Annotated in this window: 108 protein-coding genes, 1 tRNA gene and 2 pseudogenes (2 of these 111 running past the window's edge); 56 read left to right on the top strand and 55 right to left on the bottom strand. The window is 64.3% G+C overall.

Features of this window, described 5'->3' with window-relative positions:
- Positions 1-336: the beginning of a muconate cycloisomerase family protein gene (locus O6P39_RS11665; RefSeq protein WP_275611479.1), read on the bottom strand. Its footprint begins 786 nt before the window's first position; 336 of the gene's 1,122 nt are visible here — the first part of the coding sequence; the start codon lies at positions 334-336; its stop codon lies beyond the left edge, outside the window.
- Positions 337-484: 148 nt separating this feature from the next.
- Between O6P39_RS11665 and O6P39_RS11660 the strand changes: the two genes are divergently transcribed.
- A complete protein-coding gene (locus O6P39_RS11660; RefSeq protein ID WP_275611478.1) occupies positions 485-1,357 on the top strand; it encodes a LysR family transcriptional regulator in 873 nt (290 codons plus the stop codon).
- An 18-nt stretch (positions 1,358-1,375) separates the two neighbouring features.
- Here the strand turns inward: O6P39_RS11660 and O6P39_RS11655 are convergent, their stop codons facing one another.
- From O6P39_RS11655 to O6P39_RS11590, 14 genes are all read right to left on the bottom strand, one after another.
- Positions 1,376-2,152: a 1,6-dihydroxycyclohexa-2,4-diene-1-carboxylate dehydrogenase gene (locus O6P39_RS11655; RefSeq protein ID WP_275611937.1), complete on the bottom strand. Its 777-nt coding sequence runs from the start codon at positions 2,150-2,152 to the stop codon at positions 1,376-1,378.
- A 9-nt stretch (positions 2,153-2,161) separates the two neighbouring features.
- On the bottom strand, positions 2,162-3,490 hold the full coding sequence (locus O6P39_RS11650; protein WP_275611477.1) for an MFS transporter: 1,329 nt from the start codon (positions 3,488-3,490) through the stop codon (positions 2,162-2,164).
- Between the two features lie 151 nt (positions 3,491-3,641).
- Positions 3,642-4,655 (bottom strand): benzoate 1,2-dioxygenase electron transfer component BenC, encoded by a 1,014-nt coding sequence (benC, locus tag O6P39_RS11645; RefSeq protein WP_275611476.1) that lies wholly within the window; start codon positions 4,653-4,655, stop codon positions 3,642-3,644.
- Positions 4,656-4,733: 78 nt separating this feature from the next.
- Complete coding sequence (gene benB, locus O6P39_RS11640) at positions 4,734-5,219, bottom strand: benzoate 1,2-dioxygenase small subunit (protein WP_275611475.1); 486 nt, start codon at positions 5,217-5,219, stop codon at positions 4,734-4,736.
- A complete protein-coding gene (gene benA / locus O6P39_RS11635; RefSeq protein WP_275611474.1) occupies positions 5,219-6,586 on the bottom strand; it encodes a benzoate 1,2-dioxygenase large subunit in 1,368 nt (455 codons plus the stop codon). The genes benB and benA overlap by 1 nt, the downstream gene beginning before the upstream one ends.
- 141 nt (positions 6,587-6,727) lie before the next feature.
- On the bottom strand, positions 6,728-7,171 hold the full coding sequence (locus tag O6P39_RS11630) for a cupin domain-containing protein (RefSeq protein ID WP_275611473.1): 444 nt from the start codon (positions 7,169-7,171) through the stop codon (positions 6,728-6,730).
- A gap of 667 nt (positions 7,172-7,838) precedes the next feature.
- Positions 7,839-8,792, bottom strand: a complete 954-nt coding sequence (locus O6P39_RS11625) for an AraC family transcriptional regulator (protein ID WP_275611472.1) — start codon at positions 8,790-8,792, stop codon at positions 7,839-7,841.
- A 125-nt stretch (positions 8,793-8,917) separates the two neighbouring features.
- On the bottom strand, positions 8,918-10,267 hold the full coding sequence (locus tag O6P39_RS11620; protein WP_275611471.1) for an MFS transporter: 1,350 nt from the start codon (positions 10,265-10,267) through the stop codon (positions 8,918-8,920).
- A 275-nt stretch (positions 10,268-10,542) separates the two neighbouring features.
- Positions 10,543-11,661 carry a sigma-54 dependent transcriptional regulator gene (locus tag O6P39_RS11615; protein WP_275611470.1) on the bottom strand — a complete coding sequence of 373 codons (1,119 nt, stop codon included), beginning with the start codon at positions 11,659-11,661 and terminating at the stop codon, positions 10,543-10,545.
- Positions 11,658-12,842 carry an acyl-CoA dehydrogenase family protein gene (locus tag O6P39_RS11610; protein ID WP_275611469.1) on the bottom strand — a complete coding sequence of 395 codons (1,185 nt, stop codon included), beginning with the start codon at positions 12,840-12,842 and terminating at the stop codon, positions 11,658-11,660. The genes O6P39_RS11615 and O6P39_RS11610 overlap by 4 nt, the downstream gene beginning before the upstream one ends.
- A gap of 64 nt (positions 12,843-12,906) precedes the next feature.
- Positions 12,907-14,052: an FMNH2-dependent alkanesulfonate monooxygenase gene (gene ssuD, locus O6P39_RS11605; RefSeq protein WP_275611468.1), complete on the bottom strand. Its 1,146-nt coding sequence runs from the start codon at positions 14,050-14,052 to the stop codon at positions 12,907-12,909.
- A gap of 10 nt (positions 14,053-14,062) precedes the next feature.
- Positions 14,063-14,620 (bottom strand): FMN reductase, encoded by a 558-nt coding sequence (gene msuE, locus O6P39_RS11600; RefSeq protein ID WP_275611467.1) that lies wholly within the window; start codon positions 14,618-14,620, stop codon positions 14,063-14,065.
- Positions 14,621-14,788: 168 nt separating this feature from the next.
- Entirely contained in the window at positions 14,789-15,916 is a 1,128-nt protein-coding gene (locus O6P39_RS11595) for a saccharopine dehydrogenase NADP-binding domain-containing protein (protein ID WP_275611466.1), read from the bottom strand.
- Between the two features lie 121 nt (positions 15,917-16,037).
- Positions 16,038-17,165, bottom strand: a complete 1,128-nt coding sequence (locus O6P39_RS11590; RefSeq protein WP_275611465.1) for an ATP-NAD kinase family protein — start codon at positions 17,163-17,165, stop codon at positions 16,038-16,040.
- A 226-nt stretch (positions 17,166-17,391) separates the two neighbouring features.
- On the opposite strand from O6P39_RS11590, the gene O6P39_RS11585 reads away from it, so the two are divergent.
- On the top strand, positions 17,392-17,559 hold the full coding sequence (locus tag O6P39_RS11585; RefSeq protein ID WP_275611464.1) for a PA1571 family protein: 168 nt from the start codon (positions 17,392-17,394) through the stop codon (positions 17,557-17,559).
- Between the two features lie 19 nt (positions 17,560-17,578).
- On the opposite strand, the gene pdxB is transcribed toward O6P39_RS11585, so the two are convergent.
- On the bottom strand, positions 17,579-18,727 hold the full coding sequence (gene pdxB / locus O6P39_RS11580) for a 4-phosphoerythronate dehydrogenase PdxB (protein WP_275611463.1): 1,149 nt from the start codon (positions 18,725-18,727) through the stop codon (positions 17,579-17,581).
- 146 nt (positions 18,728-18,873) lie between these two features.
- Here pdxB and O6P39_RS11575 point away from each other — a divergent pair, with 146 nt between their 5' ends.
- Positions 18,874-20,289, top strand: a complete 1,416-nt coding sequence (locus O6P39_RS11575; RefSeq protein WP_275611462.1) for an MATE family efflux transporter — start codon at positions 18,874-18,876, stop codon at positions 20,287-20,289.
- A 3-nt stretch (positions 20,290-20,292) separates the two neighbouring features.
- Here the strand turns inward: O6P39_RS11575 and rhtA are convergent, their stop codons facing one another.
- A complete protein-coding gene (gene rhtA / locus O6P39_RS11570; protein ID WP_275611461.1) occupies positions 20,293-21,177 on the bottom strand; it encodes a threonine/homoserine exporter RhtA in 885 nt (294 codons plus the stop codon).
- Positions 21,178-21,229: 52 nt separating this feature from the next.
- On the opposite strand from rhtA, the gene O6P39_RS11565 reads away from it, so the two are divergent.
- A complete protein-coding gene (locus tag O6P39_RS11565) occupies positions 21,230-21,832 on the top strand; it encodes an XRE family transcriptional regulator (RefSeq protein WP_275611460.1) in 603 nt (200 codons plus the stop codon).
- A 254-nt stretch (positions 21,833-22,086) separates the two neighbouring features.
- On the opposite strand, the gene O6P39_RS11560 is transcribed toward O6P39_RS11565, so the two are convergent.
- Positions 22,087-22,752, bottom strand: a complete 666-nt coding sequence (locus tag O6P39_RS11560) for a Bax inhibitor-1/YccA family protein (protein ID WP_275611459.1) — start codon at positions 22,750-22,752, stop codon at positions 22,087-22,089.
- 135 nt (positions 22,753-22,887) lie between these two features.
- Here O6P39_RS11560 and O6P39_RS11555 point away from each other — a divergent pair.
- Together O6P39_RS11555 and O6P39_RS11550 are read left to right on the top strand one after the other, a co-directional pair.
- Positions 22,888-22,975: transfer RNA gene (locus O6P39_RS11555), tRNA-Ser, on the top strand.
- Between the two features lie 206 nt (positions 22,976-23,181).
- Entirely contained in the window at positions 23,182-23,604 is a 423-nt protein-coding gene (locus tag O6P39_RS11550) for a hypothetical protein (protein WP_275612061.1), read from the top strand.
- A gap of 98 nt (positions 23,605-23,702) precedes the next feature.
- On the opposite strand, the pseudogene O6P39_RS27350 reads toward O6P39_RS11550, so the two are convergent.
- Both O6P39_RS27350 and O6P39_RS11540 read right to left on the bottom strand, forming a co-directional pair.
- A pseudogene (locus O6P39_RS27350) lies at positions 23,703-23,818 on the bottom strand (hypothetical protein); the annotation flags it as partial.
- A 111-nt stretch (positions 23,819-23,929) separates the two neighbouring features.
- On the bottom strand, positions 23,930-24,307 hold the full coding sequence (locus O6P39_RS11540; protein WP_345774672.1) for a structural protein P5: 378 nt from the start codon (positions 24,305-24,307) through the stop codon (positions 23,930-23,932).
- 168 nt (positions 24,308-24,475) lie between these two features.
- On the opposite strand from O6P39_RS11540, the gene O6P39_RS11535 reads away from it, so the two are divergent.
- Entirely contained in the window at positions 24,476-25,453 is a 978-nt protein-coding gene (locus tag O6P39_RS11535) for a class I SAM-dependent methyltransferase (protein WP_275611458.1), read from the top strand.
- A 44-nt stretch (positions 25,454-25,497) separates the two neighbouring features.
- Here O6P39_RS11535 and O6P39_RS11530 read toward each other — a convergent pair whose 3' ends face one another.
- A complete protein-coding gene (locus O6P39_RS11530) occupies positions 25,498-26,493 on the bottom strand; it encodes an acyltransferase family protein (protein WP_275611457.1) in 996 nt (331 codons plus the stop codon).
- Positions 26,494-26,553: 60 nt separating this feature from the next.
- The gene (locus O6P39_RS11525) at positions 26,554-26,802 is read right to left on the bottom strand and encodes a hypothetical protein (RefSeq protein ID WP_275611456.1); all 249 of its coding nucleotides are present in this window, start codon (positions 26,800-26,802) and stop codon (positions 26,554-26,556) included.
- Positions 26,803-27,273: 471 nt separating this feature from the next.
- Between O6P39_RS11525 and O6P39_RS11520 the strand changes: the two genes are divergently transcribed.
- The 11 genes and pseudogenes from O6P39_RS11520 to O6P39_RS11475 all read left to right on the top strand — a co-directional run bounded on the left by O6P39_RS11520 (position 27,274) and on the right by O6P39_RS11475 (position 33,493).
- The gene (locus O6P39_RS11520; RefSeq protein ID WP_275611455.1) at positions 27,274-27,567 is read left to right on the top strand and encodes a putative holin; all 294 of its coding nucleotides are present in this window, start codon (positions 27,274-27,276) and stop codon (positions 27,565-27,567) included.
- Positions 27,568-28,026: 459 nt separating this feature from the next.
- Entirely contained in the window at positions 28,027-28,485 is a 459-nt protein-coding gene (locus O6P39_RS11515) for a hypothetical protein (protein WP_275611454.1), read from the top strand.
- A 93-nt stretch (positions 28,486-28,578) separates the two neighbouring features.
- A pseudogene (locus O6P39_RS27345) lies at positions 28,579-28,665 on the top strand (terminase small subunit); the annotation flags it as partial.
- A gap of 62 nt (positions 28,666-28,727) precedes the next feature.
- A complete protein-coding gene (locus O6P39_RS27340; protein WP_345774671.1) occupies positions 28,728-29,165 on the top strand; it encodes a hypothetical protein in 438 nt (145 codons plus the stop codon).
- A gap of 10 nt (positions 29,166-29,175) precedes the next feature.
- Entirely contained in the window at positions 29,176-29,709 is a 534-nt protein-coding gene (locus O6P39_RS11505; protein WP_345774670.1) for a tyrosine-type recombinase/integrase, read from the top strand.
- Positions 29,710-30,021: 312 nt separating this feature from the next.
- Entirely contained in the window at positions 30,022-30,414 is a 393-nt protein-coding gene (tusD, locus tag O6P39_RS11500; protein WP_275611453.1) for a sulfurtransferase complex subunit TusD, read from the top strand.
- Positions 30,414-30,773 (top strand): sulfurtransferase complex subunit TusC, encoded by a 360-nt coding sequence (gene tusC / locus O6P39_RS11495; RefSeq protein ID WP_275611452.1) that lies wholly within the window; start codon positions 30,414-30,416, stop codon positions 30,771-30,773. Before tusD ends, tusC begins: the two co-directional genes overlap by 1 nt.
- Complete coding sequence (gene tusB / locus O6P39_RS11490; protein ID WP_207883429.1) at positions 30,770-31,075, top strand: sulfurtransferase complex subunit TusB; 306 nt, start codon at positions 30,770-30,772, stop codon at positions 31,073-31,075. Before tusC ends, tusB begins: the two co-directional genes overlap by 4 nt.
- Positions 31,072-31,407, top strand: a complete 336-nt coding sequence (locus O6P39_RS11485; RefSeq protein ID WP_275611451.1) for a TusE/DsrC/DsvC family sulfur relay protein — start codon at positions 31,072-31,074, stop codon at positions 31,405-31,407. The genes tusB and O6P39_RS11485 overlap by 4 nt, the downstream gene beginning before the upstream one ends.
- Complete coding sequence (locus O6P39_RS11480; protein ID WP_275611450.1) at positions 31,404-32,402, top strand: glycosyl transferase family protein; 999 nt, start codon at positions 31,404-31,406, stop codon at positions 32,400-32,402. Before O6P39_RS11485 ends, O6P39_RS11480 begins: the two co-directional genes overlap by 4 nt.
- Before the next feature lie 89 nt (positions 32,403-32,491).
- Positions 32,492-33,493: a glutathione S-transferase family protein gene (locus O6P39_RS11475; protein WP_275611449.1), complete on the top strand. Its 1,002-nt coding sequence runs from the start codon at positions 32,492-32,494 to the stop codon at positions 33,491-33,493.
- A gap of 171 nt (positions 33,494-33,664) precedes the next feature.
- Here the strand turns inward: O6P39_RS11475 and O6P39_RS11470 are convergent, their stop codons facing one another.
- From O6P39_RS11470 to ftsK, 6 genes are read right to left on the bottom strand one after another with little or no spacing between them, the layout of a single operon-like run.
- Entirely contained in the window at positions 33,665-34,012 is a 348-nt protein-coding gene (locus O6P39_RS11470) for a lysozyme inhibitor LprI family protein (protein WP_275611448.1), read from the bottom strand.
- Entirely contained in the window at positions 34,009-35,394 is a 1,386-nt protein-coding gene (cysG, locus tag O6P39_RS11465) for a siroheme synthase CysG (RefSeq protein WP_275611447.1), read from the bottom strand. Before cysG ends, O6P39_RS11470 begins: the two co-directional genes overlap by 4 nt.
- A gap of 1 nt (position 35,395) precedes the next feature.
- On the bottom strand, positions 35,396-36,676 hold the full coding sequence (gene serS, locus O6P39_RS11460; RefSeq protein WP_275611446.1) for a serine--tRNA ligase: 1,281 nt from the start codon (positions 36,674-36,676) through the stop codon (positions 35,396-35,398).
- Positions 36,677-36,722: 46 nt separating this feature from the next.
- Entirely contained in the window at positions 36,723-38,048 is a 1,326-nt protein-coding gene (locus tag O6P39_RS11455; RefSeq protein WP_275611445.1) for a replication-associated recombination protein A, read from the bottom strand.
- A gap of 35 nt (positions 38,049-38,083) precedes the next feature.
- Positions 38,084-38,707 (bottom strand): outer membrane lipoprotein chaperone LolA, encoded by a 624-nt coding sequence (gene lolA / locus O6P39_RS11450; protein WP_275611444.1) that lies wholly within the window; start codon positions 38,705-38,707, stop codon positions 38,084-38,086.
- Between the two features lie 17 nt (positions 38,708-38,724).
- On the bottom strand, positions 38,725-41,139 hold the full coding sequence (gene ftsK, locus O6P39_RS11445; RefSeq protein ID WP_275611443.1) for a DNA translocase FtsK: 2,415 nt from the start codon (positions 41,137-41,139) through the stop codon (positions 38,725-38,727).
- 221 nt (positions 41,140-41,360) lie between these two features.
- Here ftsK and trxB point away from each other — a divergent pair, with 221 nt between their 5' ends.
- The 4 genes from trxB to infA all read left to right on the top strand — a co-directional run bounded on the left by trxB (position 41,361) and on the right by infA (position 44,117).
- Positions 41,361-42,311, top strand: coding sequence for a thioredoxin-disulfide reductase (trxB, locus tag O6P39_RS11440; protein ID WP_275611442.1), 951 nt, complete (start codon positions 41,361-41,363; stop codon positions 42,309-42,311).
- 38 nt (positions 42,312-42,349) lie between these two features.
- Complete coding sequence (aat, locus tag O6P39_RS11435; RefSeq protein WP_275611441.1) at positions 42,350-43,054, top strand: leucyl/phenylalanyl-tRNA--protein transferase; 705 nt, start codon at positions 42,350-42,352, stop codon at positions 43,052-43,054.
- Positions 43,055-43,085: 31 nt separating this feature from the next.
- Positions 43,086-43,793: an arginyltransferase gene (locus O6P39_RS11430; RefSeq protein ID WP_275611440.1), complete on the top strand. Its 708-nt coding sequence runs from the start codon at positions 43,086-43,088 to the stop codon at positions 43,791-43,793.
- A 105-nt stretch (positions 43,794-43,898) separates the two neighbouring features.
- Positions 43,899-44,117, top strand: a complete 219-nt coding sequence (gene infA / locus O6P39_RS11425) for a translation initiation factor IF-1 (RefSeq protein ID WP_002553999.1) — start codon at positions 43,899-43,901, stop codon at positions 44,115-44,117.
- A gap of 97 nt (positions 44,118-44,214) precedes the next feature.
- On the opposite strand, the gene clpA is transcribed toward infA, so the two are convergent.
- Positions 44,215-46,488, bottom strand: a complete 2,274-nt coding sequence (clpA, locus tag O6P39_RS11420) for an ATP-dependent Clp protease ATP-binding subunit ClpA (protein ID WP_275611439.1) — start codon at positions 46,486-46,488, stop codon at positions 44,215-44,217.
- Between the two features lie 28 nt (positions 46,489-46,516).
- On the bottom strand, positions 46,517-46,879 hold the full coding sequence (clpS, locus tag O6P39_RS11415; RefSeq protein WP_275611438.1) for an ATP-dependent Clp protease adapter ClpS: 363 nt from the start codon (positions 46,877-46,879) through the stop codon (positions 46,517-46,519).
- A 228-nt stretch (positions 46,880-47,107) separates the two neighbouring features.
- Here clpS and cspD point away from each other — a divergent pair, with 228 nt between their 5' ends.
- Entirely contained in the window at positions 47,108-47,383 is a 276-nt protein-coding gene (cspD, locus tag O6P39_RS11410; protein WP_275611437.1) for a cold shock domain-containing protein CspD, read from the top strand.
- Between the two features lie 69 nt (positions 47,384-47,452).
- On the opposite strand, the gene icd is transcribed toward cspD, so the two are convergent.
- Positions 47,453-48,706, bottom strand: a complete 1,254-nt coding sequence (gene icd, locus O6P39_RS11405) for an NADP-dependent isocitrate dehydrogenase (RefSeq protein ID WP_275611436.1) — start codon at positions 48,704-48,706, stop codon at positions 47,453-47,455.
- Between the two features lie 357 nt (positions 48,707-49,063).
- Between icd and O6P39_RS11400 the strand changes: the two genes are divergently transcribed.
- The 25 genes from O6P39_RS11400 to O6P39_RS11280 all read left to right on the top strand — a co-directional run bounded on the left by O6P39_RS11400 (position 49,064) and on the right by O6P39_RS11280 (position 77,903).
- A complete protein-coding gene (locus O6P39_RS11400; RefSeq protein WP_275611435.1) occupies positions 49,064-51,286 on the top strand; it encodes an NADP-dependent isocitrate dehydrogenase in 2,223 nt (740 codons plus the stop codon).
- 103 nt (positions 51,287-51,389) lie between these two features.
- A complete protein-coding gene (locus O6P39_RS11395; RefSeq protein ID WP_275611434.1) occupies positions 51,390-51,833 on the top strand; it encodes an NUDIX hydrolase in 444 nt (147 codons plus the stop codon).
- Positions 51,834-51,905: 72 nt separating this feature from the next.
- The gene (gene mnmA, locus O6P39_RS11390) at positions 51,906-53,045 is read left to right on the top strand and encodes a tRNA 2-thiouridine(34) synthase MnmA (protein WP_275611433.1); all 1,140 of its coding nucleotides are present in this window, start codon (positions 51,906-51,908) and stop codon (positions 53,043-53,045) included.
- Positions 53,042-53,662 carry a high frequency lysogenization protein HflD gene (gene hflD, locus O6P39_RS11385; RefSeq protein ID WP_275611432.1) on the top strand — a complete coding sequence of 207 codons (621 nt, stop codon included), beginning with the start codon at positions 53,042-53,044 and terminating at the stop codon, positions 53,660-53,662. The genes mnmA and hflD overlap by 4 nt, the downstream gene beginning before the upstream one ends.
- A 95-nt stretch (positions 53,663-53,757) precedes the next feature.
- The gene (purB, locus tag O6P39_RS11380) at positions 53,758-55,128 is read left to right on the top strand and encodes an adenylosuccinate lyase (RefSeq protein WP_275611431.1); all 1,371 of its coding nucleotides are present in this window, start codon (positions 53,758-53,760) and stop codon (positions 55,126-55,128) included.
- Positions 55,129-55,188: 60 nt separating this feature from the next.
- On the top strand, positions 55,189-56,364 hold the full coding sequence (locus O6P39_RS11375) for a cupin domain-containing protein (protein ID WP_275611430.1): 1,176 nt from the start codon (positions 55,189-55,191) through the stop codon (positions 56,362-56,364).
- Complete coding sequence (locus tag O6P39_RS11370) at positions 56,357-56,785, top strand: GNAT family N-acetyltransferase (RefSeq protein WP_152224077.1); 429 nt, start codon at positions 56,357-56,359, stop codon at positions 56,783-56,785. Before O6P39_RS11375 ends, O6P39_RS11370 begins: the two co-directional genes overlap by 8 nt.
- Positions 56,786-56,794: 9 nt before the next feature.
- Positions 56,795-57,421 carry a histone acetyltransferase HPA2 gene (locus O6P39_RS11365; protein WP_275611429.1) on the top strand — a complete coding sequence of 209 codons (627 nt, stop codon included), beginning with the start codon at positions 56,795-56,797 and terminating at the stop codon, positions 57,419-57,421.
- Complete coding sequence (locus O6P39_RS11360; RefSeq protein WP_275611428.1) at positions 57,418-58,233, top strand: secretin N-terminal domain-containing protein; 816 nt, start codon at positions 57,418-57,420, stop codon at positions 58,231-58,233. Before O6P39_RS11365 ends, O6P39_RS11360 begins: the two co-directional genes overlap by 4 nt.
- Before the next feature lie 509 nt (positions 58,234-58,742).
- Positions 58,743-60,338: an isocitrate lyase gene (locus O6P39_RS11355; RefSeq protein WP_275611427.1), complete on the top strand. Its 1,596-nt coding sequence runs from the start codon at positions 58,743-58,745 to the stop codon at positions 60,336-60,338.
- 172 nt (positions 60,339-60,510) lie between these two features.
- Positions 60,511-61,002, top strand: a complete 492-nt coding sequence (locus O6P39_RS11350) for a DUF4442 domain-containing protein (RefSeq protein ID WP_275611426.1) — start codon at positions 60,511-60,513, stop codon at positions 61,000-61,002.
- 441 nt (positions 61,003-61,443) lie between these two features.
- Complete coding sequence (gene ndhC / locus O6P39_RS11345) at positions 61,444-61,857, top strand: NADH-quinone oxidoreductase subunit A (RefSeq protein ID WP_015477476.1); 414 nt, start codon at positions 61,444-61,446, stop codon at positions 61,855-61,857.
- 10 nt (positions 61,858-61,867) lie between these two features.
- Entirely contained in the window at positions 61,868-62,545 is a 678-nt protein-coding gene (locus O6P39_RS11340; RefSeq protein ID WP_015477477.1) for an NADH-quinone oxidoreductase subunit B, read from the top strand.
- Positions 62,546-62,605: 60 nt separating this feature from the next.
- Positions 62,606-64,387 (top strand): NADH-quinone oxidoreductase subunit C/D, encoded by a 1,782-nt coding sequence (gene nuoC / locus O6P39_RS11335; protein ID WP_275611425.1) that lies wholly within the window; start codon positions 62,606-62,608, stop codon positions 64,385-64,387.
- Complete coding sequence (nuoE, locus tag O6P39_RS11330; RefSeq protein ID WP_259759663.1) at positions 64,384-64,884, top strand: NADH-quinone oxidoreductase subunit NuoE; 501 nt, start codon at positions 64,384-64,386, stop codon at positions 64,882-64,884. Before nuoC ends, nuoE begins: the two co-directional genes overlap by 4 nt.
- On the top strand, positions 64,881-66,230 hold the full coding sequence (gene nuoF, locus O6P39_RS11325) for an NADH-quinone oxidoreductase subunit NuoF (RefSeq protein WP_275611424.1): 1,350 nt from the start codon (positions 64,881-64,883) through the stop codon (positions 66,228-66,230). The genes nuoE and nuoF overlap by 4 nt, the downstream gene beginning before the upstream one ends.
- Positions 66,231-66,360: 130 nt before the next feature.
- Positions 66,361-69,075, top strand: coding sequence for an NADH-quinone oxidoreductase subunit NuoG (gene nuoG / locus O6P39_RS11320; protein WP_275611423.1), 2,715 nt, complete (start codon positions 66,361-66,363; stop codon positions 69,073-69,075).
- The gene (nuoH, locus tag O6P39_RS11315; RefSeq protein ID WP_275611422.1) at positions 69,072-70,061 is read left to right on the top strand and encodes an NADH-quinone oxidoreductase subunit NuoH; all 990 of its coding nucleotides are present in this window, start codon (positions 69,072-69,074) and stop codon (positions 70,059-70,061) included. The genes nuoG and nuoH overlap by 4 nt, the downstream gene beginning before the upstream one ends.
- Before the next feature lie 11 nt (positions 70,062-70,072).
- Entirely contained in the window at positions 70,073-70,621 is a 549-nt protein-coding gene (gene nuoI / locus O6P39_RS11310; protein WP_015477483.1) for an NADH-quinone oxidoreductase subunit NuoI, read from the top strand.
- Between the two features lie 11 nt (positions 70,622-70,632).
- Positions 70,633-71,133, top strand: a complete 501-nt coding sequence (nuoJ, locus tag O6P39_RS11305; RefSeq protein WP_275611421.1) for an NADH-quinone oxidoreductase subunit J — start codon at positions 70,633-70,635, stop codon at positions 71,131-71,133.
- A 4-nt stretch (positions 71,134-71,137) separates the two neighbouring features.
- Positions 71,138-71,446 carry an NADH-quinone oxidoreductase subunit NuoK gene (gene nuoK, locus O6P39_RS11300; RefSeq protein ID WP_024765121.1) on the top strand — a complete coding sequence of 103 codons (309 nt, stop codon included), beginning with the start codon at positions 71,138-71,140 and terminating at the stop codon, positions 71,444-71,446.
- Positions 71,443-73,290: an NADH-quinone oxidoreductase subunit L gene (gene nuoL / locus O6P39_RS11295; RefSeq protein ID WP_275611420.1), complete on the top strand. Its 1,848-nt coding sequence runs from the start codon at positions 71,443-71,445 to the stop codon at positions 73,288-73,290. The genes nuoK and nuoL overlap by 4 nt, the downstream gene beginning before the upstream one ends.
- Positions 73,291-73,317: 27 nt before the next feature.
- The gene (nuoM, locus tag O6P39_RS11290) at positions 73,318-74,847 is read left to right on the top strand and encodes an NADH-quinone oxidoreductase subunit M (protein ID WP_275611419.1); all 1,530 of its coding nucleotides are present in this window, start codon (positions 73,318-73,320) and stop codon (positions 74,845-74,847) included.
- 7 nt (positions 74,848-74,854) lie between these two features.
- A complete protein-coding gene (gene nuoN, locus O6P39_RS11285; protein ID WP_275611418.1) occupies positions 74,855-76,315 on the top strand; it encodes an NADH-quinone oxidoreductase subunit NuoN in 1,461 nt (486 codons plus the stop codon).
- Between the two features lie 184 nt (positions 76,316-76,499).
- Complete coding sequence (locus O6P39_RS11280; RefSeq protein ID WP_275611417.1) at positions 76,500-77,903, top strand: RtcB family protein; 1,404 nt, start codon at positions 76,500-76,502, stop codon at positions 77,901-77,903.
- Positions 77,904-77,940: 37 nt separating this feature from the next.
- On the opposite strand, the gene O6P39_RS11275 is transcribed toward O6P39_RS11280, so the two are convergent.
- The gene (locus O6P39_RS11275) at positions 77,941-79,002 is read right to left on the bottom strand and encodes an AI-2E family transporter (RefSeq protein WP_275611416.1); all 1,062 of its coding nucleotides are present in this window, start codon (positions 79,000-79,002) and stop codon (positions 77,941-77,943) included.
- An 84-nt stretch (positions 79,003-79,086) separates the two neighbouring features.
- The gene (locus O6P39_RS11270; protein WP_275611415.1) at positions 79,087-80,406 is read right to left on the bottom strand and encodes a Na+/H+ antiporter family protein; all 1,320 of its coding nucleotides are present in this window, start codon (positions 80,404-80,406) and stop codon (positions 79,087-79,089) included.
- 301 nt (positions 80,407-80,707) lie between these two features.
- Here O6P39_RS11270 and O6P39_RS11265 point away from each other — a divergent pair, with 301 nt between their 5' ends.
- The gene (locus O6P39_RS11265) at positions 80,708-82,852 is read left to right on the top strand and encodes a methyl-accepting chemotaxis protein (protein ID WP_275611414.1); all 2,145 of its coding nucleotides are present in this window, start codon (positions 80,708-80,710) and stop codon (positions 82,850-82,852) included.
- A 406-nt stretch (positions 82,853-83,258) separates the two neighbouring features.
- Here O6P39_RS11265 and O6P39_RS11260 read toward each other — a convergent pair whose 3' ends face one another.
- From O6P39_RS11260 to O6P39_RS11245, 4 genes are read right to left on the bottom strand one after another with little or no spacing between them, the layout of a single operon-like run.
- The gene (locus O6P39_RS11260; RefSeq protein WP_275611413.1) at positions 83,259-84,578 is read right to left on the bottom strand and encodes a sensor histidine kinase; all 1,320 of its coding nucleotides are present in this window, start codon (positions 84,576-84,578) and stop codon (positions 83,259-83,261) included.
- Entirely contained in the window at positions 84,575-85,255 is a 681-nt protein-coding gene (locus O6P39_RS11255; protein ID WP_275611412.1) for a response regulator transcription factor, read from the bottom strand. Before O6P39_RS11255 ends, O6P39_RS11260 begins: the two co-directional genes overlap by 4 nt.
- Complete coding sequence (locus O6P39_RS11250; protein ID WP_275611411.1) at positions 85,255-85,569, bottom strand: PepSY domain-containing protein; 315 nt, start codon at positions 85,567-85,569, stop codon at positions 85,255-85,257. Before O6P39_RS11250 ends, O6P39_RS11255 begins: the two co-directional genes overlap by 1 nt.
- Positions 85,569-85,877 (bottom strand): PepSY domain-containing protein, encoded by a 309-nt coding sequence (locus O6P39_RS11245; RefSeq protein WP_275611410.1) that lies wholly within the window; start codon positions 85,875-85,877, stop codon positions 85,569-85,571. Before O6P39_RS11245 ends, O6P39_RS11250 begins: the two co-directional genes overlap by 1 nt.
- Positions 85,878-86,027: 150 nt before the next feature.
- On the opposite strand from O6P39_RS11245, the gene O6P39_RS11240 reads away from it, so the two are divergent.
- Both O6P39_RS11240 and O6P39_RS11235 read left to right on the top strand, forming a co-directional pair.
- Complete coding sequence (locus O6P39_RS11240) at positions 86,028-87,110, top strand: patatin-like phospholipase family protein (protein ID WP_275611409.1); 1,083 nt, start codon at positions 86,028-86,030, stop codon at positions 87,108-87,110.
- A gap of 70 nt (positions 87,111-87,180) precedes the next feature.
- Entirely contained in the window at positions 87,181-87,510 is a 330-nt protein-coding gene (locus O6P39_RS11235; protein WP_275611935.1) for a DUF5329 domain-containing protein, read from the top strand.
- A gap of 18 nt (positions 87,511-87,528) precedes the next feature.
- Here O6P39_RS11235 and O6P39_RS11230 read toward each other — a convergent pair whose 3' ends face one another.
- The 3 genes from O6P39_RS11230 to hmpA are packed head-to-tail and all read right to left on the bottom strand — an operon-like array spanning position 87,529 to position 90,196.
- On the bottom strand, positions 87,529-88,719 hold the full coding sequence (locus O6P39_RS11230; RefSeq protein WP_275611408.1) for an NnrS family protein: 1,191 nt from the start codon (positions 88,717-88,719) through the stop codon (positions 87,529-87,531).
- Positions 88,706-88,963: a transmembrane sensor/regulator PpyR gene (locus O6P39_RS11225; protein WP_275611407.1), complete on the bottom strand. Its 258-nt coding sequence runs from the start codon at positions 88,961-88,963 to the stop codon at positions 88,706-88,708. Before O6P39_RS11225 ends, O6P39_RS11230 begins: the two co-directional genes overlap by 14 nt.
- Before the next feature lie 51 nt (positions 88,964-89,014).
- Entirely contained in the window at positions 89,015-90,196 is a 1,182-nt protein-coding gene (gene hmpA / locus O6P39_RS11220; protein WP_275611406.1) for an NO-inducible flavohemoprotein, read from the bottom strand.
- Positions 90,197-90,366: 170 nt separating this feature from the next.
- Here hmpA and norR point away from each other — a divergent pair, with 170 nt between their 5' ends.
- Both norR and queD read left to right on the top strand, forming a co-directional pair.
- Positions 90,367-91,923, top strand: a complete 1,557-nt coding sequence (gene norR / locus O6P39_RS11215; protein WP_275611405.1) for a nitric oxide reductase transcriptional regulator NorR — start codon at positions 90,367-90,369, stop codon at positions 91,921-91,923.
- A gap of 107 nt (positions 91,924-92,030) precedes the next feature.
- Positions 92,031-92,387 (top strand): 6-carboxytetrahydropterin synthase QueD, encoded by a 357-nt coding sequence (gene queD / locus O6P39_RS11210; RefSeq protein WP_275611404.1) that lies wholly within the window; start codon positions 92,031-92,033, stop codon positions 92,385-92,387.
- A gap of 110 nt (positions 92,388-92,497) precedes the next feature.
- Here the strand turns inward: queD and O6P39_RS11205 are convergent, their stop codons facing one another.
- The 3 genes from O6P39_RS11205 to O6P39_RS11195 form a co-directional block, all read right to left on the bottom strand.
- Entirely contained in the window at positions 92,498-93,868 is a 1,371-nt protein-coding gene (locus O6P39_RS11205; RefSeq protein ID WP_275611403.1) for a DUF1329 domain-containing protein, read from the bottom strand.
- Between the two features lie 13 nt (positions 93,869-93,881).
- Complete coding sequence (locus tag O6P39_RS11200) at positions 93,882-95,831, bottom strand: DUF1302 domain-containing protein (RefSeq protein WP_275611934.1); 1,950 nt, start codon at positions 95,829-95,831, stop codon at positions 93,882-93,884.
- A gap of 320 nt (positions 95,832-96,151) precedes the next feature.
- The gene (locus O6P39_RS11195) at positions 96,152-96,625 is read right to left on the bottom strand and encodes a DUF3859 domain-containing protein (protein WP_275611402.1); all 474 of its coding nucleotides are present in this window, start codon (positions 96,623-96,625) and stop codon (positions 96,152-96,154) included.
- A 138-nt stretch (positions 96,626-96,763) separates the two neighbouring features.
- On the opposite strand from O6P39_RS11195, the gene O6P39_RS11190 reads away from it, so the two are divergent.
- Positions 96,764-97,630: a pirin family protein gene (locus O6P39_RS11190; RefSeq protein WP_275611401.1), complete on the top strand. Its 867-nt coding sequence runs from the start codon at positions 96,764-96,766 to the stop codon at positions 97,628-97,630.
- Between the two features lie 144 nt (positions 97,631-97,774).
- On the top strand, positions 97,775-99,034 hold the full coding sequence (locus tag O6P39_RS11185) for a sugar MFS transporter (protein ID WP_275611400.1): 1,260 nt from the start codon (positions 97,775-97,777) through the stop codon (positions 99,032-99,034).
- A gap of 170 nt (positions 99,035-99,204) precedes the next feature.
- Here the strand turns inward: O6P39_RS11185 and O6P39_RS11180 are convergent, their stop codons facing one another.
- The 5 genes from O6P39_RS11180 to O6P39_RS11160 form a co-directional block, all read right to left on the bottom strand.
- Positions 99,205-99,936, bottom strand: a complete 732-nt coding sequence (locus O6P39_RS11180) for a dienelactone hydrolase family protein (protein WP_275611399.1) — start codon at positions 99,934-99,936, stop codon at positions 99,205-99,207.
- A gap of 91 nt (positions 99,937-100,027) precedes the next feature.
- On the bottom strand, positions 100,028-101,926 hold the full coding sequence (gene htpG / locus O6P39_RS11175; protein WP_275611398.1) for a molecular chaperone HtpG: 1,899 nt from the start codon (positions 101,924-101,926) through the stop codon (positions 100,028-100,030).
- Positions 101,927-102,022: 96 nt separating this feature from the next.
- Positions 102,023-103,270, bottom strand: a complete 1,248-nt coding sequence (locus tag O6P39_RS11170; RefSeq protein ID WP_275611397.1) for an MFS transporter — start codon at positions 103,268-103,270, stop codon at positions 102,023-102,025.
- The gene (locus tag O6P39_RS11165) at positions 103,271-103,717 is read right to left on the bottom strand and encodes a PaaI family thioesterase (RefSeq protein ID WP_275611396.1); all 447 of its coding nucleotides are present in this window, start codon (positions 103,715-103,717) and stop codon (positions 103,271-103,273) included.
- On the bottom strand, positions 103,714-104,190 hold the full coding sequence (locus O6P39_RS11160; RefSeq protein ID WP_275611395.1) for a PaaI family thioesterase: 477 nt from the start codon (positions 104,188-104,190) through the stop codon (positions 103,714-103,716). Before O6P39_RS11160 ends, O6P39_RS11165 begins: the two co-directional genes overlap by 4 nt.
- Before the next feature lie 160 nt (positions 104,191-104,350).
- Here O6P39_RS11160 and O6P39_RS11155 point away from each other — a divergent pair, with 160 nt between their 5' ends.
- Positions 104,351-104,572 carry a hypothetical protein gene (locus O6P39_RS11155; RefSeq protein ID WP_275611394.1) on the top strand — a complete coding sequence of 74 codons (222 nt, stop codon included), beginning with the start codon at positions 104,351-104,353 and terminating at the stop codon, positions 104,570-104,572.
- A gap of 207 nt (positions 104,573-104,779) precedes the next feature.
- Here O6P39_RS11155 and O6P39_RS11150 read toward each other — a convergent pair whose 3' ends face one another.
- The 7 genes from O6P39_RS11150 to O6P39_RS11120 form a co-directional block, all read right to left on the bottom strand.
- Positions 104,780-105,535, bottom strand: a complete 756-nt coding sequence (locus tag O6P39_RS11150) for a DUF599 family protein (protein ID WP_275611393.1) — start codon at positions 105,533-105,535, stop codon at positions 104,780-104,782.
- 148 nt (positions 105,536-105,683) lie between these two features.
- On the bottom strand, positions 105,684-106,997 hold the full coding sequence (brnQ, locus tag O6P39_RS11145; protein WP_275611392.1) for a branched-chain amino acid transport system II carrier protein: 1,314 nt from the start codon (positions 106,995-106,997) through the stop codon (positions 105,684-105,686).
- A 485-nt stretch (positions 106,998-107,482) separates the two neighbouring features.
- Entirely contained in the window at positions 107,483-108,364 is an 882-nt protein-coding gene (sucD, locus tag O6P39_RS11140; protein ID WP_207883052.1) for a succinate--CoA ligase subunit alpha, read from the bottom strand.
- Positions 108,364-109,530 (bottom strand): ADP-forming succinate--CoA ligase subunit beta, encoded by a 1,167-nt coding sequence (gene sucC, locus O6P39_RS11135; RefSeq protein ID WP_017518067.1) that lies wholly within the window; start codon positions 109,528-109,530, stop codon positions 108,364-108,366. Before sucC ends, sucD begins: the two co-directional genes overlap by 1 nt.
- A 159-nt stretch (positions 109,531-109,689) precedes the next feature.
- Positions 109,690-111,126, bottom strand: coding sequence for a dihydrolipoyl dehydrogenase (gene lpdA / locus O6P39_RS11130; RefSeq protein WP_275611391.1), 1,437 nt, complete (start codon positions 111,124-111,126; stop codon positions 109,690-109,692).
- Between the two features lie 81 nt (positions 111,127-111,207).
- On the bottom strand, positions 111,208-112,434 hold the full coding sequence (odhB, locus tag O6P39_RS11125) for a 2-oxoglutarate dehydrogenase complex dihydrolipoyllysine-residue succinyltransferase (RefSeq protein WP_275611390.1): 1,227 nt from the start codon (positions 112,432-112,434) through the stop codon (positions 111,208-111,210).
- A 42-nt stretch (positions 112,435-112,476) separates the two neighbouring features.
- Positions 112,477-112,931 carry the 3' end of a 2-oxoglutarate dehydrogenase E1 component gene (locus tag O6P39_RS11120; RefSeq protein WP_275611389.1) on the bottom strand. 2,377 nt of this gene lie beyond the right edge of the window, so the window shows 455 of its 2,832 coding nt (coding positions 2,378-2,832); its start codon lies beyond the right edge, outside the window; its stop codon occupies positions 112,477-112,479.

Genomic DNA, 112,931 nt, shown 5'->3' with positions numbered 1-112,931 from the left:
CAGCGCAGTTTCCACCGCCGAGCGGGCGAAGGTGTTGCCCTTGATCGCCTTGTCCAGGCGCTGCATGCAGGCGTTGATGTTGCTGGCATCCTGGCCCTTGAGCAGCGGCGCGAAGTGCGCGTCGAGGTTGGCCTTGATGCTTTCCGGGCTCTCGTTGCCGTAGGCCAGGCCGCCGATGGTGGTGGCTTCGCCGATGCCTTCGACGCCGTCGGAGCAGCGCAGGCGGAGGATCACCAGCGTCTGCTGCTGCATGGTGTGCATGGCCAGCTTGTGCGGGCGGATGGTCGGCAGGTCGACGATGATCGACTCGATGCGTTCGATGACGGGTCTACTCATGGACGGCGTTCCGTTCTGGGATTGCTGGATGAATCGGGCAGCGCACTGGCGATACCCGGAAGGTCTTTTCACGGTTGAAGAAGGATTGCGCTGGGCCGTGCGGCCAGTCCAATATCGTTGCCATCTTGTTGCATACCCTGGAGGTATCATGGAGCTGAGACACCTGCGCTACTTCCGTGAAGTGGCCGGCACCCTCAACTTCACCCGCGCCGCCGAGCGCCTGCACATCGCCCAGCCGCCGCTGAGCCGGCAGATCCAGCAGCTGGAAGAACTGCTCGGCGTGCCTTTGCTGGAACGCGGTCGCCCGCTGCGCTTGACCGACGCCGGACACTACTTCCACGAGCAGACCGGCACCCTGCTGGCACAGCTGGAGAGCATCTGCGAGAGCACCCGGCGCATCGGCCGAGGCGAGCGCCAGTGGTTCGGCATCGGCTTCGCGCCCTCGACGCTGTACGACGGCCTGCCTGAGCTGATCCGCGAACTGCGCGGCGACGCCGGGCTGGAGCTGGGCCTGCAGGAAATGACTACGGTGCAACAGGTCGAGGCGCTGAAAAGCGGGCGCATCGACATCGGCTTCGGGCGCATCCGCATCGACGATGCGGCCATCACCCAGCAGGTCCTGCGCGAGGAACCGATGGTCGTGGTGCTGCCTGCCGGACACCGTCTGCTCGGTGCGCCGCTGAGCCTGGAGCAGTTGGTCGGCGAGGACTTCGTGCTCTACCCGGCCAACCCGCGCCCCAGCTATGCCGACCATGTACTGGCGCTGTTCGCCAACCACGGCCTGAGCGTGCGCGTTGCGCAGTGGACCAACGAACTGCAGACCGCCATCGGCCTGGTCGCCGCCGGCCTGGGCGTGGCGCTGGTGCCGGCGTCGGTGCAGCAACAGCACCGCGCCGACATCGGCTACGCCACGCTGACCGACGCCGAGGCGGTCTCGCCGATCATCCTCAGCCAGCGCCGCGGCGACGTCAGCGCGCCGCTGCAACGCTGCCTGCAACTGATCGGCGCAACACTGCCGTAAGCGCAACATCGCTGCGCCTCAGCCCAGGTCGCCGCCACCCACCGGCAGGGTCACGCCGGTGATGTAGCTGGCTTCGTCGGAGGCAAGGAAGAGGATCGCGCCGACCTGCTCGTCGATGCTGCCGTAGCGCTTCATCAGGCTGCTGCCGACGGTCTGGTCGACGATCTGCTGGTACCACTCCTTCTCCTGCTCGCTCTGCTGCGCGGTATTGCGCGGAATGCGCCGGGGCGGCGCCTCAGTGCCGCCGGGTGCGGTGGCGTTCACCCGTACGCCGCGCTCGGCGGTCTCGAAGGCCAGGCAGGCGGTCAGCGCATTCACCCCGCCCTTCGCCGCGCCGTAGGGCACGCGGTTCACCCCGCGAGTGGCGATGGAGGAGACGTTGACGATGGCGCCCGCACCCTGCTCCAGCATCGGCACCAGCGCCGCGCGGCAGCACCAGAGCGTGGGGAACAGCGAGCGGCGCACCTCGGCTTCGATTTCCTCTTCGGCATAGTGCTCGAAGGGTTTCGCCCAGATGGTGCCGCCAACGTTGTTGATGAGGATGTCGAGGCGGCCGAAGCGCGCGAGTGCCTGCCCGACCACGCCCTGGCAGTCGGCGAAGCGCTCCAGGTCGGCGGTCAGGGTCAGTACGTCGCCCTGCTGGCCGAGCGCGTCCTGCAGTTCATGGACGATCTCGGAGCGGTCCACGGCGATGACCTTGGCCCCCTCTTCCACCAGGCGCTCGGCGACGCGCCGGCCGATACCCTGGGCGGCGCCGGTGACGAGGGCGATCTTGTTGTCGAAACGGGACATGATGTTCTCCTGTCAATGCGCGGCCACGAGGCCGCCCGAAGGCTTCTCGCTGCCGCGTATGAGGGCCACGGCGACCAGCGCCAGCAGCAGGGGGACGGCCAATGCCAGATAGAAGCCGGCGACGCCGCCCCATTCGAGGAAGGTTCCGCCCAGGGCCGAACCGATGATGGCGCCCACGCGGCCCAGGCCGATGGCCCAGCCGGTGGCAGTGGCGCGCAGGCTGGTCGGGTACGCGGAAACCACCAGGTAGTTGAGGGCGATCTGCTGCCCGCCGATGCCCAGGCCCGCGGCGCCCACCAGCAGGAACACCAGCGCCCAGTTGTCACCGCTCAAGGACAGGCCGAGGCTGACCAGAACGCCGAGGGCGAACAGGCCGAGCAGCACGTTGCGGGTATTCAGGCGCGGCAGCAGGATCGACAGCGGGATGGCGCAGAGGATGAACACCGCGTTGACCGTGACGGTGCCCAGCGGCGCCTGTTGCACCGGCAGGCCGGCAGTCTTCAGCACGGTGGGCAGCCAGGAGAGGAACATGAACCAGGCCACCCAATTGAACAGGTAGGTCAGCCACACGGCGAGGGTGTTGCGTGCCAGCCCCGGCCCGAACAGGGCACGTACGCTGGTGCGGGTGGCGGCTTCCGGTACGCTGAAGCGCACGTCTTCGGCGAGCGGCCGCGAACTGATGCGCGCGAGAATACGGCGTACCTGCGCCGTCTCGCCCGAGCGGGTGGCGAGGAACTGCAGCGATTCCGGCAGCGCAAAGTACAGCCCTGCCAGCAGCGCCAACGGCAGCAGCCCGCCGGCGAGGAAGATGCCCTGCCAGCCGATCAGCGGCATGACCTGGGCGGCGAGCAGCCCGCCAAGCATGGCGCCGGCCGGTAGGCCCAGTAGGATGCCGGTGACGATGGCGCCGCGCAGGCGCGCCGGGCCGTACTCGGAAGCCAGCGCCAGCAGCACGGGCGTGGCGCCGCCCATGCCGAGGCCGGCAAGGAAGCGCAGCACGAGGATCTGCTCGGCAGTGGTGGCGAAGGCGGTGCCCAGCGTGGCGAGGGCGAACAGCGCCACCGCGCCCATGACGGTGGGACGACGGCCGAAGCGGTCGCCGAACAGACCCAGCGCCATGGCGCCCAGGGCCATGCCGACGATTCCGGCACTGAGGATCGGCGCCAGGCCGCCGGTGGACAGCTTCAGGGTCTCGATGATCGCCGGGCCGGTATAGGCAATGGCCTGGGTATCGAAGCCATCGAAGATGGCGACCAGGAAACACAGGACAAACACCCGCCACTGGAAGGAACTCAAAGCGGCGTGATCTATCACGTCGGGTATGTTGCACGTCTGGCTCATGGGGTCTCCGCTGCGAGGGCAATGCCTCGCTGATTGTTGTTATTCAGGCCCGGTCAGGGCCCAACCCGGAGGCTAGGGCGCGGTGGCGTGTAGGAAAAATACTTTGTCGGCATGCCTGCATACCCACCGGGTATGCAGGCGCGTTCCGGGCTCAAGCGGCGCTGGCCGCAAACTTCTCGTAATAGAAATTCGCCGGCGTGATGCCCTGCTCGCGGATGTACTGGCTCACCGCCTCGACCATCGGCGGCGGGCCGCAGAGGTAGATGTCCACCTCGCCATCGTTCAGGTGCGCCGGCGTGATGTGCTGGGTGACGTAGCCCTTTTGCGGGTAGCTGCTCTCCGGGCTGGCCACGCAGGCGCTCCAGGTGAAGTTGGGAATGCGCGCGGCGAAGGCTTCCAGGCGATCCATTTCCACCAGGTCGAAATCGTGAGTGACGCCGTAGATCAGATGCAGCGGATGCTCGCTGCCACGTTCGGCGATCTGTTCGAGCATCGCGGTGAAAGGCGCAAGCCCCGTACCGCCGGCCAGCAGCAACAGCGGGCGCTTGATCTCGCGCAGGTAGAAGCTGCCCAGCGGGCCGGCCAGGGTCATGGAGTCGCCGGCCTTGGCCAGGCCAGTGAGGAAGCTGCTCATCAGCCCGCCCGGCACGTTGCGGATCAGGAAGCTGACTTCGCCGTCCTTCTGCAGCGAGCTGAAGGAATAGGCGCGGGTCTGTTCGCTACCGGGCACCTGCAGATTGACGTACTGCCCGGGCAGGAAGGCCAGCTTGCTCAGGGCTTCGCCCTTGATCGACAGCGAAATGGTGCTCTCGGACAGCTGGCGCACCGCGCTGATGCTGGCCTCGAAACTGGCCTGGGCGGTCTTGCAGACCTGCGAGGAAGCCGGCACGCGCACCACGCAATCGCTCTGCGCGCGCATCTGGCAGGTGAGCACGTAGCCCTGCGCGGCTTCATCCTCGGTCAGCGCGTCCTCGATGTAGTCCTGGCCCAGGTCGTAACGGCCGGCTTCGGCGAAGCACTTGCAGGTGCCGCAGGCGCCGTCGCGGCAATCCAGCGGAATGTTGATGCCCTGGCGGTAGGCCGCATCGGCCACGGTCTCGCTGGGGCTCGCGTCGATGAAGCGGGTAACGCCGTCTTCGAAGTTAAGGGCGATCTTGTGGTTCATGGCGTGCACCTCGGCGCCGCGCAGGCAGCGTCGCGCGCGGCGAATCCACGCGCGCGACGCACGGCCCTGACGGCGGAATCAGATGTGGTAGATGTCGATGACCTGGCGGACGTAGTCGTTTTTCAGCACAACCTTCTTCGCCTTCACCAGCGGCTGCTCGCCACGCACGTCGAGGGTGTAGAAACTGGTGCCGAAGTAGCTGTCGACGGTCTTGTAGCGGAAGCTCAGGGTGTGCCAGTTGAAGCGCACCTGGCACAGGCCGTTTTCCTCGCCCAGCACCTCGATGTTGCTCAGGTTGTGCGAGGTGCGGGTGTCCGGGAGAGTCGCGCTGGAGCGCTCGGTCTTGATGCGGAACACGCGGTCTTCCAGGCCGCCCCGGCTGCCGTACCAGATCAGCGAGATTTCCCGCTGCGGGTCTTCGGTGAGCTGGTCGCGGTCGTCCCAGGAGGGCATCCAGAAAGTCGCATCGGCGGCGTACAGTTCCAGCCAGGCGTCCCAGTCCTTGTCGTCCAGGTAGCGGGCTTCGCGATAAAGAAAGGCGCGCACGGTCTCGTAACGGCTCATTACACGCCCTCCTCTTTCAGCGCGATGCGATTGGCCTGCTCGGCGGCCAGCGCGTCGATCATGGTCTGCTGCCAATACTGGTGCTGCAGCACGAACAGGCCTTCATCCTCGGTACGTACGCCGGAGAGCGCCGGCGCCAGGTCGATTTCCCGTGCCGCATCGTCGGCGCCCTGCACCCAATGTTTCGCCCCGCGCGACATGTCGTTCCAGCCGCCGGCGCTGCCCTGGTAGGCCTGCTGGCAGGAGCGGAATTCCTCCAGGTCGTCCGGCGTGGCCATGCCGCTGACGTTGAAGAAGTCCTCGTACTGGCGGATACGCTGGGCGCGCGCCTCGTCGCTCTCGCCCTTGGGCGCGATGCAGTAGATGGTGATCTCGGTGCGGTTGACGTCGATGGGCCGCGCGATGCGGATCTGCGAGCTGAACTGGTCCATCAGGTAGACGTTGGGGTACAGGCAGAGGTTGCGCGAATTGCCGATCATCCAGTCAGCGCGGGCCTGGCCGTGGTCGCGGGCCAGCTCGTCGCGGCGCTCGAACGCCGGGCGCGCCTCGGGGTTGGCCCAGCGGGTCCAGAGCAGCAGGTGGCCGTGGTCGAAGGAGTAGAAACCACCACCCTGCTTGGCCCAGCCGCCGGCGCTCATGGTCTTCACTTCCTCGCCCGCCTCGCGCTGCTGGCGCTGGTTCTGGGTGGCGGCGTAGTTCCAGTGCACGGAGCTGACGTGGTAGCCGTCGGCACCGTTCTCGGCGGTGAGCTTCCAGTTGCCTTCGTAGATGTAGCTGGAGGAACCGCGCAGCACTTCCAGGCCTTCGGGGGATTGGTCGACGATCATGTCGATGATCTTCGCCGACTCGCCCAGGTGCTCCACCAGCGGCTTGACGTCGGCCTTCAGGCTGCCGAAGAGAAAGCCGCGGTAGGACTCGAAGCGCGCCACCTTGGTCAGGTCGTGGGAGCCTTCGCAGTTGAAGCCTTCCGGGTAACCGGCCTCGGCCGGGTCCTTGACCTTGAGCAGCTTGCCGGAGTTGTTGAAGGTCCAGCCATGGAACGGGCAGGTGTAGCTTGCGCGGTTGCCGGACTTGTGCCGGCAGAGCATGGCGCCCTTGTGGCTGCAGGCATTGAGGAAGGCGTTGAGCACGCCGTCCTTGTTGCGCGCGATGAAGATCGACTGGCGGCCGATCATGGTCGTCAGGAAGTCGTTCTTCTCGGGGATCTGGCTTTCATGGGCGAGGTAGACCCAGTTGCCTTCGAAGATGTGCTTCATCTCCAGGTCGAACAGGCGCGGGTCGGTGAACATCTCCCGCCGGCAGCGGTAGACGCCCTTCTCGGGGTCTTCTTCGAGCAGCGAACGCAAGTAGTCGATACCCAGGGACATGGCCGGGGCCTCCGTTGTTATTGTTCAGGCAGGCTCAGGTTAGGGCTGGGTTGGCGGGGGCAATATCCGCTTTGTGCAGAGTGCTATCCAGTTTCTGCATGCAGGAGAGCTGGCGGCCCCGAGGAGCCGCCAGGAAGGTGCTCAGAGGTGGAAGACGACGCCGTATTCACCGGCGACCTGCACCGTCTTCGGAACATCCACCGGGCCGGGCGGCACCTCGCGATCCAGGGCGCGGAACATCTCGATGGCCTGGCTGCCGGCGCCGGTGACTTCGAGCATCTCGCCACCGCCGGAGCCGAAGTTGAAGCCGTGGAGGGTACCCGCGGGGATATGGATCAGGGTGCCGGCGTGGCAGGCGGCAGTGCGCCCGGCAACGGTGAAGACCACCTCGCCCTGCAGCACGTAGAAGGACTCGTCCCAATCGTGGGTATGCAGCGGCGGACCGGCTCCTTCGCCGCCCGCCTGATAGGTGATCCGTTGCGCCGCCGAATCGGTATCGGACACCAGGACGTTGATGCGGATACCGACGACGTTGAGGGCCGGGCTCCGTTCGCCCGGGTCGAGAATGAACGGGTTGGAACTCATGGACATGGCCTCCCCTGGGGCGGCGCAAAATGCACACGCCTCTTTTCAGTAGAGTTCATCGGCGAAGGCCAGGCGGGGAATCGGAAGAACGGCAGGGGCCGATCAGGACGAACGTGGGGCTTTCGTAGGAACGGATCTTATCCGCGATTCGCCGGCAGGGACGTTTACGCGCAAACCATGGGAGTCACCTTGAGCGCCCTATTCCGCCGCGATGGATTTCGCGGACAAGGGCTAGGCGCCCCCGTCTCTCCTACGGGGAATACCGTGCCGTGCGGTTCGCGAGCAAGCTCGCTCCTACGAAGAGCCCATATCTCCGGCTTTTGCTCTGAAGACTTCCAGTGAAACATCCGCGCACTCCGAACGGCCCCGTTCAGGAGGCCGAGTGGAATCGGAGTTTCAGGGGTTGAGCGGCATGGATGCCGCGAGAGCGTCGTTGAGCCATGGATGGCCCGTCGACGCGGGCCCCTGAAACTTCGATGGAGCGAGGGCATTTTTCGCCTAAGCGAAAAACCGGATGACAGGGGCAAGACCTTTGCCTTCTTTGGGGCGTTTGCCAAAGAAGGTCGCCCGAGGGGGCGAAACAAAATCTCTCAGAGCACACCGACGCGGCGCAGAAACACCCAGAACCAAACGCATCGCGGACGAAGTTCGCTCCTACGGCTCCGAGTCAGACGCGACGCTTGAGCGTCTCCGACGGCAGCTCACCGAACTGCTGGCGATAGCTCTCGGAGAAGCGCCCCAGGTGCAGGAAGCCATAGTCCAGCGCCAGCTCGGTGACGCTGCGCACCGGGCACGCCGGGTCGCCCAGGCAGGCGCGGATGCGCTCCAGCTTCAGGCGGCGGATGTACTGGCGCGGCGTAGTGCCGGCCTGGCGCTCGAACAGCGCATAGAGCGATCGCAGGCTCATGGACGCCTGGTGGGCCAGGGCCTCGATGTCGATGTCCTCGCGCAGGTGCCCCTCGATGTAGGCCTCTATGCGTTCGAAGGAGGCGCTGGCGCCGGCGATGGGTTCGCGGCTGACGTTGGTCTTGAGCAGCGTCAGCAGCTTGCTGGCAACGATCTGCTGGTAGTGCTCGTCGACCCGAGCCAGGCGCTCGCTGGCCTCGGACTCCTGGCAGACCATCGACAGCAGGTTGACGAAGCCTTCCAGCTCACCCAGCTGGTAGCGGTTCTCGGTGAAGCGCACGCCGGCACGCGGATGACTCCAGCGCTGCTCGGCGCAGATGGCTTCGAGCAGCGTCACCGGAATCTTCAGGATGAATTTCTCGCAGTCGTCCGAGTAGGTCAGGTCGACCGGATCGTCCGGGTTGATCAGCAGCAGCTCACCCGGCGCGAGGTAGTGCTCCTGGCGCTGGCCGCGCCACAGGCAGTGGCCGCTGAGCAGAATCTGCAGGTGGAAGATGCTTTCCAGCGCGGGTGAAGTGACGCGCACCGCGCCGCCGTAACTGATGCGACACAGGTCGAGGTTGGCGAAGCGCCGGTGGTTGAGGCTGGCCTGCGGATGCCCATGGGCCGGCAGGCGCAGGTCATGGGTGCCCACATGCTGGTTGACGTAGCCGGACACCGCGTAGGGGTCGGCGCGTTCGAATACTCGGCTACGTTCGCTCAGCAGGCTTTGCATGCAAGGGCACCAGGGTTGTTATCAGCGGCCACGGTCTGCGCCGCGGTCGCTCCAGTCTATGCGAGCGGCGCGGCGTTGGGACGGGGCGGAGATGAATGGCAACACACTCATGCCGCCCCGCCCCATCAGGTGGCGTCGGCGTGGCTGACCAGGCCTTTGATCACCACCGCGGCGGTGGCGATGGCGGCCGGGACGATCAGCGCGGTCAGCACCTGTTCGAAGTTCCAGCCCAGGCCCAGCAGGGTCGCACCGATCCAGGCGCCAAGGATGGCACCGAAGCGGCCGATGCCGAGCATCCAGGACACCCCGGTGGCGCGCCCCTGGGTCGGGTAGAAGCGCGCCGCCAGCGACGGCATGGCCGACTGCGCGCCGTTCACGCACATGCCGGCGGCCAGCACCAGCGTCGCCAGCAGCGTTACGGTGCCCAGGCTCTGCCCCACGCAATAGGCGAACACACCGGCCAGGCAGTAGAAGAGGCCGATGACCTTGTGCGGATTGAAGCGGTCCATGGCCCAGCCCACCGCCACCGAACTGAGCACTCCGCCGAGCTGGAACAGCGCGCCGATGAAGGCCGCCTGCTCCATGCTCGCCCCCGCATCACGCATCAGGGTCGGCAGCCAGCTGGTGAGCAGGTAGACGATCACCAGGCCCATGAAGTAGGTCAGCCACAGCAGCAGAGTTCCCGCGCTGTAGGTGCCGGAGAAGATCACCTTGAACACGTTGCGGCTCTGCACCGTCTTCTGCTCGGGCACGCTGAAGTCACGCGCGGCGACCACCTCGGCCGGCGCAATCGGCGCCAGCACGCGCTTGACCCTGTCCGCCCCGCGGCTGCGCACCACCAGGAAACGCGCCGACTCCGGCAGCCACACCAGCAGCACCAGCGCCAGTGCCAACGGCAGCACGCCGCCGAGCAGCAGCAGGCTGTGCCAGCCGTAGGCCGGGATCAGCTTGGCGGAGACGAAACCGCCTGAAGCCATGCCCAGGTTGAAACCGCAGAACATGCTGGTCACCAGCAGCGACTTGAGGCGCTCGGGGGTGTACTCGGAGAGCAGCGTGGTGGCGTTGGGCATCGCCGCGCCCAGGCCGATGCCGGTGAGCAGGCGCAGCACCAGGAGCTGGTCGAGGTTGGCGCTGAACGCCGACAACAGGCTGAACAGGCCGAACAGGAACACCGCCACCACCAGCACGCCCTTGCGTCCGAAGCGGTCGGCCAGCGGGCCGGACCCCAGGGCGCCAAACACCATGCCGATCAGCGCGGCGCTCATCACCGGGCCGAGGCTGGCGCGATCGATCCCCCACTCCTGGGTCAGCGCCGGGGCGATGAAGCCCATGGCGGCGGTGTCGAGGCCGTCGAGGAAGACGATGAGGAAGCACAGCAGCACGATGCGGCACTGGTACAGGGATAGCGGCTGGGCATTGATGAAGGACTGGACGTCGAGGGTGCCGGCAGCGGGCACGTGGGCGGAGCTGGTCATGCGAAGTCTTCCTGCGAAGGGTTCGTCGCAGCAGTGCCGATGTCGCCGAGACTGCCTTGAACGGACAGGAATGAGGCGCCGCCGGAGGACGCATGGACCGGCAACAAGGCAGGCGCTGAAGGCCCGGGCTGACGCTCATTGTTGTTATTGCCCCGCCCGGCCGGGCGGGGTGGAGCCAACAGTACGGAGAGTCGCCGGGCGGTTCAATTCGATTACCGCCTATGCGTTCGCTTATCGAACAACTTCAGTCAGTACCGGTTCCGGCAGCCGGCACATCAGATCGACAGGCGCACGACCCGCTCCGGATCGACTGCGCCCGTGCCGCGCCGCTTGTTCACCACCAGCTCACCGATGTCGATCAGCCGCGTGCGGGTGACGTTGCGGCTGAGCCCCAGCAGGCTGGCGGTATGCACCTGGTTGCAGTGGCAGAAGCGATAGGCCGCACGCAGCAAGGCATCCTCCACCCGCGCGTGCAGGTTGCCGCCCTGCTCCTCGAACAGCCGCTGGAAGGCCTGCTGAAGCATCTGCTCGGCGCCGAGGGACTCCAGGCGCGGCTCCTCGCCACGTTCGATGCGCAGGTTGGACAGGTGCAGGTCTTCGGCGCGCACCACGCCATCGCGGCAGATCAGCAACGTGTGGTGGATGACGTTCTCCAGCTCGCGGATGTTTCCCGGCCAGGAGTAGCTGCGCAGCTTCTGCGCGGCCTCGGCGCTGAGCTGGCTCGGACCGTAGCCCAGGCGCCGGCTGTATTCGGCGATGAAGTGGCGGGTCAGCGGCAGGATGTCGCCGGGCCGCTCGCGCAACGGCGACAGCTCCAGGCTGACCACGTTGAGCCGGTAGTAGAGGTCCTCGCGGAAGTGCCCGGCGTTGATCGCCTTTTCCAGTTGCACGTTGGTCGCCGCCAGCACCCGCACATTGATCGGGATGCTCTTGCGCGAGCCCAGGCGCACCACCTCGCGCTCCTGCAATACGCGCAGCAGCTTGACCTGGATCGGCATCGGCAGGTCGCCGATCTCATCGAGGAACAGGGTGCCGCCGTCGGCTTCCTCGAACCAGCCGGCCTTGGCCGCCAGCGCGCCGGTGAAGGCGCCCTTCTCGTGGCCGAACAGCTCGGCTTCCACCAGGGATTCGGAGAAGGCCCCGCAGTTCACCGCCACGAACGGTCCGCCACGGCGCGCGCTGAGGTTGTGGATGTGCCGCGCCACCAGCTCCTTGCCGGTGCCGGTCTCGCCGATGATCAGCACGCTGGCCTCGCTGGGCGCGACCTGCTGCAGGTGATCCAGCAGCGCCTGGGATTTCGGGTCTTCGAAGACCTGCGCCGTGGCGCGGATGGAGGTTGCCAGCGCGGGCGATTTGGGCAGGGTCAACAGCCCTTCGGGTGTGGTCGCGTTCATGAGTAGAAGGTCGGTTGCGGCAGTTGCTGGTTCAGCGCCCAGTCGCCCAACTCGCGGACCTTGTAGTCCACCGGGTCGTGCAGGGTCTGGGTGCGCAGGTTGCGCCAGTAGCGGTCGATGCGCAGCGCGGCGTGGGTGGAGCGCGCGCCGGTGACCTCGAACAGGCGGTTGCAGATATCCAGGCCATTGCGCGTGGCCGCGACCTTGGCGGTGGCGATGGCCACGGCCAGGCGACCGCGTTCCTCGGCATCCAGCGCGGCGCCCTTACTCCAGGCTTCGTCGAGCAGGTGAGCGGCGCGGCGCACCAACAGCCGGGTGCTTTCCAGGCCGACCCAGAACTCGCCGTAATGCGCGAGTACGTAGGGGTCTTCGCCCACCGTGGGAATGCTTGCGCGGAACCACGGGCGGGCTTCCTTGAGCGTGTACTGCCGCGCCTCCTCGAACGCGCCTTCGGCGATGCCGAGGAAGACGTGGGTGAAGATCAGTTGGGCGATCAGCGGACGCAGGCAGGCGAACGGCGTGCTCAGCGGCCCCGGGTCGAGCAGCAGCTCGCTCTCCTCCACCCGCACGCGCTCGAAGGTGGCGCTGCCGCTGTCGGTCTGACGCTGGCCCATATTGTCCCAGTCGTGGGCGAGGCTGATGCCGCTGCGCGCGGTGGGAATGGCGGCGATCAGCAATTTGCCACCCTCGCCGTCCAGTGCCGAGGCGATGAGCATTTCCGAATCCAGCGCGCCGGAACAGAAGCTCTTGCGCCCAGAGAACTCGCGCCAGCCGGCGAAGGTACGCGACACGGTGCGGGTGTCCAGCGGGTTCAGCGCGTTGCCCCAGAACCACTGGTTGCGTGCGGTCAGCTCGAACCACGGCTGCCACTGCTCCGGCCGGGAGAACAGGCGCACGGTGGCCAGCATCAGGTGCTGGAAGCCGAACACGTGGGCAATGGAGCTGTCGACCACGGCGAACTGGCGGACGATGTCCAGCGTGGTGCTCCAGTCGGCACCCAGGCCGCCGTACTCACTGGGAATGATCAGCGACAGCAGGCCGCTCTGGCGCAGCGCATCGCGCTCCGCCTTCGGCGTGCCGCCACGGATGTCGCGCTCGGCGGCGGTTTCGGCGAAACCGGCGGCCAGGCGCTGGGCGATCTGCCCGGGTGTTTGTGCGTCGAGCCGCGTCTTGGCGTTCACGCTCGCTTCCTCTTCCTTTCGTTGTGTGGCGCGCCGGGCACCGCCGGCGCGTCGGTTGACCGGCTCAGCCAGCCTTGCGCTCGGGCAGCACGTCATTGGCGATCATTTCGCCGAAGGGCCCGGTGAGGTTGGTCACGCCGCGCCCGGCAAGGCTGGCGTAGGGCTCGGGTAGCAGCGGGAAGACCAGTTCGGCAAAGCGATATGCCTCTTCCAGGTGCGGGTAGCCAGAGAAGATGAAGCTGTCGATGCCGAGGTCCGCGTACTCCTTGATGCGCTCGGCGACCTGCCGCGGGTCGCCCACCAGCGCGGTGCCGGCGCCGCCGCGCACCAGGCCGACGCCGGCCCAGAGGTTGGGGTAGATCTCCAGCTGGTCACGGCGCCCGCCGTGCAGCGCGGCCATGCGTCGCTGGCCTTCGGAATCGAAGCGGGCGAAGGATTTCTGCGCGTTGGCGATGGTCTCGTCGGAGATGTTGGCGATCAGCTTGTCGGCGGCCTTCCAGGCTTCCTCGGCCGTCTCGCGGACGATCACGTGCAGACGGATGCCGAACTTCACCGTGCGGCCCTGCTTTGCAGCCTTCTCGCGCACGTCGGCAATCTTCTGCGCGACCGCTTGCGGCGGCTCGCCCCAGGTCAGGTAGACATCCACCTGCTCGGCGGCCAGGTCATGGGCCTCGGCGGAAGAGCCGCCGAAGTACAGCGGCGGGTACGGTTTCTGGATCGGCGGATAGAGTGCCTTGGCGTTCTCCACCTGCAGGTGCTTGCCGGCGAAGTCCACCGACTCGCCCTGCAGCACGCGGCGCCAGATACGCAGGAATTCGTCGGTGACTTCGTAGCGCTCGGCGTGGCTGAGGTGGATGCCGTCGCCACGGTTTTCATCCGGGTCGCCGCCGGTGACCACGTTGATCAGCAGGCGGCCGCCGGACAGGCGATCCAGGGTTGCGGCCATGCGCGCGGAGACGGTCGGCGAGATGATGCCGGGACGGATCGCCACCAGGTAGCGCAGGCGTTCGGTGAGCGGCGCCAGGGCCGAGGCGACAACCCAGGAGTCTTCGCAGGAGCGGCCAGTGGGAATCAGCACGCCGTAGTAGCCGAGGGCGTCGGCAGCCTGGGCGATCTGCTTCAAATAAGGCAGCGACACGGGGCGGGCGCCCTCGCTGGTGCCGAGGAAGTGGCCGTCACCGTGGGTGGGCAGGAACCAGAAAACGTTCATCGATGACTCCTCAGGCGGATTTGCGCAGTTGCGGGCGGGCGAACAGCGGCGCGGCGCGTTCGGCGGCCAGTTGGATGCGGGCGCGCAAGGTGTCGCTGGTGATCTGGTAGTTGGCGAAGTCCGCCTCGCTGGCATACACACCGATGGGCAGCGTGATCGACTGGAAGAAGCTGAACAGCGGGCGCAACTGGTGGTCGAGGACCAGCGCATGGCGCTCGCTGCCACCGGTGGCAGCGAGCAGCACGGGGGTGTCGATCAGGGCGTTCATGTCCACCAGGTCGAACAGGTGCTTGAGCAGGCCCGGGTAGGAGCCGCGATAGACCGGTGAGGCGACGATCAGCAGGTCGGCGGTCTCGATCTCGCGCAGGGTGGCTTCCAGCTCGGCAGAGAGCTCCTGGCGGGACAATGCGGCACCCAGCGGGCGGGCGATGTCGGCCAGTTCGATGAGGTGGGTCTCTACCGGCAGGCGTTCGCCGAGGGCGTCCAGCACGGCCTGGGTGAGCACCAGGGTGCGCGAGGGGCGATAGGTGCCGCCGGAAACGGCGACCACTTTGATGGGGCTGGTCATGGGTTTTCCCTGTTGACTGTTGCGCTAGGTACAGAGGCCTTGAGCAAGGGCCGTACCAACAGGGAAATGTGCGATTTCAGGGCAGTCTGGCGGGGTTTGGCCGGTGTTTGCTGTCAGTCTGGCAACAACGCTGCTGATCCGCTGCTGCCAGGGCAACACTTCACCCCATCAGTGAACGGCGAGCTCACGCAGGCCGTGGGAAATCTTCAGGCCTTCCAGTTCAGCCAGGTATTCCCCGGTGCTGATCAGGCCGATACAGGGGGTCGCCCCGCGCTGCTGCAATCGTCCGGCTGCCAGCTTGCGCGCCAGCGCAACCGCCGCCATGCAGGGAATGTTCGGGCCATGGTCGTCCTGGGCAAGTATTTCCCAGCACAATGCCAGGGGGCGGTCCTCGCCATCGACGCCCTGCAGATGCACGAACATGCCGCTGCGCCCGTCACCCAGCGGCTCCATGGCCACCGCCATGCGGTGCAGGCTGGCGCCCAGGCCGGCGGGGTTCTTCACCAGACCGGCGCGCACCAGCCAGGAAAGACCCCAGGTGCCGAACTGGGTGAGGCGCAGCCCCAGCCCGGCGGAAAAGCGCACGTCCCGCACGCCGGGGTAGCGTTGCGGGAACAGCTCCAGGTCCGGCACATCGCAGTGCGCCAGCCAACGCCGCCCCAGGGGCGCGGGAAAGCGATGGCAGTTCAGCCCCTGCCAGCCATGCACGTTCTGCCAGCGGCCCTGACGCCACTGACGCAGCGGCTTGCCGCAGTAGCCCAGCACCGCCTCGACCGTGGCATGGCCGGGAATCTTCGCCGAAGAGCTGATGCCGTGGTGGATGCTGTCCAGGCGCTGGAAACGCGGCAGCAGTTCGTCGATCACCGCGGCAGCCAGGCCGGGAACCGAGCTGGCGCCGCTGCACACCAGCACGCCGGCGCTGCGGGCGGCGCGGTCGAGTTCATGGATGCCGCAGACGAAGTGGCGCGCGTCGGCCAGGTCGATGTAATGCGCCCGCGCCCCGATGGCGGCGCGGGCAACGCGGTAATCCTGGCCCTGGAAGGGGCCGGCAGTCGAGATGACCAGGTTGACCTTGAGTTCGTGGAGACGGCCTGCGAGCGTCGGCTGGTTCATGTCCAGGCATACCGCCTCCCCGCCCACTTCGCGCGCCAGCGCGCTGGCGCGTTTCTGGTCGCGCCCGCCGACCAGCACGCGAACCCCGTCGATCCCGCTCAGGCGGCGCACGATCAGGCTGCCAAAGTTGCCGTAGCCGCCCAGCACAAGGACGCGAAATGACGATTCAACTGACACAGACATCGATACTCCCTTGAATCCGCTGGCGCGACGCCAGCTCCCTGGCCGCAGCCGCAAAGCGTTGGAGTCTAGAACAACGGCGAGAACCTTCACCTTCTCGTCGGCGATGGGCGCGAAACCGGTCTCAGGCCTCGGGGCCCCAGCCCAGCGGATAGAGCAGCTCTTCCTTGTAGCCGGCCCACACCCGCACCGCCGCCGGGAAGCTCGCGTCCAGCGCCGCGTCGCCGCTGTCCACCAGCAGCGGCCGGCCTTCCAGGGTGCCGAGCTTGCGCTTGGTGGCGATCACCCGCAGGCGGTCGATGCCGATGGCGCTCAGCACGCGCGGGCTGATCTGCTGGTTGCCGCGACCGAGGATGTGGCCCTGGCCGCCAATGGCGGTGACCAGCAGGAAGGCTGGATGACCGTCCACCAGCTCGAACAGTTGCGATTCGGTGACGTCACGGGCGATCACCTCGCCGTTCTCGATCACGTCCACGCCCAGCAGCGTGGTTTCCAGGCGCAGGTCGGCGGCCAGCCCGTGCAGGGTCGAACCCGGCCCGAAGACGTAGCGCACGCCTTCTTCCCAGCTGTCCTCCAGCCAGGCGGCGAGGTCGGCCAGCACCAGTTCCTCGGTCTCCATGCCGGCCTGCTTGACGTGCTGCATGAAGTGCCCTTCCTCGGGCACCGTCAGTTCGGCGTACCAGCGCGCGGCGACTCGGCCATCGCGCAGGGCGGCCTCATCGAGGTCGCGCACCTCGCCCTGGGTCAGGCGCACCAGCCCACCCTCCACCAGCCGCCGCGCCAGCTCCCCAGCGGCACGCGGGCTGATGGCATAAGCCCCGGAATGGATCTTCACCCCGGCGGGAATCCCCAGCACCGGCTGGCCCTCGCGTGCAACCTCGGCGACATCGCGCGCGGTGCCGTCGCCACCGGCGAAGAGGATCAGCGCGACGCCGGCGTCCTGCAGCGCCTGCACGGCATGACGGGTATCCGCCGCCGAGCTGCGTTCGCCCTCGATCGCGCCGACCAGCCGATGGGAAAAGCCCATCTCCGCCAGCAGATCGGCGCCCATCGGCCCCGGAAAGGTGAGGAACTCCAGGCGCTCGCGCACCGGCAGCAACTGCTCCAGCGCCACCCGCGTGCGCTCCGCCGCCCGAGGCTGCGCGCCGCGAGCCAGGGCCAGTTCGGCCACCCCATCGCTGCCCTTGAGCGCGGTCGGTCCGCCGATACCGGCCAGCGGATTGATGATCAGGCCTACGCGAAAGCCATCCATACTCACCTCGAGTCATACCACCGGTGCAATGCCGGGCCGAACTTCACTATAACGACAAGCAGCGAACCGGGGTCTTGCAATTGGCACGCAACCTGCGTGACATGCGAGCGTACGGTCGTCTGCCGCTGTGGGTGACGCTTCTCCGCCGCCGTCCGTGCGGCCTTTGTCACCGACGCTTCATGTGATCTGCCTAGACTGCATTCAAACGTTGTAGAGGAGACTGGCTATGAGCTTGCAACACACCCCCGCCCCCCGCCCGGTGCCCCGGGACCCACAGCAGCCGGTCGGCGGCTCGATCATCGACGCCCAGGGCCGCGAGATCCCGATCACCGAAGACATGATCCAGCGCGCCTGCCGCGAACTGGAAAAAGGCACCGAGCCGCCTCGCCGATGAGTGCGCGGGCAGTCCCGCCCTACTCCCCGACCCGGTTGGCGCCCAGCGCCGTCAGCAGGTTTTCCAGCCGCGGCGCATCGCCCTGGATGTCCACCCACAGCCCGGTGATTTCCCGTCGCGGCGGGTAGTGCTTGCGCAGGGCATCGAATGCCTTGCGCCGCGCCTCGGCATCCCCCACCAGACTGCGCCGGAAAGCCGCGTCATCGCTGCGCGGGTCGTACACCGCACGGCACAGCATGGCCAGCGCCCAGTCCGGGTCGCACTCTTCCTTCAGGCTCAGTTCGGCCAGCCATTGCGCCGGCAGCAGGTCGTCCAGGCTCACTTCCGGCGCGCGCCCGAGCCAGGCGCAGAAGGCATCGTAGATCTGGGCCGTGCCGCGCAGCTTGCCGTCCAGGCTGTAGCCGGCGATGTGCGGCGTGGCGATGCGGCAGCGCGCGGCCAGTTCGACGTCCACCTGCGGCTCGCCTTCCCACACGTCCAGCGCCACGTCCAGGTCAGCGCCCGCTTCCAGATGCGCGCGCAGTGCGGCGTTGTCGACCACGCCGCCACGGCTGGCGTTGAGCAGCCAGGTGCCGGGACGCAGCGCCTTGAGGCGCTCGGCATCGAGCAGGTGACGCGTCGGGTGTTCGCCATCGCGGGTCATCGGCGTGTGCAGACTGATCACGTCGCACTCGCGCAGCACTTCTTCCAGGCTACGGAAGTCACCTCCCTCGGAAGCGGCGCGCGGCGGATCGCAGACGCGCACATCCCAGCCCAGCCCGCGCAGTACATCGACCAGACGGCCGCCAACCTGACCGGCGCCAATCACGCCATAACGGCGCTCGGCCAGCTTCGCCCCGTGCACCTCAGCCAGCGCCAGCAAGCTGCCCAGCACCCAGTCCACCACGCCACGGGCGTTGCAGCCCGGCGCGCTGGACCAGGTGATGCCGGCCTCGGCGAAGTAGTCGAGGTCGAGATGATCGGTGCCGATGGTGCAGGTGCCGACGAATTTGACCTGGCTGCCTTCGAGCAAGGCGCGGCTGACGTCGGTCACCGAACGCACCAGCAGCACCTCGGCATCGCCCAGGACGGCGCGGTCGATGCCGCGTCCGGGCAGGCGACGGATTTCACCGTGACCGCCGAAGAAGGCTTCGACCAGGGGAATGTTTTCATCGGCAAGGATACGCATGGACTGACTCCAGAAATCGGCACCGGCTACTTTACCAGCGCGCCTGCGCGCGGTCCCGCAACTTGCAACGATGCTTTCCTGACCAGACTGACAAGTCGTAAACTGGCCGGCTTCCTTCCGCTTCCTTCCGCCAGAAAAGGACCGCCGTGACCAGCATCGCCCAGCCCGTCTCCCGTGGACGGCGCGCCCTCATCGAGTTCAAGGAACTGCTCAGCCTCGCCACGCCGATCATGATCGCCCAGCTGGCCACCACCGCCATGGGCTTCGTCGATGCGGTGATGGCCGGCAGCGTCGGTCCGCGCGACCTCGCGGCAGTGGCGCTGGGCAACTCGATCTGGATTCCGGTGTTCCTGCTGATGACCGGCACCCTGCTCGCCACCACCGCCAAGGTCGCGCAGCGCTATGGCGCCGGCGACCAGCCGGGCACCGGCCCGCTGGTGCGCCAGGCGTTGTGGCTGGCGCTGCTGGTCGGCCCGCTGGCGGCGGCGACCTTGTGGTTCCTCTCCGAGCCGGTGCTGCGGGCGATGAAGGTCGAGGAAGCACTGATCGAGCCCAGTTGCTTCTACCTGCGCGGCATCGCCTGCGGCCTGCCGGCGGTGGCGCTGTACCACGTGCTGCGCTGCTACAGCGATGGCCTGGGGCGCACCCGGCCGAGCATGGTGCTGGGCATCTGCGGGCTGATGCTGAACATTCCGATCAACTGGATGCTGATCTACGGCCACCTCGGCTTCCCGGCCCTGGGCGGCCCCGGCTGCGGCTGGGCCACCGGATCGGTAATGTGGTTCATGCTGCTGGGCATGCTGTTCTGGGTGAACTGGGCAAAGGTCTACAAGCCGAGCCAACTGTTCGCCCACTGGGAGTTGCCCAACTTCAAGGTGATCGGCAGCCTGGTGGCGGTCGGCCTGCCCATTGGCATCGCGATCTTCGCCGAATCGAGCATCTTCTCGGTGATCGCCCTGCTGATCGGCGAGCTGGGTGAGAAAGTCGTGGCGGGTCACCAGGTGGCGCTGAACTTCAGCGCGCTGGTGTTCATGATCCCCTACTCGCTGGCCATGGCCGTGACCGTGCGCGTCGGCCAGGCCCTTGGCGCCGGCACGCCGCGCGATGCGCGCTTCGCCGCAGGCGTCGGGATGGGTGCCGCGCTCGCCTACGCGTGCATTTCCGCCAGCGGCATGCTGCTGATGCGCGAGCACATCGCCGCGCTCTATACCCAGGACCCTGAAGTGCTGGCGCTGGCCGCCTCGCTGCTGGTGTTCTCCGCGCTGTTCCAGTTCTCCGACGCCGTGCAGGTCACCGCCGCCGGCGCCCTGCGCGGTTACCAGGACACCCGCGCGACCATGATCATGACCCTGTTCGCCTACTGGGGTATCGGCCTGCCGGTGGGCTACAGCCTGGGCCTGGCCCACTGGCTGCAGGAGCCCACCGGGCCACGCGGCCTGTGGGAAGGCCTGATCGTCGGCCTGACCTGCGCGGCGGTGATGCTGTGCATCCGCCTGGCCCGCAGCGCCAAGCGGCAGATTCTCCTGGGCGAGAAGCGCCTGAGCGAACGCCTCTCCAGCTGATCCTCAGTCAGCGACCGGCAGCGCCAGCGGCTCCTTGGGACGACTGCTGAGGGTGGTGCCCACCGAGGCGAAGATGATCGCGCCGATGGCCAGCCACTGGTGCGAAGTGAGCTGTTCACCGAGGAATACCAGCCCGGAGATCGCGCCGAACGCCGGCTCGATGCTCATCAGGGTGCCGAAGGTGCGCGCCGGCAGGCGTGTCAGGGCGATCATCTCCAGGGTGTAGGGCAAGGCACTGGAGAGCACGGCCACACCCAGCAGCGCCGGCAGGAGGCTCACATCCAGCAGTGCACTGCCGGCATGGGCGAAACCGATGGGGGCCACGCAGATTGCGGCGATGGTCACCCCAAGCGCCGCGCCCTGGGCACCGAGATCATTGCCGGCACGCTGGCCAAAGATGATGTACAGCCCCCAGCAGACGCCCGCCGCCAGCGCCAGCAGTGCGCCCTTGGGGTCCACGCCCTGGCCCAGGTCCCCAATCGGCAGCAGTAACCAGAGGCCGAATACCGCCATGGCGATCCACAGGAAGTCGATCGGCTTGCGCGAGAAATACAACGCCACCGCCAGCGGCCCGGTGAATTCCAGCGCCACTGCGATCCCCAGCGGCACGGTCTGCAGCGCCATGTAGAACATCAGGTTCATGCCGCCGAGGGTCACGCCGTAGGCGATCAGCGGCACCAGCGACTTGCCGTTGAGCGAAGTACGCCACGGCCGCAGGATCGCCAGCAGGAGGATCGCGGCGAACAGCAGGCGCATGGCGGTTACGCCCTCGGCGCCCACCAGCGGGAACAGGCTCTTGGCCAGGGAGGCGCCGGACTGGATCGAGGCCATGGAGACGATCAGCAGGAGAACCGGCAGGACAGTGGAGATGAAGCGGGAGCGAGGCATGATGCGGACCTGAACAGGCGTTGCAACGTTAGGGAAATCTTGGTTGACTGTTATGCGCAACATAATGCGCAAAAAGGCCAGAATGAGCAATATACTGCCCACTCCTTCCGATCGTCCCAGTGTGCTGGTGCACGTCGCCGATAACGTGAAGACCCTGCGTCGCAATAGCGGCTTCAGCCAGGATGCGTTGGCCAAGGCCTCTGGTGTCAGCCGGCGGATGCTGGTCGGCATCGAGAGCGGCGACACCAACGTCAGCCTCGCCACCCTGGACCGCATCGCCGCCGCCCTTGGCGTGACCTTCGCCGACCTGGTCCGGCCGCCGTCGACCCGCAACCTGTCCCGCGTCGACGCGGTGGCCTGGGCCGGCGCGCAACCCGACAGCCGCGGCACCCTCCTCGCCAGCACACCGGCCACGCGCCAGGCGGAGCTCTGGCACTGGTCCCTGGCACCCGGCGACCGCTACAACGCCGAGCCGGACGCTGACGGCTGGTACGACATGGTCTATGTGATCGAGGGGCAACTGACCATCGTGCTCGCCGAGGAGACGGTGACCGTCGAGGCCGGCGGGTTCCATGTATTCAAGAGCAGCCAACCGTTTTCCTATCAGAACCATGGGGACGTGCTGGCGCGGTTCGTGCGCAACGTCGTCAATTGATTCCGATGCAGGAGCGAGCCTGCTCGCGAACTGTCCCTCGCTGCGGGCCTGCTCGCGGCATGCCCGCTCCTGCAGATGGCGAAGGAAGCTGCCCCCCCTGTGAACGCGAATCACGCCGCGGGGGATTTCGTGGACAAGGCCCGCTGCTACGAAAGTTCGCCCCACCCCGGCTCTTGAAGTCATCCCGAAAGAGCTTTCCGAACGGCCATAAAAAAGCCCGCATTAATGCGGGCCTTTTTATGGTTGCGTAACGATCAGTCGTCGCTGCCCATGATGCCGAAGATCTGCAGCAGGCTGATGAACAGGTTGTAGATCGAGACGTACAGGCTGATGGTGGCCATGATGTAGTTGCGCTCGCCACCGTGAATGATCGCGCTGGTCTGGAACAGGATCATCGCCGAGGAGAACAGCACGAAGCCGGCGCTGATGGCCAGTTGCAGGCCGCTGATCTGGAAGAACAGCGAGACCAGTACGGCGCCCAGCAGCACGAAGAAGCCCGCGGTGATGAAGCCGGACAGGAAGCTCATGTCCTTGCGGGTAGTCAGCACGTAGGCGGACAGGCCGAAGAACACCAGGGCCGTCATGAAGAAGGCCGACGAGATCACACTCGCGCCATTGGCCATGCCCAGGTACAGGTTGAGGATCGGGCCAAGGGTGTAGCCCATGAAGCCGGTGAGGGCGAAGGTGCTGAGCAGACCCCAGGCGCTGTTGCGCAGCTTCACGGTGAGGAAGAACAGGCCGTAGAAGCCCAGCAGCACCACGAAGATGCTCGGGTAAGGCAGACGCATCTGCTGCGAGGCGAAAGCCACCAGGCCGCTGAAGGCCAGCGTCAGCGCGAGCAGACCATAGGTATTGCGCAGGACGCCGCTGACCTCTTTCTGCTCCACGGCCGTGGAGTCGAGATATTGCCGTTCTTGCATGTCGAGACACTCCTGTTTAAGCGGGATACGGGTCCATGACCGTAGTGCCATTCATCATAACAGAGGCAAATGAGCCTCGAATCACCAGAGTTTGACAGTGTGTTGCGATCCGGTACTATGGCGCCCCGCTCACGCGGAAGTGTGGCCGAGTGGTTTAAGGCAGCGGTCTTGAAAACCGCCGGGTGTAACAGCCCCCAGAGTTCGAATCTCTGCGCTTCCGCCATATTCAAGGCCCTGATTTTTCAGGGCCTTTTTCATTTCTGGGCAGCGGTAATCTGGGCTTGCCAGCGCGCTGATTTCTTGATGAGTCCCAGAATTCAACCCTAGCTGAACCCCTCCTCGCCCGTCCTGGGCACCCTCCCCCCTCAGAGAATCACAGGCCGCCTCACACGCCAGCCCTCTCACTCTGGATTTATCAGCTGCTTCTGCGTGGACACTCGCCAGGCGGTCAGCCTTTCCAAGCAGCTCTGCAAGTACTCTGGCGTGCCGGGCTACTGCCTTGCTTGCGGCGGCAGTGCAAGAATCACGGCCGGCTTCAACTGCAGCAATTCGGCCGGCGTACTGGACGGGTGCGCCCCGCATGCGCTGATCAGCAGCGGCAGAAGCATCAGCGCGCACCTGGTCAATGTTCCTCTGGCCATCCTCGATCACCTTGTTGATGGACTGTTGGCGGCGTTGCTCCTCGGCGCGCGCCCTGGCGTCACAGGCAGCAGCGGCTTTCTGGCCGAGCTTCCCGTGGGCATCCCATCTGGCCTGCCACTTCGCATCCATGCGCGTCCTCTCCTCGTGCCAGCCACCGGCGGAAGCCATGAACAGCAGCAGCGGCTGCCAGTAGCCAAGCAGCACCAGTAGTCTCCGATTCGACCGCCTGGCCCGCCAGTGCATGCGTGCAGTCGTTCAGGAACTCGATGCGCCTATCACGAACGAAGGAGTGGCAACGTCGCTCCTCACGCTGCTCGCTCCAGTTGAACGTCACCAGGATCGAAGGGCTCAAGGTCGGCTTATCGACATCGCCGTTCCAGTCCCCAGCGCGGGTGCTGCGAAGCCGGATCGACGCGAACGCCATGGAGCATCTGGCATCCTGGGCAGAGGAAAAACAGCTGGTCGTTTGGCGCTCCAAGATCGGGAACAGCTGGACGAACCCGCTCATGCCCGCACCCTCCGCCCCCCTCGTCGATCACCTCGGCCTGATATGGCACCCCGCCGCTCTCATGTCGAATGATTCGCGCAGCGTCGCCGGCAGCCGCACATCAAGCTCCTGTTCGGGCTGAACACCCAGGGCCTTGGCCACGGCTCCAATGTACGCTTCGGTGTCGTTCTCGTTGTCCGGCGCCCAGCGGCTGACAGTCTCGCGCACGGCGTCGATGCCTGGGTCACCCACGCTAGGCATGCCGTCCTTGCAGCGATAAGCCAACAACAGCTTAGCCAGGGGGCGGATGCCGTTCTCCGGTGTATCGAGGCGGCCTGAGCGCCGCTTCGGCACGCCCAGCTCGAGGCCTAGTTGACCCTGCCAAGTGTTGCCGGGGTTGCAATTGCGGGCTCCGTGGGTAGCCATAGCTGATCTCCGGACACAAAAAGCCGGCTCTATGGCTGGCGCCGGGTGGGCTTCTCGGGACGTAAAAGGCTCGCAGAAGGTCTGTGATCTAGCGAGTGAAAATAGCTTTTTGAAATTTAATAGCTAACGGCTATATTCAATCTCTTGATGTCAAGGGGGACGAACAAAATGCCACTACTCAACATCAATACGGAACCAAGCCGCAGTAAAGGCCCGTTCATCCGATCATTATCTAGAGGGTCGCGTGTTCTCGACGTTGGGTGCGGAAATGGCTCACCGGCCTGGTTCAAATCGGTGCGCCCTGATATTTATTACATTGGCGTGGACGTCGGAGACTTCAATCAGCAAGGCGACCCCAATAAACATGCCAACGAATACATAGTCTGCCCTCCAGAAGAGTTCGCAAAAACGCTTGAGTCTTATACTGGCCAGATGGATGCAGTAGTGAGCTCTCACAATCTTGAACATTGTGACGAGCCAGATCGCGTCTTGGCAGCCATGGCAGCAGCTCTCGCTCCCGGAGGCCATCTATATCTGGCATTTCCATGTGAGGAAAGTGTCAACTTCCCCAAGCGCGGTGGGTGCCTAAATTTCTTCGATGACCCAACACACCAGAAGGTACCTTCGTGGCAAAAGACTCTCGACAGTTTATCTGCCAATGGCTGCGAGATTGAGTTCCATATAAAACGATATCACCCAAGCCCACTTTGGGTAATTGGCCTGCTACTCGAGCCAATAAGTTTCCTAAAAAAAAACATTATCCAAGATGCCACATGGGCGCTATATGGCTTCGAATCTGTCATATGGGCGAAGAAGCCGGACATCCCTGTTGAACTGGGTGACTGGGGACCACAATCAGGAATCGCTGGCGAAGGCATAAACGTACAGCCTAACGGCGACTCTGCGATATGGATTCAAGCCCAAAACATCTCCGGCTTCGGAGATGTGCGAGTGAAATTTGGGGATTATGCTTCAGAAATCCCAGCAACCGTTATGCCAGAAGTTGTTACAACATCCGTACCCACGCATGTGGTTAACACTCCAGGCGAGTACCCCGTAACGATCATCGAGGCATCAGGACGAAAAACCTTGATTGGAACTCTTGTCGTTCTCGATAGAGACAATCCGGCAAGCCTCAGCCACTGAGTGAATTACAAAAATAAAAAAGCTCGCGCGAGGCGGGCTTTAGTTTAGATATCTTGCTGTGACGTCGCCTTTCTGGTGGCGAGATTTATTACGAACTCAGTAGATCGCCTGATTGCAGAGTCGAACACTGGAAGTGACAGGAACCAAGTAACAATAATCGAAGCCACGAAGCATGCAGCGATTACGCCTACCTCACCAAACTGCCATGCATAATAAGAGAAATTATCTCTTCCCACCATAATAACCAGGCCATGTAACAGATACACAGCAAGGCTGCCAGAGCCAATCGCAGCGATGACTTTTGAGTTACGAGGAATAAGGATAAACGCTGCTACAGACGATACTGCCGCGACAAGATACACACCCAGCAGTGCCAAAACTCCGTAACCGAGATTTAACCCTAAATCGCGGTAGCGAGCAGCGCCATAAAGGTTCACATTACGCACGCCAATCCGGACAAGGAGCGATGTCACTCCGACTAGCAGCAGCGCCGCGATAACCTTGGCTGTAGCTCCGCGAGGGATCGCCGCCATGATCTGCTTGCCATAAAGGTGGCCAATCACAAAGAACGGGAGGTAGTTGAACATCCGCCCCAGGCTCCACCAGTACCCCATCCACCCAGAATCTCCAGCCGCCGCCGCAAGTATGATGGACACAAAGACAGGATATTTTACCACCCTGAACATCGGAATAAGGAGATTCCAAAGTATCATGGCCATCAAGAACCAAAGCAGCCAGTATGGCTCTGGAATTGTGACCAGCCACTTCCCTTTCTGCATGTAGAGGAGCGCCCCATAAATAACTTGGAACGCGATAAGCATTAGGGCAATTCGCGCAACTCTCTGTGCAATTCCGGTAGGTTTCGCTGTGATTCCGGCCAAGAAAACAAACGCCGGGATGTGAAACATGTAAACCGAAACCACTAACCATTTGAGGATCGGGCCTTTGTCCCAGGCCCCAACGCCTTCGAAGTAATGGCCAAGTACCACCAAGAAGATCAGAACTCCTTTGGCGCTATCGATAAATGTGTCCCTGCTCATGGCTCGCCTGCTTAAAATTTTCCGCATGTTAAAGCAAGCGAGCCAACCATCCCAGCCCAGTTACGTGAAGGTGGTGTCGATCAGGTTATTCCCGACGTTGGCGTTCGTATTGGTGCCCGCCTGGGTGAGGCCGCTGGCGGTTGTGACCTGATTCTGGCGCACCACGCTACGAATGGTTCCTGTCATGTACAACGTGTCGGTAGTGTTGCCTACCACGGTCAGGCGGTTGGTATCCACTCCGCCAGTGTTACCGAGCACGATGCCAGCCACAGCGCCAGTCAACCCTTCCAGGTTGCAGTTGATCAGCATGTTGTTTACGTTGATCCAATCGCTGCCGTACACATAGCCCCCTGTGCGATTGATCGAATCCAGCGTATTTCCAGAGATCACTCCCTGATGGGTGTGTTGACGCTAATGCCGTGGCGGGACTTACCGGCCAGATTGATGGACAGCACGGCGTTATTCACGATGCGGTAGTTCCGCAGGCAAGTGCTGGCGGTGCCATCAATTAGGCGCGTCCACCACCGCCAGGCCAATCCGTATCGCCCTGTTGGAAGAAGGTATTCCCTTTAATCAACCAGTCGTTTGTGACGTTCGTGTCGTTGTACTCATGGTAAACGCCCCCAATAGCCACTTTCGAAGTGGCTGTCCACGATTTTTACGCCTGACCAACTGCGGGCGTGCACGCCAACATACAGCGGCTTCACGAAGGTATTGTCTTCGATCAGGATGTTCGAATGGTGGAAGACACCCGCCTACCTGCCCCTTGGAGATCGCCCCATGTCCGAAGCCGGAGCTATCGCAGCGACTGTCGCCGTCGGATTCGGCGGATACTACCTGCTCGGCATCGACGTCAACGCTCTGATCGGCGCCTTTACCGGCGCCATGTTCTTCGTCGTCCAGGCTAAGGACCTGTCGGTCCTGACCCGCACTGGGTATTTCCTGGTCTCTTGGATTTCAGGCTACTACATTGCCGGCGAGCTCGTCGGCAAACAGCGGGCGGAGACATCCGGCCTTGTCGCCAGCGTCAGCGCCCTGTTGTGCGTCTATATGAGCATCAGCTTGCTTGAGTAGGTGTAGGGGGAAAGGCGCCTGGCTGGCTCCACTTCTTCGCGGGCCGCTTCGAAGGTCGAGATGATAGCAATGGTCGGAATGGTTGATCCGCGGGCCCTGGTCGCCCGCTGTCATCTTGCAGCGCCATCTGCGTTCGCATCGCCAGTTGCCGACGGCAGGGCGCTCGCTACCGCGCCATCGTTTCGCTACCATCCTGCCTGCTGTCCGTTGGCTCGGACTGCTATTCCCTGACGCTCTTCCTGGACGTGCTGCGCGGTCACCTCACTACAGCCTATCCCCTAGCTGCTGATCATCCTTGTGGTGCTGGCAGTTTTGGTCTTCAAGGCGCGTGGGAACGTGGCGCGGATCGTGAGGATTGACCGGAGTGAGCGGTGGGATGGGGCTGAGCGACGCGGACGCTAGTGAACACCGACGCAATGATGGCACAATGCCTTTTCCTCGCAAGAATAGGAAGCCACCATGTCATATGACCCCATCACGCCCAAGCTACGCGCCTCTCTGAACAAGGGACCGCAAGGCAGGGCCGCGGCAAGTTCGCTGGTAGAGAGAATCGAAGAAAAGGTCTACAGAGCAATTCTGGAACCGCAGAACGCCTCTCAATGGGAAACCACCATTAGCAAGTCAAGTGATGGAGTAACGACCCTCAAAGGGCCGTTCGGAATGGCCGTGGTTTCCAAGGGCTTTGTGTTGACCGAGACCGACGTCGTAGCGCGAATCACATACTCAAAGCGGCTGAAAGACCAGAAGGGCAGCACATACTGGAAATCAGTTTGGGAGCTTGAGGCCGGTACTGATGGTTTTGTAAGAAGCGGCGGTGCAAACACTCCTAACTTGGACATCCATGAAGGAAATGAGGCGGAACAGGTAATGGATATCGCCGCATCGATTCTCATTGCCCTAGGTCGTTGCACGACGTGAGCCACATCGCTAGGCAAGCCCCGCGCCCGAGGAGCTTTTTTAGGTCAACCATGGCACTGAACAAGAAGCGGTGCCTGCTCGTCGAGGAAGCACCTGATCGACCTCAACACGACGCAGGCATCCATCCGGGCGAGATACGCCAAGAAACGTGCCGCAGAGATAGGGTACGCACTGCCTAGCATACTGGAAGTGGCCGAGGCTATTGCACATGCCATGGCCGCCCCAGGCCAGCGCCAGGGCATGTGCAACTGGAAGAACTGCGAGAACATCTCGCCCGGCAGCGTATCGCCGATGCGGTCTGCGACATCGCCTACAGCAGGACCATCCACCTCAGCGTCTTCTGCATCGACCAGCGCGGCCCGCGCTACTACAAGCCGGTCGAAATTGCCCCACCGAGCCTGATTAGCGATGTGCTGCCTAAGACGGCGCCACGTACCCAGAGCGACAACCTGAAGGAGATCAAGCAGCTCCAGAAGGTGTTCGACGACGCCCCGATCGACGCACTGACCCCGGCGATGGTCGGTCAATACCGCGACGCCAGCCAGGCAAAGGTCCGGGCGAACAGGGAGAACGCCGCCCTATCCCACGCCTTCAACATCGCGCGCGAACGGGGCCTGACGAAGAAGGAAAACCCCTGCCGTGGAGCGCGCAAGAACAAGGAGTCGCCCCGCGACTACTAACGCCAAGGACGTGGCCTGGGATGCGGTCTACCGGCATGCGGTGCCGGAGTTGAAGGATGCGATGGACTTAGCCTACCTGACCGGTCAGCGGCCAGCCGACGTCATTTCGCTGCGCAAGACCGACGTCGAGGGTGACTGGCTGCTGGTGAAACAGGGCAAGACCGCTCACAAGGTGCGGGTGATCATGCGCCACGACGGTGCCGACAACAGCCTTGGGACGCTGCTGAAGCAGATTGCGGCGCGCAACGAGCACTTCGTCAGCCCCTACCTGATCCTCAGCGCGCGCGGCCGGCGGGTAACCCAGCACATGCTGCGCGACCGATGGGAGGCTGCTCGCGAGGCTGCACAGAAGTCCGCGATCGAGGCGGGAGACCCCGAACTCGGCGCAATGATCCGAGAGTTCCAGTTCAAGGACATCCGCCCGAAGGCCGCCACCGAGATCAACGACCTGAAGGAAGCCAGCCGACTCCTTGGGCACACGGAAGAGGAGATCACCAGGACCGTATACGTCCGGCGAGGGGCCATTGCCAAGCCGGCAAAATAGGCGCTCAGAGGGGCTAAAAACCGGTCCCAGAACTCAAACGCCGAACCCGTCAAGGATGCGGGTTGGACTGGGTGTTGTTATGTTTGCGTTCTGGGACTTAAACTCGCCACAAGGCTGCGTAAGTGCTGGATTCGTATGGCGGACTTGAAAACCGCCGGGTGTAACAGCCCCCAGAGTTCGAATCTCTGCGCTTCCACCATTATTCTCTACGTCAAAAGCCCCGCCCAGCGGGGCTTTTGCGTTTCCGCTGCACGGCAAAAAACGACAGAGTGCCGTATCATCCTGCGGAAATTCGTCGCGAAGGCCCGCTCCATGAAGTTCGTCATCGCCCTCTTCTCCCCGCCGCATTCGCCGGCCGCCCGGCGCGCCCTGCGCTTCGCCGAGGCTGCGCTGGCCGGCGGCCATGAAATCACCCGGCTGTTCTTCTATCAGGACGGCGTGTACAGCGCCTCGGCCAATACCGTGGCCAGCCAGGACGAGCTGGACGTCGCCGCCGCCTGGACCCGCTTCGTCGCCGACAACCAGCTGGACGGCGTGGTCTGCATCGCCGCCGCGCTGCGCCGTGGCGTGCTGAACGGCGAGGAAGCCAACCGCTATTCCCGCCCTGCCGCCAACCTGCAGGCACCCTGGGACCTTTCCGGCCTCGGCCAGCTGCATGAAGCGGCGCAACTGGCGGACCGCCTGGTCTGCTTCGGAGGAGACTGATGGCCAAATCCCTGTTGATCATCAGCCGTCAGGCGCCCTGGGCCGGCCCCGCCGCCCGCGAGGCGCTAGACATTGCCCTGGCCGGAGGCGCCTTCGACCTGCCGATCTCGATGCTCTTCCTCGACGACGGCGTCTTCCAGCTCGCGCCCGGCCAACGCCCGGCCAACCTCGAACAGAAGGACCTGCAGGCCAACCTGCAAGCCCTGCCGCTGTTCGGCGTGGAAGCGCTCTACGTCAGCCAGCGCAGCCTCGGCGAGCGCGGCCTGGACGCCGCCAACCTGACGCTGCCCGTACAGGCGCTGGACGCCACCGCCCTGCGCGACCTGCTGCAAACCCACGACCAGGTGATCACGATCTGATGGCTACTCTCCACCTGCTCTCGCACTCCCCCTTCGACGACGGCCGACTCGCCAGTTGCTTGCACCTGCTCGGCCCGGACGACGGCCTGCTGCTGACCGGCGACGCCGTCTACGCCCTGCGCGACGGCACTGCGCCCTGCCAGGCGCTGGAGCTGATGCCCGCCGCCAACGGACTCTTCGCCCTGCTGGAAGACCTGCAGGCGCGCGGCATGGACGATGTTCCCGCCCGCGTCATCGCGGTCGACTATCCCGGCTTCGTCGAGCTCTGCACCCGCTTCGACAAGGTGAACGCCTGGCTATGAGCACCCTACTGGTCAACGGACAAGCCCTGCCGCTGGACAAGGACGGCTACCTGGCGCACCTGGACGACTGGAGCGACGCCGCCGCCGAGGCCCTGGCGCACAACGAAGGCATCCACCTGACGCCCGAGCATTGGGAAATCCTCCTGCTGCTGCGCGAGTTCTATGGCGAATTCCAGCTCTCCCCGGCGAACCGGCCGCTGATCAAGTACGTCGCCCAGCGACTGGGCACGGAAAAGGGCAGCAGCCTGCACCTCAACCTCCTGTTCAAGGGCACCCCGGCCAAGCTTGCCGCCAAGCTTGCCGGCCTGCCGAAGCCGACCAACTGCCTATGACCGCCGCCCCGCTCGTCCTGCAGACACCTGAAGAACATCCGTTCGCCCAGTTCGTTCGCATCCTCGGCAAGGGCAAGCGCGGCGCGCGCGGCCTGACCCGCGAGGAAGCCCGCGAAGCACTGGGCATGATCCTCGACGACGAGGTCGAGGAGGCCCAGCTGGGCGCATTCCTGATGCTGCTGCGGCACAAGGAGGAAAGCGCCGAGGAACTGGCCGGCTTCACCGAGGCGGTGCGCGAACGCCTGCAAGTGCCGAAGATCGCCGTGGACCTGGACTGGCCCAGCTACGCCGGCAAGAAGCGTCACCTGCCCTGGTACCTGCTGGCCGCCAAATGCCTGGCCGGCAGCGGCACCCGCATCCTGCTGCACGGCGGCGGCGCCCATACCGCGGGCCGGCTCTACACCGAACAGCTGCTGGAGCAGCTCGGCCTGCCGCTGTGCCGCGACTGGGATTCGGTCAGCAACGCACTGGACGACAAAGGCATCGCCTTCGCACCGCTGGTGGACTGGATGCCGCGTCTGCAACAGATGATCGACCTGCGCAACACCCTCGGCCTGCGCTCGCCGATGCACTCTGCCGTGCGCCTGATCAACCCGCTGGGCGCGACCTGTGTGCTGCAGAGCATCTTCCACCCCGGCTACCAGGCGGTGCACCGCGAGGGCAGCCGCCTGCTCGGCGACTACGCCATCGTCATCAAGGGCGAAGGCGGCGAGATCGAAGTGAACCCGGACGCCACCTCGCACCTTTATGGCTGCCGCGCTGGCGAAGCCTGGGACGAGGAATGGCCAGCACTGTCGCCGCTGCGCCACGTCAAACCGGAAACGCTGGCCCCTGCCGAACTGGTCGCCTTCTGGCACGGCGAAAGCCAGGACTCCTATGGCGAACTGGCGGTACGGGCAACGATGGCATTGGCCCTGCGCGCGATGGGATTGCCGAGAGACGAAGCCTTCGCGGAGGCCGATAGACGCTGGGCCGCACGCGATAGATCGATCTGATCGATATCTGAAATCCTGTTTTTGCGCTAATCAATCGAGTCTTTATCGATAGACTGGTCCCATCTCTCCTGCTTTCTGGAGCACACACGATGGGACAGTTGATCGATGGCCGCTGGCATGACCAGTGGTATGACACCAGCAAGGACGGCCGCTTCCAGCGCGAGAACGCTCAGCGCCGCAACTGGATCACCGCCGACGGAAGCCCCGGCCCCAGCGGCGAAGGCGGCTTCCGCGCCGAGCCCGGCCGTTATCACCTTTACGTTTCCCTGGCCTGCCCCTGGGCCCACCGCACGCTGATCTTCCGCCAGCTCAAGGGCCTGGAATCACTGATCGACGTTTCGGTGGTCAGCTGGCTGATGCTGGAAAATGGCTGGACCTTCGACAAGGCGCTGGGCTCGACCGGCGACAAGCTCGACGGCCTGGACTTCCTCCACCAGCGCTATACCAAGGACGACCCGCACTACACCGGCCGCGTCACCGTACCGGTGCTGTGGGACAGGCACGAGCAGCGCATCGTCAGCAACGAGTCGGCGGAGATCATCCGCATGTTCAACTCGGCTTTCGACGACCTCACCGGCAACCGCCTGGACCTCTATCCGGAGCCGCTGCGGGCACAGATCGATGAATTGAACGAGCGCATCTACCCGGCGGTGAACAACGGCGTGTACCGCGCCGGCTTCGCCACCACCCAGGCGGCCTACGAAGAGGCGTTCAAGACCCTGTTCAACGAACTGGACTGGCTGGACGAGCGCCTGGGCAAACAGCGCTACCTGGCAGGCGAATACCTGACCGAGGCCGATGTGCGCCTGTTCACCACGCTGATCCGCTTCGATGCCGTCTACCACGGCCACTTCAAGTGCAACCTGCGGCACCTGGCGGACTACCCCAACCTGTCCGGCTGGCTGCGCGAGTTGTACCAGTGGCAGGGCGTCGCCGGTACGGTCGACTTCCAGCACATCAAGCACCACTACTACGCCAGCCACCGCACCATCAACCCGACTGGCGTCGTTCCGCTGGGACCACAGCAGGACTTCACCACGCCCCATGGGCGGGAGCATCTGCCGGGCAAAGGCATCGCGCAGAAAGGGTGAGGCTGGCGTAGGGCGTATAACCGTTCGCGGTTATACGCCGATTGACCATGGCTGCCGACCTGGCTCGGTGTTGAACTCGGAGCTGTAGCTTCGCCAAGCTGGACTACGAAGCTGGCGAGGAGGTAGGTGTATCGGCGTATAACGTCGAACGTTATACGCCCTACGCCGGAATCAGATCGGCTTGTCGATGCCGTCGTAGACCTTCTGCAGCGCATCGAGGCGCTCTTGATAGCGTTGCTTCAGGCAAGCCTTCCTGGCGCCACAGGCACGCCGCTGCTCCAGCCACGCCAGCTGAGAATCGCCCAGGTTGCCGCGCATGCCCATGGCGAACAGCCCCCTGAGCAGGCGGTAGGTGGTGGCCATCTGCACATCCAGCTCGGATAGCTGGCGATCGGCACAAATGGCTTTCTCGTCTGCCTGTTTCGCCTTGCTGCAGTCAAAGCTGGCTGCAGAAGCAGGCAGCACGACGCAACCCAAGGCGCAAACAACGCCCAGTGTCGCGCCGCGCACAGCCTTCATTGTTGCCCTTCGAACCAGGCGAGCTTGTCCCGCAGTTGCACGACTTCGCCCACGATTACCAGGGTCGGCGCATGCACCTCGTGCTCCGCCACCAGCGCAGGCAGATCGGCCAGTGTGCCGGTGAACACCCGCTGGTGCACGGTAGTGCCCTGCTGAACCAGCGCCGCCGGGGTATCGGCGGAACGCCCATGGCGCACCAACTGCTCGCAGATCACCGGCAAGCCGACCAGCCCCATGTAGAACACCAGGGTCTGCCCCGGCGCCACCAGATCGCCCCAGGGCAGGTCGGTGGTGCCATCCTTCAGATGCCCGGTCACGAAGCGCACCGACTGCGCATAGTCGCGATGGGTCAGCGGAATGCCGGCATAGGCCGCGCAACCGCTGGCTGCGGTGATACCGGGCACGACCTGGAACGGGATGCCATTGGCCGCCAGCTCGTCGATCTCTTCGCCGCCACGACCGAAGATGAACGGGTCACCGCCCTTCAGACGCAGCACGCGCTTGCCTTGCAGGGCCAGCTCGACCAGTTGGCGATTGATCTCGTCCTGCGGAACGGCGTGGTCCGCACGGCGCTTGCCGACATACAGTCGATCGGCATCGCGGCGGCACAGTTCGAGAATGGCCGGCGCAACGAGACGATCGTAGAGCACCACGTCGGCCTGCTGCATCAGGCGCAGGGCACGGAAGGTCAGCAGGTCGGGATCGCCCGGCCCGGCACCGACCAGATAGACCTCGCCACGGGATTCGGGCTGCGGCGAGTCCAGCTTGTCCGCCAGCAGGCGTTCGGCTTCGTTCGGCTGACCGGACAGCATGCGTTCTGCCACCGGTCCCTGGAACACCTCTTCCCAGAACTTGCGGCGCTGCTGCAGGTCCGGCAGGTGTTGCTTCACGCGCTCGCGGAAGCGGCTGGCGAGCCCGGCGAGCTGGCCGTAGGTCGCGGGAATCCAGGTTTCCAACTTGGCCCGCAGCAGCCGCGCCAGCACCGGTGCATCGCCGCCACTGGAGACAGCCACAACCAGCGGCGAACGATCGACGATGGCCGGGAAGATCACGCTGCACAGAGCAGGCGCATCGACCACGTTGACCGGCACGCCACGCTCGTTGGCATCGAGGGAGACTTGCGCGTTGAGCGCCTCATCGTCGGTCGCGGCGATGGCCAGCACGCAGTCCTGCAGATCGCCGGAAGCGTACGGGCGCAGCAGCAGATCACCCTGCCCCTGCTCGACCAGCTCACGCAGCTCGGAGTGCACCTCGGGCGCCACGACCCGCAGCACCGCGCCGGCGTCGCTCAGCAGGCGCGCCTTGCGCAGTGCGACATCACCGCCGCCGACCAGTAGCGCGCGACGTCCGCGCAGGATGTGGAACAGCGGCAGGAAGTCCATCTCAGCCGATGACCTCGATGCCGGCCATGTACGGCTTGAGCACTTCCGGTACGCGGATCGAGCCATCGGCCTGCTGGTAGTTCTCCAGCACGGCGACCAGGGTGCGGCCCACGGCCAGGCCCGAGCCGTTGAGGGTGTGGACCAGTTCCGGCTTGCCGGTTTCCGGGTTGCGGTAACGCGCCTGCATGCGGCGGGCCTGGAAGTCGCCACAGTTGGAGCAGGAGGAAATCTCGCGGTACTTGTCCTGGCTCGGCACCCAGACTTCCAGGTCATAGGTCTTGGCGGCGCCGAAGCCCATGTCGCCGGTGCACAGCGCCAGGGCGCGGTACGGCAGCTCCAGAGCCTGCAGGACTTTCTCGGCGTTGCCGACCAGGCTTTCCAGGGCTTCCCAGGATTTCGACGGCTCGACGATCTGCACCATCTCGACCTTGTCGAACTGGTGCTGGCGGATCATGCCGCGGGTATCCCGGCCGGAGGCGCCGGCTTCGCTGCGGAAGCACGGGGTGTGGGCGACGAACTTCAGCGGCAGTTCCTTCGCATCGAGGATCTGGCCGGCCACGATGTTGGTCAGCGACACTTCGGCGGTCGGGATCAGGTACAGGTCGGCTTCGTCTTCGCGCTGGATCTTGAACAGATCCTCCTCGAACTTCGGCAGCTGGCCGGTTCCCTGCAGCGCCGGAGCCTGCACCAGGTACGGGGTGTAGGCCTCTTCGTAACCATGCTCGCGGGTGTGCAGGTCGATCATGAACTGCGCCAGGGCGCGGTGCAGGCGGGCGATCGGGCCGCGCATCAGGGCGAAGCGGGCGCCGGACAGGCGGGCGGCGGTCTCGAAGTCCAGCCAGCCGTGCTTCTCGCCCAGGGCGACGTGGTCCTTGATCTCGAAATCGAAGGTGCGCGGAGTGCCCCAGCGGCGGACTTCGACGTTCTGCTCTTCGTCCTCGCCGACCGGCACGGATTCGTGGGGCAGGTTCGGGATGTTCAGCAGCAGGTTGTCCAGCTCGGCCTGGATGGCGTCCAGTTCGCGCTTGCCGGATTCCAGCTCCTCCGCCATGCGGTTGACCTCGGCCTTCAACGGCGCGACGTCTTCACCGTTCTTCATCGCCAGGCCAATCGCCTTGGAACGCGAGTTGCGCTCGGCCTGCAGGGTCTCGGTGCGGGTCTGCACGGACTTGCGCTGGCTCTCCAGCGCTTCGATGCGCGCCACGTCCAGGGTGAAGCCACGGGTGGCCAGGCGTTCCGCAACTTCCTGCGGCTGGGTACGAACCAGTTTGGAATCGAGCATGCTGTCTTCTCGTGTCTAGTGTCAGGTGGCGCTCGCGGGCGCCACTTCAGGATTTTCTGCGCTTGCGCGGACTGCTCTGGTCGAGATTTGCCAGGTGGCGCAACTTCTCGCCGATCTTCAGCTCCAGCCCGCGCGGCACGGGTTGGTAATACTGGCGCGGTTCCATGGACTCGGGGAAGTAGTCCTCCCCGGCCGCGTAGGCGTCCGGCTCATCATGGGCGTAACGATACTCGTCGCCATAGCCCAGGTTCTTCATCAATTTGGTCGGTGCGTTGCGCAAGTGCAGCGGCACTTCCAGCGAGCCGCTCTCCGCCACATCACGGCGCGCCGTGTTGTAGGCGTTGTAGACGGCATTGCTCTTCGGTGCACAGGCCAGGTAGACGATAGCCTGCGCAATGGCCAATTCACCTTCCGGACTGCCCAGGCGCTCCTGCACATCCCAGGCGTTGAGGCACAGGGTCAGCGCGCGGGGGTCGGCGTTGCCGATGTCCTCGCTGGCCATGCGCACCACACGGCGGGCGATGTAGAGCGGGTCACAGCCGCCATCGAGCATGCGCGAGTACCAGTACAGCGCACCGTCCGGGCTGGAGCCGCGCACCGATTTGTGCAGCGCGCTGATCTGGTCATAGAACGCCTCGCCGCCCTTGTCGAATCGACGGCGCGAGTCGCCCAGCAGGTTCTGCAACAACTCGGCGCTGATCTCGCCATTGTCCTCGGCGAGGTCCGAGGCGTTCTCCAGCAGGTTGAGCAGGCGCCGGCCATCGCCGTCGGCGGCGGCCATGAGGATGGCGAAGCTATCGTCGGGCAGGCTCAGGTTGCGCTTGCCCAGCCCCTTCTCTTCGGTGAGTGCGCGTTGCACCAGGCGACGCAGGGCCGCTTCGTCCAGGCTTTTCAGCACGTAGACGCGGGCGCGGGAGAGCAGCGCGTTGTTCAGTTCGAAGGACGGGTTCTCGGTGGTCGCGCCGATGAAGATCAGGGTGCCGTCTTCGACATAAGGCAGGAAGGCATCCTGCTGGCTCTTGTTGAAGCGGTGCACCTCGTCGACGAAGAGGATGGTGCGGCGGCCGTACTGCGCGGCGTGCTGCTTGGCCACCTCCACCGACTGGCGGATTTCCTTCACCCCCGAGAGCACCGCCGAGATGGTCTCGAAGTGCGCATCGGTGACCTGGGCAAGCAGCTTCGCCAGGGTGGTCTTGCCGACCCCGGGCGGGCCCCAGAAGATCATCGAATGCAGCGCGCCCTGCTCCAGCGCCTCGCGCAGCGGCTTGCCGCGCGCGAGCAAGTGCTCCTGGCCGACGTACTCGTCCAGGCTGGTCGCGCGCAGGCGCGCGGCCAGGGGCTGGGAAACGGGGGCGGAGCGGAACAGGTCCACGGTCTTACCTATCGATCAATCCAGCACGAGGCCGGTTATTCCTGGATGACGTCGACGCCCTTGGGCACGTCGAAGACGAACTGCTTGGCGTCCATCGCCTCGTTCATCTTCACGTCGAAGAACAGGATGTTGGTACGCTGACCGACGCTGTCGACCAGTTGCATGTCGTTCACCACACCGCTGCGGAAGGAAATCCGCAGGCTGTCGAACAGGGTGTCCTTGGCCTTGGGCTTGAGGATGAAGTCCACCACGTTGCCGCCGTCTTTGGCGGTGATGTCGAAGCTCTGGCCGATCTTCGAGACGTCGCCGGAAAGCAGCAGCGCCGGGGTCTGGGTCAGGCGCTGGTCGAGCTTCTGGATGGTCACCTGCTCCAGGTCCGGGTCGTAAAGCCAGATTTTCTCGCCATTGGAGATGAGCAGTTGCTCATTCGGCGCATCGGTGTGCCAACGGAACAGACCGGGGCGCTTGAGGCCCAGGGTGCCGGCGGTTTCCTGCAGGCGGGTGCCGCTACCGTCCAGGGTCAGCTGGGAGAAGCGCGCGGTCATGGTCTGGGCCTTGCTGAGCATACCGCTCAGGCGCTGGGCGGCGGCATCGTCAGCGTGGGCCTGCGCGCCGGCAATGGCCAGCGCAGCAACGAACAACATGCGAATCAGACGCATATATCCTCGAAGTCGAATCAATCACGAATCGGGGCCGGCGCGATGACTTCGCGCGAGCCATTGGTATTCATCGGGGTGACCACGCCAGCCATTTCCATCGCCTCGATCATCCGCGCGGCGCGGTTGTAACCGATCTTCAGCTTGCGCTGCACGGCGGAAATGGACGCACGGCGACTTTCAGTGACGAAACGCACGGCCTCGTCATAGAGCGGATCATCCTCGCTGCCCTCGCCGCCCTCGCCGCCTTCGAAGCTGCCACCGCCCGAACCGCCGCCTTCATCGGCGCCGGCGAGGATGTCTTCGATGTAGTTCGGCGCGCCACGCAGCTTCCAGGCCTCGACCACACGGTGTACTTCGTCGTCGGAGACGAAGGCGCCATGGACACGGATCGGCAGGCCGGTGCCCGGCGGCAGGTAGAGCATGTCACCGTGGCCCAGCAGCTGCTCGGCGCCACCCTGGTCGAGGATGGTGCGCGAGTCGATCTTGCTGGACACCTGGAAGGCGATACGGGTCGGGATGTTCGCCTTGATCAGGCCGGTGATCACGTCCACCGACGGACGCTGGGTCGCCAGGATCAGGTGGATGCCCGCCGCACGCGCCTTCTGCGCGATACGGGCGATCAGCTCTTCCACCTTCTTGCCGACGATCATCATCATGTCGGCGAATTCGTCCACTACCACCACGATGGTCGGCAGGGTCTGCAGCAGTGGCGCCTCGTCTTCCATGCTCTCGCGGCGGTACAGCGGGTCGGTCAGCGGTGTGCCGGCCTCCTCCGCGTCCTTCACCTTGCGGTTGAAGCCAGCGAGGTTACGCACGCCCATGGCCGCCATCAGCTTGTAGCGGCGCTCCATCTCCGCCACGCTCCAGCGCAGGGCGTTGGCGGCTTCCTTCATGTCGGTGACGACCGGGCAGAGCAGGTGCGGAATGCCTTCGTAGATCGACAGTTCCAGCATCTTCGGGTCGATCATGATCAGCCGCGCCTCTTCCGGCGTGGACTTGAACAGGATCGACAGCAGCATGGCGTTCACGCCCACCGACTTACCGGAACCGGTGGTACCGGCCACCAGCAGGTGCGGCATCTTCGCCAGGTCGGTGATGATCGGGTTGCCGCCGATGTCGTGGCCCAGGGCCAGCGGCACGGTGGACTTGTGCTCGTCGTACTCCGGCGTCATCAGCACTTCGGAGAAGCGCACCATCTGCCGGTCTTCGTTGGGAATCTCGATGCCCACGGTGGTCTTGCCGGGGATCACTTCCACCACGCGCACGCTGATCACCGCCAGCGAGCGCGCCAGGTCCTTGGCCAGGTTGGAGATACGGCTGACCTTCACACCGGCGGCCGGCTGGATTTCGAAACGGGTGATCACCGGGCCCGGATGGACCGACTCGACCACCACTTCGACGCCGAACTCCTTGAGCTTGATCTCCAGCAGGCGGGACATGGCCTCCAGGGATTCCGGTGAGTAGCTCTGCTTCTTCTCGGCAGCCGGGTCGAGGATCGACAGCGGCGGCAGCGTGCCTTCCACGGCTGTGTCGACGAACAACGGCGCCTGCTTTTCCTTCAGCACGCGCTTGCTCGGCTCGGCCGGCTTGGCGGCCGGCGGCGGCACGTCGATCTTCGGCGCCACGCGCTTCTCGCGCTCCTGCACGCTCTTGACCAGGGCTTCCTCGCGCTCGATCAGGCGCTCCTTGACCTTGGCCTGCTCGCGGCGGTCAGCAACGATGGGGGCGGCAACCTCGGCCACACGCTCGTCCACCTCACGCAGCTGGGCGACCAGTTGCTTGTGCTCGCTGCGGGCGCTCCACCAGCGGTTGGCGGCATTATGGATCAGTTCGAAGAGATCGAGGGTGATCTTGCCGGTAACGTCCATGACCTTGAACCAGGACAGGTCGGCGAAGACGGTCATGCCAAACAGGAACAGGGCCAGGAACAGCAGCGTGCTGCCCTGCACGTTCAGCGCATTGACGCCTAGTTGCCCCAGGCTCTCGCCGAGGGCGCCGCCGGCACTGGCCGGCATGTGGCTGCCGCTGGCATGGAAATGGATGTAGGCCAGCGCGGAGCCGGCCAGCACCAGGAACACCAGGCCAATCAGGCGCCAGGAGAACAGCCAGCCGCTCCACTCCCAGGGCATGTGCCGCTTGCGGAAGACCTGATAGGTCTTCACCGCCAGCAACAGCGGGAACAGGTAGGCGAAATAGCCCAGCACCATGAACAGGATGTCGGCGCTCAGGGCACCCAGGCGGCCGGCGGCGTTCTGCACCTGATCGACGTGACTGGAGTGGCTCCAGCCCGGATCGGACGGATCATAGGTGAGCAGCGCCATCCACAGGTAAAGGCAGAGCGCGCCCAGCGCGATCAACGCCCCTTCCTTCAGGCGATAGTGCAGTTGCTGACGCCAGGCGGCGGCATGGCTTGCTGTGGTGGTGTCCTTCAAAACGCGTCTATTCCTGCGCTCTACGCGCGTCCGAGAGTCGTTGAGCCTCAAAACGGGCCTATTGTACGGCTTTGGCCAGCCGATGCCAGCGAGCCCGGAAGCGTCCGACGGCGCTTTTGCCGGCTTTCCGAGGTTCGGTGTAGCATAGCCCATCACCGTTTTTCGGCTGCTCAATTGGAGCATGCATTCTCTTACGTGACAAAGGCTTATGGAGTCTTTTTATGAGTGAAGTCAAGCATTCGCGCCTGATCATCCTGGGCTCCGGCCCCGCCGGCTACACCGCTGCCGTGTACGCCGCCCGCGCCAACCTCAAGCCTGTTGTCATCACCGGCATCCAGCCCGGCGGCCAGCTCACCACCACCACCGAAGTCGACAACTGGCCGGGCGACGTCGAAGGCCTGACCGGTCCCGCCCTGATGGAGCGCATGCAGCAGCACGCCCAGCGTTTCGATACCGAGATCGTCTACGACCACATCCACACCGCCGAGTTGCAGAGCAAGCCCTTCACCCTCAAGGGTGACAGCGGTACCTACACCTGCGACGCACTGATCATCGCCACCGGCGCCTCGGCCCAGTACCTGGGCATGTCCTCCGAGGAGGCCTTCATGGGCCGTGGCGTTTCCGCCTGCGCCACCTGCGATGGCTTCTTCTACCGCAACCAGGTGGTCTGCGTGGTCGGCGGCGGCAACACCGCCGTGGAAGAAGCGCTCTACCTGTCCAATATTGCCAAGGAAGTGCACCTGATCCACCGCCGCGACAAGCTGCGCTCGGAGAAGATCCTGCAGGACAAGCTGTTCGAGAAAGCCCAGAACGGCAACGTGCGCCTGCACTGGAACACCACCCTGGACGAAGTCCTGGGCGACGACATGGGCGTGATCGGCGTACGCCTGAAGGACGCCGAAACCGGCGCAACCCGCCAGCTGGACCTGTCCGGCGTGTTCATCGCCATCGGCCACAAGCCCAACACCGACCTGTTCAGCGGCCAGCTGGCCATGCATGACGGCTACCTGAAAATCAAAGGCGGCGCTGAAGGCAACGCCACCCAGACCAGCATCGAAGGCGTGTTCGCTGCCGGCGACGTGGCCGACCACGTCTACCGCCAGGCGATCACCTCCGCCGGCGCCGGCTGCATGGCCGCGCTGGACGCCGAGAAGTTCCTCGACGACAACTGATCGGTCAAAGGGGAGGCCCGCCCTCCCCTCCTCCGCCCATGCTCAATTGGCTTTCCCGCGACAACTTCGATTTCCCGCCCCTGGACAAGGCCCTGCACGAGCCCAACGGCCTGCTCGCGGCCGGTGGCGACCTCGACCCGCGCCGCCTGATCCAGGCGTACCGTCACGGCTGTTTCCCCTGGTACCAGGACGGCCAACCGATCCTCTGGTGGTCGCCCGATCCGCGCACCGTACTCTTCCCCGACGAACTGCACGTTTCCCGCAGCCTGGCCAAATGCCTGCGCCAGCAACGCTACCAGGTCAGCATCGACCAGGCCTTCGAACGGGTCATCCACGGTTGCGCCAGCCCGCGTGATTACGCCGACGGAACCTGGATCACCACGCCAATGCAGCAGGCCTACTGCGAGCTGCATCGCCTGGGCGTCGCACACTCGGTGGAAGCCTGGGATGGCGACAAGCTGGTCGGCGGCCTGTACGGACTGGCCATTGGTCGGCTGTTCTTCGGCGAATCCATGTTCAGCCGTGCGGACAATGCCTCCAAGGTGGCGTTCGTCACCCTGGTGCAGCGCCTCAAGACTGCCGGTTTCGAGCTGATCGACTGCCAGATGCCAACCCAGCACCTGCACAGCTTTGGCGCGCGAGCCATTTCCCGGCGCGAATTCGCCGCTTATCTGCGCCGCCATCTCGACCAATCACCACTGCAGGACTGGACTTCCCAAGCGGACCAGCCCAGCCTGACATAAACTTGCCAGAGGGTCCTCGCAGGGGTTGAAGATGACCGAGCTCGCCCGCCTGAAGTTTTACGCCACACAGCCGCACCCATGCAGCTATCTGCCCGAGGAGCAGGCCACCACCCTGTTCCTCGACCCCAGCCAGCCCATGGACGCGCAGCTGTACGCCTCGCTTTCGGAGGTCGGCTTCCGGCGCAGCGGCGAACACCTGTACCGCCCCCACTGCCAGCACTGCACCGCCTGCATCCCGGCACGCATCCCGGCCGCCGGCTTCCAGCCCAGCCGCCAGCAGAAGCGCATCCTCAAGCGCAACGTCGACCTCGAGGTCATCCGCAAGCGACCGACCTTCACCGAGGAGTACTACGCGCTGTACATGCGCTACATCGAACAGCGCCACGCCGACGGAGACATGTACCCGCCCAGCCGCGACCAGTTCGCCACCTTCCTGGTCCGCGACCTGCCGTTCAGCTGTTTCTTCGAGTTCCGCCTGCAAGGCCGCCTGCTGGCCGTCGCGGTCACCGACGTTCTACCCAACGGACTCTCGGCGGTCTACACCTTCTACGACCCCGACGAAGAGCGCCGCAGCCTGGGGCGCTACGCCATCCTCTGGCAGATCGCCGAGACCCACCGACTGGGTCTGCACGCGGTCTATCTCGGTTACTGGATCAAGAACTGCCGGAAGATGAACTACAAGACCCAGTACCGACCAATCGAGCTGTTCGTGAACCAGCGCTGGGTCGTGCTGAACTGACCCATTACACGCCACTTGGCGTTTTGGCGCATTTTCAGGCACAATGTGTGCCTTTTTTAATGGCCTGAAACTTCAGGCAATCATAGATACCGAGGGCTCTACTGCATGTCGAAAGAAGACAGCTTCGAAATGGAAGGCACTGTCGTCGACACCCTGCCCAACACCATGTTCCGCGTGGAGTTGGAGAACGGGCACGTCGTTACCGCGCACATCTCCGGCAAGATGCGCAAGAACTACATCCGCATCCTGACCGGCGACAAGGTTCGCGTAGAACTGACGCCCTACGACCTGTCCAAGGGTCGTATCACCTACCGCGCCCGCTGACGGACGGTAGCGCCGGAAGTCAGATCCGGCACACAGAAAAACGCCCGGCAATGCCGGGCGTTTTCGTTTGCGCCTTATTTTTTAAACCTGAGCATCGTCAGGCTGGCTCTACGGCGATCACTTCGAACTCGAAGGCCAGTTCGCCATCCTTCAGGTCCACATGGGCCACACCACCGTGCTCGGCCAGCTCGCCGAACAGGATCTCTTCGGCCAGCGGCCGCTTGATCTTGTCCTGGATCAGCCGCGCCATCGGACGCGCACCCATCTGCGGGTCGTAGCCCTTCTCCGCCAGCCAGCCGCGCGCCGCGTCGCTGACCTCGATCTGCACGTGCTTATCCTCCAACTGCGCCTGCAGCTCGGTGAGGAACTTGTCGACGATGCTCTTGATGGTCTCGAGACTGAGGCGACCGAACTGGATGATGGTGTCCAGACGGTTGCGGAACTCCGGCGTGAAGCTCTTCTTGATCACTTCCATGGCATCGGTCGAGTGATCCTGCAGCGTGAAGCCGATGGAGGCCCGCGCCGCAGTTTCCGCGCCCGCGTTGGTGGTCATGATCAAGATGACGTTGCGGAAGTCCGCCTTGCGCCCGTTGTTGTCGGTCAGGGTGCCGTGGTCCATCACCTGCAGCAGCAGGTTGAAGACTTCCGGGTGCGCCTTCTCGATCTCATCCAGCAGCAGTACGCAGTGCGGCGTCTTGGTGATCGCCTCGGTGAGCAGGCCACCCTGGTCGAAGCCAACGTAACCCGGAGGCGCACCGATCAGACGAGATACGGTGTGCCGCTCCATGTACTCGGACATGTCGAAGCGCACCAACTCCACGCCCAGCGCCTTGGCCAACTGACGAGCCACCTCGGTCTTGCCCACCCCGGTCGGACCGGAGAACAGGAAGGAACCGACCGGCTTGTCCGGCGACTTCAGACCCGCACGGGACAGTTTGATCGCAGTGGACAGCGACTCGATGGCAGCAGCCTGACCGAACACCGTCAGCTTCAGGTCGCGCTCGAGGTTGCGCAGCAGCTCTTTATCGGAGCTGGAGACGTGCTTCGGAGGAATGCGCGCTATCTTCGCGACGATATCCTCGACCTGCGGAACTTCGATGCGCTTCACGCGCTTCTCTTCCGGCTGCAGACGCTGATAGGCGCCGGCCTCGTCGATCACGTCGATGGCCTTGTCCGGCATGTGCCTGTCATTGATGTAGCGCGCAGCCAGTTCGGCGGCGGCACGCAGCGCCTCGTCGCTGTACTCGACGTGGTGGTGCTGCTCGAAGCGCGGCTTCAGGCCTTTCAGGATACCGTAGGTGTCCTCGACGGACGGCTCGGTGACATCAACCTTCTGGAAGCGACGAGCCAGCGCCCGATCCTTCTCGAAGATGCCGCGGAATTCCTGGAAGGTGGTGGAGCCGATGCAGCGGATCTCGCCGGACGACAGCAGCGGCTTGAGCAGGTTGGACGCATCCATCACACCACCCGATGCCGCGCCAGCGCCGATGATGGTGTGGATTTCGTCGATGAACAGCACGGCATGCGGACGCTTGCGCAGCTCATTGAGCAGCGCCTTGAAGCGCTTCTCGAAATCGCCGCGATACTTGGTGCCCGCCAGCAGCGCGCCCAGGTCGAGGGAATAGACGACGCTGTCGGACAGCAGGTCCGGCACCTGGCCGTCAACGATGCGCTTGGCCAGACCTTCGGCGATGGCGGTCTTGCCGACGCCAGCCTCACCCACCAGCAGCGGGTTGTTCTTGCGGCGGCGCGCGAGAATCTGCGCAACACGCTCGACTTCGGTTTCACGACCCACCAGTGGATCGATGCGCCCCTGGCGCGCCAGGTCGTTCAGGTTGCTGGCATAGGCATCCAGAGGATGACTGGAGGTAGAAGACTCGCCGCCCTCCTCGTCCTGCATGTCCTGCTCGCTTTCCTGATGCTCGGCATGGCCCGGCACCTTGGAAATGCCGTGGGCGATGTAGTTGACCACATCGATACGCGCGACGCTCTGCTGCTTGAGCAGGAACACCGCCTGGCTTTCCTGTTCGCTGAAGATGGCCACCAGCACATTGGCACCGGTCACTTCGCGCTTGCCGGAGCTCTGCACGTGGAACACCGCGCGCTGCAATACGCGCTGGAAGCCCAGGGTCGGCTGGGTCTCGCGGTCCTCATCATGCTGGGGGATCAGTGGCGTGGTGGAGTCGATGAACTCCTGCAGGTCCCGCCGCAGCTTGTCCAGATTGGCTCCACACGCTCTCAGGACCGTTGCGGCGGCTTCGTTATCCAGAAGCGCCAACAGCAAGTGCTCAACGGTCATGAACTCATGCCGCTTCGCCCGCGCCTCCTTGAAGGCGAGATTGAGGGTGACTTCGAGCTCTCGATTCAACATGACTTCACCTCGCTCCCAAACATCCGCATCAACCTTCTATCTCAATTTCGCACAACAGTGGATGTTGGCTCTCCCTCGCATATTGATTGACCTGCATGGCTTTGGTTTCAGCGACATCACGGGTAAAGGTCCCGCAGTTCGCCTTGCCTTGAGTATGCACGGTCAACATGACCTTGGTTGCCTGCTCTCGGTTCATGTTGAAGTACAACTCGAGCACCTCAACCACGAAATCCATCGGGGTGTAATCATCGTTGAACATGATCACCCGATACATGGACGGCGGCTTCAGCGCGGGCTTGGATTCCTCGACCGCGAGCCCCGTCCCTTCGTCTTCCAATGGATCCGGGCGGTCCTGATTGAATGTTAGTCGAATCTGGCTACTTGCATGCATGCTGGAATAAAAGCTTTGCGAGTGGGTGAATGAGGGGGCCGACCGGAGTTTGAAACGTCTCTCAGGCCCAGACGACGCCGCCTTGACTAACGGCAAAAGGGTGTTACAACCAAAGGATACCCCCCGGAGGGTATCAGGAGTTCCGGACGCCAGCCTCTGATAAAGGCTGTAGCGGAATCGTAGTGGATGATACTCCAGCGATGGAGTCCTTTGCAGAGGGATATCAGCATGCTCAGCGGTAAGGTCAAGTGGTTCAACAACGCCAAGGGCTATGGATTCATCCTGGCTGAAGGCCGAGATGAGGACCTGTTCGCTCATTACTCGGCGATCCAGATGGATGGCTACAAGACACTCAAGGCCGGCCAACCCGTAAGCTTCGAGATCCTGCAAGGTCCGAAGGGGTTGCATGCGGTTAACATTCAACCCATCAACGCCAGCGTATCCGCACCCTCCGCCCAGACTGCCCCGAGCAGCGAGATGCAGAACATCACGGCAGAGGCCTGATCCTCCCGGATCAGCAGAATGAAAAAAGGCCGGCATCAGCCGGCCTTTTTTATGGGTGTATCACCCAGCTTACATCTTGGCGATGATCGCGTCGCCGAACTCCGAGCAGGACAGCAGCTTGGCGCCGTCCATCAGGCGTTCGAAATCGTAGGTAACAGTTCTGGCCGCGATGGCGCCGTTCACGCCCTTGATGATCAGGTCGGCCGCTTCCGGCCAGCCCAGGTGACGCAGCATCATCTCGGCGGAAAGGATCACCGAACCCGGGTTCACCTTGTCCAACCCCGCGTACTTGGGCGCGGTGCCGTGGGTCGCCTCGAACATGGCCACCGAATCGGACAGGTTGGCCCCCGGCGCGATACCGATGCCGCCCACCTCCGCCGCCAGGGCGTCGGAGAGGTAGTCACCGTTCAGGTTCAGGGTGGCGATCACGTCGTACTCGGCCGGACGCAGCAGGATCTGCTGCAGCATGGCGTCGGCGATCACGTCCTTCACCACGATGTTCTTGCCGGTGTTGGGATTCTTGAACTGCATCCACGGGCCGCCGTCGAGCAGCTGGGCGCCGAACTCGTCACGGGCGAGCTCGTAGCCCCAGTCCTTGAAGGCACCCTCGGTGAATTTCATGATGTTGCCCTTGTGGACGATGGTCACGGAGCTGCGATCATTGTCCACGGCGTATTGCAGGGCCTTGCGCACAAGGCGCTTGGTGCCCTCCTGGGAAACCGGCTTGATGCCGATGCCACAGTTTTCGGTGAAGCGGATCTTCTTGACGCCCATTTCCTCGGTGAGGAACTTGATGACCTTCTGGGCTTCGGGGGTGCCGGCTTTCCATTCGACGCCGGCATAGATGTCTTCGGAGTTCTCGCGGAAGATCACCATGTCCACGTCGCCGGGCTTCTTCACCGGGCTGGGCACGCCTTCGAACCAGCGCACCGGGCGCAGGCAGACATAGAGGTCGAGCTGCTGGCGAAGGGCTACGTTCAGCGAACGGATGCCACCGCCGACCGGAGTGGTCAGCGGCCCCTTGATGGAGACGACGTAATCACGAACGGCGTCCAGGGTTTCCTGGGGCAGCCAGGTGTCCTGGTCGTAGACCTGGGTGGCCTTCTCGCCGGCGTAGACTTCCATCCACGCAATCTTGCGGTCGCCTTTGTAGGCTTTCTCGACGGCTGCGTCGACGACCTTGATCATGACCGGGCTGATGTCGACGCCAATGCCATCACCCTCGATGAACGGGATGATCGGGTTCTTCGGTACATTCAAGGACATATCGGCGTTGACGGTGATTTTGTCGCCGGCCGGCACCTGGATCTTTTGGTATCCCATGCTGAACTCCGCTTTTTGGTTGAAACCCTCTTGCAGCCACTGAGGGTAGCTCACAAGTCGATGATCGAACCACATCATTCCTTAGTCTAAAAAAGGCACGCACATCACCCTGCCTTTAGGGTGGTATACTGGCGGCCATGACTTAATGGTCATCGAGGTCCGAGCAGTCTGGGACCAGACTCTCTCCTCGTAACGACGGAGTCCACACCAGGAACCCGCCGTACAACGCTCTACTGGCGCCCCCAATATCCCCGCGGCAAATCTCGAAGGCCGGTCAACCACTTCGTTGAACGCAAGCGTGTACCAACGCGATTCGAGACTCTGTGCGCGCCCAGCAAAGAAGAGAGTTAGAACGAGATGTCCATCCGCTCGAAGATCACTTACACCTTCACCGACGAAGCACCCGCCCTTGCCACCTACTCGCTGCTTCCCATCGTAAAAGCCTTCGCCGCCTCCGCCGGCATCGACGTAGAAACCCGCGACATCTCTCTTGCAGGCCGTATCCTGGCCTCCTTCGCCGACAAACTCGGCGACAAGGCCATCGAAGACGACCTGGCCTACCTGGCCCAACTGGCCACCGCCCCCGAAGCCAACATCATCAAGCTGCCGAACATCTCCGCTTCGGTACCGCAGCTCAAGGGCGCCATCGCCGAGCTGCAGAAGCTGGGCTTCTCCGTTCCGGACTTCCCGGAAGACCCGCAGACCGCCGAAGAGAACGAAACCCGTGCGCGTTACGCCAAGGTCCTGGGCAGCGCCGTGAACCCGGTCCTGCGTGAAGGCAACTCCGACCGCCGCGCCCCGGCCGCCGTGAAGGCCTACGCCCGCAAGCACCCGCACAGCATGGGCAAGTGGAGCATGGCTTCGCGCTCCCACGCCGACTACATGCGTGGCGGCGACTTCTTCTCCAGCGAACAGTCGGTCACCATCCCGAAGGCCGGTGAAGTCCGCATCGAGTTCGTCGGCAAGGACGGCAAGGTCGAGACCAAGAAGACCCTGAAGATGCAGGAAGGCGAAGTCCTCGACAGCATGTTCATGAGCTGCAGCAAGCTGCGCGCCTTCTTCGAGAAGACCCTGCAGGACTGCAAGGAAACCGGCGTCATGTGGTCCCTGCACGTCAAGGCCACCATGATGAAGATCTCCCACCCGATTGTCTTCGGCCACGCCGTGACCGTCTACTACAAGGACGTGTTCGAGAAGTACGGCGAGCTGTTCGAAGAGCTGGGCGTGAACCCGAACAACGGCATCTCCAGCGTCTATGACAAGATCAAGTCGCTGCCGGCCTCGCAGCAGGAAGAAATCCTGCACGACATCCACGAGGTGTACAGCCACCGCCCGGAAATGGCGATGGTCGACTCGGTCAAGGGCATCACCAACCTGCACATCCCCAGCGACGTGATCGTCGACGCCTCCATGCCGGCCATGATCCGCAACTCGGGTCAGATGTGGGGCAAGGACGGCAAGCAGAAAGACACCAAAGCGGTAATGCCGGAAAGCACCTACGCCCGCATCTACCAGGAAATGATCAACTTCTGCAAAACCAACGGCGCGTTCGACCCGACCACCATGGGCAGCGTACCGAACGTCGGCCTGATGGCGCAGAAGGCCGAGGAATACGGCTCCCACGACAAGACCTTCGAAATGGAAGCCGACGGCACCATGCGTGTAGTCGACGCCGACGGCAAGGTCCTGATGCAGCACGAAGTGCAGGCCGGTGACATCTGGCGCGCCTGCCAGACCAAGGACGCCCCGATCCGCGACTGGGTCAAGCTGGCCGTTACCCGTGCCCGCCAGTCCAACACCCCGGCCATCTTCTGGCTGGACCCGGAGCGCGCCCACGACAACGAGCTGCGCAAGAAGGTCGAGCTGTACCTGAAGGACCACGACCTGACCGGCCTGGACATCAGCATCAAGGGCTACAACGAAGCCATCCGCACCAGCATGGAGCGTCAACTGCGCGGCCAGGACACCATCTCGGTGACCGGCAACGTCCTGCGCGACTACCTGACCGACCTGTTCCCGATCATGGAACTGGGCACCTCGGCCAAGATGCTGTCCATCGTTCCGCTGATGGCGGGCGGCGGCATGTACGAAACCGGCGCCGGCGGTTCGGCTCCGAAACACGTACAGCAACTGGTGGAAGAGAACTACCTGCGCTGGGATTCCCTGGGCGAGTTCCTGGCTCTTGCCGTCTCCTTCGAAGAAGAAGGCATCAAGACCAACAACGCCAAGGCCAAGGTGCTGGGCAAGACCCTCGACATCGCCACCGGCAAGCTGCTGGACAACAACAAGTCGCCGTCGCGCAAGATCGGTGAGATCGACAACCGCGGCAGCCACTTCTACCTGGCCATGTACTGGGCCCAGGCCCTGGCCGAGCAGAATGACGACGCCGAACTGAAGGCCCACTTCAGCGCATTGGCCAAGACCCTGACCGAGAAGGAAGCGGCCATCGTCGCCGAACTGAACGGCGTACAGGGCAAGCCAGCCGACATCGGCGGCTACTACCGTTCCAACCCGGAGCTGACCTCCCAGGTCATGCGCCCGAGCGCGACCTTCAACGCCGCGATCGACGCACTGGCGTAAGGCTCTTCGCGTAATACAGAACCCCCGGGCCCTCCCGGGGGTTCTGCTTTCTGCGCCTTGCAGCGCTAAACTCGCGCCCTTTCCAACTCACGAGACCGCATCCATGCGCTGGCTTGCACACGTCACCGTCGCCACCATAGTCGAAGACCAGGGCCGCTTCCTGCTGGTGGAGGAAATCTCCGCTGACAAAAAACAGGTCTTCAACCAGCCCGCCGGCCATCTGGAAGCCAACGAAAGCCTGCTCGAAGCCGCCGTGCGCGAAACCCTGGAAGAAACCGGCTGGGATGTGGAGCTGACCGCCGTCACCGGCATCTACCTGTACACCGCGCCAAGCAATGGCGTGACCTACCAGCGCGTCTGCTTCGCCGCCCGCCCCGTGCGCCATCACCCCGAGCGCGCGCTGGACGACGGCATCCTCGGCGCCCGCTGGATGACCCGCGACGAGTTGGCCGCCCAGCCCGAGCGCTGGCGCAGCCACCTGGTGCTGCGCTGCATCGACGACTACCTGGAAGGCGAGCGCTTCCCGCTCAGCCTGATCCGTACCTGAGCCGGCAGCCGAGCCTGAGCCGCTCGGCTCTGGTAGAATCCCCGTCTTTACCTGTACCCGTGATGCGCCACCATGTCTGATTCCCCCTCTTCCTCGCCGAAGATCCCCCAGAACACCCGCGTTATCGTCGGCATGTCCGGCGGCGTGGACTCCTCCGTCTCCGCCCTGCTCCTCAAGGAACAGGGCTACCAGGTGGAAGGCCTGTTCATGAAGAACTGGGAAGAGGACGACGGCACCGAGTACTGCACCGCCATGACCGACCTGGCCGACGCCCAGGCCGTCTGCGACCGCATCGGCATCAAGCTGCACACCGCCAACTTCGCCGCGGAATACTGGGACAACGTCTTCGAGCACTTCCTCGAGGAATACAAGGCCGGCCGCACGCCGAACCCGGACATCCTCTGCAACCGCGAGATCAAGTTCAAAGCCTTCCTCGACTACGCCCTCGCCCTGGGTGCCGACCTGATCGCCACCGGCCACTACGTGCGCCGCCGCGACGTCGACGGCCGCAGCGAACTGCTCAAGGGCCTGGACCCGAACAAGGACCAGAGCTACTTCCTCCATGCGGTGGGCGGCGAGCAGATCGGCAAGACCCTGTTCCCGGTCGGCGAACTGGAGAAGCCCGAGGTGCGTGCCATCGCCGAGAAATACGGCCTGGCCACCGCGAAGAAGAAAGACTCGACCGGCATCTGCTTCATCGGCGAGCGCCGCTTCAGCGACTTCCTCAAGCAGTACCTGCCGGCCCAGCCGGGTGACATCGAGACCACCGACGGCACGGTCATCGGCAAGCATGTCGGCCTGATGTACCACACCATCGGCCAGCGCCAGGGCCTGGGCATCGGCGGCCTGAAGAACGCCGACGACAGCCCCTGGTACGTGTTGGAGAAGGACCTGGCGCGCAACGTCCTGGTCGTCGGCCAGGGCAATGACCACCCGTGGCTGTTCTCCCGCGCCCTGCACGCCTCGCACATCTATTGGGTCAACCCCATCGACCTGGACCAGCCCAAGGCCCTGCGCGCCAAGGTGCGCTACCGCCAGGCCGACCAGGACTGCGTGCTGGAACGCACCGGGAACGGCTACCGCGCGGTGTTCGACGAACCGCAGCGCGCTGTGACCCCCGGCCAGTCCGTGGTCTTCTACGACGGCGAAATCTGCCTCGGCGGCGGCGTCATCGAATCGGCCGAACCCGCGTTCGCTAAGGAACCTGCATGAGCGATCTGCACGACCAGATCATTGCCCTATCCGGCGTTTTCGAATCCGCAGCCCTGGTAGACCGCCTCGCCCGCACCGGGCAGATCCCCGAGGCGCCGCTGGGCTGTATGCTCGGCAGCCTGCTGGTGCGCGACCCGAAGACCACCCTGGACGTCTACGGCGGCGACACCGCCAATCTACGCGAAGGCTTCCGCGCCCTGGTCAGCGCGCTCGAGCGCGACCCCAACAGCCTGCAGCGTGAGCCACTGCGCTACGCTCTCTCGCTGATCGGCCTGGAACGCCAGCTGAACAAGCGCGACGACATGCTCGACCTGATGGGCAGCCGCCTGGACCAGATCCAGCAGCAGGTACAGCACTTCGGCCTGATCCACGAGAACGTCATCGCCTCCTGCGCCGGCCTTTACCAGGACACCCTGAGCACCTTCCGCCAGCGCATCCAGGTACACGGCGACATGCGCTACCTGCAGATCAACGCCAACGCCGCGCGCATCCGCGCCCTGCTGCTGGCCGGCATCCGCTCCGCGCGCCTGTGGCGACAGCTCGGCGGCAACCGCTGGCAGATGCTGTTCGCCCGGAAGAAAATGCTGGGTGAACTGCGCCCCCTGCTGCGCGGCTGAAACACCTTCTTCCGGTCGCCGCAAAGGCGACCGGAGCGCCGCTTTCGTGTATGATGTGCGCCCTTTTCGTTGACCTCCAGCCACGAGAACGCCCCATGCAGCTTTCCTCCCTTACCGCGGTTTCCCCCGTTGACGGCCGTTACGGCAGCAAAACCAGCGCCCTGCGTCCGATCTTCAGCGAATACGGCCTGATCCGTTTCCGCGTCCTGGTGGAGGTTCGCTGGCTGCAGCGCCTCGCCGCCCACGCCGGCATCCCCGAAGTGGCCCCCTTCTCCGCCGAAGCCAACGCTCTGCTGAATCAGCTGGCCGATGACTTCCAACTGGAGCACGCGCAGCGCATCAAGGACATCGAGCGCACCACCAACCACGACGTCAAAGCCGTGGAATACCTGCTCAAGGAACAAGCCGCCAAGCTGCCGGAACTGGCCAAGGTCAGCGAGTTCATCCACTTCGCCTGCACCTCCGAGGACATCAACAACCTGTCCCACGCCCTGATGCTGCGCGAAGGCCGCGACACCGTGCTGCTGCCGCTGATGCGCCAGATCGCCGACTCCATCCGCGAACTCGCGGTCAAGTTCGCCGACGTGCCGATGCTCTCGCGCACCCACGGCCAGCCAGCCTCCCCGACCACCCTGGGCAAGGAACTGGCCAACGTCGTCTACCGCCTGGAGCGTCAGATCAAGCAGGTTGCTTCGGTCGAACTGCTGGGCAAGATCAACGGCGCCGTGGGCAACTACAACGCCCATCTGTCGGCCTATCCGCAAGTGGATTGGGAAGCCAACGCCCGCGAATTCATCGAAGGCGACCTGGGCCTGGCGTGGAACCCCTACACCACCCAGATCGAGCCGCACGACTACATCGCCGAGCTGTTCGACGCCATCGCCCGCTTCAACACCATCCTCATCGACTTCGACCGCGACGTCTGGGGCTACATCTCCCTGGGCTACTTCAAGCAGAAGACCATCGCTGGCGAGATCGGCTCCTCGACCATGCCACACAAGGTCAACCCGATCGACTTCGAGAACTCCGAAGGCAACCTGGGCATCGCCAACGCACTGTTCCAGCACCTGGCCAGCAAGCTGCCGATCTCCCGCTGGCAGCGTGACCTGACCGACTCCACCGTACTGCGCAACCTGGGCGTCGGTTTCGCCCACAGCGTCATCGCCTACGAGGCCAGCCTCAAGGGCATCGGCAAGCTGGAACTGAACGCCGCGCGCATCGCCGAAGACCTGGACGCCTGCTGGGAAGTCCTGGCCGAGCCGGTACAGACCGTCATGCGCCGCTACGGCATCGAGAACCCCTACGAGAAGCTCAAGGAGCTGACCCGCGGCAAAGGCATCAGTGCCGACGCCCTGCAGGTGTTCATCGACGGCCTCGACATGCCCGCCGAAGCCAAGGCCGAGCTGAAGAAACTGACCCCCGCGAACTACATCGGTAACGCCGCCGCCCAGGCCAAGCGCATCTGAGATTCGCCCTGACTTTGCACGCCCGGCTGTGCCGGGCGTTTTTGTTTCAAGGACTTAACCATGAATCCTGCTATTCCTCTTCAGCTTTTGGGCGGCATCAGCGCCGAAGAATTCCTCCGCGATTACTGGCAGAAAAAGCCCCTGCTGGTACGCCAGGCCATCCCGGACTTCAAGAGCCCGCTGGAGCCTGACGAGCTGGCCGGCCTCGCCCTGGAAGAGATGATCGAGTCGCGCATCGTCATCGAGCACGGCGACAGCCCCTGGGAACTGCGCCGCGGCCCGTTCAAGGAAGAGACCTTCAAGGACCTGCCCGAGCGCGACTGGACCCTGCTGGTGCAGGCCGTCGACCAATTCATCCCGGAAGTCGCCGAACTGCTGGAACACTTCAAGTTCCTGCCCAGCTGGCGCATCGACGACGTGATGATCAGCTACGCCGCACCGGGCGGCGGCGTCGGCCCGCACTTCGACAACTACGACGTGTTCCTCCTGCAGGGCCACGGCCAGCGCCGCTGGAAGATCGGCCAGACCTGCGACGCCAGCAGCCCCCTGCTGCCGCACCAGGACCTGCGCATCCTCGCCGAATTCGAAGAAAGCGCCGAATGGGTACTGGAACCGGGCGACATGCTCTACCTGCCGCCGCGCGTGGCCCACTACGGCATCGCCGAAGATGACTGCATGACCTATTCAGTCGGCTTCCGCGCCCCCAGCGCCGCCGAAGTCCTGACCCACTTCACCGACTTCCTCGCCCAGTTCCTCACCGATGAAGAGCGCTACAGCGACGCCGGCATGAGCGCGGTGAAAGCCGATGAAGACCAGCACAAGATCCAGCGCGACGCTCTGGACCGCCTGAAGAACCTGCTGCAGGAGCACATGAGCGACGAGCGACTGCTGCTCACCTGGTTCGGCCAGTTCATGACCGAGCCACGCTACCCGGAACTGGTCGCCGGTGAGGAAATCGAGGAAGACGAACTGACCAGAGCGATTGCCGACGGCGCCGTGTTGATCCGCAACCCCAGCGCACGAATGGCCTGGAGCGAAGTGGACGTCGGCCTGCTGCTGTTCGCCAGCGGCCAGACCGTGGTCCTGCCGGAAAAACTGCGCGACCTGCTCAAGCTGGTGTGCTCGGCCCAATCGCTGCACGAAGGGAATCTCGGCCAATGGCTGGCCGATGACGATGGGCGTAAGCTCATCGGAGAGCTGATCAAACAGGGCAGTCTGGAGTTTGCCGATGAGTAGCAAGATCAGGGTTCGCGTCGCGGACTGGCAGAAGGATAATGCCGATCTGCGGCGCATTCGCGAGGCGGTCTTCATCGCCGAGCAATCGGTCCCGCCGGAACTCGAATGGGACGCCGAGGATGTCGAAGCCGTGCACTTCCTGGCCTTCGAAGGCGACTACGCCATCGGCACCGCCCGCCTCCTGCCGGACGGGCACATCGGCCGCGTTTCCGTCCTCAAGGACTGGCGCGGTCTCAAGGTGGGCGACCTGCTCATGCGCGCCGCCATCGAGCAAGCCGAAAGCCAGGGCCTGAAACGCCAGTTGCTGACCGCCCAGGTCTACGCCATTCCCTTCTACGAACGGCTAGGCTTCAAGGTAGCCAGCGGTGAATTCCTCGACGCCGGCCTTCCCCACGTGGACATGGTGCGCGAAAGCGACTGAGGCAGCGAAATGGACAACGTCCCGGAACAAGACGACCTCCCGGTGGAACTGCCGGACATCGAGTTCCAGTCTCCGGGACGTTTCGCCATTCACAACCCACCCAGCGAAGCCCTGCCGCCCGAAGCGCTGGAACCCGCGCCGTTCCGCCTTGGCGAAGGCGACCAAGTGCACCGCTTCAACAAGCCTGAAGAGGCCCGCGCCCATGCCCTGGCACTGATGCAGCAGGCGCAGCGCACCCTCTACCTCTACACCCCCGACCTGGAGCCCTGGCTGTACCACCACAGCAGCATCCAGGCAGCCTGCACCCAACTGCTGCTGAGCAACCCGCGCAACCGCCTGATGATCCTGGTGCGCGACAGCGCCCGTGCAGTGAAGGACGGCCATCGCCTGCTGAATCTCAGCCGGCGCCTGTCCAGCTACTGCCAGATCCGCCGGATCAACCCGGACTACCCCAGCGAAGATCACGCCTTCCTGCTGGCCGACGACTGCGGCCTGTTGCTGCGCCCGGAGCCGGGCGACTACGCCGGCTACGCCCACTACAACCACCCCGGCCGCGCCCGCCAGCTACTGGAACAGTTCGAACAGACCTGGAACACCAGCCTCCTCGACCCGAATCTGCGGAGCTTCCTGCTTTGACCCGACGCCCTCTCGCCCTGCTCCTTGCTTGCGGATTCAGCCTGGCCGCCATCGCCGCACCCCGCACCGAGGTCATTCCGCTCAACTACCGCACCGCCGAGGACGTGCTGCCGGTGGCGCAGTCGGTATTGGGCAACGAAGGCCGGGTCACCGCCTATGGCAACCAACTGATCGTGAACGCCGAGCTGGCGAAGATCCGCGAACTGCAACAGGTGCTCAGCCAACTGGACACCCGCCCCCACCAACTGCTGATCAGCGTCGACACCAGCGACGGCAGCCAGAGCGACCAGAGCGGCTACGCGGTGAATGGCTCGGTCAGCGCCGGCAACGTGGAAATCCAGGCCGGTCGCGGCGAAGTCAACGGCCGCGACCAGGTGCGCATCATCAACCGCTCCACCAACAGTCGCGGCGGTGGCACCCAGCAGGTGCGTGCCACCGAGGGCTCACCCGCATTCATCCAGGTCGGCCAGAGCCAACCGGTGACCAACGCCGGCATCGGCCCCTATGGCCAGGTCTACAGCCAGACCGAGTACCGCGATGCCAACCAGGGCATGTACGTGACCGCGAGCCTTACCGGCAACCTCGTGCACATCACCCTCAGCACCCGCAACGACCGCTTCAACGGCAACTATCAGGGCTCGATGAACACCAGCGCCACCGAAACCAGCATCAGCGGCCCGCTCGGCCAGTGGATCGAGGTCGGCGGCGTCAGCGAAAGCAATCAAAGCACCCAGAGCGGTTTCGCTCGCCACTACAGCACCCAGGGCCGCAACGACAGCAACCTGCGGGTGAAGGTCGAAGTGCTCGACTAATCCTTCCGTAGGTGACTTGCCGGTCCTCGTTAGACCTTCGTGTAGTAGTCCAAAAAAAACACTACAAAACGTTTGACGAACGCTCGTTTGAACGTGCATGATGGCCTCGCTCCCGCTAACCAGAGGGCTTCAAAGCCCTCCGGACCGCGCCAGCGACGCACCTGTCGCGCCGGTTCGTGTTGTTAAGCCCACAAGGCGGATCGACGAGGTTGCGACTGGCAAGAGGTTGTCCTGAGGGACGGGGAAGCAAGCCTTAGTAACAGCACGAAGTGACGGATTCAGCCGTCCACCATCGCCCAACGGCTGCCACGAGCCGGCAAGCGATTCTGGATGTCACCGCTGCAGTCACCCGTCTGTACGCCGCGCCACCCCACTCCTCCAGCGTCACTCCTTCTTTCGGTCGCCCCTTCGCCATCCCGCGGCGAGCAACCCGCAGTCAGTACCGTTCAGGTGCGGTTTCATGTGGGTAGTCGGTGCTTAACCAAACACATTCTTTTGAAGGATTGGCCATGTCCGCATATCAGAACGAGATCAAAGCAGTCGCCGCGCTCAAAGAGAAGAACGGCAACAGCTGGAGCGCGATCAACCCCGAGTACGCTGCCCGCATGCGCGTCCAGAACCGCTTCAAGACCGGTCTGGAAATTGCCAAGTACACCGCAGCCATCATGCGCAAGGACATGGCTGAGTACGATGCGGACGCTTCCGTCTACACCCAGTCCCTGGGCTGCTGGCACGGCTTCATCGGTCAGCAGAAGCTGATCTCCATCAAGAAGCACCTGAAGACCACCAACAAGCGCTACCTCTACCTGTCCGGCTGGATGGTTGCCGCCCTGCGCTCCGACTTCGGCCCGCTGCCGGACCAGTCGATGCACGAGAAGACCGCGGTCGCCGGCCTGATCGAAGAGCTCTACACCTTCCTGCGCCAGGCTGACGCCCGCGAACTGGACCTGCTGTTCACCGCCCTGGACTCCGCCCGCGCTGCCGGCGACAAGGCCAAGGAAGCCGAAGTACAGGCTCAGATCGACAACTTCGAAACCCACGTGGTGCCGATCATTGCCGACATCGACGCCGGTTTCGGTAACGCCGAGGCGACCTACCTGCTGGCCAAGAAGATGATCGAAGCCGGTGCCTGCTGCATCCAGATCGAGAACCAGGTTTCCGACGAGAAGCAGTGCGGCCACCAGGACGGTAAAGTGACCGTTCCGCACGAAGACTTCCTCGCCAAGATCAACGCCGTTCGCTACGCGTTCCTCGAGCTGGGCATCGACGACGGCGTGATCGTCGCTCGTACCGACTCCCTGGGCGCCGGCCTGACCAAGCAGATCGCCGTAACCCGCGAGCCGGGCGACCTGGGCGACCAGTACAACTCCTTCCTGGACTGCGAAGAAATCTCCGCTTCCGACCTGCAGAACGGCGACGTGGTGATCAACCGCGGCGGCAAGCTGCTGCGTCCCAAGCGCCTGGCTTCCAACCTGTTCCAGTTCCGCAAGGGCACCGGCGAAGACCGTTGCGTCCTGGACTGCATCACCTCGCTGCAGAACGGCGCCGACCTGCTGTGGATCGAAACCGAGAAGCCGCACGTTGGCCAGATCAAGGGCATGGTTGACCGCATCCGTCAGGTCATCCCGAACGCCAAGCTGGTTTACAACAACAGCCCGTCGTTCAACTGGACCCTGAACTTCCGCCAGCAGGTGTTCGATGCGTTCGTCGCCGAAGGCAAGGACGTTTCCGCCTACGACCGCGCCAAGCTGATGAGCGTCGAGTACGACGAGACCGAACTGGCACAGATCGCTGACGAGAAGATCCGCACCTTCCAGCGCGACGGTTCGGCCCACGCCGGCATCTTCCACCACCTGATCACCCTGCCGACCTACCACACCGCCGCGCTGTCCACCGACAACCTGGCCAAGGGCTACTTCGCCGACCAGGGCATGCTGGCCTACGTGAAGGGCGTGCAGCGTCAGGAGCTGCGTCAGGGTATCGCCTGCGTCAAGCACCAGAACATGGCTGGCTCGGACATCGGCGACAACCACAAAGAGTACTTCGCTGGCGAAGCCGCTCTGAAAGCCTCGGGTAAAGACAACACCATGAACCAGTTCCACTAAGAACTGGTTCACCGGCCCCTCGGGGCCGGCAGGCACCGCAAGACCCCGGCCTCAGCCGGGGTCTTGTTTTTTGTGCTTGGCCGAACCGCCAGCCACCCTCTCCCCGCCCGCCAAGGGCAGATCCGCGCCGACATGCCAGCCTCGTGCTTCCTTTATATGCACGGAAAAGCCCATGCCCAAGCGCAACCGCCTCGCCCTCGCCGCCCATCTCATCCAGCGCCTTCCGCGCCGCCTTCACGAGCCGCTGCTGAGCCGCCTGTTCTGCTCCCAGGTGCGCTTCGCTGGCACCGCCAATGTGCGCATCCAGAAACTCTCAAGCGACGAAGTGCGAATGAGCCTGGCCAACCACCGGCGCGTACGCAATCACATAGGCGGCGTGCACGCGGCCGCCATGGCGCTGCTCGCCGAGTCCGCCAGCGGCTGCATGGTCGGCATGAATCTGCCCGATCACAAGCTGCCGCTGATCAAGAGCCTCACGATCGACTACCGACGCCGCGCCAACGGCGGTCTGCGCGCCATCGCCACGCTGACAGCGGAGCAACGCCGCGCAATGCGGGAGGAGGACAAGGGGGAAGCGCTGATTCAGGTGACCGTGCTGGACGACACTGGCGGCGAGCCGATCCGCTGTGAAATGCGCTGGGCCTGGATCGCAAAAAATAAATGAACCATCCCGAAAGGAGAGGCGCCCAACAAAACCGGATGGGGATAATTGAATGTTGCAGAAGTGACTGAAGAAAAGGGCTCGCCGCTTATATGTAGTAAAGTTACGGATATACGACACTGCAAATGATAATATTTATCATTTAAAGAGTGCCGATTTATTGCGGCCAAATACCTCGAAAGTACCATTCGACCAAAGCCGAAGTGCCGGCACACTAGGCGCCGAGGACCGCACAGGCAGAGGGCTTACGGAAATGCAAAAGCCTTTTGCCCGATTTAGAAGCGTCTGTTTGTGTTGGAAAAATTTACTTGCTGAAGGCTTTGGGCATAAAATTGGAAAGATGACCTGAACCCTTAGCTCACTATCCTTGAGTTGTCGGGTTCGTGCAGTCGGGCCATCGCCCGGAACCCAAGACAATCGTTATTTGTAGGAAGGAGTATCGGCATGCCCAATCCAGCTGAACTTGCAGCTCAACACTGGGGACTCGCCGCCTTCCTTTTAGGAGTGCTGGGCCTGCTCGGCTTCATGCTAGGGGTTTCCAGCCTGCTTGGCAGTAAGGCATTTGGTCGCAGCAAGAACGAACCGTTCGAATCCGGGATCGTTCCTACCGGCAGCGCACGCCTGCGTCTGTCGGCAAAATTCTATCTGGTCGCGATGCTCTTCGTGATCTTCGACGTCGAAGCCCTCTTCCTCTTCGCCTGGTCCGTGTCCGTCCGTGAAAGCGGTTGGGCCGGTCTGATCGAGGCAACCATTTTCATAGCAATTCTGTTGGCAGGTCTTGTCTACCTGTGGCGTATCGGCGCGCTCGATTGGGCACCGGCGGCACGTCGCGCACGGCAGGCGAAGCTAAAACAATGAGGCTTTGGCGATGCAATACAAACTTACCCGGATCGACCCGGATGCGCCCAATGATCAGTACCCGATCGGCCAGCGCGAAACGGTAGAAGACCCGCTCATCGAAGGGCAGGTCCACAAGAACATCTTCATGGGCAAGCTGGAAGATGTTCTCAACGGTGCGGTCAACTGGGGTCGCAAGAACTCCCTGTGGCCGTACAACTTCGGTCTGTCCTGCTGCTACGTGGAGATGACCACGGCGTTCACCGCGCCGCACGACATCGCCCGCTTCGGCGCCGAAGTGATCCGTGCATCGCCGCGCCAGGCTGACTTCATGGTCATTGCCGGCACCTGCTTCATCAAGATGGCCCCGGTCATCCAGCGCCTGTACGAGCAGATGCTGGAACCCAAGTGGGTGATCTCGATGGGTTCGTGTGCCAACTCCGGCGGCATGTACGACATCTACTCGGTCGTTCAGGGGGTCGACAAGTTCCTCCCCGTGGACGTGTACATCCCCGGCTGCCCGCCCCGTCCTGAGGCGTTCCTGCAAGGCCTGATGCTGCTGCAGGAATCCATCGGCCAGGAGCGTCGCCCGTTGTCCTGGGTTGTAGGCGATCAAGGCATCTATCGTGCCGACATGCCTGCCCAGAAGGATCTCAAGCGCGAACAGCGCATTGCGGTCACCAACCTGCGCAGCCCCGACGAAGTGTGATCCGGCCCTCCACGAGAGGCCCGTATTCACTCCACCGTTGACCGAGTGTGACTTAAGACTATGAATGCAGACTCCGCTCTGTACATCCCGCCTTACAAGGCAGACGACCAAGACATCGTCGTCGAACTGAATTCCCGCTTTGGCGCCGAGACCTTCACCGTCCAGGCCACCCGCACCGGCATGCCGGTGCTCTGGGTGTCCCGTGAGCGCCTGATCGACGTCCTCACCTTCCTGCGCAACGTACCCAAGCCGTACGTCATGCTCTATGACCTGCACGGGGTCGACGAGCGCCTGCGCACCCACCGTCGCGGCCTACCGGGCGCCGACTTCAGCGTGTTCTACCACCTGATGTCGCTCGAGCGTAATAGTGACGTGATGATCAAGGTGGCCTTGTCCGAGGGCGACCTCAACCTGCCCACCGCCACCCGTATCTGGCCGAACGCCAACTGGTACGAGCGTGAGGTCTGGGACATGTACGGGATCACCTTCAATGGTCACCCGCACCTGACCCGCATGCTGATGCCGCCGACCTGGGAAGGTCACCCGCTGCGCAAGGACTACCCGGCGCGCGCCACCGAGTTCGATCCCTACTCCCTCTCCGTCGCCAAGCAGGAGCTGGAGCAGGAAGCCCTGCGCTTCAAGCCTGAAGACTGGGGCATGAAGCGCCACGGCGAGAACGAGGACTTCATGTTCCTCAACCTCGGCCCGAACCACCCGTCCGCCCACGGTGCGTTCCGCATCATTCTGCAGCTGGACGGCGAAGAGATCCTCGACTGCGTACCGGAGATCGGCTACCACCACCGTGGCGCCGAGAAGATGGCCGAGCGTCAGTCCTGGCACAGCTTCATCCCGTACACCGACCGTATCGACTACCTCGGCGGCGTGATGAACAACCTGCCGTACGTGCTCTCGGTCGAGAAGCTCGCCGGCATCAAGGTGCCGCAGCGCGTCGACGTCATCCGCATCATGATGTCGGAGTTCTTCCGCATCCTGAACCACCTCCTCTACCTGGGTACCTACATCCAGGACGTGGGCGCGATGACCCCGGTGTTCTTCACCTTCACCGACCGCCAGCGCGCCTACAAGGTCGTCGAAGCCATCACCGGCTTCCGCCTGCACCCGGCCTGGTACCGCATCGGCGGCGTCGCCCACGACCTGCCGCGCGGCTGGGACAAGCTGGTTCGTGAATTCCTCGACTGGATGCCCAAGCGCCTGGACGAGTACGAAACCGCCGCCCTGAAGAACAGCATCCTGCGTGGCCGTACCATCGGCGTTGCCCAGTACAACACCAAGGAAGCGCTGGAATGGGGCACCACCGGCGCCGGCCTGCGCGCCACCGGTTGCGACTTCGACCTGCGCAAGGCCCGCCCCTACTCCGGCTACGAGAACTTCGAGTTCGAAGTGCCGCTGGCCCACAACGGCGACGCCTACGATCGCTGCATGGTCAAGATGGGTGAGATGCGCCAGAGCCTGCGCATCATCGAGCAGTGCCTGAAGAACATGCCCGAAGGCCCGTACAAGGCCGACCACCCGCTGACCACGCCGCCGCCCAAAGAGCGCACGCTGCAGCACATCGAAACCCTGATCACCCACTTCCTGCAGGTTTCCTGGGGCCCGGTCATGCCGGCCAACGAAGCCTTCCAGATGGTGGAAGCGACCAAGGGCATCAACAGCTACTACCTGACGAGCGATGGCAGCACCATGAGCTACCGGACCCGCATCCGGACGCCCAGCTTCGCGCACCTGCAGCAGATTCCGTCGGTGATCAACGGCAGCATGATTGCCGACCTGATCGCCTATCTGGGCAGTATCGACTTCGTTATGGCCGACGTGGACCGCTGATCATGAGTACCCTTATCCAGACTGATCGTTTCGAACTCAGCGAAACCGAGCGCTCGGCCATCGAGCACGAGATGCATCACTACGAGGACTCCCGCGCGGCGTCCATCGAAGCCCTGAAGATCGTCCAGAAGCAGCGTGGCTGGGTGCCGGATGGCGCCATCCCCGCCATCGCCGAGATCCTCGGCATCCCGGACAGCGACGTCGAAGGTGTGGCTACCTTCTATAGCCAGATCTTCCGCCAGCCGGTCGGCCGCCACATCATCCGCGTCTGCGACAGCATGGTCTGCTACATCGGCGGCCACGAATCCGTGGTCGGCGAGATCCAGAAGCAGCTGGGCATCGGCCTCGGCCAGACCACCGCCGACGGCCGTTTCACTCTGCTGCCGGTGTGCTGCCTGGGCAACTGCGACAAGGCCCCGGCGATGATGATCGATGACGACACCTTCGGTGACCTGCGTCCCGACGGCGTCGCCAAACTGCTGGAGGCCTACGCATGAGTCGCCTCACCTCCTACGGCACGCCCAACCGCACGGCGCGTGCGGCCGAAACCCACCCGCTGACCTGGCGCCTGCGTGACGACGGCGCCCCGGTCTGGCTGGAGGAATACCAGTCGAAGAACGGCTACGCCGCCGCGCGCAAGGCGCTGGCGCAGATGGCCGCCGACGACATCGTCCAGACCGTCAAGGACTCCGGCCTCAAGGGCCGCGGCGGTGCGGGCTTCCCCACCGGCGTGAAGTGGGGCCTGATGCCCAAGGACGAATCCCTCAACATCCGCTACCTGCTGTGCAACGCGGACGAGATGGAACCCAACACCTGGAAGGACCGCATGCTCATGGAGCAGCTGCCACACCTGCTGGTGGAAGGCATGCTGATCTCCGCGCGCGCCCTCAAGGCCTACCGCGGCTACATCTTCCTGCGTGGCGAGTACGTCGACGCAGCGCGCAACCTGAACCGCGCCATCGAGGAAGCCAAGGCCGCAGGCCTCTTGGGCAAGAACATCCTCGGCAGCGGTTTCGATTTCGAGCTGTTCGTGCACACCGGCGCCGGCCGCTACATCTGTGGTGAAGAAACCGCGCTGATCAACTCGCTGGAAGGCCGCCGCGCCAACCCGCGCTCCAAGCCGCCCTTCCCCGCCGCCGTCGGCGTATGGGGCAAGCCCACCTGCGTGAACAACGTCGAGACCCTGTGCAACGTACCGGCGATCGTCGAGCACGGTGTGGACTGGTACAAGGGTCTGGCCCGTCCGGGCAGCGAAGACATGGGCACCAAGCTCATGGGCTTCTCCGGCAAGGTGAAGAATCCCGGCATCTGGGAACTGCCCTTCGGCCTTCCGGCCCGCGAGCTGTTCGAGGACTACGCCGGCGGCATGCGCGACGGCTACAAGCTCAAGGCCTGGCAGCCGGGCGGCGCCGGTACCGGCTTCCTCCTGCCGGAACACCTGGACGCCCTGTTCTATGCCGGCGGCGTCGCCAAGGTCGGCACCCGTATGGGTACTGGCCTGGCCATGGCGGTGGACGACAGCGTCAACATGGTTTCGCTGCTGCGCAACATGGAAGAGTTCTTCGCCCGCGAATCGTGCGGCTGGTGCACTCCATGCCGTGACGGCCTGCCGTGGAGCGTGAAGGTCCTGCGCGCGCTGGAGAAAGGCGAAGGCGCCCAGGGCGACCTGGAAACCCTCGAGCAGCTCGTCAACTTCCTCGGCCCAGGCAAGACCTTCTGTGCCCACGCACCGGGTGCCGTCGAGCCGCTGGGCAGCGCACTGAAGTATTTCCGTCCCGAGTTCGAAGCGGGCATTTCCCGCCAGGCTCAGGCCGTACAAGCACCGCGGACCGTCGGCGCTTGATGCTTTGTTCGCCGGGCGGAAGTCGCCCGGCGTTGTTTCGTTGTAGTGCCGCGGCGTGCCGCCGGCCCGATGAAACCGTGATTTCTATTAGCCACGCCCGCTGACAACGGGCCAACGAAGACTTAGACCCATGGCCACGATCCACGTAGACGGCAAGACGTTAGAAGTCGACGGAGCGGACAACCTGTTGCAGGCCTGCCTCTCCCTCGGTCTCGACATCCCCTACTTCTGCTGGCACCCGGCGCTCGGAAGCGTCGGCGCATGCCGCCAGTGCGCGGTCAAGCAGTACACCGACGAGAACGACAAACGCGGTCGTCTCGTCATGTCCTGCATGACTCCCGCCACCGACAACACCTGGATTTCCATCGAAGACGAAGAGGCCAAGCAGTTCCGCGCCAGCGTCGTCGAATGGCTGATGACCAACCACCCGCACGACTGCCCGGTCTGCGAGGAAGGCGGTCACTGCCACCTGCAGGACATGACGGTGATGACCGGCCACAACCAGCGCCGGTACCGCTTCACCAAGCGCACCCACCAGAACCAGGAGCTCGGCCCGTTCATCGCCCACGAGATGAACCGCTGCATCGCCTGCTACCGCTGCGTCCGTTACTACAAGGACTACGCCGGCGGCACCGACCTGGGCGTCTATGGCGCGCACGACAACGTCTATTTCGGCCGTATCGAGGACGGTGTACTGGAGAGCGAATTCTCCGGCAACCTGACCGAGGTCTGCCCGACCGGCGTGTTCACCGACAAGACCCACTCCGAACGCTACAACCGCAAGTGGGACATGCAGTTCGCCCCGAGCATCTGCCATGGCTGCTCCAGCGGCTGCAACATCAGCCCCGGCGAGCGTTACGGTGAAATCCGCCGCATCGAGAACCGCTACAACGGCTCGGTGAACCACTACTTCCTGTGCGACCGCGGCCGCTTCGGCTACGGCTACGTCAACCGCGAAGACCGTCCGCGCCAGCCGCAGCTGATGCTGAGCAAGCAGAAGCTCTCGCTGGACGGTGCTCTGGACCAGACCGCTGCACTGCTCAAAGGCCGCAAGGTCATCGGTATCGGTTCGCCGCGCGCCAGCCTGGAAAGCAACTACGCCCTCTCCGCCCTGGTCGGCGCGCAGAACTTCTACAGCGGCATTTCCGCTGACGAACTGCAGCGTCTGCAACTGGTGCTGAAAGTCATGCAGGACGGCCCGCTGCCGGTGCCGACCATCCGTGACATCGAAGACCACGACGCCGTGTTCGTGCTCGGCGAAGACCTGACCCAGACCGCTGCCCGTATCGCCCTGGCCCTGCGCCAGTCGGTAAAAGGCAAGGGCGAGGACATGGCCGCCGCGATGAAGATCCAGCCGTGGCTCGACGCCGCGGTGAAGACCATCGCCCAGCACGAGATGAACCCGCTGTTCATCGCCAGCCTCGATGAAACCCGCCTGGACGACGTCGCCGCCGAGTGCGTGCACGCCGCCACCGAAGACCTCGCTCGCCTGGGCTTCGCCGTGGCCCACGCGATCGATTCGAGCGCCCCGGCCGTCGCCGGCCTCGACGCCGAAGCCGCTGCCCTGGCCCAGCGCATCGCCGATGCCCTGGTCGCCGCCAAGCGTCCGCTGGTCATCTCCGGCACTTCGCTGGGCAGCAACGCCCTGATCGAAGCCGCCGCCAACATTGCCAGCGCGCTGAAGAACCGCGAGAAGAACGGCTCCCTGAGCCTGGTGGTTCCGGAAGCCAACAGCCTGGGCCTTGCCCTCTTCGGTGGTGAATCCGTCGAAGCCGCCCTGCAGCAGCTGACCTCCGGCGCCGCCGATGCCGTGGTGATCCTGGAGAACGACCTGTACCGCCGCGCGGACGCCACCGCTGTCGACGCTGCCCTGGCCGCTGCGAAGATCGTCATCGTCGCCGATCACCAGCAGACTGCCACCACCGCCAAGGCTACTGTCCTGCTGCCGGCCGCCAGCTTCGCCGAAGGCGATGGCACCCTGGTCAGCCAGGAAGGTCGCGCCCAGCGCTTCTTCCAGGTCTATGACCCGGCCTACTACAACGCCGACATCCTGGTCCGCGAAGGCTGGCGCTGGCTGCATGCCCTGCACAGCACCCTCGAAGGCAAGCGTGTCGACTGGACCCAGCTGGACCACGTGATCGACGCCGTCGTCGCCGCCAAGCCGCAACTGGCGGGCATCCGCGAAGCTGCGCCGAATGCCGCGTTCCGCATCAAGGGCCTGAAGCTGGCGCGCGAGCCGCACCGCTACTCCGGCCGTACCGCCATGCGTGCCAACATCAATGTCAGCGAGCCGCGCGCTTCGCAGGACATCGACTCGCCGTTCGCCTTCTCCATGGAAGGCTACGCCGGCAGCGCCGAACCGCGTCAGCAGATTCCGTTCGCCTGGTCCCCGGGCTGGAACTCCCCGCAGGCCTGGAACAAGTTCCAGGACGAAGTCGGCGGCCATCTGCGCGCCGGCGACCCGGGCGTGCGCCTGATCGAGGCCAAGGGCCAGGCCCTCTGGTTCAGCGAGATTCCCGCGCCGTTCCACACCGCCGCCAGCCAGTTCAAGGTGGTGCCCTTCTATCACCTGTTCGGCAGCGAGGAGAACTCCGCCAAGGCCGCACCGGTGCAGGAGCGCATCCCGCAGACCTACGTCACCCTGGCGAAATCCGAGGCTGACCGTCTGGGCGTCAACGAAGGCGCGATCATCCGCCTGACTGTCAAGGGCCAGGAACTGCGCCTGCCGCTGCGTGTGAGCGAAGAGCTCGGGGCCGGCCTGGTCGCCCTGCCGATCGGTCTGCAAGGCATTCCCGCCGGTGTCATCGGCGCTGTCGCTGAAGGTCTGCAGGAGGCTGCACAATGAGCTGGCTGACACCCGCCATCGTCGACATCCTGATCGAGGTCATCAAGGCCATCGTCATCCTGCTCGCCGTGGTCGTCTGCGGCGCGCTGCTGAGCTGGGTCGAGCGTCGTCTGCTCGGCCTCTGGCAGGACCGCTATGGTCCGAACCGGGTTGGCCCCTTCGGCGCCTTCCAGCTTGGCGCCGACATGATCAAGATGTTCTTCAAGGAAGACTGGACCCCGCCGTTCGCCGACAAGATGATCTTCACCCTCGCCCCCATGATCGCCATGGGTGCGCTGCTGGTGGCCTTCGCGATCATCCCGATCACCCCGACCTGGGGTGTGGCGGACCTGAACATCGGCATCCTGTTCTTCTTCGCCATGGCTGGCCTGACCGTGTACGCGGTGCTGTTCGCCGGCTGGTCGAGCAACAACAAGTTCGCCCTCCTCGGCAGCCTGCGCGCCTCGGCCCAGACCATCTCCTATGAGGTGTTCCTGGCCCTGTCGCTGATGGGCATCGTGGCTCAGGTCGGTTCGTTCAGCCTGCGCGACATCGTCGATTACCAGGCCGAGCACATGTGGTTCATCATTCCGCAGTTCTTTGGCTTCATGACCTTCTTCGTCGCCGGCGTCGCCGTGACTCACCGTCACCCGTTCGACCAGCCCGAAGCCGAGCAGGAACTGGCCGACGGTTACCACATCGAGTACGCCGGCATGAAATGGGGCATGTTCTTCGTTGGCGAGTACATCGGCATCGTGCTGGTGTCCGCGCTGCTGGCGACCCTGTTCTTCGGCGGCTGGCACGGTCCCTTCGGCATCCTGCCGCAGATCCCGTTCATCTGGTTCGCCCTGAAAACCGGCTTCTTCATCATGATGTTCATTCTGCTGCGGGCTTCGATCCCACGCCCGCGCTATGACCAGGTGATGGCCTTCAGCTGGAAGTTCTGCCTCCCGCTGACCCTGATCAACCTGCTGGTGACCGGCGCAGTCGTGCTGGCGGCCCAGTAAGGAGTAGGACCATGATCAAGTACATTTTCGACGTGGTGCACGGCACCTACACCCAGCTGCGCAGCCTGGTGATGATCTTCGGTCACGCCTTCCGCAAGCGTGACACCCTGCAATACCCGGAAGAACCCGTTTACCTGCCGCCGCGCTACCGTGGCCGCATCGTCCTCACCCGCGACCCCGACGGTGAGGAGCGCTGCGTTGCGTGCAACCTGTGCGCCGTGGCCTGCCCGGTCGGCTGCATCTCCCTGCAGAAGGCCGAGACCGACGATGGTCGCTGGTACCCCGAGTTCTTCCGCATCAACTTCTCCCGCTGCATCTTCTGCGGCCTGTGCGAAGAAGCCTGCCCGACCACCGCGATCCAGCTGACCCCGGATTTCGAGATGGGTGAGTTCAAGCGCCAGGACCTGGTCTACGAGAAGGAAGACCTGCTGATCTCCGGCCCCGGCAAGAACCCGGACTACAACTTCTACCGCGTTGCCGGCATGGCCATTGCCGGCAAGCCGAAAGGCGCCGCGCAGAACGAAGCCGAACCGATCAACGTCAAGAGCCTGCTGCCGTAAGGAGACGTCGCGTGGAATTCGCTTTCTACTTCGCCGCCGGCGTCGCCGTGCTGGCAACCCTGCGGGTCATCACCAACAGCAATCCGGTGCATGCCCTGCTCTACCTCATCGTTTCGCTGCTCGCCGTATCGATGACCTTCTTCAGCCTCGGCGCCCCGTTCGCCGGTGCCCTGGAGATCATCGTCTACGCCGGCGCGATCATGGTGCTGTTCGTCTTCGTGGTGATGATGCTCAACCTCGGCCCGGCGATTGCCGAACAGGAACGCAAGTGGCTCAAGCCCGGCGTCTGGATCGGCCCTGGCGCGCTCTCCCTGGTGCTGATGGTCGAGCTGCTGTGGATGTTGTCGCGCACCCCGAGCGGTGCCGGCATCGGCCACACCACCGTGGACGCCAAGGCCGTGGGCATCAGCCTGTTCGGCCCCTACCTGCTGGTCGTCGAACTGGCCTCGATGCTGCTGCTGGCGGCACTGGTCGCCGCCTACCACCTCGGCCGCCACGAAGCGAAGGAATAACACCATGAACACAATCCCTCTCGAACACGGACTGGCACTCGCCGGTGTGCTGTTCTGCTTCGGCCTGGTAGGCCTGATGGTACGACGCAACATCCTGTTCGTACTGATGAGCCTGGAAGTGATGATGAACGCCGCCGCGCTGGCCTTCGTGGTCGCCGGTAGCCGCTGGGCCCAGCCCGACGGCCAGGTGATGTTCATCCTGGTGCTCAGCCTGGCCGCGGCCGAGGCGAGCATCGGCCTGGCGATCCTGCTCCAGCTGTATCGCCGCTTCCATACCCTCGATATCGACGCTGCAAGCGAGATGCGCGGATGAACCTGCTGCCCCTTACATTCCTGTTCCCCCTGGTCGGCTTCCTGCTGCTGTCTTTCTCCCGCGGCAAGTGGTCGGAAAACTTCTCGGCACTGGTGGGTGTCGGCTCCGTGGGCCTGGCCGCCCTCTCCGCCTTCTGGGCGATCTGGAGCTTCCACAGCAACCCGCCCGAAGGTGGTGCCTACAGCCTGGTGCTGTGGCAGTGGATGAGCGTTGGTGACTTCAAGACCAACTTCACCCTGTACCTGGACGGCCTGTCGGTCACCATGCTCGGCGTGGTCACCGGCGTCGGCTTCCTGATCCACCTGTTCGCCTCCTGGTACATGCGTGGCGAAGCCGGCTATTCGCGCTTCTTCGCCTACACCAACCTGTTCATCGCCAGCATGCTGTTCCTGGTGCTCGGCGATAACTTGCTGTTCGTGTACTTCGGCTGGGAAGGCGTGGGCCTGTGCTCCTACCTGCTGATCGGCTTCTACTTCAACCACGTGCCCAACGGCAACGCGGCCCTGAAGGCCTTCATCGTGACCCGCGTGGGTGACGTGTTCTTCGCCATCGGCATGTTCATCCTGTTCCAGCACCTGGGCACGCTGAACATCCAGGAGCTGCTGGTCCTGGCTCCGCAGCACTTCGCCAAGGGCGACCTGTGGGTCAACCTGGCGGCCCTGATGCTGCTCGGCGGCGCCGTCGGCAAATCGGCCCAGCTGCCGCTGCAGACCTGGCTGGCCGATGCGATGGCCGGCCCGACTCCGGTCTCCGCGCTGATCCACGCCGCCACCATGGTGACCGCGGGCGTCTACCTGATCGCCCGCTGCCACGGCCTGTTCGAGCTGGCTCCGAACGTCCTGGAGCTGGTCGGCATCGTCGGCGCCGTGACCCTGGTGCTGGCTGGCTTCGCCGCCCTGGTGCAGACCGACATCAAGCGCATCCTCGCCTACTCGACCATGAGCCAGATCGGCTACATGTTCCTGGCCCTGGGCGTTGGCGCCTGGGGTGGCGCGATCTTCCACCTGATGACCCACGCCTTCTTCAAGGCCCTGCTGTTCCTTGCTTCGGGTGCTGTGATCGTCGCCTGCCACCACGAGCAGAACATCTTCAAGATGGGTGGTCTGTGGAAGAAGCTGCCGCTGGCCTATGCGAGCTTCGTGGTCGGTGGCGCCGCCCTGGCCGCCCTCCCCTTCCTGACCGCCGGCTTCTACTCCAAGGACGAAATCCTCTGGGAAGCCTTCGCCAGCGGTCACCAGAACCTGCTGATCGCCGGTCTGGTCGGTGCGTTCATGACCTCGCTGTACACCTTCCGCCTGATCTTCATCGCCTTCCACGGCGAAGCGAAGACCGAGGCGCACGCGGGCCACGGCATCAGCCACTGGCTGCCGCTGAGCGTACTGATCGTGCTGTCCACCTTCATCGGCGCGCTGATCACCCCGCCGCTGGCCGGCGTACTGCCGGAAAGCGCCGGTCACGCCGGTGGCGAAGCCAAGCACAGCCTGGAAATCGCCTCGGGTGCCATCGCCATCGCCGGCATCCTGCTGGCCGGCCTGCTGTTCCTTGGCAAGCGCCGCTTCGTCAGCGCCGTCGCCCAGAGCGCGCCGGGCCGCTTCTTCGGCACCTGGTGGTTCCATGCCTGGGGCTTCGACTGGGTGTACGACAAGCTGTTCGTGAAACCCTATCTGCTGATCTGCCGCCTGCTGGCCGCGGACCCGATCGACAAGTCGCTTGTCCTGGTCCCGCTCACCGCCCGCGGTGGTCACAAACTCCTCAGCCTCACCGAGAACGGCCGCCTGCGTTGGTACGCCGCTTCCCTGGTGGGTGGCGCCGCGCTGCTCCTCGGCGCGCTGCTGCTGGCTTAAAACTTCACGAATGAGATTGAGCCCGACATGATTCTGCCCTGGCTAATCCTGATCCCCTTCATCGGCGGCTTCCTTTGCTGGATCGCCGAGTACACCAGCAAGACCCTGCCCCGCTGGGTCGCGCTGGGGTCGATGACCCTCACCCTCGCCCTCAGCCTGTGGGTGTGGCACACCGGTGACTTCCAGCTGGCGCCCGCGCCGGGTGGCGAGCCGCAATGGACCCTCGAGTTCAAGCTGGCCTGGATCGAGCGCTTCGGTATCAGCGTGCACCTGGCGATGGACGGCCTGTCCCTGCTGATGGTCGCCCTGACCGGCCTGCTCGGCGTGCTGTCCGTGCTCTGCTCCTGGAACGAGATCCAGCGCCGCATCGGTTTCTTCCACCTGAACCTGCTGTGGATCCTGGGCGGTGTGATCGGCGTGTTCCTCGCCGTCGACCTTTTCCTGTTCTTCTTCTTCTGGGAAATGATGCTGGTGCCGATGTACTTCCTCATCGCGCTCTGGGGTCATAGCTCGGACGACGGCAAGAAGACCCGCATCTACGCCGCCACCAAGTTCTTCATCTTCACCCAGGCCAGCGGCCTGGTGATGCTGGTGGCGATCCTGGGCCTGGTGTTCGTGCACTACAACAGCACCGGCGTGCTGACCTTCAACTACGCCGACCTGCTCAAGACCCAGATGCCGGAGCACACCGAGTGGCTGCTGATGCTCGGCTTCTTCGTCGCCTTCGCGGTGAAGATGCCGGTGGTACCGGTGCACTCCTGGCTGCCGGACGCCCACGCCCAGGCGCCGACCGCCGGTTCCGTGGACCTGGCCGGCATCCTGCTGAAGACCGCCGCCTACGGCCTGATCCGCTTCGGCCTGCCGCTGTTCCCCAACGCTTCGGCGGAGTTCGCCCCGGTCGCCATGACCCTCGGTCTGATCGGCATCTTCTACGGCGCCTTCCTGTCGTTCGCACAGACCGACATCAAGCGCCTGGTGGCCTATTCCTCCGTGTCGCACATGGGCTTCGTCATCATCGGCATCTACTCGGGCAGCCCGCAGGCGATGCAGGGCGTGGTGATCCAGATGATCGCCCACGGCCTCTCCGCTGCCGCGCTCTTCATCCTGTGCGGCCAGCTGTACGAGCGCCTGCACACCCGTGACATGCGCAAGATGGGTGGCCTGTGGTCGCGCATCCCGTACCTGCCGGCCGTGGCCCTGTTCTTCGCCACCGCCTCGCTGGGCCTGCCGGGCACCGGTAACTTCGTCGGCGAATTCCTGATCCTGCTGGGCAGCTTCAAGGTCGTTCCGGTGATCACCGTGATCGCCACCTTCGGCCTGGTGTTCGGCTCGGTCTACTCGCTGATCATGATCCACCGCGCGTACTTCGGCCCATCCAAGTCCGAAGGTGCGATCGCCGGCCTGAACTTCCGTGAGCTCTTCATGGTACTGGGCCTCGCGGCGCTGCTGGTCCTGCTGGGTGTATACCCGCAGCCGGTCCTCGACACCTCCGCGGCAACCATGCACGGCGTCCAGCAATGGCTGGACGCTGCCCTCTCCACCCTGGCAGCACGGTAAGCGCGACATGACCTTCACGATCCAACACTTCATCGCGCTCCTGCCGCTGCTCATCACCAGCGCCACCCTGGTGGTGGTGATGCTTGCCGTGGCCTGGAAGCGTAACCACTCGCTGACCGCTACCCTCTCGGTGATCGGTCTCAACCTCGCGTTGCTGTCGATCCTGCCGGTGCTGAAAGTCACCCCGATCGAAGTCACCCCGCTGATGCTGGTGGACAATTTCGCCTGCTTCTACATGGCGCTGATCCTGGTCGGCGCCCTGGCCTGCACCACGCTCGCCCATGCCTACATGGAGAGCTACCCGGGCAACCGCGAAGAACTTTACCTGCTCCTGCTGCTGTCCACCGCGGGCGGCCTGGTGCTGGTCAGCGCGCAGAACCTGGCCGGCCTGTTCATCGGCCTGGAACTGCTGTCGGTGCCGGTCTACGGCATGGTGGCCTACGCCTTCTTCAACAAGCGCACCCTGGAAGCGGGCATCAAGTACACCGTGCTGTCCGCCGCCGGTTCCGCCTTCCTGCTGTTCGGCATGGCCCTGCTCTACGCCGAATCCGGTAGCCTGGGCTTCTCGGCTATCGGCGCCTCGCTGGCCGAAGGCACCAGCCATGGTCCGCTGCTGTCCATCGGCGTCGGCATGATGGTCGTCGGCCTGGGCTTCAAGCTGTCGCTGGCGCCGTTCCACCTGTGGACCCCGGACGTCTATGAAGGCGCCCCGGCCCCGGTGGCCGCGTTCCTCGCCACCGCCAGCAAGGTCGCCGTGTTCGCCGTGCTGCTGCGCCTGTTCCAGATCGCTCCGGCGGCCCTGAACAACGGCCTGCTGCATGACGCCATCGCGGTCATCGCCATCGCCTCGATCCTGATCGGTAACCTGCTAGCGCTGACCCAGAGCAACATCAAGCGTCTGCTCGGCTACTCCTCCATCGCCCACTTCGGTTACCTGCTGATTGCCCTGGTGGCGAGCAAGGGCCTGGCCGTGGAAACCGTCGGCGTGTACCTGACCACCTACGTGGTCACCACCCTCGGCGCCTTCGGCGTGGTCACCCTGATGTCCACCCCGTACAGCGGCCGCGACGCCGATGCGCTGTTCGAGTACCGCGGCCTGTTCTGGCGCCGTCCGGTGCTGACCGCGGTGATGACCGTGATGATGCTGTCCCTGGCCGGCATCCCGCTGACCGCCGGCTTCATCGGCAAGTTCTACGTGGTCGCTACCGGCGTCGAAGCCCACCTGTGGTGGCTGGTCGGTGCCCTGGTACTGGGCAGCGCCATCGGCCTGTTCTACTACCTGCGCGTCATGGTGACCATGTTCCTGGTCGAGCCGAACATGAAGCGCCACGACGCTCCCCTGGACTGGGCCCAGCGCGCCGGCGGCATCATGCTGGTGGCCATCGCCCTGCTCGCCTTCTTCCTCGGCGTGTACCCGCAGCCGCTGCTGGACATCCTGCAGCACACGGGTCTGGCCATCGCCGGCTGAGATCGACAGGCATGAAAAACCCCGCTTCGGCGGGGTTTTTCTTTTGCGAACCAACCGGCTGGTTGACAGCGTGACAACACCGACTTAAATTTCGCCTCCCTTCCCGCCTGTGCTGCTGAGCGGAAAGACGTACAGCCCCCGGTTTTCCGGGCGGCCTGCTTTCGTCTACTCAAGTAGCACTGACATGAACAAACTTTCCCGGCTTCAAAAAGCCTTCCTGCGCAGCGGCATTCAAGTCGAACGCCAGCAGGACATCATTACGCTTACCCGTTCCACCGACAGCACATCAGCACGCGTTCTTCTTCCAGCGAGTTTTCCACTGGAAGAAAAGGCCGTACGCCAATTGCTGGACTTCGCCTCCGTGCAAGCACCCGATGCGGATGGCCACGTATGCAAGGCATGCGCAACACCTGACTTCCATCCCGGAAGCATCGCGCCAGTCGGTTCGATAGTGGCCAGCACCGAGGATTTCGTCATTCCCGCTGCCATTGGTACGGACATCAACTGTGGCATGCGCCTATTACGGACCGGCATCAGCCTGGAACAGGCCGAGTCCAACCGGCAGCGCCTGGTCGATCTGCTCACTCACTCTCTGCTACGCAACAGCCGCGATGTACCAATGAAGGTGCAAGCTTTCGAAGCACTCTTCGCCGAAGGACCAGGCCATTGCCTCGACCTCCTCAGCGAGGATGGCCTCTGGGCCAATGCCGACCGCCCTCGCCTCTTCCGTGAGCTGAATAATTGCATCGGTCTACAAGAGTTCAGCGGTCAGCTGCGGTACGCACCGGAAGCATTGCGTGACCGTAGACGAACGCTGATTCGCGATCCGAGCCTGGGTACCACCGGTTCGGGCAACCATTTCGTCGAGCTGCAACTGGTGGATCGAATCATCGATCGCAAGCAGGCCTACGCGTTGGGACTGAAGCCCAATGAATTGGTCATCATGATTCACAGCGGCTCCCGCGATGTTGGCTTCCATGTGGGGCAACGGTGGATGGATAGGGCACGGGACGCCTGGCCGAAAGGCCGACGTCACCCGGCATCGGGGCTCTACGCGCTGACCGGCGAGCTTGCAGGCGAGTACCTCGCGGCCATGGGAGTCGCGGCGCGATATGCCTGGCTGAATCGCGTCGTTCTCGCGGAACTGGTACGCAAGGTTCTGCGCGAAACCTTCCAGTCCGATGACAGCGCTCTGATAGTCGATGTACCGCATAACGTCGTACTGCAGGAACAGGGTCTGAACATCCACCGCAAAGGAGCGACTCCGGCCCGCGCCGGGGACCTGCTGCTGATTCCCGGTTCGATGGGCGACTACTCCTACCTGGCCAGCGGCCTGGGCAATCCGGACTGGCTATGGTCATGTAGCCATGGCGCCGGCCGCAGCCTGAGACGCCAAGCGGTTCGGGCGCTCAAGACCCCAGCCGATAGTGCACTGCCCTGGCATTGCGTGACCCTTCGCGAAGAGCGTCGTATCGAAGAAGCCCCCAGCGCATACAAGCCTGTCGGCCCGGTAATCGAGGCACAGGAAGAAGCTGGCCTTATCTCGCCTCTGGCACGCATGAGACCCTGGCTGACATTCAAGGCCTAAAGAACAAAAGCCCCGCTTCGGCGGGGCTTTTGCTTTATCAGGACGATACCGAAGTTTCCTCCCGCCCGGTGAACAGGTCCCACGAGGCGATGAACAGCGCTGCGATCAATGGGCCGATGACGAAACCGTTCAGCCCGAACAGCGACATGCCACCGAGGGTGGAGATCAGCACCACGTAGTCCGGCATCTTGGTGTCCTTGCCTACCAGGATAGGGCGCAGGATGTTGTCCACCAGACCGATCACCAGCACGCAGAACAGCGTCAGCACCACGCCCTGCCAGATCGCCCCGGTGAGCAGGAAGTAGGCGGCCACCGGCACCCAGATCAGCCCCGCACCGATGGCCGGCAGCAGCGAGAGGAACGCCATCAGCGTGCCCCACAGCAGTGAGCCCTGGATACCGAGGAACCAGAAGATCAGCCCTCCCAGCGCGCCCTGGGTCGCGGCCACGGCGATGTTGCCCTTCACCGTGGCGCGAATCACCGTGGTGAACTTGGTGAACAGATGCTGCTTGTGCTCAACGCTCAGGGGCACCGCCTGCTTGATACGCCGCCCCAGTGCCGGTCCGTCGCGCAGGAGGAAGAACAGCAGGTAGAGCATGATGCCGAAGCTGATGACGAACTCGAAGGTGTTCTGGCCAATGCTGAAGGCTTTGGTGGCGACCAGTTGACTCGCCTGCATCGCCCCCGAAGAAAGCTTCTCCTGCAGGCTCGACAGGTCCGTCAGGTCGAAACGCTCCAGCCAGTGGTGGGCCCACCCCGGTAGCGCGGCGATCGCCTGCTGGAAGTAGGTGACGAAGTTCAGCTCGCCGGACTTCAGGCGCTGGTACACCATCGCCCCCTCCTGCACCAGCGCACCGGCTATGAAGGTGATCGGCAGGATCACGATCAACAGGCAGATCGTCAGCGATATCAGCGCCGCCAGGTTGTTGCGCCCGTTCAGGCGCACGCGCAGGCGGCGTTGCAGCGGGGCGAAGATGATCGCCAGGATGGTGCCCCAGAACACCGCGCCGTAGAACGGCAACAACAGCCAGGCGAAGGCGATGGTGACCACCGCCAGAAGGAGCAGGAACGTCCGGTATTCCAGTTTCGATTCGAGCATGAGCAGGTCCGGAAGTAGGGGGAAACCTGCCCATTAGTCAGCAGTTGGTCTGCCGAGTGCAACTTTTGCGGCGCGATTGCCGCCTTACAGCACCATCGCCGCCGCCCAGCCGAAGGCCAGCAGCGGCAGGTTGTAGTGCAGGAAGGTCGGCACTACGGTGTCCCAGATATGGTTGTGCTGGCCGTCCACGTTGAGACCCGAGGTCGGGCCCAGGGTGGAGTCCGACGCCGGCGAACCCGCATCTCCCAGCGCGCCGGCGGTACCGACGATACTGACGATGGCCAGCGGGCTGAAGCCCAGTTGCACTGCCAGCGGGACGAAGATCGCCGCGATGATCGGCACCGTGGAGAAGGACGAGCCGATGCCCATGGTCACCAGCAGCCCCACCAGCAGCATGAGGAATGCGCCCCAGGCCTTGCTGTGGCCGATCCAGGCGGCAGCCGCCTCGACCAGGGTGGCGACCTGTCCGGTTGCCTTCATCACCTCGGCGAAACCGGCGGCGGCGATCATGATGAAACCGATCATGGCCATCATCTTCATGCCCTCGGTGAACAGGTCGTCCGCCTCCTTCCAACGCACCACGCCGGACAGGGAGAACACCAGGAACCCCACCAGCGCGCCGAGGATCATCGAATCCAGCCACAGTTGCACGACGAACGCCGCCACTACCGCCACCCCGGCCACCGCCAGGCTCATCGGGCTGTAGGGGGTGCTGACCCGCTCAGCCTGCTCGATACGCTCCAGGTCATAGCTGCGCTTGCGCCGGTAGCTGAACAGCACCGCGATCAGCAGGCCGCAGACCATACCCAGGGCCGGGATGAGCATGGCCCGGCTGACGTCCACACCACTGACATCCACGCCGCTGCGCGCGACGTTGGCCAGCAGGATCTCGTTGAGAAAGATGTTGCCGAAGCCCACCGGCAGAAACATGTAGGGTGTGATCAGGCCGAAGGTGATCACGCAGGCGATCAGCCGACGGTCGATCTGCAGGCGGGTCAATACGTAGAGCAGCGGCGGCACCAGCAGCGGGATGAAGGCGATGTGGATCGGCAGCAGGTTCTGCGAGGAGATCGCCACCAGCAGCAGAAGCCCGATCAGCAGCCACTTGAAGCCAGCCGGTGCCCCGTCTTCGTGCCGTCCGAGCATCGCCAGCGCACGGTCGGCGAGCGCATGGGCCATGCCCGAGCGCGCGATGGCTACGGCGAAGGCACCCAGCATCGCGTAGGACAGCGCCACCGTCGCACCACCACCCAGGCCGGCGTTGAACGCCTTTAGTGTTCCTTCCATGCCCAGGCCGCCAAGCAGCCCGCCCGTCACCGCGCCGGCGATCAGCGCCACCACCACATGCACGCGACACAGGCTCAGCACCAGCATCAGGCCAACGGCGATCAGCACCGCATTCATCTCATCTCTCCTTCACAACCGGGCCCACTGGGTCTTGGGCGGGCAAAAGGCGCGTACTCTGCCGAACCTCACCCAGCCTGTCAAAAAGCCTGTTGAATCAAAGTCTTTCGGATAACAGACGGCGCAATTTCGACAGGAATTTCGCCTTGGCGAGCACACTTTTTGCTGAGAAAACGCTGCCCTTGGAACAGGCACACCAGAATCGCCTGTTTTTTGGCGTTTCCTCCTGCCATCGATCAAGAAGGGGCGAAAAAGGCCGATAACCCGGCAGCCCCGAGTTTTCCTGCTCAAGGACATGACCATGCTTTTCCGCCGCCTTTCCATCCAATGGAAGATCACGCTGCTTGCTGGCCTCTGCCTGCTCGGCGTGGTGTCGCTGTTGTCCGGCCTTTCCGTGTTCCGCACCCAGCACAGCACCGCACTGGTCAAGGAGTCCAGCGCGCGCATGCTTGACGAAGCCGCCCAGGCCCGCCTGCGCTCGCGCGGTGAAGTCCAGGCGATGCGCATCCAGCGCTACATCATGGACGCCTACCAGTACGGCAAGGGCTTCTCGCGGCAGGTGATGTTCCTGCGCGACCAGGCACAGAAGCGCTTCCTCGATGCCTATGACCTGCGCGAGGACCTCACCCGCCAGGTGAAGACCGCCCTCGAAGGCAACCCCGAACTGCTAGGGCTCTACGTAGCCTTCGAACCCAACGCCCTGGACGGCAAGGATCAGCTGTTCGCCGGCCAGGCCGAGATCGGCAGCAACGACGCCGGGCGCTTCTCCCTCTACTGGTCGCAGGCCACGCCGGGCCAGCTCGAATCAGAGGCAACGAACGAAGCCATGCTCGCCGACACCACTCCCGGCCCGAGCGGCGCGCCCTACAACGCCTGGTTCACCTGCCCCAAGACCACCGGCCAGCCCTGCGTGCTCGACCCTTACTTCGACGAGGCCGGCGGCCACAAGCTGCTGATGACCAGCATTGCCTTCCCCCTGGAACTGGACGGCAAGATCGTCGGCGTGATGGGCCTGGACATCAGCCTGGAAAAGCTCCAGGAGATCAGCCGCCAGGGTAGCCAGGAGCTGTATGACGGCCAGGGCAAGGTCAGCATCATCAGCGCCGCCGGCCTGCTTGCCGGGCACAGCGCCGACGCCAGCCTGCTGGGCAAGAAGCTGCAGGAGATCTATCCGCAGCAAGGCGCGCAGCTGTTGCAGTCCATTGCCAGCAACCATGAGCAGGTGCTGCGCCAGGACGCTCAACTGCGCGTCATCGAACCGCTGCAACCGATTCCCGGCTCCAAACCCTGGGCCGTTCTTCTCGAGGTGCCGGAGCAGACACTGCTCGGTCCGGCCATCACCCTGCAGCAGCAGCTCGACGAGCAGCGCACCCAGGGCACCCTCTCCCAGCTCGGCTTCGGCCTGATCGCCGTGCTGATCGGCCTGTTCGCCATGTGGCTCACCGCCCGCGGCGTGACCCGTCCGATCCTCAAGGTCGCCGCCATGCTGCGCAACATTGCCAGCGGCGAAGGCGACCTGACCAAGCGCCTGGACTACACCGGCAAGGACGAACTGGGCGAGCTGGCCGGCTGGTTCAACCGCTTCCTCGACAAGCTGCAGCCGATCATCCGCGACGTGAAATCCTCGGTACACGACGCCCGCGCCACCGCCGACCAGTCCTCGGAAATCGCCAGCCAGACCAGCGCCGGCATGCAGCAGCAGTTCCGTGAAGTCGACCAGGTCGCCACCGCTTCCCAGGAAATGAGCGCCACCGCCCATGACGTCGCCAACAGCGCCGCCATGGCCGCCGACGCTGCCCGCGGTGCCGACGGTGCGACCCGCGATGGCTTGAGCGTCATCGACAACACCACCCGCCTGATCGACGAGCTGGCCAGCGACATGAGCAGCGCCATGAGCCAGGTCGAAGGCCTGGCGGCGAGCAGCGAGCAGATCGGCTCGGTGCTGGAGGTGATCCGCGGTATCGCCGAGCAGACCAACCTGCTGGCCCTCAACGCAGCCATCGAAGCGGCTCGTGCCGGTGAGGCAGGACGCGGTTTCGCGGTGGTCGCCGACGAGGTGCGCAACCTGGCCCGGCGCACCCAGGACTCGGTGGAGGAAATCCGCCAGGTCATCGAAGGCCTGCAGAACGGCACCCGCGACGTGGTCGGTGCGATGAGCAACAGCCATCGCCAGGCGCAGGACAGCGTGAGTCAGGTCGAGCAGGCCGTGGCTGCGCTCAAGCGCATCGGCGAGGCGGTGAGCGTGATCACCGACATGAACCTGCAGATCGCCAGCGCCGCCGAGGAACAGAGCGCGGTGGCCGAGGAGATCAACCGCAACGTGGCGGGCATTCGTGACGTCACCGAGTCGCTGTCCAGCCAGGCGCAGGAATCGGCGCAGGTGAGCCAGTCGCTGAACAAGCTGGCGAACCATCAGCAGGGGCTGATGGATCAGTTCCGGGTTTGACGACCGGAGCCAGGCGAAAAGCCCCTCTCCCTAGCCCTCTCCCTGAAGGGAGAGGGAACCGTTCGGCGCGCTCTGACAATACTGTGCTCGCCGGTGCACGACGTACGTCGCATCACGCCATATAGCACCCTCTCCCTTCGGAGCGGGGCGCGCAGTCAGGGTTAGGGAGAGCGCAGGTCCCCGCGCAGGACTTCACGTAGGAGCGGAGCTTCTCCGCGAAATCCCGGCGCAGCCGGGACAATCGTTAGCCGGCCTGGCGCCCGGCAAGGCCGGCGCCGGATCAGGTTCGCGAGCAAGCTCGCTCCTACAGGGAAACACCGGCGCTTCTCTGTAGGAGCGAGCTTGCTTGCGAACCGCACGGCACAAAGCCCAATCGCGGACAGAGTCCACTCCTACGGAAGCCGTCTCACACCGCGCGGCGCGGTAACTCGACCACCACCCGCAAGCCACCGAGCTCGCTACCTTCCAGCCTCAGGTTGCCGCCACACGCCGCCGCAATATCCCGCGCGATGCCCAACCCCAGGCCATGCCCTGCGACCTGTTCGTCCAGCCGCGTGCCGCGCTCCAGCACACTTTCGCGCTGATCCTCGGCAATGCCGGGACCGTCATCATCCACGCTCAGCAGATAGCTGTCGGCGCCCTTCTCAACCGTCAGCCGGACCTGGGCATCCGCCCACTTGCAGGCGTTATCCAGCAGGTTGCCGAGCATCTCCAGCAGGTCCTCGCGATCGAACGGCAAGCGCAGGCCTGGCGACGCCTTCCACTCGATACCCAGGTGTTCGCCATGGATCAGCCTGAGCATCTCGCACAGACTGGGCAATTCCGCATCGCAGTCGAAATGCGCGCCGGGCAGTGCTTCGCCCACCAGGCGCGCGCGGCCCAGTTCGCGGGCCAGGCGTTGCTCGATCTGCTCCAATTGCTCCTGCAGCACGCGGCGCAACTCCGGGTGCTCGCGCACTTCATCGCGCTCGGCGAGGCTGATCAGTACCGCAAGGGGAGTCTTCAAGGCATGTCCGAGGTTGCCCAGCGCGTTGCGCGAGCGGCGCAGGGTATCTTCGGTGTGCTGCAGCAGGTGGTTGACCTGATCCACCAGCGGCTCCAGCTCCCGTGGCACCTGCCGGTCCAGCTGACTGCGCTGCCCTTCCTGCAACTGCGCGATCTGCTGGCGCACACGCTCCAGCGGACGCAAGGCACGGCGGACGGTGAAGCCCTGGAAGACCAGGATCAGCAGCAGCGCCACGCCACCGGCAGCCAGGCCGACGTTGCGCAGACGTTTGAAGCTCTTGAGGAGCGGCGTGTAATCCTGCGCCACGACGATCTTCAACTGCTTGCCATAGCGTTTGTAGTCGCCGCGATAGACCAGCAATCGCTGCCCCTCCGGACCTTTCTCCAGCGCCCGGACCAGGCCCTTGTGCTCAGGCAGGTCCAGCTCCCGGTCCCACAGCGAACGGGAACGCCAAGTAACGTCATCGAAACGGATTACGAAATAGCGCCCGGAGAACAGGCGTTCATAGGCAGCGTCCACCCGCTGGTCATCCAGTTGCAGGCCGGCCGGGCCGCGCATGATGCCCACCAGCAGGCTTTCCGCCTCGTCCTGCAGGCCCTCGGCGAGATAGCGGCGCAGGCCCTGGTCGAACAACCAGAGCCCGGTCTGCGCCAGCACCAGGCCGATCACCACCAGCACCACGCCGAGCCCGAGGCCGAGCCGGCGCTGGATCGACATCAACGGGCGGCTCCGCCGGCGGTGCCGGTGAAGCGGTAGCCCTGTCCGCGACGGGTCTCGATGATCTCCCGGCCGAGCTTGCGGCGCAGGTGATTGATGTGCACCTCGATGACGTTGGAGTCGCGCTCGGTCTCGCCGTCATAGAGGTGCTCGGCAAGGTGGGATTTCGACAGCAACTGGCCGGGGTGCAGCATGAAATAGCGCAACAGGCGGAACTCGGCGGACGTCAGGTCGACATCCTTGCCACCCTGCTGTACGCACTGCCGTGCCTCGTCCAGCGTCAGACCCGCCACTTCCAGCTGGCTCTGGTTGGCCAGCCCACGGGCTCGGCGCAGCAGCGCCTGGATGCGCAGCAGTAGCTCTTCGGGATGGAACGGCTTGGTGAGGTAGTCGTCGGCGCCGGCCTTCAGGCCGTCGATACGCTCAGCCCAGGAGCCCCGCGCAGTGAGGATCAGCACCGGCGTTGCCAACCCCATGCCGCGCCATTCGCGCAGCACGTCCAGCCCCGGACGCCCCGGCAGGCCAAGGTCGAGGATGATCAGGTCATAGGGCTCGCTGGCGCCCTGCACGGCGGCGTCGCGGCCGTCGGCCAGCCAGTCGACGGCGTAGCCCTGGCGCGTCAGGGTGGCCAGCAGCTCATCGGCCAGGGGGACGTGGTCTTCCACCAGCAACAGGCGCATCAGTCGTCTTCCTTATCCTTGAGGATGCGACCATTGCGGGCATCCAGTTCCAGTTCACGCACTACGCCATCGACGGTGAGCAGCTCCACCTCGTAAATATAGGTGTCGTGCTCCTTCTCCAGCTCGGCCTCCAGCAGCTTGGAGCCGGGATAGAGCCCCTGGGCGATGGGCAGAATTTCCTCGAACGGGCGGATCACCCCTTCACGGCTCAGCCGCAGGGCCTCGTCCTGGCTCAGGTCATGGGCCTGCGCGACACCGGCCGACAGGGCGAGCGCGATGGCCAGCAGGGCCGCGCGCGGCAAATCGATCTTCATCAGTCGTCCTGGCGATCCTTGATGATTGCGCCGCTCACCGCATCGAGTTCGACATCCCATTTCACGCCCTGTGCGTCCTTGAGATCGACCTTGTAGAGGTAGCGGCCATGTTCCAGCTCAAGCTCGCTATCGTACACTGATCCGCCCGGATGCTTGCTCAGGGCAGTCTGGTTGAGGGCTTCGAAATCGCGAATGGTGCCGGCATCGCGCAGGCGCAGTGCCTCGTCCGGACCGATGTCGTGGGCCATCGCCGCGGCAGCCCCAAGCAGCAGCGCAGTGGCGGCAGTCAGAAGAACCAGCGGTTTCATGGGTAACACCTCGTCTGAATTGGCATGTTCCTCAGACTAAGGTGAAGGACTTAATTCAAGCTGAATCGGCAAGGATCATTCACCCGGTGAAGTCTCCTTGCTCCGCGCCTGCAGGCTCTATAATCGCCGCCTGCACCCGCGAGGCTCCGCATGACCGCCATCCAGATCAAGACCCCTGCCCTCATCCTCAAGGCCGGCACCCGTGCCCTCAAGCGCATCCGCGAACAGGGCCTCGCCCCGGCCGACGTCGGCATCCTGCCTGGCGCCGCTGGTGGCCCGAAGGCGCTGGGTATCCAGGGCCTGGACCTGGCGCTGTTCGGCGAATGGCTGCCGCGCGCGCCGCGCGAGCGTTCGCTGATCGGCGCCTCCATCGGTTCCTGGCGCTTCGCCAGCGCCTGTCTGCCGGACCCGGCCGAAGGCATCCGCCGCCTCGGCGAGCTCTATACCCAGCAGCGCTTCGCCCGTAACGCGAGCATCACGGACGTCTCGAGAAGCTGCGCGAAGATGCTCGACGACCTGCTCGACGGCCGCGACGCCAGCGTGCTCGGCAACCCCTGGTACCGCCTCAACGTGGTGGTGGTGAAGAGCCATGGCCGCCTCGCCCAGGACGGCAAGGCCAGCCTCGGCATGGGCCTGGGCGCGGTGATCCGCGACAACCTGGTGGGCCGCCGTCATCTGCACCGGCACTTCGAGCGGCTGATCATCCACGATTCGCGCCGCGCGCCGCCGCTGGAACCGCTGTCGGACTTCCCCTCGCGCTACCTGCACCTGGACCTGGCCAACCTGCGCCACGCCCTGCTCGCCTCGGGCTCGATCCCGATGGTGATGGAAGGCGTGCGCGACATTCCCGGCGCCGGCCCCGGCACCTACCGCGACGGCGGCCTGCTCGACTATCACCTCGACCTGCCCTACCTGCCCGAAGGCGTGGTGCTTTATCCGCACTTCACCGACAAGGTGATCCCCGGCTGGTTCGACAAGGGCCTGCCCTGGCGCCGGGGCGACGCCGGCCGCCTGCAGGACGTGCTGCTGCTCGCTCCGTCGAAGGAATACCTGGCGCGCCTGCCGCACAACAAGCTGCCGGACCGCAAGGACTTCCACCGCTACCTGGGCGACGACGCCGGCCGCGAGCGCTACTGGCACAAGGCGATGGACGAGAGCCGGCGGATGGGGGACGAGTTCCTTGAACTGGCGGACAGCGGCCGTCTGGGTGAACGCCTGCTGCCGCTGACATAATCGGAACGATTCACTTACTCGACAGGGACCTGCCATGCGCCGTCCAGCTTCATTCCTTTTCGCCTCGTTCATGCTGGCCTGCACGAGTGCGCACGCCGCCCTCGATGCCAAGGCACGGCGGGAAGTCACCCAACTGCTGGACTTCGTCGAGCACAGCGACTGCCGCTTCATCCGCAACGGCAGCGAGTACCCGGGCAACGAGGCCCGCGCGCATCTGCAGAAGAAGCTTGATTACCTGGAGAACAAGGACCTGGTGAGCAGCGCCGAAGACTTCATCGAGCGCGCCGCCAGCAAGAGCAGCATGAGCGGCAAGCCCTACCGGGTCAGTTGCCCAGACGGCACGCAGGACACCGCCACCTGGTTGAACACCGAGCTCAAGCGCCTGCGCCAGGGGCAGTGAGTCCCACGGGGAGCCAGATCAACCCGGCTGTCCATCCACCCGCGGCTGCCAGAACATCGGCCCGTAGTGCCAGGCAAACAGCAGGAAGGCCACCACCCAGCAGGCCGCGGCCAGGCTCAGGCCCTGCATGGGCAGCCACAGCACCAGCACGACCCGGCACAGCACGCCCAGGTTCAGCAGCGCAAACGCCCAGGCCATGACCTTCGGCGGCTGCAGCGGACGCCCCGTGTGACCGAGGCTGACACGGGCGATCATCGCCAGGATCAGGCCGCCAACACCCCCGACCGTCAACGCGTGAATCGGCAGGCTGAGGGCAATCGGCGCACCGAAGTTCCATACCGCCATGCCCGCCGGGGCCAGCAGCATCCACAGATAGGCCAGGTGCAGCGACCACAGCAGCGGCACGCCCCAGATGCCCTTGTCCCGCCAGCGCCACAGGCGAATCAGGTGGCCCACGGCGAGCACCGCGAACAACGCGCCCAACAGCGGATGTGGCGCCAGACCGAAGCCAGCCGCCGTCAGCACGGCCACCAGCATCGTGCCGGCCAGCAGCAGATTGTCCAGCCAGGGCCAGGCCGGCACCTGTGCGGTACGGCCCAGGCCACGCTGGGTGAAGAAAGGAATGACGCGTCCGCCGATCAAGCCCATCAGCGCCGCCACCAGCCAGAGCGCTGCCAGCACCCCGCCGCGCTGCCAGTCATCATGGCCGCCCCAGAGGCCCAGCATCACCTGCGCATCGGCCAGGGTGAGCAGCGCCAGCACGGCGATCACCGGGTAGTTGCGCACCTGCTTCACCTGCCACAGGCTGCGCCCGACGAAAAACGCCAGCGCCGGCAGGAAGGCCAGCTCCAGAGGCGTGACCAGCCATAGCGGCGCACCGCCGAGCCAACCCAGCCGCGCCGCCAGCCAGATGGCGGCGAGGATCATCAGCGGGCGTCCGCTGACACCGGGCCGGCCGGTCCAGGTCTGCACGGCGGTCAGCAGGAAGCCGGCGATGATGGCGCTGGCGAAGCCGAAGAGCATTTCATGGCGGTGCCAGGCCAGCCAGCCGCCCAAGGGCTCCCAGGCCGGCAGCAGGCCCAGCAGCACCGCCGCCCAGGCCGCGATGCCGACCAGCGCGAACAACGCGCCGCCGAGGAAGAATGGACGAAAACCCAGGCGCCACAGCGCCGGAATGGCCAACAGGGCCTTTCGATCAACCAGCAACACAGCATGCCTCCCAGCCTTCCTTGCGCATCTGATGCTGGGCGATGAGCCGCAACACATAGCCCAGCTTCAGCAATGTAGGACCGAGGATGGTGAGCGCGTGGGACGCGACTATCGCCAGCAGCGACAGCCCGGCATCGATGACATAGGCACCGGTGATACCCACCAGCAACAGCGCAAACCCGCTGCCGAGCAGCGTCGACGAGATCGCCAGGTTCCGTCTGGGGCAAGCGAAAAGACCGTCCATCACACACCTCCTCGGTTGAACCGACCCGCGAACGGGCCGGGTATTTCAGCTTCAGGCCTCCAGCGCGCTGGCCGGGCCGAAGAACTCGTAGTGGGTCTGCTGCTCGGGCACGCCGAGCTCGCGCAGATGACGCTTCACCTGGGCCATGAAGGGCTTGGGCCCGAGGAAATAGGCATCCAGATCGCGATTGGCCGGCAGCCACTGGCCCAGCAGATCGCGGCTGAGGAAGCCCTCGGCGTGCGCCTCGTCCTGCTCCCGCGGCTCGCTGTAGCAGAAGTAATGCAGCAGGTGCGGATGGGCTTCGGACTGCGCCTCGATCCAGTCGCGGAACGCATGCACGCCGCCATGACGGGCGCAGTGGATGAAATGCACCTCGCGCCCGCTGTCCAGGGCCTGCCTGAGCATCGCCAGCGTCGGCGTAATGCCCACGCCAGCGGTGATCAGCACCAACGGCTTGTCGCCATCACGCAGGAAGAAGTCGCCGGCCGGCGGGAACAGCTCGATCTCATCCCCCACCTTCATCTCGTCGTGCAGGTGGTTGGAGACCTTGCCTTCCGCCTCGCGCTTCACGCTGATGCGGTACTCGCGGCCATTGGGCGCATCGGAGAGCGAATAGGTGCGGCGTACTTCCTCGCCGTCCAGCTCCAGGCGCAGGCCGATGTACTGGCCGGGCTGGAAGTCCAGCAGCGCACCATCGTCCGCCGGCTGGAAGTAGAAGGAAGTGATCTCCTCGCTCTCGACCTCCTTGCGGGCGATACGGAAGCGCCGCGCACCACGCCAACCGCCGGGCTGTTCCGCGTTCTGCTGGTACACCGACTCCTCGGCACCGATCAGGATCTCGGCCAGTTGGCCATAGGCGGCGGCCCAGGCATCGATCACCGCCTGGGTGGCGATTTCCTCGCCCAGCACCTCGCGGATTGCCCGCAGCAGGCAGCTGCCGACGATCGGGTAATGCTCCGGCAGGATCTGCAGCGCGGCATGCTTGTTGACGATCTTCGCCACCAGCGGGCCGAGCTGCTCCAATTCGTCGATGTGGCGGGCGTACATCAGGACACCGTTGGCCAGGGCGCGAGGCTGGTCGCCGGACGCCTGGTGCGCCTGGTTGAACAGCGGGCGTACCTCGGGGTATTCGCTCAGCATCATCTTGTAGAAGTGCTGGGTCAGGGCCTCGCCGCCGGTCTCCAGCAGCGGGACGGTGGCCTTGACCAGGGTACGGTGTTCGTTGGACAGCATCGGTATCTCCTCGGGTTGGCCAGGTAGAGAGTGGTCTGCCTGTGCTTTCTGCCAGAGACGTTTCAGAAAACGTGCCAACCCTGCAGCCCAGTATTTCCGGGACCTTTGAGAATTATTGAGTCATAATGACCAATATCAATATGAGTCATAATGACTCCAATGAGGTCAAAATGACCCGAAACCCCTTGCTGGCCACCCTGCTTCCGCTGGTCGCCGACCTCTCCCGCGAGTTGCCCGACAGCGAACGCTATCGGCGCCTGCTGGAAGCGCTGCGCCAACTGCTGCCCTGCGATGCCACCGCCCTGCTGCGCCTGGAGGGCGATCAGCTGGTGCCACTGGCCGTCGACGGGCTCAGCCCCGACACTCTCGGCCGCCGCTTCAAGATCAATGAGCACCCGCGCCTGCGCGCCCTCCTCGAACACCCAGGCCCCACCCGTTTCGCCGCCGACTGCGGCCTGCCGGACCCTTACGACGGCCTGGTGGAAGGCCTGCACGGCCACCTGGAGGTGCACGACTGCCTGGGTTGCCCGCTGTTCCTCGACGAGCAGCCCTGGGGTCTGCTGACCCTCGACGCGCTCGACCCGGAGCGCTTCTCCATCGGCGACCTGGACAACCTGGAAGCCTTCGCCAGCCTCGCCGCCGCCACGGTGAAAGCCAGCCAGCGCATGCTCGACCTCGCCCTGCGCGCCGAGCACGAGCAACAACGTGCCGATGCCTACCAGCGCGCCTCCGGCGACCAGCCGCGGGAGCTGATCGGCCAGAGCAAGGCGCACCAGGCGCTGATGAACGAAATCCAGCTGGTGGCCGGCAGCGACCTGAGCGTGCTGATCACCGGCGAGACCGGCGTGGGCAAGGAACTGGTGGCGCAGTCGATCCACGCCAACTCCCTGCGCCGCGAGCAGCCACTGGTCAGCCTGAACTGCGCGGCGCTGCCGGAAACCCTGGTGGAAAGCGAGCTGTTCGGCCACGTACGCGGCGCCTTCTCCGGCGCGGTGGGCGAGCGGCGCGGCAAGTTCGAGCTGGCCGATGGCGGCACCCTGTTCCTCGACGAGGTTGGCGAGCTGCCATTGGCGATCCAGGCCAAGCTGCTGCGCGTGCTGCAGAGCGGACAACTGCAGCGGGTGGGCTCGGACCGCGAACACCACGTCGACGTGCGCCTGATCGCCGCCACTAACCGCGACCTCGCCGAAGAGGTGCGTGCCGGGCGCTTCCGCGCCGACCTCTATCATCGCCTGAGCGTCTACCCCTTGCGGGTGCCGCCATTGCGCGAGCGCAGCAACGACGTGCTGCTGCTGGCCGGCTACTTCCTCGAAGAAAACCGCCCACGCCTGGGACTGCGCAGCCTGCGCCTGACCCGCGAGGCCCAGGCCGCCCTGCTCGACTATGGCTGGCCGGGCAATGTGCGCGAGCTGGAACACCTGATCGGGCGCGCGTCGCTCAAGGCGCTGGCGAACCATCCGCAGCGCTCGCGCATCCTCAGCCTCGGCCTGAACGACCTCGGGCTGGAACAGCAGAAGCAGTCGCCCCCCGGCGATTCCACCATCTCCGACAGCAACCCGGAGGCCAGTCCGGAGGGCGAACTGCGCCCGGCAGTCGATGCCTTCCAGCGGCGCATGATCAACCTCAGCCTGGAACGCCATGACGGCAACTGGGCAGCCGTCGCACGCGAGCTGGGACTGGATCGCGCCAACCTCAATCGCCTGGCGAAACGACTGGCGATCCGGTGAGCCACTGGCCGGAACGTCCGGCCCTGGTTACAGGTTGGTGATAGACTAGGTGCCCATTTTCCGGCCGGCCCGTCTCCGGGCCGGCGATCGTCATAGAGCGCACCACCGTGGAATTGTTCAAAGAGTTCACCTTCGAAGCCGCCCACCGCCTACCCCACGTCCCCGCCGGGCATCAGTGCGGCCGCCTGCATGGCCACTCCTTCCGGGCCGCCATCTACATCGAGGGTGAGGTCGACCCGTACACCGGCTGGATTCGCGACTTCGCCGAGATCAAGCAGATCTTCAAGCCGATCTACGACCAGCTCGACCACAACTACCTGAACGAGATTCCGGGGCTGGAAAACCCCACCAGCGAAAACCTCTGCCGCTGGATCTGGCAACAGCTCAAGCCGTTGCTGCCGGAGCTGTCCAAGGTGCGGGTGCATGAGACCTGCACCAGCGGTTGCGAGTATCGCGGGGACTGAACTGCTGGCACGACGCCGAATGTGTAGGAGCGAGCGCGTTCCGTGCGAGACGCAAAGTCACCCGGCAAAAAGCCAAAGGCCCCTTTTCGGGGCCTTTGTCGTTTCTGCTCTCAGCGCGAAGCTTTGCGGCGCAGCGCCGAGGGGCTGAAGTTGGAGTCGTCCGGGGCCGGCTGACTGAAGTCAGCTGTGCCGGGTTCCTCGTTGTCTAGCCACTGGATGCTGTAGCGATGGGCCTGGAGGTCGTGGAAGGTATCCAGCGCAGTCCACACCATCGGCTGCTCGTAGAAGCTCTTCAGGTAGGCCTGGGACACGCGCCACAGCTCGCCACGGCCGTCGTACTGGTCCACCACGGCGGCACCCCAGCTGTCCTCGTCGAGGTAGAGGGTACGCCGCGAGTAGATGTGCCGCGCGCCAGGCTTGAGCTTGCCGTCCACCACCCAGACGCGGTGCAGTTCGTAGCGGGTGTACTTGGGATTGATGTGGCCAGGGGTGAGTAGGTCCTTGTACTTCACCTCGGGGCTGGTCACCTGGTAGTTGTTGTAGGGGATGTAGATTTCCTTCTTGCCCACCAGGGTCCAGTCGTAGCGGTCCGGCGCACCGTTGTACATGTCGGTGTCATCGGCGGTACGCAGGCCATCGGAGTCTTCGATGGGGGTGTCGTAGGCGAGGGTCGGCGCCCGACGCACGCGACGCTGGCCGGGGTTGTAGCCCCAGGCCTGGCGCGGTTCCTTGACCTGGTCGAGGGTCTCCTGCACCAGCGCGCCATTACCGGCCAGGCGCGCCGGGGCGGTAGTGAAGGTCATGTAGTAGAACAGCGTGTTGCCGAGCTTGTCGGCGCTGCCCTTGGGGTCGTAGAAGCGGAACAGCGCCTCGTCCTGGGAGGTCACCAGCGAGTAGGCGCCGTTGCGCTGCACGCCGGCCTGGGAGGAACGCCGCACGATGTAGGTGCCGCGATAGCGGGCGATGTGGTTCCACACCGCCTCCACGCCGCTCTGCGGGATGGGGAACGGCACGCCGCCGTAGGCGTCGGAGAAGCCGTTGCCACCTTCCACCAGCTTGGCGCTGGTGGCGTTCTTGAAGATGTTGTCGTAGATCCATTGCGGCGCCGAACCGGTGCGATGGGTCGGATACACCGGCATCTGGAAGCTGTCCGGGTAGGCGTTGAAGAGTGCGATCTGCCCCGCCGTCAGGTTGGCCTTGTACTGGTCCAGGTTGGCCTTGGTGATGACGAACTGCGGCTTCTCCCCGGCGAAGGGATCGACATGGTGCGCGCCCGACCCCTTGTAGCCGGCCGGCGCGGAGGTCAGGCCGCCGGTCCAGGCGGGAATGGTGCCGGCGGTGTTGCCGGCCTTCTCCGCGCCCATCGGAGTGAGACTGCTCTTGAGCTTGGCCGCCTGGTCCGCCGAAACTGCGGCACGCGCATCGGTCACGGCCAGTGCCGCCAGGGTGGCAAGGACGATCAGGGAACTCTTCTTGTACATGGTTCTCTCCGGATCAGAACGAGTATTTCGCCGTGACCGAGACGTTGTCCCGGTCACGCATGGAGTTGCTGGAGCCGGCCCCGTAGTAGCTGGTGTACTGGGTGCCGACCTCGAAGGTGTTCAGGTAGCTGGCGTCGATGCCGAGGGTGTAGGCCTTGCGTCCCTCGATGAAGTTGCCGGTGCGGTCGGAGTTGCCGCTGAAATCCTCCTGGTAGACGACGTAGGGCGAGAGCTTCACCCCAGCGTAGACATCGTTCCAGCTGCCGGTGAGCAGCAGGGTGTAGCCGTAGCTGTCACGGTCGATCTGCACGTCGTCGTCGGCACCGCCGACGTAGGCCTTGTCCTGGGCGCCGACGAACTTGCGCTCGCTGCCATCCCAGGCGGTGTACTTCAGGCTGCTGCCACGGATGTGCTCGGAGGCCACTTCGGCCACCCCGGTCATGGAGTCGAAGGACAGGTGCGGGCCGAAGTTGTAGATGGTCGACAGCGAGATGTTGTAGGTCTCGGCCCGCTCGTAGTTCTCGAACAGCTCGCCACGGCACAGCTGCTTGCCGGCCACCGGCGCACAGGCCTGGCCGGCGGGGACGTTGGCGTCGAACAGGTTGGTCTGGCCGAGCACGCCCTGAGTCAGCAGGTCGCCGAGCAGGTCGTCGGTGGCGGAGATGCTGATGGGCATGTTCGGCCGGTAGGCGATCTCGCCGGACACCGAGGCATCCCCCAGGGTGGTGTTGAAGCTGAAGCCGTACATGCGGATGTCTTCGACGTAGTCGCGGCGCGCCTCGGCGTTGCTGGCCATGTCCAGCGTCGACAGGCCGGGCACCGCCTCGCCCAGGCCCAGCGGGCCGAGCAGCGAGTTCAGGGCGGCGACATCGACCCCCTGGTAGTTGCGCAGGTCGACGGCGATCTGCGGTTCCTTGGAGTGATAGTTGACGAAATAGAAGCCGAACTCGGTCGAGTTCAGCTCTTCGGCGATGTAGCGGAAGGCCACACCGAACTGGCCGTCGTCACGGGCATCGATGTCCTTGCCGACGTTGGCGACCTTGAAGGTGCCAGTGTTCGGGTCGAGGAAGGCATTGGGGCCGTGGGGACCATTGCCCAGCAGGCCAAGGGACGCCACGGTCGGGTAACCGGCCAGCAGCTCCTTGATCAGCGGGTTGTCCTCGGTGGTGTAAGCGGTGTTGCCGCCGTCGCTGAACAGGTCGGTGTCGGAGAAGTAGGTGCCCACCGAGTCCAGGCGGGTTTCCTTCCACTTCCACTGGTAGAAGGTCTCCATCGACAGGTCGTCGGTCAGGCCGAAGTTGAGGCTCAGGGCCTCCGTCGGCACCAGCACCTCCTTGAGCTCCGAGCCCGGCAGGTGGAAACGCGCGGCGTCCACCGGGTTGATGGTGTTGACCCCACCCCGGTAGAACACGCCCTCGCCCCAGTTCAGCACCTGGCGGCCGACGCGGCCGGTGAGCGGGTGTTCGGCGATGTCCCAGCTGCCGGACAGGTAGGCGTCAAGCAATTCGGCCTTGCGGCCGGCGATGTGCCGGGTGTCTTCGGTGAAGTGATCGTCCTGGGGATACGACTGGCTGGGCCGCACCACGCCATCGGTGGTGTCGTAGTAGTCGTTGCGCTTGTCCATGATCTGCGTGTCGTAGTACGCGGTGCCACGCATGAACAGGCCGTAGTTCTGGTATTTGGCCGACAGGTCGGAAGTGAGTTTGAACACCTGGGAGACCAGCCCGGTGTCGAAGTTGCGGTTGCCGTCGTCGGCGTTGATGTCCGTGATGTTGCTCTTGTCGCGGCCCTGCACGCGCCACATCGCGCCGTAGGACAGGGTGCTGTCCAGAGAGCCGGTGACCTCGTTGTCGGCGAGCTTGAACTCCAGGGCCTGCGCCGAACCCGCCACCAGCAGCGGCAAGAGTCCCATCACCGCGCCTGCACGCCGGGGCGCCCAGAAAATGGACGAACGTCCCCCCATCTGACTGCTCATAGACAGCATTACCTCCTTGACGGCCAAGATTTATTGCCCGGTCGTTGCAACCGGTGCTGTTCTTATTCGTTTCTCGGCTGCTGATTGCCCGGCTCCTGCCGGACCATCACGCAGTAACTCGCCTGCTGAAGCGCTTGCGGGCGCTTGGGGTACCCCTGTCGATTCTGGCTGCACGCACTGAGTTGGCACTATCGTGCAGGCAAAGTAACAAACTGTGTCCCGCCTGCCAATCCGAAGGATGCAATCCGTCTTTTTTCGTACGCAAAGAAAAGCCCGGCCTATAGCCGGGCTTTTTCTTACAGCGTGACTTACTCGACGGTGAAGGTCTTTTCCGCCAGCAGGCGATCACCCTGGAACACCATGAAGCGCCACTGCCCCTGTACCACCTCGTGGTTCTCGGTGAACTGGTAGGCCATCACGTCGGTCGGCGCCCCGACCACCAGTTTCTGCACCACCTCGAACTTGTCGTGGCGTTGGCCATCCGGCGTGACCACGCCGGGAGTGAAATACAGCAGGGTCAGCGGGGCGTCGCCTTCCTGCTTGCCGCTGAGCTGGTAGCGCAGGCCGAACTTGGTGCCCAGCTTGGCCGGTACGCGGGTGGTGGACTCGAGCTGCTCCTGGCTGCTGGTCAGCACGCGCTCGCCCGGCTGGTAATCCTTGTAGTTGCTGACGAAGACGCCGTACTCGACCGGGCCGGTGACACGGACTTCGGCAAAGGCCGAGGACGCGAAGGCGGAAACCAGGGTGAGGGCCAGGGCCGCTGGCAGGCGGGAAATGGACATGTCGCGCTCCTTGTTGGGGACCGCGCGAGGCTATGACATCGGCGTGACAGGCTGATGACAAGCAGAGTGCTGACGCGAATCGGGTCGGGCCGGTAGCGAGCGTCTATCATGCCCAGATCAGACCTGTTGGAAACCTCCATGAGCGACTCCCTGCTGAGCATCCGCCCACGCGCCGAAGACGTCGAAGGCGTTCCCATCCTCCGCCCGCTGCCGTCCTCGCAATGCCGCAGCGTCGGCCCCTTCGTGTTCTTCGACCACATGCTGGAAGCCACCTTCGCCCCCGACCACGGCATGGACATCCGCCAGCACCCGCATATCGGCCTGTCCACCCTCACCTACCTGTTCGAAGGCCAGGTGCAGCACAAGGACAGCCTCGGCTCCGACCAGCTCGTCCTGCCCGGCGACGTCAGCTGGATGACCGCCGGGCGCGGCGTCGCTCACGTCGAACGCACGCCGGAAACGCTGCGCCACAACGGCTCGCGCCTGCACGGGCTGCAAGTGTGGTTGGCGCTACCCCGCGAGCAGGAAGGCTGCGAGCCCAGCTACAGCCACCACCCCGCCGCCAGCCTGCCGGAAAGCGACGCCCTGGGCGTGCGCATCCGCATGATCGCAGGCACGGGCTTCTGCCTCGAATCGCCGGTACCGGTGCTTTCACCGACCCTCTATGCCGAGCTGACGCTCAGCGTCGGCGCCACCCTGGCGATTCCCGACGAGCACCCGCAACGCGCGCTGTACCTGATCGAGGGCGAGGCCCTGCTCGACGATGAACCGCTGCCGCGGCACGAACTGCTGGTGCTGCCCGAAGGCGCCACCTTCACCCTCTCCGCCTGCACCGACTGCCGGGCGGTGATCATCGGCGGCGCGCCGCTGGACGGGCCGAGGCGGATGAACTGGAATTTCGTCGCCAGCGACCCGGCGCTGATCGACAGTGCCCGCGCCCGCTGGTCCGCCCGCGACTGGCCGACGGTGCCGGGCGAACGGGAACGCATCGAACTGCCGCGCTGAGCGCAACGAGAAACGGATCAGGAATCCCTCACCCCGCCGTGAAAACAGAGGACGGATGAGGATTCGCGGCATGCTCTGCGTGCAGCATCGAGCTCCAGTCCCTTGCTACGGCAAGGCCCACACTTCCGGCCCAAGGAGTCCGCGATGGACCAACCGCACGCCAACCGCCACACCAGCGCCCTGACCGTGCTGACCCTGCTGTTCTTCATGTGGGGCCTGATCACCTCGCTCAACGACATCCTCGTACCGCACCTCAAGGCAGTGTTCACGCTGTCCTACGTGGAAGCCTCGCTGATCCAGTTCTGCTTCTTCGGCGCCTACTTCATCATGTCCTTCCCCTCCGGACGGCTGGTGGAAAAGGTTGGCTACAAGAGCGGGATCATCGTCGGCCTGGCTACCGCCGGGGTCGGCTGTCTGCTGTTCTACCCGGCGGCCAGCGCGCAATCCTATCCGTACTTCCTAGCCGCGCTGTTCATCCTCGCTTCCGGCATCACACTGCTGCAGGTCGCGGCAAATCCCTACGTGAACGTGCTCGGCCCGGCGGCCACCGCCGCCAGCCGACTCAACCTGACCCAGGCCTTCAACTCCCTCGGCACCACCGTCGGGCCGCTGGTGGGGTCGGTGACCATTCTCGCCATCGGCGCCGGTGCCGCCTCGCAGCTCGGTAGCTCCGCCGCAACCGAGGCGGACACGGTGAAGACGCCCTACCTGGTGCTGGCCGGCCTGCTGTTCGCCATCGCCGTGCTGATCGCCCTGTTCCGCCTGCCGAAGATCCACCACGGCGAGCCCAGCGACGGCGCCGCGGCGGGCCGGCATTCGCTGTTCGCCCATCGCCACCTGATCTTCGGGGTGATCGCGATCTTCGCCTACGTCGGCGCCGAGGTTTCCATCGGCAGCTACCTGGTCAGCCTGATGGGCCAGCCGGACATCGCCGGGCTGCCCGCCGAACAGGCCGGCAAGTACCTGTCGTTCTACTGGGGCGGCGCCATGGTCGGCCGCTTCATCGGCAGCGTGCTGATGCGCGCGATTCCGGCCAATCGCATGCTGGCCTTCAACGCCCTGGTGATCACCCTGCTGATCGCCGTGGCGCTCAGCGTCGGCGGGCACGTGGCGATGTGGTCGCTGATCCTGATCGGACTGTTCAACTCGATCATGTTCCCGACCATCTTCTCCCTCGCCCTGGAGGGCCTGGGCAACCTCACCAGCAAGGGCTCCGGCCTGCTCTGCATGGCCATCGTCGGCGGCGCCGTGATGCCGCTGGTGCAAGCCTTCTTCGCCGACCGCATCGGCCTGCTGCACTCCTTCGCCGTTCCGCTGCTGTGCTACCTGTACATCGTCTGGTTCGGCGCCAAGGGTTACCGCGCCGACGAACGAGCCGCTCAGCGACCAGCCAACGCGCCCTGATCAGGGACCGCTGCGGGACAACAGGATTGTTATTGTTGTAGGAGCGAGCTTTCTCGCGAACAATCTCCGCTGCGAGGCAGGGTTCGCGAGCAAGCTCGCTCCTACGAAGAGCAAATAAAAACGCCGCGCCTCCAATGGGGGCGCGGCGTTTTCGTTCACCGGGGGGGATTTCAGTCGCCGAAGCGCTCATCCAACAGATCGAACATCGCGGCAAACGCGCGGCGTGCCACCTTGGCGTCGTACTGCATCTTGCCCGGGATCTGCGCATGCGGATCGGTGAAGGAATGCGCGGCGCCGCCGTAGCTGGTCAGTGCCCAGTCGACGTTGGCGTCGATCATTTCCCTGGCGAACTCGGTCAGCTGCTCACGGGGCACGAAGGGGTCGACGGCGCCGTCGAGGACCAGCACCGAGCCCTTGATGTTCTTCGCGTCGGCCGGGTTCGGCGTGTCCAGGGTGCCGTGGAAGGACACGGCAGCCGCCAGCGGCGCACCGTCGCGGGCCAGTTCCAGGGCGCAGCAGCCGCCGAAGCAGAAGCCGAAGGTAGCCAGCCGAGTGATGTCCAGCGGAGCCTTGCCGGCCTGCTCCAGCAGGGTGGCGAGGGAAAGCTGCATGCGCTTGCGCAGCAGCGCGCGGTCGTTCTTCAGCGGCATCATGGCGGCGGCCGCCTGCTCCGTACCGTTGGGACGCACATCCTTGCCATACAGATCGGCCACCAACACCACGTAGCCGCGCTCGGCGACCTTGCGGGCGATATCCACGGCACCCTGGCTGACGCCCATCCAGTTCGGCGCCATCAGCAGGCCGGGGCGCGGTGCGTTGCTGGCGGCATCGAATACCAACTGGCCCTCGAAGGACACGCCGTCCTGGCTGTAGGCGACCGGTTGCACGCTGATCTGGCTCATTGGGTAATCCCCTTTTCGCTTGTCGGTTGGGTGGAGCGGATAAAGAAAGCACAAAGCCCGCCGAAGCGGGCTTTGTTTTTCAGGCGGCGACTCAGGCGGAGAGTTCCACCAGCAGCTTGTTCAGACGGCGCACGTAGGCAGCCGGGTCCTTCAGGCTGTCCCCCGCGGCCAGGGCGGCCTGGTCGAAGAGGATGTGGGTCAGCTCGCCAAAACGGTCTTCGTCGGCTTCCGCGTCGAGCTTCTCGATCAGCGGGTGGGCCGGGTTGAATTCGAAGATCGGCTTGGACTCCGGCACCTTCTGGCCGCTGGCCTCGAGGATCTGGCGCATCTGCAGGCCCAGGTCCTGTTCGCCGATGGCGAGGATCGCCGGCGAGTCGGTCAGGCGGTGGGACACGCGCACCTCGGCGACTTCATCGCCCAGCGCGGCTTTGAGGCGCTCGGCCAGACCTTCTTTGGCCTTGGCGATCTCTTCCTGGGCCTTCTTGTCCTCTTCGGAGTCCAGGCTGCCCAGGTCCAGGTCGCCACGGGCGACGTCGACGAACTGCTTGCCGTCGAACTCCGGCAGGTAGCTCATCAGCCACTCGTCGATACGGTCGGTGAGCAGCAGCACTTCGATGCCTTTCTTGCGGAAGACTTCCAGGTGCGGGCTGTTCTTCACCTGGGCGAAGCTTTCGCCGGTGAGGTAGTAGATCTTGTCCTGGCCTTCCTTCAGGCGGCCGATGTAGTCGGCCAGGGAAACGCTCTGCTCGCCACTGTCGTCGCTGGTGGAAGAGAAGCGCAGCAGGCCGGCGATCTTGTCCTTGTTGGCGAAGTCTTCGGCCGGGCCTTCCTTCAGCACCTGGCCGAAGTTCTTCCAGAAGCCCTTGTAGGCTTCGGCGTCGTTGCTGGCGAGCTTTTCCAGCATGTCCAGGGAGCGCTTGGTCAGCGCGGATTTCATCGAATCGACGATGGGGCCGGACTGCAGGATTTCTCGGGAGACGTTCAGCGACAGGTCGTTGGAGTCCACCACACCCTTGATGAAGCGCAGGTACAGCGGCAGGAACTGGTCGGCCTGGTCCATGATGAACACGCGCTGCACGTACAGCTTCAGGCCGCGCGGGGCCTCGCGGTGGTACAGGTCGAACGGCGCGCGGGCCGGGACGTAGAGCAGCGAGGTGTACTCGAGCTTGCCCTCGACCTTGTTGTGGCTCCAGGTCAGCGGGTTCTCGAAGTCATGGGCGATGTGCTTGTAGAACTCCTGGTATTCCTCGTCCTTCACCTCGGTGCGCGGACGGGTCCACAGGGCGCTGGCACGGTTGACCACTTCCCACTCGGTTTCGGCCGGTGCCTCTTCACCGTGGTGTTCCTTCGGCAGCTCGATGGGCAGCGCGATGTGGTCGGAGTACTTCTTGACGATATTGCGCAGGCGCCAGCCGTCGGCGAACTCGTCTTCGCCGTCCTTCAGGTGCAGGACGATGCGGGTGCCACGGTCGGCTTTCTCGATGGTCGCGACCTCGAACTCGCCCTCCCCCTTGGAGGACCAGTGCACACCTTCGCTGGCCGACGCACCGGCGCGGCGGGTGAACACATCAACCTTATCGGCGACGATGAAGGCGCTGTAGAAGCCCACGCCGAACTGGCCGATCAGGTGGGAATCCTTCTTCTGGTCGCCCGAGAGGTTCTTCAGGAAGTCAGCGGTGCCGGACTTGGCGATGGTACCCAGGTGCGCGATGACTTCCTCGCGGCTCATACCGATGCCGTTGTCTTCGAGGGTGACGGTCTTGGCGTCCTTGTCGAAGCTCACACGGATTTTCAGCTCGGCGCCGCCTTCGAGCAGCTCAGGCTTTGCCAGGGCCTCGAAACGCAGCTTGTCGGCGGCGTCGGAGGCGTTGGAAATCAGCTCGCGAAGGAAGATTTCCTTGTTCGAATACAGGGAATGAATCATCAGGTGAAGCAGCTGCTTCACTTCGGTCTGGAAGCCCAGCGTTTCTTTTTGAGTCTCCACGCTCATTGTTTCTCGCTCCGAGGATGACAAATACCGCGTCATGCGGCCGATGTCAGCGAGATGGGGGCTTCCTGAACGAATTCAAGGGTTTGCCCCGAAGACTCATTGCGCGAGCAATTCGATGCTGACCACTTCGCTGGGGCGCAGGACGTAACTCGCCTCCCCCGCGCCGCTCAGGCTGTGGCGAATGACCAGGCGACCGTCAGCGTCCAGACCGACGAAAAACCCATCGGCTGTGCGCCCCTGTTCGGTCTGGACGCGCATCCGGCGATTGGCGAAGTGCTCCGGCGCGGCCTGCAGGCGCTGCAGTGCAATCAACCCGACCTCCAGCGCAGCCGGTGACTGGCCGGCCGTCGGTTCGACAGGCTGGGGCTCTGGCTGCGCCGGGGCCGGTGCCGGGCTTTCGACCAGGCGCGGATATTTGTCGCCCTTGACACCCCAACCCCGGCCTTCGGTCCTGGCCAGGGTGAGCGACAGCGTCTGTGGCTCGCCACCGGCACTGAAGCTGACGGGCACCTCCAGCACCGACCGCTGGGTGTCCAGCCGGGGCAATCGGGCCAGCTCGATATCGCGTCGGGCGAAGCGCCGTTGCAGGTAGTCGCGCAGCACATAGGCCAGGGTGTCCTGGGAACCGACGCGGGTATCCACCTGCCCGTCGCGGTAGCGCAGGTGATTGGTGTACAGCTCGACCTTTCCACTCAGGGTGGTCTGCATCTGTGCGGGAAGCACCAGGTGGAAGTCGCCGACCATGCGGTTGGGCGCTTCCGGTTGCAGATCCAGGTGCAGGCTATAGCCCCGCGCGATACGGACAGCCTCGGGCAGGTCCTGGCCGGGAGCCAGCCAGCTGATTTCGACCTCCGGCAAGGTGCCGGAATCGTTGGGTAGTACATCCAGCCGCAAGGGCCCGTCGACTGCTGCAGGCAAATGAATGCGCACTTCGCGGTGCGCGTAGAAGTCCTGCCCTTCCCGCAGGCTCAGCACTCCGTCGATCAGCTCGGCCTGTTCGGGCGCAAACGGCTTGCCATTCAGCTCACCGCGCAACTGGATGGCCAGTTCCGGCTTGGCGACCTGGTCGGACCGCAGCCAATCGAGACGCAGGATGGCCTCCAGGCGCGCGCTGTCGTGGACCGCCAGCAGCGTCAGGCCGACCACCAGCGGGATGCAGCCCAGGCCGCCGAGCGCCACGGAACTCCGCGCCTGCCCCCAGTGACGCAGCATGAACACCAGCGCCAACGGCGGCACCAGGCTGGCGAGCCCCCAGAACAGGCTGCGACCGAAGGCCTGCATGACCAGCCAGACGTAGCCAGCGAGGATCAGCAGCAGCCCGAGCAGGATCAGCAGGGTATCCATTCAGGCGCCGTCGACCTTGAAGTGGGCCCGTGCGGTAGCAATGGGTTCGGCGCGGGTGGTCTGCCAGGCGGTGATCGCCACGTTGGCCACCCGTCGTCCCTGTCGCCAGACCTGGCATTGCGCGTAGGTATCGCGGAAATGCCCGGCGCGCAGGTAATCGATGGAGAAGTCGATGATCTTGGGCATGTGCGGAAGGCCCATGAACATCAGCAGGTGCAGCAGCGCGGAATGCTCCATGAAGCCGGCGATGACGCCACCGTGCAATGCCGGCAGGGTCGGGTTGCCGATGTTGTCGGGGTTGGCCGGCAGGTGGAAGATCGCGTCGTCGCCCAGGCGCAGGCAGCGAATGCCGATGAGCTTGGCATAGGGAATCGACTCGATCAGCCCGTCGCAATTCTTGCTTTCGTGGGCTTCGCGCACCAGTTGCTCGATGCTCGGTTTGCTCATGCGCTGGCCTCCCCGTCGACACTGCGCTTCACGCTGCCAGCGGAAACCGCCTTGCCCATGCGCATGAAGGTGCCGACCACATGGGCGATCGGCTCGGACGGGTCGTCCTGGTAGGCGATGCCACGGGTGAAGATGATGTTCGGGGTGACCCGGTAGCACTCGGCGAAACCGAACACATCCTTGCCGGGCTCGGCCGGGTGCATGTAGTCGATACGCAGGTCCAGGGTCGGGCAGATCTCGAATTGCGGCAGCACGCAGACGGTGGAGATGCCGCAGGTGGTGTCCATCAGCGTGGTGATCGCCCCGCCATGAATGACGCCGGTTTCCGGATTGCCGACGATGGCAGCGCTGTACGGCAGGCGCAACGTCAGGCCGGAAGTATCGGCGGCATGGGCGCTGATGCCGAGCAACTGGCAATGGCGCAACGCCGAAAGAAAGCGCTGGGCGCGCTCAAGAATGGGGTTTTCACTCATGGCGTGGGCGACCGGATGACTGCACGGGCCCGCATCATACCCCGCCCCCTGCCACACCTACAGTGATGAAAACCTACGCTGTAGGAATATTCGTTGAACTTATTCGATGGTCGCTTGCTCAAAGGGCTATCACCAGGAAAGCCGCACATGGAGGCTCCACATGAAAAAAACCCTTCCCCTCGCTCTGATGCTGATCGCCGGTCTGGGTCTTGCCGCCTGCGGCAAGAAAGAAGAGCCGAAAGCGCCGGCAGCGCCCGCCGCTACTGAGCAGCCGGCCACCCCGGCACCGACGACTCCGCCGGCGCCTGAAGCCGCCCCGGCTGCACCGGCAGCCCCGGCTACCGCGCCGCAGGAGCCCGCAGGCGAAGAGCAGAAGCAGTAAGAGCCTGTTCACGATCTCGCGAGCTAGAGCAGAACAAGGCAAAAACAGGCGAGGAAGCGGAGTTTACGAGTTGTAAATGAGCATTCCGAGCCTGTTTTTAACGCAGTTATGCCGACGCGCAGCAGATCGTGAGCTGGCGATAAGCCGCTTCTCGCGTTGTACAGCACAAGGCCCGCATTCGCGGGCCTTGTCGCATCCGGCGTCAGCTCAGGCCGGGATATCGTCGTCGCGCGGGGCGTCCGCCTGGGGCGTAGGCGTGTAGACCATCACATGCAGCACGCGGGAATGGAACTCGCGCTGATACAGCACCCCTACAACTCCGGCGGTCACCAGCATGAAGATCAGCGGGTTGATGAACCAGGCGAGCATCGCCAGGCCGAAGTAGTAGGTACGCAGGCCCTGGTTGAACTGGTGCGCCGCCAGCGACACCACGCGCGCCGCGCGCTCGGCGTACATCTTGCGCTCCTGCTCGCCGACGCTGCGCTCCCCCACCATCGGCGCGGAAGCCACCAGCACCGCCGCGAAATTGTATTGCCGCATGCACCAGCTGAAGGTGAAGAAGGCATACACGAACACCACCGCCAAGCAGAGCAGCTTCAGCTCCGACAGGCCGCGGGTCGGCGGCGCCACGAACGGCAGGTCGGCCAGCACCGAGATGGTGCGTTCGGCTGAGCCCAGCAGGGTCAGGATGCCGGCGAGGATGATCAGGGTGCTGGAAGCGAAGAACGACGCGTTGCGCTCCAGGTTGCCGATCACGCTGGCGTCGGCCACGCGGTTGTCGCGCAGCAACAGGCGGCGCATCCAGTCCTGGCGGTAGAGGTGCAGCACGCTGGCCAGGCAAGCGGTATCGCGGGCCTTGGCCTTGGCATAGCGGGTGTAGCCGATCCAGCAGACGAGGAACCAGAGGATGGCGAACAGGTTCCACAGGTACTGGATATCGAACAGGTCGACGACGTCGGTCATGCTTGTCCTTGCGTGAGGTTTTGAAGGAATACGCGGCGGATAGACGCCAGATATGCGGAGAAAGACACGGTCTGTAATCTTGTAGAAGACCATGCAGGCATGAAAAAGGCCGCCTTGTGGGCGGCCTTTTTCGTTTGCACGGCGGGCGTCAGGCCATCGCTTCCTGGGGCTTGCCCAGCAGACGATCGAGCACTGCCATCGCGGCCAGCATGACTACCGACGGGATCAGCCACGCGAGGCCCTGCTCGGCCAGCGGCAGATGTTCCATCCAGCCCGGCATCCAGGCGTCGAGCTTGGCGCCCTTGAGCGCGTCGATGAGGCCGAAGATGAAGGAGATGACCATGACCGGGGCGACGATGCGCGTCTGCGAGCGCCACAGGCTGGCGCAGAAGCTCAGCGCCACCAGCACGATGCACGGCGGATAGATGGCGGTCAGTACCGGGATCGAGAACTGGATGAGCTTGGTCAGGCCCAGGTTCGACACCAGCAGCGAGAACGCCGCAAGGATGATCACCAGGCTGCGGTACGACAGCGGCAGGATACGGCAGAAGTACTCGGCGCAGGCGCAGGTCAGGCCCACGGCGGTAACCAGGCAGGCCAGCGCGATCAGCACGGCCAGGAAGGTGCTGCCCAGCGAGCCGAAGGTGTGCTGCACGTAGGCGTGCAGGACGGCGGCGCCGTTGCTGGCGCCAGCGGCGATGTCATGGCTGCCCGCGCCCAGGCGGAACAGGCTGATATACACCAGCGCCAGGCCTACACCGGCGATCAGGCCGGCGATGATCGCGTAGCGGGTGATCAGGCGCGGCGACTGCACGCCACGGGAACGGATCGCGTTGACGATGACGATGCCGAAGACCAGCGCTCCGAGGGTGTCCATGGTCAGGTAGCCATTGACGAAGCCCTGGGAGAACGCGGCGGCCTGGTAGGCCGGTTCCGCGGTGCCGATGGGGCCGGCCGGCAGCATGAAGGCGGCGATGCCCAGGGCGGCCAAGGCGATGATCTTCAGCGGCGCGAGGAAGCGGCCGACGGTATCGAGCAGCTTGCCCGGATACAGCGAGATCACCAGCACCACCAGGAAGTACACCAGGCTGTAGAGGAACAGCGGCAGAGCGCCCTCCCCGGTCAGCGGCGCCAGGCCTACCTCGAAGGAGACGGTAGCGGTGCGCGGGGTGGCGAACAGCGGTCCGACCGACAGGTAGCAGACAGCCGCCAGCAGCCCGCCGGCGATGCGGCCGATCGGGTGGCTGAGGGTATCCATCGCCCCGCCGACCTTGGCCAGCGCTACGACGGTGATCACCGGCAGGCCAACCGCGGTGATCAGGAAGCCCAGCGCCGCCATCCAGACATGCGGACCGGACTGCAGGCCCACGATCGGCGGGAAGATGATGTTGCCCGCCCCGACGAACAGGGCGAAGGTCATAAAACCAAGTGCCAGGATGTCCTGGCCTTTCAAAACGTTCATGAAGGGAAATACCACAGTGCTGAAACGGTTTCGTGGTCTCCCAGGGCACAACGACCGTACAGACGTGACAAAGCCGCATCGAACGGGATTGGCTGACTCACTTGGGGCGAGCCTGCGCATCCTGTGATGCTGCTGTCATTCCGGTACGGAGGATTGTTCTTGGAAGTCCGATAGCAGAGGTTTTCCATGAGCTCGTGGCCCGGTTGCATCCTGCATGCTGGTGACGCGCCATCCATGACGGTCAGGAATCGCCGCCGCTTCCGGGTAGGAGGTGACGGTGAGCGAGCCTTCCCTTGTGGGGAACGCGACGCTTCAGATAGTTGCTAGCCTAACGATCCATTCCGATGAACTGCACTGACGTACGTCAGATAGTCCGCGGAATGAACGGGAGTGTCGCCTGATCGAAACTTTGTGCGATGCAGGCAAAATGACAGAGGCCACCCGAAGGTGGCCCCTGCACAGCTAACGGTCGGTAAGCGAGACGCTTACTTGACCGCCCAGCCGGTCAGCTCGGCCAGGGCCTTGCCGATGTCAGCCAGGGAACGCACGGTTTTCACGCCAGCGTCCTGCAGGGCAGCGAACTTCTCGTCCGCAGTGCCCTTGCCACCGGAGATGATGGCGCCCGCGTGGCCCATGCGCTTGCCGGGCGGTGCGGTAACACCAGCGATGTAGGACACCACCGGCTTGGTCACGTTGGCCTTGATGTAGGCAGCCGCTTCTTCTTCAGCCGAACCACCGATTTCGCCGATCATGACGATGGCTTCGGTTTTCGGGTCTTCCTGGAACAGCTTCAGGATGTCGATGAAGTTGGAGCCCGGGATCGGGTCACCACCGATGCCCACGCAGGTGGACTGGCCGAAGCCGGCGTCGGTGGTCTGCTTCACGGCTTCGTAGGTCAGGGTGCCGGAACGCGACACGATGCCTACCTTGCCCGGCAGGTGGATGTGACCCGGCATGATGCCGATCTTGCACTCGCCGGGAGTGATCACGCCCGGGCAGTTCGGGCCGATCAGGCGTACGCCCAGTTCGTCGCACTTGACCTTGGCTTCCAGCATGTCGATGGTCGGGATGCCTTCGGTGATGCAGACGATCAGCTTGATGCCGCCGAAGGCCGCTTCCAGGATCGAGTCCTTGCAGAACGGAGCCGGAACGTAGATGACCGAGGCGTCGGCGCCGGTGGCTTCTACAGCTTCCTTGACGGTGTTGAACACCGGCAGGCCCAGGTGGGTGGTACCGCCCTTGCCGGGGGTCACGCCGCCAACCATCTTGGTGCCGTAGGCGATGGCTTGTTCGGAGTGGAAGGTACCCTGCGAGCCGGTGAAGCCCTGGCAGATGACTTTGGTGTCTTTATTGATCAGGACGCTCATTACTTACCCTCCGCGGCCTTGACGACTTGCTGGGCAGCGTCGGTCAGGCTGGTCGCCGCGATGATGTTCAGACCGCTCTCGGCCAGGACCTTGGCGCCGAGGTCGGCGTTGTTGCCTTCCAGACGAACGACAACCGGGATTTTCACGCCGACTTCTTTCACGGCGCCGATGATGCCTTCGGCAATCATGTCGCAGCGAACGATGCCGCCGAAGATGTTCACCAGAACGGCAGCGACGTTGCTGTCGGACAGGATGATCTTGAACGCTTCGGTCACGCGCTCTTTGGTCGCACCGCCGCCAACGTCGAGGAAGTTGGCCGGCTTGCCGCCGTGGAGGTTGACGATGTCCATGGTGCCCATGGCCAGGCCAGCGCCGTTGACCATGCAGCCGATGTTGCCTTCCAGCGCGACGTAGTTCAGTTCCCACTTCTGCGCATGGGCTTCACGAGCGTCGTCCTGGGACGGGTCGTGCATGGCGCGCAGCTTGGGCTGACGGTACATGGCGTTGGAGTCGATGTTGATCTTGGCGTCCAGGCAGTGCAGGTTGCCGTCTTTCTTGATCACCAGCGGGTTCACTTCCAGCAGCGCCAGGTCGTAGTCCTGGAACAGCTTGGCCAGGCCAACGAAGATGTGGGTGAACTGCTTGATCTGGTCGCCCTTCAGGCCCAGCTGGAAGGCCAGCTCGCGGCCCTGGAACGGCTGAGCGCCAACCAGCGGATCGATGGTGGCCTTCAGGATCTTCTCAGGGGTCTCGTGCGCAACTTTCTCGATGTCCACGCCACCTTCGGTGGAGGCCATGAAGACGATGCGACGGCTGGAACGGTCGACAACGGCGCCGAGGTACAGCTCCTTGTCGATGTCGGTGCAGGATTCCACCAGGATCTTGCTGACCGGCTGGCCGTTGGCGTCAGTCTGGTAGGTCACCAGACGCTTGCCCAGCCAGTTGGCGGCGAACGCCTTGGCGTCCTCTTTGCTCTTGACCAGCTTCACACCGCCCGCTTTACCGCGGCCACCAGCGTGTACCTGGGCCTTAACGACCCACTCGGTACCACCGATCTTTTCACAGGCTTCTGCGGCCTCTTCGGGTGTGTCGACGGCGAAGCCCTTGGATACGGGCAGGCCGTACTCAGCGAACAGCTGCTTACCCTGATATTCGTGGAGATTCATGCTTGTCTACCGTTTTCGTCTTGGGTATTGCGCATAAGGCGCGGCGCTCGTGGCACCACGCCACCTGTGACCGAGTCCCCTCAGGGGAGAAACGATCCGGCGGAGTGGACGGCAGCCCCTCGCAAAAGACTGCCGCCCTCCCCGCCGTGGTCCCGTTCCTTAGCGCTTCTTGCGGTTGGCGATGTGGATGGCGTGGCCATTCACTGCCAGGGCCGCTTCGTGCAGCGCTTCGGACAGAGTCGGGTGGGAGAAGACCATCATGCCCAGGTCTTCGGCACTGGTGCCGAATTCCATGCCGATCGCGCCCTGCTGAACCAGCTCGGCGGCGCTCGGGCCGATCACGTGGACGCCCAGTACGCGGTCGGTCTTGGCATCGGCGATGACCTTGACCAGGCCGGTGGTATCGTTGGCAGCCATGGCGCGGCCGCTGGCGGCGAACGGGAAGGTGCCGACGTTAACTTCAACGCCTTCGCCCTTGAGCTGCTGCTCGGTCTTGCCGACCCATGCGATTTCCGGGTGGGTGTAGATCACCGACGGAATCAGGTCATAGTTCATCTGAGCCTTGTGGCCGGCGATGCGCTCGGCAACCATCACGCCCTCTTCCGAGGCCTTGTGCGCCAGCATGGCGCCGCGGACCACGTCACCGATGGCGTAGACGCCCGGAACGCTGGTCTTGCAGTGGTCGTCGACGAAGATGAAGCCGCGCTCATCCATGGTCACGCCGCTGTCGGCGGCCAGCAGGTCGGTGGTCACCGGGCGACGGCCCACGGCCACGATCAGCTTGTCGAAGGTTTCCTTCTGCTCGCCGTTGGCGTCGGTGAAGGTTACGGTGACTTGCTTCTTCTTCACTTCCGAACCGGTGACGCGGGCGCCCAGGCGGATGTTCAGACCTTGCTTGGTCAGGACCTTCAGGGCTTCCTTGGCGACCTGCTCGTCGGCGGCCGGGAGGAACTTGTCCAGGGCTTCCAGAACGGTGACTTCAGCACCCAGGCGAGCCCAGACCGAACCCAGTTCCAGACCGATGACGCCGGCGCCGATCACGCCCAGCTTCTTCGGTACGCTCTGGAATTCCAGGGCGCCGGTGGAGTCGACGATGACGTCGTCGGTCAGCGGGGCCGGCGGGATTTCAACCGGCTTGGAGCCCGAAGCGATGATGATGTTCTCGGCTTCCAGGACCTCGACCTTGCCGTCCAGGCCGGTCACTTCGACCTGCTTGTTGGCCAGGACCTTGCCGTGGCCTTCGAAGGAGGTCACGCCGTTGGCCTTGAACAGGGTGGCGATACCGCCGGTCAGGTTCTTAACGATGTTGGCCTTGCGGGCAACCATCGCCGGAACGTCCATCTTCACGCCGCCAGTGGAGATACCGTGGACCTCAAAGCCCTCTTTGGCTTCCTTGTACTTCCAGGAGCTGTCCAGCAGTGCCTTGGACGGAATGCAGCCTACGTTCAGGCAGGTACCGCCGAGGGCAACCTTGCCCTCTTTACCGATGTACTTCTCGATGCAGGCGGTCTTCAGGCCGAGTTGGGCGGCACGGATGGCGGCTACATAACCGCCGGGGCCGGCGCCAATCACAACCACGTCGAATTTCTGGCTCATATCTCAATCCTTATTCCGGTGAAGCGGACGGCCCCTCTCGGGGCCGTCGTGTAGTACGGGGCCGTCGTGTGAATTGACGAATCAGACGTCCAGCAGCAGGCGAGCCGGATCTTCCAGCAGATCCTTCATGGTGACCAGGAAGCTTACCGCTTCCTTGCCGTCGATCATGCGGTGATCGTAGGACAGCGCCAGGTACATCATCGGCAGGATTACCACCTGGCCGTTAACGGCCATCGGGCGCTCCTGGATCTTGTGCATGCCGAGGATGGCGGTCTGCGGCGGGTTGACGATCGGAGTCGACAGCAGGGAACCGAATACGCCACCGTTGGAAATGGTGAAAGTACCACCGGTCATGTCTTCGATGGACAGCTTGCCGTCTTTGGCTTTCTTGCCGAAGGTGGCGATGCCGTTCTCGATCTCGGCCAGGCTCATGAACTCGGCGTTACGCAGTACCGGAACGACCAGACCGCGGTCGCTGGATACGGCGACACCGATGTCCTGGTAGCCGTGGTAGACAATGTCGTTGCCGTCGATCGAGGCGTTGACGCCCGGGAAGCGCTTCAGGGCTTCGGTGGCGGCCTTGACGAAGAAGGACATGAAGCCCAGGCGAACGCCGTTGTGCTTCTTCTCGAACAGGTCCTTGTACTTGTTGCGCAGGTCCATGATCGGCTTCATGTTGACTTCGTTGAAGGTAGTCAGCATGGCCATGGAGGACTGGGCTTCGACCAGACGCTCGGCAACCTTGGCGCGCAGGCGGGTCATCGGCACGCGCTTCTCAACGCGATCGCCAGCGGCGAACACCGGAGCTTCGGCGGCCGGAGCGGCAGCCTTGGCAACCGGCGCAGCAGCCGGGGCATTCTTCTTGGCTTCAACGGCAGCGACGACGTCTTCCTTGGTGACGCGACCGCCCTTGCCGGTGCCGGCCAGGCTGTTCGGGTCGATGCCGTTTTCTTCGGCGAGCTTGCGAGCGGCCGGCGACAGGATGTTGTCGTCAGCGGCAGCAGCCGGGGCAGCGGCGGCCGGGGCGGCAGCCGGAGCTGCGGCAGCAGCCGGAGCGGCAGCGGCGGCACCGCCTTCGCTCAGCTTGCCCAGTAGTTCGTTGGAGAGAACGGTGTCGCCCTCGCCCTTGACGATCTCAGCCAGGACGCCATCAGCCTCGGCGAGCACTTCGATCACGACCTTGTCGGTTTCGATGTCGACGATCAGTTCGTCACGCTTGACGGCCTCACCGACCTTCTTGTGCCAGGTTGCAACGGTGCCGTCGGCAACCGATTCCGGGAAGGTTGGGGCTTTGATTTCGATAGCCATTATGTGTGTTTCCTTAAATTCGGTATCAACTGCGCGTTGGCGTTAAACGGTGAAGGCGTCCTGCAGCAGTTTTTCCTGCTGCTCGGCGTGCATCGAAGCGTAGCCGCAAGCCGGAGCTGCGGAGCCTTCGCGGCCCGCGTATTCCAGGTTGAGACCTTTCTTGTGCGCGGCGATGACACGACGCATGTGGTGCTGCGAGCAGTACCAGGCGCCCTGGTTCATCGGCTCTTCCTGGCACCAGACGATGTGCTTGAGGTTCTTGTACTGCGACAGCACCTCGGCCAGATCGTCTTCCGGGAACGGATAGAGCTGCTCCAGACGCACGATCGCGACGTCCTCGCGGCCTTCCGCACGGCGCTTCTCCAGCAGGTCGTAGTACACCTTGCCGCTGCACAGCACGATGCGGTCGACCTTCTTCGGATCCAGGTTGTCGATCTCGCCGATCACGGTCTGGAACGAGCCGTTGGCCAGATCTTCCAGGGTCGAGATGGCCAGCT

Source organism: Pseudomonas sp. PSE14, from assembly GCF_029203285.1.
Lineage (GTDB): Bacteria > Pseudomonadota > Gammaproteobacteria > Pseudomonadales > Pseudomonadaceae > Pseudomonas.
The sequence above is the reverse complement of the archived record's forward strand: the minus strand, read 5'-3'. Positions and strand labels throughout refer to the sequence as shown.

Excerpts from the sequence above, each read along its gene's own strand:
- O6P39_RS11660 (WP_275611478.1), top strand. The coding sequence starts at position 485 with ATGGAGCTGAGACACCTGCGCTACTTCCGTGAAGTGGCCGGCACCCTC.
- O6P39_RS11650 (WP_275611477.1), bottom strand. The coding sequence starts at position 3,490 with ATGAGCCAGACGTGCAACATACCCGACGTGATAGATCACGCCGCTTTG.
- benC (WP_275611476.1), bottom strand. The coding sequence starts at position 4,655 with ATGAACCACAAGATCGCCCTTAACTTCGAAGACGGCGTTACCCGCTTC.
- benB (WP_275611475.1), bottom strand. The coding sequence starts at position 5,219 with ATGAGCCGTTACGAGACCGTGCGCGCCTTTCTTTATCGCGAAGCCCGC.
- benA (WP_275611474.1), bottom strand. The coding sequence starts at position 6,586 with ATGTCCCTGGGTATCGACTACTTGCGTTCGCTGCTCGAAGAAGACCCC.
- O6P39_RS11630 (WP_275611473.1), bottom strand. The coding sequence starts at position 7,171 with ATGAGTTCCAACCCGTTCATTCTCGACCCGGGCGAACGGAGCCCGGCC.
- O6P39_RS11625 (WP_275611472.1), bottom strand. The coding sequence starts at position 8,792 with ATGCAAAGCCTGCTGAGCGAACGTAGCCGAGTATTCGAACGCGCCGAC.
- O6P39_RS11620 (WP_275611471.1), bottom strand. The coding sequence starts at position 10,267 with ATGACCAGCTCCGCCCACGTGCCCGCTGCCGGCACCCTCGACGTCCAG.
- O6P39_RS11615 (WP_275611470.1), bottom strand. The coding sequence starts at position 11,661 with ATGAACGCGACCACACCCGAAGGGCTGTTGACCCTGCCCAAATCGCCC.
- ssuD (WP_275611468.1), bottom strand. The coding sequence starts at position 14,052 with ATGAACGTTTTCTGGTTCCTGCCCACCCACGGTGACGGCCACTTCCTC.
- msuE (WP_275611467.1), bottom strand. The coding sequence starts at position 14,620 with ATGACCAGCCCCATCAAAGTGGTCGCCGTTTCCGGCGGCACCTATCGC.
- O6P39_RS11595 (WP_275611466.1), bottom strand. The coding sequence starts at position 15,916 with ATGTCTGTGTCAGTTGAATCGTCATTTCGCGTCCTTGTGCTGGGCGGC.
- O6P39_RS11590 (WP_275611465.1), bottom strand. The coding sequence starts at position 17,165 with ATGGATGGCTTTCGCGTAGGCCTGATCATCAATCCGCTGGCCGGTATC.
- O6P39_RS11585 (WP_275611464.1), top strand. The coding sequence starts at position 17,392 with ATGAGCTTGCAACACACCCCCGCCCCCCGCCCGGTGCCCCGGGACCCA.
- pdxB (WP_275611463.1), bottom strand. The coding sequence starts at position 18,727 with ATGCGTATCCTTGCCGATGAAAACATTCCCCTGGTCGAAGCCTTCTTC.
- rhtA (WP_275611461.1), bottom strand. The coding sequence starts at position 21,177 with ATGCCTCGCTCCCGCTTCATCTCCACTGTCCTGCCGGTTCTCCTGCTG.
- O6P39_RS11565 (WP_275611460.1), top strand. The coding sequence starts at position 21,230 with ATGCGCAACATAATGCGCAAAAAGGCCAGAATGAGCAATATACTGCCC.
- O6P39_RS11560 (WP_275611459.1), bottom strand. The coding sequence starts at position 22,752 with ATGCAAGAACGGCAATATCTCGACTCCACGGCCGTGGAGCAGAAAGAG.
- O6P39_RS11540 (WP_345774672.1), bottom strand. The coding sequence starts at position 24,307 with ATGGCTACCCACGGAGCCCGCAATTGCAACCCCGGCAACACTTGGCAG.
- O6P39_RS11535 (WP_275611458.1), top strand. The coding sequence starts at position 24,476 with ATGCCACTACTCAACATCAATACGGAACCAAGCCGCAGTAAAGGCCCG.
- O6P39_RS11530 (WP_275611457.1), bottom strand. The coding sequence starts at position 26,493 with ATGAGCAGGGACACATTTATCGATAGCGCCAAAGGAGTTCTGATCTTC.
- O6P39_RS11525 (WP_275611456.1), bottom strand. The coding sequence starts at position 26,802 with ATGCTGATCAACTGCAACCTGGAAGGGTTGACTGGCGCTGTGGCTGGC.
- O6P39_RS11520 (WP_275611455.1), top strand. The coding sequence starts at position 27,274 with ATGTCCGAAGCCGGAGCTATCGCAGCGACTGTCGCCGTCGGATTCGGC.
- O6P39_RS11515 (WP_275611454.1), top strand. The coding sequence starts at position 28,027 with ATGTCATATGACCCCATCACGCCCAAGCTACGCGCCTCTCTGAACAAG.
- tusD (WP_275611453.1), top strand. The coding sequence starts at position 30,022 with ATGAAGTTCGTCATCGCCCTCTTCTCCCCGCCGCATTCGCCGGCCGCC.
- tusC (WP_275611452.1), top strand. The coding sequence starts at position 30,414 with ATGGCCAAATCCCTGTTGATCATCAGCCGTCAGGCGCCCTGGGCCGGC.
- O6P39_RS11485 (WP_275611451.1), top strand. The coding sequence starts at position 31,072 with ATGAGCACCCTACTGGTCAACGGACAAGCCCTGCCGCTGGACAAGGAC.
- O6P39_RS11480 (WP_275611450.1), top strand. The coding sequence starts at position 31,404 with ATGACCGCCGCCCCGCTCGTCCTGCAGACACCTGAAGAACATCCGTTC.
- O6P39_RS11475 (WP_275611449.1), top strand. The coding sequence starts at position 32,492 with ATGGGACAGTTGATCGATGGCCGCTGGCATGACCAGTGGTATGACACC.
- O6P39_RS11470 (WP_275611448.1), bottom strand. The coding sequence starts at position 34,012 with ATGAAGGCTGTGCGCGGCGCGACACTGGGCGTTGTTTGCGCCTTGGGT.
- cysG (WP_275611447.1), bottom strand. The coding sequence starts at position 35,394 with ATGGACTTCCTGCCGCTGTTCCACATCCTGCGCGGACGTCGCGCGCTA.
- serS (WP_275611446.1), bottom strand. The coding sequence starts at position 36,676 with ATGCTCGATTCCAAACTGGTTCGTACCCAGCCGCAGGAAGTTGCGGAA.
- lolA (WP_275611444.1), bottom strand. The coding sequence starts at position 38,707 with ATGCGTCTGATTCGCATGTTGTTCGTTGCTGCGCTGGCCATTGCCGGC.
- trxB (WP_275611442.1), top strand. The coding sequence starts at position 41,361 with ATGAGTGAAGTCAAGCATTCGCGCCTGATCATCCTGGGCTCCGGCCCC.
- aat (WP_275611441.1), top strand. The coding sequence starts at position 42,350 with ATGCTCAATTGGCTTTCCCGCGACAACTTCGATTTCCCGCCCCTGGAC.
- O6P39_RS11430 (WP_275611440.1), top strand. The coding sequence starts at position 43,086 with ATGACCGAGCTCGCCCGCCTGAAGTTTTACGCCACACAGCCGCACCCA.
- infA (WP_002553999.1), top strand. The coding sequence starts at position 43,899 with ATGTCGAAAGAAGACAGCTTCGAAATGGAAGGCACTGTCGTCGACACC.
- clpA (WP_275611439.1), bottom strand. The coding sequence starts at position 46,488 with ATGTTGAATCGAGAGCTCGAAGTCACCCTCAATCTCGCCTTCAAGGAG.
- clpS (WP_275611438.1), bottom strand. The coding sequence starts at position 46,879 with ATGCATGCAAGTAGCCAGATTCGACTAACATTCAATCAGGACCGCCCG.
- cspD (WP_275611437.1), top strand. The coding sequence starts at position 47,108 with ATGCTCAGCGGTAAGGTCAAGTGGTTCAACAACGCCAAGGGCTATGGA.
- icd (WP_275611436.1), bottom strand. The coding sequence starts at position 48,706 with ATGGGATACCAAAAGATCCAGGTGCCGGCCGGCGACAAAATCACCGTC.
- O6P39_RS11400 (WP_275611435.1), top strand. The coding sequence starts at position 49,064 with ATGTCCATCCGCTCGAAGATCACTTACACCTTCACCGACGAAGCACCC.
- O6P39_RS11395 (WP_275611434.1), top strand. The coding sequence starts at position 51,390 with ATGCGCTGGCTTGCACACGTCACCGTCGCCACCATAGTCGAAGACCAG.
- mnmA (WP_275611433.1), top strand. The coding sequence starts at position 51,906 with ATGTCTGATTCCCCCTCTTCCTCGCCGAAGATCCCCCAGAACACCCGC.
- hflD (WP_275611432.1), top strand. The coding sequence starts at position 53,042 with ATGAGCGATCTGCACGACCAGATCATTGCCCTATCCGGCGTTTTCGAA.
- purB (WP_275611431.1), top strand. The coding sequence starts at position 53,758 with ATGCAGCTTTCCTCCCTTACCGCGGTTTCCCCCGTTGACGGCCGTTAC.
- O6P39_RS11375 (WP_275611430.1), top strand. The coding sequence starts at position 55,189 with ATGAATCCTGCTATTCCTCTTCAGCTTTTGGGCGGCATCAGCGCCGAA.
- O6P39_RS11370 (WP_152224077.1), top strand. The coding sequence starts at position 56,357 with ATGAGTAGCAAGATCAGGGTTCGCGTCGCGGACTGGCAGAAGGATAAT.
- O6P39_RS11365 (WP_275611429.1), top strand. The coding sequence starts at position 56,795 with ATGGACAACGTCCCGGAACAAGACGACCTCCCGGTGGAACTGCCGGAC.
- O6P39_RS11355 (WP_275611427.1), top strand. The coding sequence starts at position 58,743 with ATGTCCGCATATCAGAACGAGATCAAAGCAGTCGCCGCGCTCAAAGAG.
- O6P39_RS11350 (WP_275611426.1), top strand. The coding sequence starts at position 60,511 with ATGCCCAAGCGCAACCGCCTCGCCCTCGCCGCCCATCTCATCCAGCGC.
- ndhC (WP_015477476.1), top strand. The coding sequence starts at position 61,444 with ATGCCCAATCCAGCTGAACTTGCAGCTCAACACTGGGGACTCGCCGCC.
- O6P39_RS11340 (WP_015477477.1), top strand. The coding sequence starts at position 61,868 with ATGCAATACAAACTTACCCGGATCGACCCGGATGCGCCCAATGATCAG.
- nuoC (WP_275611425.1), top strand. The coding sequence starts at position 62,606 with ATGAATGCAGACTCCGCTCTGTACATCCCGCCTTACAAGGCAGACGAC.
- nuoF (WP_275611424.1), top strand. The coding sequence starts at position 64,881 with ATGAGTCGCCTCACCTCCTACGGCACGCCCAACCGCACGGCGCGTGCG.
- nuoG (WP_275611423.1), top strand. The coding sequence starts at position 66,361 with ATGGCCACGATCCACGTAGACGGCAAGACGTTAGAAGTCGACGGAGCG.
- nuoH (WP_275611422.1), top strand. The coding sequence starts at position 69,072 with ATGAGCTGGCTGACACCCGCCATCGTCGACATCCTGATCGAGGTCATC.
- nuoI (WP_015477483.1), top strand. The coding sequence starts at position 70,073 with ATGATCAAGTACATTTTCGACGTGGTGCACGGCACCTACACCCAGCTG.
- nuoK (WP_024765121.1), top strand. The coding sequence starts at position 71,138 with ATGAACACAATCCCTCTCGAACACGGACTGGCACTCGCCGGTGTGCTG.
- nuoL (WP_275611420.1), top strand. The coding sequence starts at position 71,443 with ATGAACCTGCTGCCCCTTACATTCCTGTTCCCCCTGGTCGGCTTCCTG.
- nuoM (WP_275611419.1), top strand. The coding sequence starts at position 73,318 with ATGATTCTGCCCTGGCTAATCCTGATCCCCTTCATCGGCGGCTTCCTT.
- nuoN (WP_275611418.1), top strand. The coding sequence starts at position 74,855 with ATGACCTTCACGATCCAACACTTCATCGCGCTCCTGCCGCTGCTCATC.
- O6P39_RS11280 (WP_275611417.1), top strand. The coding sequence starts at position 76,500 with ATGAACAAACTTTCCCGGCTTCAAAAAGCCTTCCTGCGCAGCGGCATT.
- O6P39_RS11275 (WP_275611416.1), bottom strand. The coding sequence starts at position 79,002 with ATGCTCGAATCGAAACTGGAATACCGGACGTTCCTGCTCCTTCTGGCG.
- O6P39_RS11270 (WP_275611415.1), bottom strand. The coding sequence starts at position 80,406 with ATGAATGCGGTGCTGATCGCCGTTGGCCTGATGCTGGTGCTGAGCCTG.
- O6P39_RS11265 (WP_275611414.1), top strand. The coding sequence starts at position 80,708 with ATGCTTTTCCGCCGCCTTTCCATCCAATGGAAGATCACGCTGCTTGCT.
- O6P39_RS11255 (WP_275611412.1), bottom strand. The coding sequence starts at position 85,255 with ATGCGCCTGTTGCTGGTGGAAGACCACGTCCCCCTGGCCGATGAGCTG.
- O6P39_RS11250 (WP_275611411.1), bottom strand. The coding sequence starts at position 85,569 with ATGAAGATCGATTTGCCGCGCGCGGCCCTGCTGGCCATCGCGCTCGCC.
- O6P39_RS11245 (WP_275611410.1), bottom strand. The coding sequence starts at position 85,877 with ATGAAACCGCTGGTTCTTCTGACTGCCGCCACTGCGCTGCTGCTTGGG.
- O6P39_RS11240 (WP_275611409.1), top strand. The coding sequence starts at position 86,028 with ATGACCGCCATCCAGATCAAGACCCCTGCCCTCATCCTCAAGGCCGGC.
- O6P39_RS11235 (WP_275611935.1), top strand. The coding sequence starts at position 87,181 with ATGCTGGCCTGCACGAGTGCGCACGCCGCCCTCGATGCCAAGGCACGG.
- O6P39_RS11225 (WP_275611407.1), bottom strand. The coding sequence starts at position 88,963 with ATGGACGGTCTTTTCGCTTGCCCCAGACGGAACCTGGCGATCTCGTCG.
- hmpA (WP_275611406.1), bottom strand. The coding sequence starts at position 90,196 with ATGCTGTCCAACGAACACCGTACCCTGGTCAAGGCCACCGTCCCGCTG.
- norR (WP_275611405.1), top strand. The coding sequence starts at position 90,367 with ATGACCCGAAACCCCTTGCTGGCCACCCTGCTTCCGCTGGTCGCCGAC.
- O6P39_RS11205 (WP_275611403.1), bottom strand. The coding sequence starts at position 93,868 with ATGTACAAGAAGAGTTCCCTGATCGTCCTTGCCACCCTGGCGGCACTG.
- O6P39_RS11200 (WP_275611934.1), bottom strand. The coding sequence starts at position 95,831 with ATGGGGGGACGTTCGTCCATTTTCTGGGCGCCCCGGCGTGCAGGCGCG.
- O6P39_RS11195 (WP_275611402.1), bottom strand. The coding sequence starts at position 96,625 with ATGTCCATTTCCCGCCTGCCAGCGGCCCTGGCCCTCACCCTGGTTTCC.
- O6P39_RS11190 (WP_275611401.1), top strand. The coding sequence starts at position 96,764 with ATGAGCGACTCCCTGCTGAGCATCCGCCCACGCGCCGAAGACGTCGAA.
- O6P39_RS11185 (WP_275611400.1), top strand. The coding sequence starts at position 97,775 with ATGGACCAACCGCACGCCAACCGCCACACCAGCGCCCTGACCGTGCTG.
- O6P39_RS11180 (WP_275611399.1), bottom strand. The coding sequence starts at position 99,936 with ATGAGCCAGATCAGCGTGCAACCGGTCGCCTACAGCCAGGACGGCGTG.
- htpG (WP_275611398.1), bottom strand. The coding sequence starts at position 101,926 with ATGAGCGTGGAGACTCAAAAAGAAACGCTGGGCTTCCAGACCGAAGTG.
- O6P39_RS11170 (WP_275611397.1), bottom strand. The coding sequence starts at position 103,270 with ATGGATACCCTGCTGATCCTGCTCGGGCTGCTGCTGATCCTCGCTGGC.
- O6P39_RS11165 (WP_275611396.1), bottom strand. The coding sequence starts at position 103,717 with ATGAGCAAACCGAGCATCGAGCAACTGGTGCGCGAAGCCCACGAAAGC.
- O6P39_RS11160 (WP_275611395.1), bottom strand. The coding sequence starts at position 104,190 with ATGAGTGAAAACCCCATTCTTGAGCGCGCCCAGCGCTTTCTTTCGGCG.
- O6P39_RS11155 (WP_275611394.1), top strand. The coding sequence starts at position 104,351 with ATGAAAAAAACCCTTCCCCTCGCTCTGATGCTGATCGCCGGTCTGGGT.
- O6P39_RS11150 (WP_275611393.1), bottom strand. The coding sequence starts at position 105,535 with ATGACCGACGTCGTCGACCTGTTCGATATCCAGTACCTGTGGAACCTG.
- brnQ (WP_275611392.1), bottom strand. The coding sequence starts at position 106,997 with ATGAACGTTTTGAAAGGCCAGGACATCCTGGCACTTGGTTTTATGACC.
- sucD (WP_207883052.1), bottom strand. The coding sequence starts at position 108,364 with ATGAGCGTCCTGATCAATAAAGACACCAAAGTCATCTGCCAGGGCTTC.
- sucC (WP_017518067.1), bottom strand. The coding sequence starts at position 109,530 with ATGAATCTCCACGAATATCAGGGTAAGCAGCTGTTCGCTGAGTACGGC.
- lpdA (WP_275611391.1), bottom strand. The coding sequence starts at position 111,126 with ATGAGCCAGAAATTCGACGTGGTTGTGATTGGCGCCGGCCCCGGCGGT.
- odhB (WP_275611390.1), bottom strand. The coding sequence starts at position 112,434 with ATGGCTATCGAAATCAAAGCCCCAACCTTCCCGGAATCGGTTGCCGAC.